This is a genomic window from Serratia sp. Z4 (assembly GCF_009900725.1).
GTDB classification, from domain to species: Bacteria; Pseudomonadota; Gammaproteobacteria; order Enterobacterales; family Enterobacteriaceae; genus Serratia; species Serratia nematodiphila.
In genome coordinates, this window is sequence record NZ_JAAABD010000001.1 from 904,022 (window position 1) to 1,017,286 (window position 113,265).

The 113,265-nt window shown below is 58.2% G+C and carries 105 protein-coding genes and 5 tRNA genes (2 of these 110 only partly in view); 57 read left to right on the forward strand and 53 right to left on the reverse strand.

Annotated elements, in window-relative coordinates:
- On the reverse strand, positions 1 to 1,340 hold the 5' portion of the coding sequence (locus GT753_RS04425; RefSeq protein ID WP_004928247.1) for a VOC family protein. Its footprint begins 67 nt before the window's first position; 1,340 of the gene's 1,407 nt are visible here — the first part of the coding sequence; it begins with the start codon at positions 1,338 to 1,340; the stop codon falls past the left edge of the window.
- Positions 1,341 to 1,865: 525 nt separating this feature from the next.
- On the opposite strand from GT753_RS04425, the gene GT753_RS04430 reads away from it, so the two are divergent.
- The 6 genes from GT753_RS04430 to GT753_RS04455 all read left to right on the forward strand — a co-directional run bounded on the left by GT753_RS04430 (position 1,866) and on the right by GT753_RS04455 (position 6,132).
- Positions 1,866 to 2,075, forward strand: coding sequence for a cold shock domain-containing protein (locus tag GT753_RS04430; RefSeq protein WP_004928244.1), 210 nt, complete (start codon positions 1,866 to 1,868; stop codon positions 2,073 to 2,075).
- Between the two features lie 223 nt (positions 2,076 to 2,298).
- Positions 2,299 to 2,520 (forward strand): cold-shock protein, encoded by a 222-nt coding sequence (locus GT753_RS04435; RefSeq protein WP_004928241.1) that lies wholly within the window; start codon positions 2,299 to 2,301, stop codon positions 2,518 to 2,520.
- A 113-nt stretch (positions 2,521 to 2,633) separates the two neighbouring features.
- Positions 2,634 to 3,860 carry a winged helix-turn-helix domain-containing protein gene (locus GT753_RS04440; protein WP_160125308.1) on the forward strand — a complete coding sequence of 409 codons (1,227 nt, stop codon included), beginning with the start codon at positions 2,634 to 2,636 and terminating at the stop codon, positions 3,858 to 3,860.
- Between the two features lie 296 nt (positions 3,861 to 4,156).
- Positions 4,157 to 4,339: a Trm112 family protein gene (locus tag GT753_RS04445; protein WP_004928237.1), complete on the forward strand. Its 183-nt coding sequence runs from the start codon at positions 4,157 to 4,159 to the stop codon at positions 4,337 to 4,339.
- Entirely contained in the window at positions 4,336 to 5,085 is a 750-nt protein-coding gene (kdsB, locus tag GT753_RS04450) for a 3-deoxy-manno-octulosonate cytidylyltransferase (RefSeq protein ID WP_004928235.1), read from the forward strand. The genes GT753_RS04445 and kdsB overlap by 4 nt, the downstream gene beginning before the upstream one ends.
- 150 nt (positions 5,086 to 5,235) lie before the next feature.
- Entirely contained in the window at positions 5,236 to 6,132 is an 897-nt protein-coding gene (locus tag GT753_RS04455) for a YcbJ family phosphotransferase (protein ID WP_160125309.1), read from the forward strand.
- A gap of 7 nt (positions 6,133 to 6,139) precedes the next feature.
- Here GT753_RS04455 and elyC read toward each other — a convergent pair whose 3' ends face one another.
- Positions 6,140 to 6,913, reverse strand: a complete 774-nt coding sequence (gene elyC, locus GT753_RS04460) for an envelope biogenesis factor ElyC (protein WP_015377333.1) — start codon at positions 6,911 to 6,913, stop codon at positions 6,140 to 6,142.
- A gap of 152 nt (positions 6,914 to 7,065) precedes the next feature.
- Here elyC and cmoM point away from each other — a divergent pair, with 152 nt between their 5' ends.
- The 7 genes from cmoM (at position 7,066) to GT753_RS04495 (ending at position 17,795) form a co-directional block, all read left to right on the forward strand.
- Positions 7,066 to 7,851, forward strand: a complete 786-nt coding sequence (gene cmoM, locus GT753_RS04465) for a tRNA uridine 5-oxyacetic acid(34) methyltransferase CmoM (protein ID WP_015377334.1) — start codon at positions 7,066 to 7,068, stop codon at positions 7,849 to 7,851.
- Positions 7,848 to 9,170, forward strand: coding sequence for a chromosome partition protein MukF (mukF, locus tag GT753_RS04470; RefSeq protein WP_015377335.1), 1,323 nt, complete (start codon positions 7,848 to 7,850; stop codon positions 9,168 to 9,170). Before cmoM ends, mukF begins: the two co-directional genes overlap by 4 nt.
- On the forward strand, positions 9,151 to 9,879 hold the full coding sequence (mukE, locus tag GT753_RS04475) for a chromosome partition protein MukE (protein ID WP_004928226.1): 729 nt from the start codon (positions 9,151 to 9,153) through the stop codon (positions 9,877 to 9,879). The genes mukF and mukE overlap by 20 nt, the downstream gene beginning before the upstream one ends.
- Positions 9,876 to 14,324, forward strand: a complete 4,449-nt coding sequence (mukB, locus tag GT753_RS04480; RefSeq protein ID WP_160125310.1) for a chromosome partition protein MukB — start codon at positions 9,876 to 9,878, stop codon at positions 14,322 to 14,324. Before mukE ends, mukB begins: the two co-directional genes overlap by 4 nt.
- Positions 14,325 to 14,545: 221 nt before the next feature.
- Entirely contained in the window at positions 14,546 to 16,354 is a 1,809-nt protein-coding gene (ldtD, locus tag GT753_RS04485; protein WP_160125311.1) for a L,D-transpeptidase, read from the forward strand.
- 180 nt (positions 16,355 to 16,534) lie between these two features.
- The gene (locus GT753_RS04490; RefSeq protein WP_004928217.1) at positions 16,535 to 17,083 is read left to right on the forward strand and encodes a YcbK family protein; all 549 of its coding nucleotides are present in this window, start codon (positions 16,535 to 16,537) and stop codon (positions 17,081 to 17,083) included.
- 64 nt (positions 17,084 to 17,147) lie between these two features.
- Positions 17,148 to 17,795: an MBL fold metallo-hydrolase gene (locus GT753_RS04495; protein ID WP_075684382.1), complete on the forward strand. Its 648-nt coding sequence runs from the start codon at positions 17,148 to 17,150 to the stop codon at positions 17,793 to 17,795.
- A 76-nt stretch (positions 17,796 to 17,871) separates the two neighbouring features.
- Here the strand turns inward: GT753_RS04495 and GT753_RS04500 are convergent, their stop codons facing one another.
- From GT753_RS04500 to GT753_RS04520, 5 genes are all read right to left on the reverse strand, one after another.
- Positions 17,872 to 19,062, reverse strand: coding sequence for an amino acid aminotransferase (locus tag GT753_RS04500; RefSeq protein WP_160125312.1), 1,191 nt, complete (start codon positions 19,060 to 19,062; stop codon positions 17,872 to 17,874).
- A gap of 245 nt (positions 19,063 to 19,307) precedes the next feature.
- Positions 19,308 to 20,435: a porin OmpC gene (gene ompC, locus GT753_RS04505; protein WP_075684383.1), complete on the reverse strand. Its 1,128-nt coding sequence runs from the start codon at positions 20,433 to 20,435 to the stop codon at positions 19,308 to 19,310.
- A 301-nt stretch (positions 20,436 to 20,736) separates the two neighbouring features.
- A complete protein-coding gene (gene asnS, locus GT753_RS04510) occupies positions 20,737 to 22,137 on the reverse strand; it encodes an asparagine--tRNA ligase (protein ID WP_015377341.1) in 1,401 nt (466 codons plus the stop codon).
- Between the two features lie 215 nt (positions 22,138 to 22,352).
- Positions 22,353 to 23,558, reverse strand: coding sequence for a nicotinate phosphoribosyltransferase (gene pncB / locus GT753_RS04515; RefSeq protein ID WP_004928202.1), 1,206 nt, complete (start codon positions 23,556 to 23,558; stop codon positions 22,353 to 22,355).
- A gap of 255 nt (positions 23,559 to 23,813) precedes the next feature.
- Complete coding sequence (locus tag GT753_RS04520) at positions 23,814 to 25,514, reverse strand: GGDEF domain-containing protein (protein ID WP_041922208.1); 1,701 nt, start codon at positions 25,512 to 25,514, stop codon at positions 23,814 to 23,816.
- A 337-nt stretch (positions 25,515 to 25,851) separates the two neighbouring features.
- On the opposite strand from GT753_RS04520, the gene pepN reads away from it, so the two are divergent.
- Entirely contained in the window at positions 25,852 to 28,470 is a 2,619-nt protein-coding gene (gene pepN, locus GT753_RS04525) for an aminopeptidase N (protein ID WP_160125313.1), read from the forward strand.
- A 55-nt stretch (positions 28,471 to 28,525) separates the two neighbouring features.
- Here pepN and ssuB read toward each other — a convergent pair whose 3' ends face one another.
- Genes ssuB through ssuE form a run of 5 tightly spaced genes read right to left on the reverse strand, consistent with a single transcriptional unit; the run spans position 28,526 to position 32,838 of the window.
- A complete protein-coding gene (gene ssuB / locus GT753_RS04530; RefSeq protein WP_015377344.1) occupies positions 28,526 to 29,299 on the reverse strand; it encodes an aliphatic sulfonates ABC transporter ATP-binding protein in 774 nt (257 codons plus the stop codon).
- Entirely contained in the window at positions 29,296 to 30,090 is a 795-nt protein-coding gene (ssuC, locus tag GT753_RS04535) for an aliphatic sulfonate ABC transporter permease SsuC (protein WP_044031527.1), read from the reverse strand. Before ssuC ends, ssuB begins: the two co-directional genes overlap by 4 nt.
- 11 nt (positions 30,091 to 30,101) lie before the next feature.
- Complete coding sequence (ssuD, locus tag GT753_RS04540) at positions 30,102 to 31,250, reverse strand: FMNH2-dependent alkanesulfonate monooxygenase (protein ID WP_015377346.1); 1,149 nt, start codon at positions 31,248 to 31,250, stop codon at positions 30,102 to 30,104.
- Positions 31,251 to 31,269: 19 nt separating this feature from the next.
- On the reverse strand, positions 31,270 to 32,235 hold the full coding sequence (locus GT753_RS04545; RefSeq protein WP_015377347.1) for a sulfonate ABC transporter substrate-binding protein: 966 nt from the start codon (positions 32,233 to 32,235) through the stop codon (positions 31,270 to 31,272).
- A gap of 24 nt (positions 32,236 to 32,259) precedes the next feature.
- A complete protein-coding gene (gene ssuE / locus GT753_RS04550; RefSeq protein ID WP_004928176.1) occupies positions 32,260 to 32,838 on the reverse strand; it encodes an NADPH-dependent FMN reductase in 579 nt (192 codons plus the stop codon).
- Positions 32,839 to 33,096: 258 nt separating this feature from the next.
- On the opposite strand from ssuE, the gene pyrD reads away from it, so the two are divergent.
- Together pyrD and GT753_RS04560 are read left to right on the forward strand one after the other, a co-directional pair.
- Positions 33,097 to 34,107 carry a quinone-dependent dihydroorotate dehydrogenase gene (gene pyrD / locus GT753_RS04555; protein ID WP_015377348.1) on the forward strand — a complete coding sequence of 337 codons (1,011 nt, stop codon included), beginning with the start codon at positions 33,097 to 33,099 and terminating at the stop codon, positions 34,105 to 34,107.
- 176 nt (positions 34,108 to 34,283) lie between these two features.
- Positions 34,284 to 34,832: a cell division protein ZapC gene (locus tag GT753_RS04560; protein WP_004928171.1), complete on the forward strand. Its 549-nt coding sequence runs from the start codon at positions 34,284 to 34,286 to the stop codon at positions 34,830 to 34,832.
- A gap of 6 nt (positions 34,833 to 34,838) precedes the next feature.
- On the opposite strand, the gene GT753_RS04565 is transcribed toward GT753_RS04560, so the two are convergent.
- Positions 34,839 to 35,942 carry a YcbX family protein gene (locus tag GT753_RS04565; RefSeq protein ID WP_044031525.1) on the reverse strand — a complete coding sequence of 368 codons (1,104 nt, stop codon included), beginning with the start codon at positions 35,940 to 35,942 and terminating at the stop codon, positions 34,839 to 34,841.
- A 103-nt stretch (positions 35,943 to 36,045) separates the two neighbouring features.
- On the opposite strand from GT753_RS04565, the gene rlmKL reads away from it, so the two are divergent.
- From rlmKL to rmf, 6 genes are all read left to right on the forward strand, one after another.
- Positions 36,046 to 38,172, forward strand: coding sequence for a bifunctional 23S rRNA (guanine(2069)-N(7))-methyltransferase RlmK/23S rRNA (guanine(2445)-N(2))-methyltransferase RlmL (gene rlmKL, locus GT753_RS04570; protein WP_031299849.1), 2,127 nt, complete (start codon positions 36,046 to 36,048; stop codon positions 38,170 to 38,172).
- Between the two features lie 5 nt (positions 38,173 to 38,177).
- Entirely contained in the window at positions 38,178 to 40,082 is a 1,905-nt protein-coding gene (locus GT753_RS04575; RefSeq protein ID WP_015377351.1) for an ABC transporter ATP-binding protein, read from the forward strand.
- Between the two features lie 73 nt (positions 40,083 to 40,155).
- Positions 40,156 to 41,472: a membrane integrity-associated transporter subunit PqiA gene (pqiA, locus tag GT753_RS04580; RefSeq protein WP_015377352.1), complete on the forward strand. Its 1,317-nt coding sequence runs from the start codon at positions 40,156 to 40,158 to the stop codon at positions 41,470 to 41,472.
- Positions 41,459 to 43,105, forward strand: a complete 1,647-nt coding sequence (gene pqiB, locus GT753_RS04585) for an intermembrane transport protein PqiB (RefSeq protein ID WP_075684389.1) — start codon at positions 41,459 to 41,461, stop codon at positions 43,103 to 43,105. The genes pqiA and pqiB overlap by 14 nt, the downstream gene beginning before the upstream one ends.
- Positions 43,102 to 43,662 (forward strand): membrane integrity-associated transporter subunit PqiC, encoded by a 561-nt coding sequence (gene pqiC / locus GT753_RS04590; protein WP_160125314.1) that lies wholly within the window; start codon positions 43,102 to 43,104, stop codon positions 43,660 to 43,662. The genes pqiB and pqiC overlap by 4 nt, the downstream gene beginning before the upstream one ends.
- 270 nt (positions 43,663 to 43,932) lie before the next feature.
- Positions 43,933 to 44,103 carry a ribosome modulation factor gene (gene rmf / locus GT753_RS04595; RefSeq protein WP_004928150.1) on the forward strand — a complete coding sequence of 57 codons (171 nt, stop codon included), beginning with the start codon at positions 43,933 to 43,935 and terminating at the stop codon, positions 44,101 to 44,103.
- A 63-nt stretch (positions 44,104 to 44,166) separates the two neighbouring features.
- On the opposite strand, the gene fabF is transcribed toward rmf, so the two are convergent.
- From fabF to GT753_RS04615, 4 genes are all read right to left on the reverse strand, one after another.
- A complete protein-coding gene (gene fabF / locus GT753_RS04600; RefSeq protein WP_160125315.1) occupies positions 44,167 to 45,444 on the reverse strand; it encodes a beta-ketoacyl-ACP synthase II in 1,278 nt (425 codons plus the stop codon).
- Positions 45,441 to 45,968 (reverse strand): helix-turn-helix domain-containing protein, encoded by a 528-nt coding sequence (locus GT753_RS04605; RefSeq protein WP_031300129.1) that lies wholly within the window; start codon positions 45,966 to 45,968, stop codon positions 45,441 to 45,443. The genes fabF and GT753_RS04605 overlap by 4 nt, the downstream gene beginning before the upstream one ends.
- A gap of 325 nt (positions 45,969 to 46,293) precedes the next feature.
- Complete coding sequence (fabA, locus tag GT753_RS04610) at positions 46,294 to 46,812, reverse strand: bifunctional 3-hydroxydecanoyl-ACP dehydratase/trans-2-decenoyl-ACP isomerase (RefSeq protein WP_004928144.1); 519 nt, start codon at positions 46,810 to 46,812, stop codon at positions 46,294 to 46,296.
- 68 nt (positions 46,813 to 46,880) lie between these two features.
- A complete protein-coding gene (locus GT753_RS04615; RefSeq protein WP_031300128.1) occupies positions 46,881 to 48,629 on the reverse strand; it encodes a Lon protease family protein in 1,749 nt (582 codons plus the stop codon).
- A 210-nt stretch (positions 48,630 to 48,839) separates the two neighbouring features.
- On the opposite strand from GT753_RS04615, the gene matP reads away from it, so the two are divergent.
- Positions 48,840 to 49,298: a macrodomain Ter protein MatP gene (gene matP, locus GT753_RS04620; protein WP_004928138.1), complete on the forward strand. Its 459-nt coding sequence runs from the start codon at positions 48,840 to 48,842 to the stop codon at positions 49,296 to 49,298.
- A 102-nt stretch (positions 49,299 to 49,400) separates the two neighbouring features.
- Here matP and ompA read toward each other — a convergent pair whose 3' ends face one another.
- Positions 49,401 to 50,480 (reverse strand): porin OmpA, encoded by a 1,080-nt coding sequence (gene ompA / locus GT753_RS04625; RefSeq protein WP_015377358.1) that lies wholly within the window; start codon positions 50,478 to 50,480, stop codon positions 49,401 to 49,403.
- 356 nt (positions 50,481 to 50,836) lie between these two features.
- Positions 50,837 to 51,343, reverse strand: a complete 507-nt coding sequence (sulA, locus tag GT753_RS04630) for an SOS-induced cell division inhibitor SulA (RefSeq protein ID WP_015377359.1) — start codon at positions 51,341 to 51,343, stop codon at positions 50,837 to 50,839.
- 229 nt (positions 51,344 to 51,572) lie between these two features.
- Here sulA and GT753_RS04635 point away from each other — a divergent pair, with 229 nt between their 5' ends.
- Positions 51,573 to 52,229 (forward strand): TfoX/Sxy family DNA transformation protein, encoded by a 657-nt coding sequence (locus GT753_RS04635; RefSeq protein ID WP_015377360.1) that lies wholly within the window; start codon positions 51,573 to 51,575, stop codon positions 52,227 to 52,229.
- Between the two features lie 4 nt (positions 52,230 to 52,233).
- Here GT753_RS04635 and yccS read toward each other — a convergent pair whose 3' ends face one another.
- The gene (gene yccS, locus GT753_RS04640; protein ID WP_015377361.1) at positions 52,234 to 54,369 is read right to left on the reverse strand and encodes a YccS family putative transporter; all 2,136 of its coding nucleotides are present in this window, start codon (positions 54,367 to 54,369) and stop codon (positions 52,234 to 52,236) included.
- A 26-nt stretch (positions 54,370 to 54,395) separates the two neighbouring features.
- Positions 54,396 to 54,848, reverse strand: a complete 453-nt coding sequence (locus GT753_RS04645) for a YccF domain-containing protein (protein WP_004928120.1) — start codon at positions 54,846 to 54,848, stop codon at positions 54,396 to 54,398.
- Between the two features lie 166 nt (positions 54,849 to 55,014).
- Here GT753_RS04645 and helD point away from each other — a divergent pair, with 166 nt between their 5' ends.
- On the forward strand, positions 55,015 to 57,069 hold the full coding sequence (gene helD / locus GT753_RS04650; RefSeq protein WP_160125316.1) for a DNA helicase IV: 2,055 nt from the start codon (positions 55,015 to 55,017) through the stop codon (positions 57,067 to 57,069).
- 32 nt (positions 57,070 to 57,101) lie between these two features.
- Here helD and GT753_RS04655 read toward each other — a convergent pair whose 3' ends face one another.
- Positions 57,102 to 57,560: a methylglyoxal synthase gene (locus tag GT753_RS04655; RefSeq protein ID WP_015377363.1), complete on the reverse strand. Its 459-nt coding sequence runs from the start codon at positions 57,558 to 57,560 to the stop codon at positions 57,102 to 57,104.
- Positions 57,561 to 57,684: 124 nt separating this feature from the next.
- Complete coding sequence (locus tag GT753_RS04660) at positions 57,685 to 58,350, reverse strand: DUF2057 family protein (RefSeq protein WP_004928109.1); 666 nt, start codon at positions 58,348 to 58,350, stop codon at positions 57,685 to 57,687.
- 256 nt (positions 58,351 to 58,606) lie between these two features.
- On the opposite strand from GT753_RS04660, the gene GT753_RS04665 reads away from it, so the two are divergent.
- Entirely contained in the window at positions 58,607 to 59,020 is a 414-nt protein-coding gene (locus tag GT753_RS04665; protein WP_015377364.1) for a CoA-binding protein, read from the forward strand.
- A gap of 60 nt (positions 59,021 to 59,080) precedes the next feature.
- Here the strand turns inward: GT753_RS04665 and hspQ are convergent, their stop codons facing one another.
- Positions 59,081 to 59,398 carry a heat shock protein HspQ gene (gene hspQ / locus GT753_RS04670; RefSeq protein WP_004928104.1) on the reverse strand — a complete coding sequence of 106 codons (318 nt, stop codon included), beginning with the start codon at positions 59,396 to 59,398 and terminating at the stop codon, positions 59,081 to 59,083.
- 60 nt (positions 59,399 to 59,458) lie between these two features.
- Positions 59,459 to 60,649 carry a 23S rRNA (cytosine(1962)-C(5))-methyltransferase RlmI gene (gene rlmI, locus GT753_RS04675; RefSeq protein WP_031300125.1) on the reverse strand — a complete coding sequence of 397 codons (1,191 nt, stop codon included), beginning with the start codon at positions 60,647 to 60,649 and terminating at the stop codon, positions 59,459 to 59,461.
- 93 nt (positions 60,650 to 60,742) lie between these two features.
- Between rlmI and yccX the strand changes: the two genes are divergently transcribed.
- Positions 60,743 to 61,021, forward strand: coding sequence for an acylphosphatase (yccX, locus tag GT753_RS04680; protein WP_004928098.1), 279 nt, complete (start codon positions 60,743 to 60,745; stop codon positions 61,019 to 61,021).
- Between the two features lie 34 nt (positions 61,022 to 61,055).
- Here yccX and tusE read toward each other — a convergent pair whose 3' ends face one another.
- Entirely contained in the window at positions 61,056 to 61,385 is a 330-nt protein-coding gene (tusE, locus tag GT753_RS04685) for a sulfurtransferase TusE (RefSeq protein ID WP_004928095.1), read from the reverse strand.
- Positions 61,386 to 61,496: 111 nt separating this feature from the next.
- Positions 61,497 to 62,156, reverse strand: coding sequence for an FtsH protease modulator YccA (gene yccA, locus GT753_RS04690; protein ID WP_004928091.1), 660 nt, complete (start codon positions 62,154 to 62,156; stop codon positions 61,497 to 61,499).
- Between the two features lie 225 nt (positions 62,157 to 62,381).
- On the opposite strand from yccA, the gene GT753_RS04695 reads away from it, so the two are divergent.
- From GT753_RS04695 to GT753_RS04730, 8 genes are all read left to right on the forward strand, one after another.
- Positions 62,382 to 62,469: transfer RNA gene (locus GT753_RS04695), tRNA-Ser, on the forward strand.
- Positions 62,470 to 62,697: 228 nt separating this feature from the next.
- The gene (locus tag GT753_RS04700) at positions 62,698 to 62,910 is read left to right on the forward strand and encodes a hypothetical protein (RefSeq protein ID WP_004928089.1); all 213 of its coding nucleotides are present in this window, start codon (positions 62,698 to 62,700) and stop codon (positions 62,908 to 62,910) included.
- A gap of 820 nt (positions 62,911 to 63,730) precedes the next feature.
- Entirely contained in the window at positions 63,731 to 64,327 is a 597-nt protein-coding gene (locus tag GT753_RS04705) for a fimbrial protein (RefSeq protein ID WP_004928085.1), read from the forward strand.
- Positions 64,328 to 64,381: 54 nt separating this feature from the next.
- Positions 64,382 to 65,077 carry a molecular chaperone gene (locus tag GT753_RS04710; protein WP_118892700.1) on the forward strand — a complete coding sequence of 232 codons (696 nt, stop codon included), beginning with the start codon at positions 64,382 to 64,384 and terminating at the stop codon, positions 65,075 to 65,077.
- A 14-nt stretch (positions 65,078 to 65,091) separates the two neighbouring features.
- A complete protein-coding gene (locus GT753_RS04715; protein ID WP_160125317.1) occupies positions 65,092 to 67,587 on the forward strand; it encodes a fimbria/pilus outer membrane usher protein in 2,496 nt (831 codons plus the stop codon).
- A gap of 15 nt (positions 67,588 to 67,602) precedes the next feature.
- Positions 67,603 to 68,667 carry a fimbrial protein gene (locus GT753_RS04720; protein WP_160125318.1) on the forward strand — a complete coding sequence of 355 codons (1,065 nt, stop codon included), beginning with the start codon at positions 67,603 to 67,605 and terminating at the stop codon, positions 68,665 to 68,667.
- Between the two features lie 136 nt (positions 68,668 to 68,803).
- Positions 68,804 to 69,328, forward strand: coding sequence for a hypothetical protein (locus GT753_RS04725; RefSeq protein WP_004928070.1), 525 nt, complete (start codon positions 68,804 to 68,806; stop codon positions 69,326 to 69,328).
- Between the two features lie 91 nt (positions 69,329 to 69,419).
- Complete coding sequence (locus GT753_RS04730) at positions 69,420 to 69,935, forward strand: LuxR family transcriptional regulator (protein WP_197716271.1); 516 nt, start codon at positions 69,420 to 69,422, stop codon at positions 69,933 to 69,935.
- A gap of 42 nt (positions 69,936 to 69,977) precedes the next feature.
- Here the strand turns inward: GT753_RS04730 and soxR are convergent, their stop codons facing one another.
- Positions 69,978 to 70,451 carry a redox-sensitive transcriptional activator SoxR gene (gene soxR / locus GT753_RS04735; RefSeq protein ID WP_075685677.1) on the reverse strand — a complete coding sequence of 158 codons (474 nt, stop codon included), beginning with the start codon at positions 70,449 to 70,451 and terminating at the stop codon, positions 69,978 to 69,980.
- A gap of 145 nt (positions 70,452 to 70,596) precedes the next feature.
- Here soxR and GT753_RS04740 point away from each other — a divergent pair, with 145 nt between their 5' ends.
- On the forward strand, positions 70,597 to 71,682 hold the full coding sequence (locus GT753_RS04740; protein WP_160125319.1) for an efflux RND transporter periplasmic adaptor subunit: 1,086 nt from the start codon (positions 70,597 to 70,599) through the stop codon (positions 71,680 to 71,682).
- Positions 71,683 to 71,692: 10 nt separating this feature from the next.
- A complete protein-coding gene (locus GT753_RS04745; protein ID WP_004928056.1) occupies positions 71,693 to 74,773 on the forward strand; it encodes a MexW/MexI family multidrug efflux RND transporter permease subunit in 3,081 nt (1,026 codons plus the stop codon).
- A gap of 49 nt (positions 74,774 to 74,822) precedes the next feature.
- Here GT753_RS04745 and GT753_RS04750 read toward each other — a convergent pair whose 3' ends face one another.
- From GT753_RS04750 to GT753_RS04765, 4 genes are all read right to left on the reverse strand, one after another.
- Entirely contained in the window at positions 74,823 to 75,623 is an 801-nt protein-coding gene (locus tag GT753_RS04750; RefSeq protein WP_015377376.1) for a DNA/RNA non-specific endonuclease, read from the reverse strand.
- A gap of 187 nt (positions 75,624 to 75,810) precedes the next feature.
- Positions 75,811 to 76,125 carry a hypothetical protein gene (locus tag GT753_RS04755; protein WP_004928047.1) on the reverse strand — a complete coding sequence of 105 codons (315 nt, stop codon included), beginning with the start codon at positions 76,123 to 76,125 and terminating at the stop codon, positions 75,811 to 75,813.
- A 235-nt stretch (positions 76,126 to 76,360) separates the two neighbouring features.
- Positions 76,361 to 76,960 (reverse strand): NAD(P)H:quinone oxidoreductase, encoded by a 600-nt coding sequence (gene wrbA / locus GT753_RS04760; protein WP_015377377.1) that lies wholly within the window; start codon positions 76,958 to 76,960, stop codon positions 76,361 to 76,363.
- A gap of 78 nt (positions 76,961 to 77,038) precedes the next feature.
- Positions 77,039 to 77,656 carry a LysE family translocator gene (locus tag GT753_RS04765; protein WP_076740359.1) on the reverse strand — a complete coding sequence of 206 codons (618 nt, stop codon included), beginning with the start codon at positions 77,654 to 77,656 and terminating at the stop codon, positions 77,039 to 77,041.
- Between the two features lie 68 nt (positions 77,657 to 77,724).
- Here GT753_RS04765 and GT753_RS04770 point away from each other — a divergent pair, with 68 nt between their 5' ends.
- Positions 77,725 to 78,648 (forward strand): LysR family transcriptional regulator, encoded by a 924-nt coding sequence (locus tag GT753_RS04770; RefSeq protein WP_088381451.1) that lies wholly within the window; start codon positions 77,725 to 77,727, stop codon positions 78,646 to 78,648.
- Here the strand turns inward: GT753_RS04770 and GT753_RS04775 are convergent.
- A complete protein-coding gene (locus GT753_RS04775; protein WP_118892237.1) occupies positions 78,632 to 79,102 on the reverse strand; it encodes a helix-turn-helix domain-containing protein in 471 nt (156 codons plus the stop codon). The genes GT753_RS04770 and GT753_RS04775 overlap by 17 nt on opposite strands.
- Before the next feature lie 117 nt (positions 79,103 to 79,219).
- On the reverse strand, positions 79,220 to 79,795 hold the full coding sequence (locus GT753_RS04780; protein WP_015377381.1) for a helix-turn-helix domain-containing protein: 576 nt from the start codon (positions 79,793 to 79,795) through the stop codon (positions 79,220 to 79,222).
- Between the two features lie 67 nt (positions 79,796 to 79,862).
- Between GT753_RS04780 and GT753_RS04785 the strand changes: the two genes are divergently transcribed.
- The gene (locus GT753_RS04785; RefSeq protein ID WP_015377382.1) at positions 79,863 to 80,786 is read left to right on the forward strand and encodes a DMT family transporter; all 924 of its coding nucleotides are present in this window, start codon (positions 79,863 to 79,865) and stop codon (positions 80,784 to 80,786) included.
- Positions 80,787 to 80,834: 48 nt separating this feature from the next.
- Here the strand turns inward: GT753_RS04785 and cycA are convergent, their stop codons facing one another.
- Positions 80,835 to 82,235, reverse strand: coding sequence for a D-serine/D-alanine/glycine transporter (gene cycA / locus GT753_RS04790; RefSeq protein WP_004928028.1), 1,401 nt, complete (start codon positions 82,233 to 82,235; stop codon positions 80,835 to 80,837).
- A gap of 350 nt (positions 82,236 to 82,585) precedes the next feature.
- Between cycA and GT753_RS04795 the strand changes: the two genes are divergently transcribed.
- Positions 82,586 to 82,661: transfer RNA gene (locus GT753_RS04795), tRNA-Lys, on the forward strand.
- A gap of 220 nt (positions 82,662 to 82,881) precedes the next feature.
- On the opposite strand, the gene GT753_RS04800 is transcribed toward GT753_RS04795, so the two are convergent.
- The gene (locus tag GT753_RS04800) at positions 82,882 to 83,385 is read right to left on the reverse strand and encodes a DedA family protein (protein ID WP_015377384.1); all 504 of its coding nucleotides are present in this window, start codon (positions 83,383 to 83,385) and stop codon (positions 82,882 to 82,884) included.
- Positions 83,386 to 83,459: 74 nt separating this feature from the next.
- Complete coding sequence (locus tag GT753_RS04805; protein WP_226883002.1) at positions 83,460 to 84,698, reverse strand: MFS transporter; 1,239 nt, start codon at positions 84,696 to 84,698, stop codon at positions 83,460 to 83,462.
- 451 nt (positions 84,699 to 85,149) lie between these two features.
- Between GT753_RS04805 and GT753_RS04810 the strand changes: the two genes are divergently transcribed.
- Positions 85,150 to 85,452, forward strand: coding sequence for a putative quinol monooxygenase (locus tag GT753_RS04810; protein WP_015377386.1), 303 nt, complete (start codon positions 85,150 to 85,152; stop codon positions 85,450 to 85,452).
- Between the two features lie 111 nt (positions 85,453 to 85,563).
- On the opposite strand, the gene GT753_RS04815 is transcribed toward GT753_RS04810, so the two are convergent.
- From GT753_RS04815 to GT753_RS04845, 7 genes are all read right to left on the reverse strand, one after another.
- Positions 85,564 to 86,124 carry a hypothetical protein gene (locus tag GT753_RS04815; RefSeq protein WP_075686155.1) on the reverse strand — a complete coding sequence of 187 codons (561 nt, stop codon included), beginning with the start codon at positions 86,122 to 86,124 and terminating at the stop codon, positions 85,564 to 85,566.
- Positions 86,108 to 86,674, reverse strand: a complete 567-nt coding sequence (locus tag GT753_RS04820; protein WP_004928012.1) for a GNAT family N-acetyltransferase — start codon at positions 86,672 to 86,674, stop codon at positions 86,108 to 86,110. Before GT753_RS04820 ends, GT753_RS04815 begins: the two co-directional genes overlap by 17 nt.
- A gap of 123 nt (positions 86,675 to 86,797) precedes the next feature.
- On the reverse strand, positions 86,798 to 87,517 hold the full coding sequence (locus GT753_RS04825) for an enoyl-CoA hydratase-related protein (protein WP_004928009.1): 720 nt from the start codon (positions 87,515 to 87,517) through the stop codon (positions 86,798 to 86,800).
- Positions 87,510 to 88,682 (reverse strand): MFS transporter, encoded by a 1,173-nt coding sequence (locus tag GT753_RS04830; RefSeq protein ID WP_015377389.1) that lies wholly within the window; start codon positions 88,680 to 88,682, stop codon positions 87,510 to 87,512. Before GT753_RS04830 ends, GT753_RS04825 begins: the two co-directional genes overlap by 8 nt.
- Entirely contained in the window at positions 88,679 to 89,890 is a 1,212-nt protein-coding gene (hemA, locus tag GT753_RS04835; RefSeq protein ID WP_015377390.1) for a 5-aminolevulinate synthase, read from the reverse strand. Before hemA ends, GT753_RS04830 begins: the two co-directional genes overlap by 4 nt.
- Positions 89,891 to 89,905: 15 nt before the next feature.
- Entirely contained in the window at positions 89,906 to 91,117 is a 1,212-nt protein-coding gene (locus GT753_RS04840; RefSeq protein WP_021504868.1) for an acetyl-CoA C-acyltransferase, read from the reverse strand.
- 9 nt (positions 91,118 to 91,126) lie between these two features.
- Positions 91,127 to 92,656 carry a 3-hydroxyacyl-CoA dehydrogenase NAD-binding domain-containing protein gene (locus tag GT753_RS04845; protein ID WP_160125320.1) on the reverse strand — a complete coding sequence of 510 codons (1,530 nt, stop codon included), beginning with the start codon at positions 92,654 to 92,656 and terminating at the stop codon, positions 91,127 to 91,129.
- A 335-nt stretch (positions 92,657 to 92,991) separates the two neighbouring features.
- Here GT753_RS04845 and GT753_RS04850 point away from each other — a divergent pair, with 335 nt between their 5' ends.
- The 3 genes from GT753_RS04850 to GT753_RS04860 all read left to right on the forward strand — a co-directional run bounded on the left by GT753_RS04850 (position 92,992) and on the right by GT753_RS04860 (position 95,175).
- The gene (locus tag GT753_RS04850; RefSeq protein ID WP_004927994.1) at positions 92,992 to 93,708 is read left to right on the forward strand and encodes a LuxR family transcriptional regulator; all 717 of its coding nucleotides are present in this window, start codon (positions 92,992 to 92,994) and stop codon (positions 93,706 to 93,708) included.
- Between the two features lie 180 nt (positions 93,709 to 93,888).
- The gene (locus tag GT753_RS04855) at positions 93,889 to 94,317 is read left to right on the forward strand and encodes a universal stress protein (RefSeq protein WP_075686153.1); all 429 of its coding nucleotides are present in this window, start codon (positions 93,889 to 93,891) and stop codon (positions 94,315 to 94,317) included.
- Positions 94,318 to 94,494: 177 nt separating this feature from the next.
- Complete coding sequence (locus GT753_RS04860; RefSeq protein WP_004927990.1) at positions 94,495 to 95,175, forward strand: hypothetical protein; 681 nt, start codon at positions 94,495 to 94,497, stop codon at positions 95,173 to 95,175.
- 45 nt (positions 95,176 to 95,220) lie between these two features.
- Here the strand turns inward: GT753_RS04860 and GT753_RS04865 are convergent, their stop codons facing one another.
- Genes GT753_RS04865 through GT753_RS04880 form a run of 4 tightly spaced genes read right to left on the reverse strand, consistent with a single transcriptional unit; the run spans position 95,221 to position 100,455 of the window.
- Positions 95,221 to 96,234, reverse strand: coding sequence for an Ldh family oxidoreductase (locus GT753_RS04865; RefSeq protein WP_031300116.1), 1,014 nt, complete (start codon positions 96,232 to 96,234; stop codon positions 95,221 to 95,223).
- A gap of 19 nt (positions 96,235 to 96,253) precedes the next feature.
- Positions 96,254 to 97,819 carry an APC family permease gene (locus tag GT753_RS04870; protein WP_015377394.1) on the reverse strand — a complete coding sequence of 522 codons (1,566 nt, stop codon included), beginning with the start codon at positions 97,817 to 97,819 and terminating at the stop codon, positions 96,254 to 96,256.
- 44 nt (positions 97,820 to 97,863) lie between these two features.
- Positions 97,864 to 99,480, reverse strand: coding sequence for an aldehyde dehydrogenase (NADP(+)) (locus tag GT753_RS04875; protein WP_075684804.1), 1,617 nt, complete (start codon positions 99,478 to 99,480; stop codon positions 97,864 to 97,866).
- Positions 99,481 to 99,534: 54 nt separating this feature from the next.
- Positions 99,535 to 100,455, reverse strand: coding sequence for a dihydrodipicolinate synthase family protein (locus tag GT753_RS04880; protein WP_015377396.1), 921 nt, complete (start codon positions 100,453 to 100,455; stop codon positions 99,535 to 99,537).
- A gap of 29 nt (positions 100,456 to 100,484) precedes the next feature.
- Between GT753_RS04880 and GT753_RS04885 the strand changes: the two genes are divergently transcribed.
- A complete protein-coding gene (locus GT753_RS04885) occupies positions 100,485 to 100,631 on the forward strand; it encodes a hypothetical protein (RefSeq protein WP_154612852.1) in 147 nt (48 codons plus the stop codon).
- Positions 100,632 to 100,662: 31 nt separating this feature from the next.
- On the opposite strand, the gene GT753_RS04890 is transcribed toward GT753_RS04885, so the two are convergent.
- Positions 100,663 to 101,517 carry an AraC family transcriptional regulator gene (locus tag GT753_RS04890; RefSeq protein ID WP_031300114.1) on the reverse strand — a complete coding sequence of 285 codons (855 nt, stop codon included), beginning with the start codon at positions 101,515 to 101,517 and terminating at the stop codon, positions 100,663 to 100,665.
- Positions 101,518 to 101,906: 389 nt separating this feature from the next.
- On the opposite strand from GT753_RS04890, the gene GT753_RS04895 reads away from it, so the two are divergent.
- The 4 genes from GT753_RS04895 to GT753_RS04910 are packed head-to-tail and all read left to right on the forward strand — an operon-like array spanning position 101,907 to position 105,496.
- Positions 101,907 to 102,854, forward strand: coding sequence for a 4-hydroxyproline epimerase (locus tag GT753_RS04895; protein ID WP_075684803.1), 948 nt, complete (start codon positions 101,907 to 101,909; stop codon positions 102,852 to 102,854).
- A complete protein-coding gene (locus tag GT753_RS04900) occupies positions 102,854 to 103,978 on the forward strand; it encodes an FAD-binding oxidoreductase (RefSeq protein ID WP_075684802.1) in 1,125 nt (374 codons plus the stop codon). Before GT753_RS04895 ends, GT753_RS04900 begins: the two co-directional genes overlap by 1 nt.
- A complete protein-coding gene (locus GT753_RS04905; protein WP_075684801.1) occupies positions 103,975 to 104,235 on the forward strand; it encodes a (2Fe-2S)-binding protein in 261 nt (86 codons plus the stop codon). Before GT753_RS04900 ends, GT753_RS04905 begins: the two co-directional genes overlap by 4 nt.
- Entirely contained in the window at positions 104,228 to 105,496 is a 1,269-nt protein-coding gene (locus GT753_RS04910) for an FAD-dependent oxidoreductase (RefSeq protein WP_075684800.1), read from the forward strand. Before GT753_RS04905 ends, GT753_RS04910 begins: the two co-directional genes overlap by 8 nt.
- A gap of 40 nt (positions 105,497 to 105,536) precedes the next feature.
- Here the strand turns inward: GT753_RS04910 and GT753_RS04915 are convergent, their stop codons facing one another.
- Positions 105,537 to 105,896: a hypothetical protein gene (locus tag GT753_RS04915; RefSeq protein ID WP_015377401.1), complete on the reverse strand. Its 360-nt coding sequence runs from the start codon at positions 105,894 to 105,896 to the stop codon at positions 105,537 to 105,539.
- 544 nt (positions 105,897 to 106,440) lie between these two features.
- Here GT753_RS04915 and GT753_RS04920 point away from each other — a divergent pair.
- Together GT753_RS04920 and GT753_RS04925 are read left to right on the forward strand one after the other, a co-directional pair.
- Positions 106,441 to 106,755, forward strand: a complete 315-nt coding sequence (locus GT753_RS04920) for a hypothetical protein (protein WP_033633390.1) — start codon at positions 106,441 to 106,443, stop codon at positions 106,753 to 106,755.
- Positions 106,756 to 106,926: 171 nt separating this feature from the next.
- Positions 106,927 to 107,358, forward strand: coding sequence for a hypothetical protein (locus tag GT753_RS04925; protein ID WP_028128013.1), 432 nt, complete (start codon positions 106,927 to 106,929; stop codon positions 107,356 to 107,358).
- A gap of 17 nt (positions 107,359 to 107,375) precedes the next feature.
- Here the strand turns inward: GT753_RS04925 and GT753_RS04930 are convergent, their stop codons facing one another.
- Both GT753_RS04930 and GT753_RS04935 read right to left on the reverse strand, forming a co-directional pair.
- A complete protein-coding gene (locus GT753_RS04930) occupies positions 107,376 to 107,717 on the reverse strand; it encodes a GlpM family protein (protein ID WP_004927953.1) in 342 nt (113 codons plus the stop codon).
- 123 nt (positions 107,718 to 107,840) lie between these two features.
- The gene (locus tag GT753_RS04935; RefSeq protein WP_004927950.1) at positions 107,841 to 108,065 is read right to left on the reverse strand and encodes a DUF2594 family protein; all 225 of its coding nucleotides are present in this window, start codon (positions 108,063 to 108,065) and stop codon (positions 107,841 to 107,843) included.
- Between the two features lie 704 nt (positions 108,066 to 108,769).
- Between GT753_RS04935 and uvrY the strand changes: the two genes are divergently transcribed.
- From uvrY to GT753_RS04965, 6 genes are all read left to right on the forward strand, one after another.
- A complete protein-coding gene (gene uvrY / locus GT753_RS04940) occupies positions 108,770 to 109,426 on the forward strand; it encodes a UvrY/SirA/GacA family response regulator transcription factor (protein ID WP_004927947.1) in 657 nt (218 codons plus the stop codon).
- Entirely contained in the window at positions 109,419 to 111,251 is a 1,833-nt protein-coding gene (uvrC, locus tag GT753_RS04945; RefSeq protein ID WP_015377403.1) for an excinuclease ABC subunit UvrC, read from the forward strand. The genes uvrY and uvrC overlap by 8 nt, the downstream gene beginning before the upstream one ends.
- Positions 111,252 to 111,309: 58 nt before the next feature.
- Positions 111,310 to 111,858 carry a CDP-diacylglycerol--glycerol-3-phosphate 3-phosphatidyltransferase gene (pgsA, locus tag GT753_RS04950; RefSeq protein ID WP_004927937.1) on the forward strand — a complete coding sequence of 183 codons (549 nt, stop codon included), beginning with the start codon at positions 111,310 to 111,312 and terminating at the stop codon, positions 111,856 to 111,858.
- 144 nt (positions 111,859 to 112,002) lie between these two features.
- A tRNA-Gly gene (locus GT753_RS04955) sits at positions 112,003 to 112,078 on the forward strand.
- Positions 112,079 to 112,791: 713 nt separating this feature from the next.
- Positions 112,792 to 112,865 (forward strand) — tRNA-Cys (locus tag GT753_RS04960).
- Positions 112,866 to 112,875: 10 nt separating this feature from the next.
- Positions 112,876 to 112,961, forward strand: a tRNA-Leu gene (locus GT753_RS04965).
- Between the two features lie 178 nt (positions 112,962 to 113,139).
- On the opposite strand, the gene GT753_RS04970 is transcribed toward GT753_RS04965, so the two are convergent.
- Positions 113,140 to 113,265, reverse strand: the 3' end of a protein-coding gene (locus tag GT753_RS04970; RefSeq protein ID WP_075684798.1) for an anaerobic C4-dicarboxylate transporter. Its footprint extends 1,215 nt past the window's final position; the window shows 126 of its 1,341 coding nt (coding positions 1,216-1,341); the start codon falls outside the window, past its right edge — the gene reads right to left on this strand; its stop codon occupies positions 113,140 to 113,142.

Here is a 113,265-nt window from a genome sequence, read left to right on the forward strand (position 1 = left end):
TGATACAGCGCCAGCTCGTCGATCACCTCACTGCCCAACGCTTGTTCAAACGCTGCCCGGCTGGAAACCGCGTTGTACTGCGCGTGGCGGCTGTCCCCCAGATTCGACTGGAAAATCCCCGCCGCGCTGACCGGCAGAAAATCTTCATACACCAGAGGCTGGAAGCGAACGTGTTCTTTCTCGATCAGCTGTTCCAGGGTGCTGTGCTTGTCCAGCGACTCTTTGGCCGCCAGGCCGCATTCGGTCGGGAAATAGCGGAACCAGGCTAGCTGTTGCTCACGCAGCGTGGCGTAATCATCCGGAAACGCCCGGAAGTTTTCCTCCAGCAGTTGATAGTAGCGCTCGGCATTCTTCTCGCTCGGCGGCGCCTGCAACGCATCGTTGGTCGCCTGCAGCAAACGGTCGTAAAGTTCGCGTCCTTTAGGCGTTAGCGCCACGCCGCGTTGTTCGATCTCGCCGAAGCGCGCGGTATGGTGACCGGCGATGGCGTGGCCGTCGTGCTCAACGAAATCGACGCTTTCTTCCAACGCTTTGAAGCTGGTTTGGCGCAGCAGGATCGCGCGGCGGCGGCGCGGCGGGCCCTCGATGACCGCTTTGGGCGTAATACCGCGGCCGGGCATCGCTTGCTGAACGCGATCGATATCCAGCGTACGTGGTGTCAGGTGGTTGATATGCGGCCCTTTAAACGCCACCACGTCGGCGATCAGGCGATGCTGATCGTGCAGCTGCCGGTATTCTTCGGCGCTGACCGTCGCCTGGTTATGCCAGCGGAAGGTTTCCAGCGCTTGTTCGACAAATTCTTGCGCCTGCACTTCATTCAGCCCGCCTTGCGCTTCCTGCAGCGCCATCAGCTCCAGCGCGCGATCGGTAAAGATACGGCGGCGCGCCAGCAAGCGCTCGGCCAGCGCACGCAGCGCGGGATCTTCTATCAGTTCCAGGCGCAGCAGGGAGGTGAACACGCGGAAAGGACTGATCTGCAGCGCGTCTTCGTGTATGGCGCGAAAAGCGGTGGAGTGCACCGGAACGCCCGCCACCGACAGGTCATAGTAACCGACCGGCGCCATGCCCATCACCCGGAACAGGCGGCGCAGGGTGGCCAGTTCGTCCGCCGTGCCGACCCGGATCGCGCCGTGGCGCTCCATGGCCAGGCGTTCGATCTCGCCGGTGATTTGCAGTTGATGAGCCAGTGCGGCATCTTCGCGTAGAACCTGCCGGTTGGTTTCCGCCACCAGCTCCAGCAGATCGCCGTACAGCGGTACCTCTTTTTGATACATGTCCGACATCGCGTGAGAGAATCTGGCGCGGATTTCATTAGGTGAAACGAACTGCTGGGCGGTCATGCGCATAGCTCCTTGATTCAGCATAATCTGAAAAATCGTGTTTTTAGCGGCAAAAGTGCTGGCGAAAAAGCCGTCTGCCTTGTTTTCCCCTCAAGTTTAGCCATCTGATTTGGGATTTGTTATAGCGGCGTCAAGCATATTAGAGTTTTATGCGTTAGCTCTCATTTGCAGCGCTCAGACGGGCAAATGATGCCCCGGTGAGGAGAGGAACGCGCTGGATCGGCTGCGGCGAGCGTTAAATTAAGTCATGTATATTCATGGGGATAAAAATAAATTCGGTGTAATGATGAATTTATTGCAATAAACCTCTTGTGCATTCACCATTTTTATGAGTAAATGCAAGTCGGCCTGTAATCCAGACCTATTTATGTTCGAGTTTAGAGTTAAGCAGTTCCTCCAAAAACGTTATCATCCGATTCCGCTTCAAAGACGAACCTTCTAAGTACCTCCCATAAGTAATGTTTCTGAAATGGCCGCAATTGCCTCTTATGGCAGGTTTTGTAAATATATTTAAAGGTAAAAGTAATGTCTAAGAAGACTGGTCAAGTTAAGTGGTTCAACGAAAGCAAAGGTTTTGGTTTCATTGAGCAGCACGACGGCGGCAAAGATGTATTCGTACACTTCTCCGCAATCATGACCGACGGTTTCAAGACCCTGGCTGAAGGCCAGCGCGTCGAGTACACCATCCAGGACAGCCCGCGCGGGCCGGCTGCCGCCAACGTAGTTGCTCTGTAAGAAGACAGGGAACGCGTATAAAGAGATCTTAATACAACCATGGTGACGCTTCAGCGCTGAGTCATGCGGAAGATATTAAGTTCAACAAGCCCGCCTTAGTGCGGGTTTTTTATTTTTTTGCTCACGAGAGGTTTGTTACGAAAAACTTTAGGATGGGCTGGTAGCGTCCAGACAATATAAAAAATGACGTTGTCAAGGATGCTCAAGTAAAAGGATATAAGTTATGTTTAAAAATACTGTGTTAAAAATGGGTCGTGTGAAATGGTTTAATCAGGCCGAAGGCTATGGTTTTATTTCACCGGTAGATGGCAGCGACGAAATCTATGTCAACCGCAACGCTATCGCCAACACCAAAAATAAGTCGTTGAACGAAGGTCAGAACGTTGAGTTCTCGATCTATCGCAGCTCGCATGGGCTGTCCGCGGCAGACGTTATCGCGTTCTGATCGCATCCTCCTTCCTCGCCAGTGCCGGTGTCGCCACCCGCAAGCACTGGCGAAGATAAATCCCGCGATATCCACTATTATCAGGCCATTGCCTACTCGCCACGGATATCAGGATGACCACCCCGACCATTTCCCTTACCGCCGCTCGCGCACTGCACCTTGCCGCCCAGGGGCTGCTTTCTCCGCTTAAACGCCAGGCTCGGCCCGATGATGTCGTGAGCGCGATCCAGCGCATGGGGCTGTTACAAATCGATACCATTAGCGTCGTCGCCCGCAGCCCGTATCTGGTGCTGTTCAGCCGTTTGGGGGCCTATCAGCCGGAGTGGCTGGAGCAGGCGCTCGCCGGCCGCAAGTTGTTCGAGTATTGGGCGCACGAGGCCTGTTTCCTGCCGATCGAGGATTTTGGTCTGTTGCGGCATCGCATGCTGGCGCCGCATGATATGGGCTGGAAATACTCGGCCGACTGGGTGCAGCAGCACCAGGCGGCGATGGACAACCTGCTGCGGCATATCGAACAACAGGGGCCGGTGCGTTCCGCCGATTTCAGCGCCGAGAAGAAAGGCAACAGCGGGTGGTGGGACTGGAAACCGGAGAAACGGCACCTGGAGATCCTGTTTACCGCCGGCAAGCTGATGGTGGCCGAGCGTCGCAACTTCCACCGGGTTTACGATCTGACCGAAAGGCTGCTGCCGGCCTGGGACGATGCGCGTCATACGCTGCCTGCGGAGCGGGCGCGCCGGCAGATGTTGCATCGCACCTGCCGCTATCTGGGCATTTTCCGCGCCGAGTGGTTGGCGGATTATTATCGGCTGAAACGCGTGGCGCCAAAAGCCTTGCTGGCAGAGCTGCAGGCGCAGGGGGAAATTTCGCCGGTGCAGGTAGAGGGGCTGGAAGGGCAGTTCTATGTGCATGAATCACTGGCGGAACTGCTGCCGCTGGCGGAGCAGGGCAAACTGAAATCGACGGTCACCAGCCTGCTGTCGCCTTTTGATCCGGTGGTGTGGGATCGCCGCCGGGCGCTCGAACTGTTCAACTTTGACTATCGGCTGGAGTGTTACACGCCGAAAGAAAAACGTCGCTATGGTTACTTCACGTTGCCGGTGCTGCATCGGGGCGAGCTGGTGGGGCGGATTGACGCCAAGGCGCACCGTCGCCAGGGCATCTTCGAGATCATCAGTTTCCATGCGGAGCCGCAGGTGCGCTTCGGTAAACAGCGAGCGCAGGACATCCGGCAGGCCATCGCGCGCACGGCCAAATGGCACGGTGCGCAACGCGTCGCGCTGGGCGACATTCCGGCCGCGTTGGCCGCGGAATGGGGTGCCGGCTGGGAAGTGGGATAACGAGCGACGCCGTCGGTGGGGTAAAACGAAGTGAAGCGTCGCTCGTTACAAAGGGGCTCAGTGGCTGAAGTTAGCGAACAGAGCGATGATTTTATGCAGACGTTTGATCATGTATCACGGCTTTTTTGTGATTTGTATCACAAAATTCTACGCCGGGATGCGCCGCAGTTCAAGCTGTCGCGCTGACGCAGTGAGGAAATATCGGCACCTTGGCGCCGCCGATGATTAACCTGAGGCCGGGCGTTATGCTATCCTCACTGCCTTTCCCAGATGACCTATCCCCTAGCGGAGGATGCATGGACCACCGTTTACTCGAAATCGTTGCCTGCCCGGTATGCAACGGCAAACTCTATTTCAATAAAGAAAACCAGGAACTGGTGTGCAAAGCGGATGGGTTGGCTTACCCGCTGCGTGATGGCATTCCGGTGCTGTTGGAAAATGAAGCGCGTGCGCTGTCGCTGGATGAGAAGCACGCATGAGTTTTATCGCTATTATTCCCGCCCGCTATGCCTCAACCCGTTTGCCGGGCAAACCGCTGGCCGATATTCACGGCAAGCCGATGGTGGTGCATGTGATGGAGCGCGCCCGTGAGTCCGGCGCTAGCCGCGTCATCGTGGCGACCGATCATCCTGAAGTCGCCAAAGCGGTGGAAGCCGCCGGCGGCGAAGTGTGCATGACCAGCCCGGATCACCATTCCGGCACCGAGCGTCTGGCGGAAGTGATCGCGCACTACGGCTTTGCCGACGACCAGATCATCGTTAACGTGCAGGGCGATGAGCCGCTGATCCCACCCGTTATCGTGCGGCAGGTGGCGGAAAACCTGGCGGGCAGCCAGGCCGGCATGGCGACGTTGGCGGTGCCGATCGAGAGCGCCGAAGAGGCTTTCAACCCCAATGCGGTGAAGGTGGTGATGGACGCGCAGGGCTACGCGCTCTATTTCTCACGCGCCACCATTCCGTGGGATCGCGAGCGTTTCGCCGCGTCGAAAGAGAGCATCGGCGACAGCCTGCTGCGTCATATCGGCATCTACGCATACCGCGCGGGCTTCGTGCGCCGCTACGTCAGCTGGGCGCCGAGCCAACTGGAGCAGATCGAGCTGTTGGAACAGCTGCGCGTGCTGTGGTACGGTGAAAAGATCCACGTGGCGGTCGCGAAAGCGATCCCGAGCGTGGGGGTCGATACGCCGGAAGACCTCCAGCGCGTGCGCGACAGCATTCAACCCTGAGCCTGATTTCGTCGGCGCGCCGCGCAACGCGCCGACGATGCAATACCCCCATTATTGATCCCCGTTTTGTTGATCTGCGTTGAAGAATTTTTCCGCTCGCCGTTCGATGATGTTACGCATCCCCCCTAATTAGCCTGAGGTGAATGCCTTATGGAGCAGTTACGCGCCGAACTGAGCATTGTGCTGGGTGAGTCCATCAGCCGGCTGGAGCGGGTGAGCGAACAGCCTTATGCGCATATGTATTCGCTGTACGATCGGCAGGGCAACGCGATCCCGCTGATGGCGAAAAGCTTTATCTGTCGGGGCATCGCCCAGCAGGAGGCGTACAAGCTGTCGATGCTGGCGCGCGACGGGGATATTCGCCTGCCTACGGTGTATGGTGTGGTGTGTACCCACCAGGCGCCGTATACGGAAATCCTGCTGCTCGAGCGCCTGCGCGGCGTGTCGGCTGAGGCGCCGACGCGCTCTCCGGATCGCTGGAATATGCTGATGGAGCAGATCGTTGACGGGATATTGGCCTGGCACCGCATCGACAGCCACGGCAGCGTCGGCAGCGTTGACAGCACGCAGGAGAATGACTGGTTTTGCTGGTATCAACAGCGGGTCGAAGTGCTGTGGGCGACGGTGGTCAATCTCACCACCCCGCAGTTGACCATGGCGGATCGGCGTTTGCTGTACCGCACGCGCGAAGCGCTGACCCATTTCTTCGTCGGCTTCGATGATCCCTGTGTTCTGGTGCACGGTAACTTATCGCTGCGCAGCATGCTGAAAGATCCCAAAAGCGATCAACTGCTGGCGATGCTCAATCCCGGCGTAGTGCTGTGGGCGCCGCGCGAATACGATCTTTTCCGCCTCTGCGAGGCGGGCATGCCCAGCCAGCTGCTGTTCAGCTATCTGCAGCGGGCGCCGGTCGCCGACGCTTTCCTGGCGCGGCGCTGGCTATATGTGGTGTGGGAAGCGGTAGGGCGTTTGATCCATACCGGCAAGCTGGAGCGGCGGCCGTTCGACTATGCGTCGCAACAGCTGCTGCCCTGGCTGGCCGGTTGAACGAGCTTTACTCTGCGCCGGCGCTATCTGCGCCCTTCAGCCATTGCCACAGACTACCCAGCGTTTCATACCACGCGCGCTCGGTATGGCCGAGGAACATTGACGACGGTGTGGCGCGATCCCAGATATTCAGCGGCGAGTCGATCGCTAACTGGTTGGCCGGCGCCGGGATCGGGTGCAGCCCCTTAGCCTTGAAGAAACGCATGGCGCGCGGCAGATGGTTGGCGGAGGTCACCAGAATGAACGGTTGCTCGCCGACCAATTTGGCGACCTGAGCGGCCTCTTGCTCGGTATCGCGCGGTTCCCCCAAGATCACCATATCACTGCGCGGCACGCCCAGGCTTTCGGCCACCAGCGCCGCAGTGGCGGCGTTGCTTTGCATGGGGCCGGCGGACGCGCCGGTGAACACCATCCTGGCGCCGGGATGTGCAAGGTAGAGCCGCACGCCTTCCGTCACGCGCGGCAGACTGTTGCCGAGCAGGTTTGAACTGGGCGCCCAATCGGGATTGTAGGTATAGCCCCCGCCCAACACGACGATGTAGCTGACCGGATCGTTACCGCGATAAGTCTGGTATTCGGCCTCGATCGGCCGCAGCAGCCGGTCGGCCACCGGTTGCAGGCTGAAAAGCAGTAAAAACAGCCAGCTCAGCGTGAAAATCGTCTTACCGCTTTTTTGCCAGCGGGTGAACCACAGCAGCAGCAGCGCCAGCCCCATCAGCAGCATCAACAGCGGCAGTGGCATCAGCAGGGCGCCAAAGAACTTTTTCAGGTTGAACAGCATCGAAAATCAGATCCTTTTGGGTGAAAAAGCGGCATCCAGGTATAAACAGGCCGCAAGAAGATACATTCTAAGTCAGTCTGTGCCAAAATAGCAGGTTTGAATGGGCGTGCGCTTTGCCGCCGACAAGAATGAGATCAGCGGAGCCGTTGTCCATGCAGGATCGCAATTTTGACGATATTGCTGAAAAATTTGCGCGTAATATTTACGGCACCACGAAAGGAAAAATCCGCCAGGCGGTGGTTTGGCAGGATCTGACCGGGCTGCTGGCGCAGTTGCCGCAGCGGCCGCTGCGCATTCTCGACGCCGGGGGCGGTGAAGGCCATATGGCCTGCCAACTGGCAGAATTAGGACATCAGGTGTTGTTGTGCGATCTTTCTGGTGAGATGATCCAGCGCGCCGCGCAGCTGGCGGAGCAGAAAGGTGTGAGCCAGAACATGCAATTCGTACAAAGTTCTGCGCAGGATATCGCTCAACATTTGGAACAGCCGGTTGATCTGATATTGTTTCATGCAGTGCTTGAATGGATCGCCGAGCCCGAAGCGGCGCTGCAGGCGTTGTATGACTGCCTGACGCCGGGCGGCGCACTGTCGCTGATGTTCTTCAACGCCAACGGCCTCTTGATGCGCAACGTGGTGTTGGGTAATTTCCAACTGGTGGATCCCGAGGTCAGACGGCGCCGCAAGCGTTCGCTGTCGCCGCAATATCCGCACGATCCGCTATTGGTCTACGGTTGGTTGGAACAGCTGGGCATGCGCATCGGCGGCAAAACCGGCGTGCGGGTGTTCCACGACTATCTGCAGAGCAGACAGCTGCAAACACAAAAATTTGAAGAGTTACTGGCGCTTGAACAGCACTATTGCCGGCAGGAGCCGTACGTGAGTTTGGGGCGCTATATTCACGTCATGGCGCATAAACCAAACCTGAAGGACGAACTATGAGTGAATTTTCCCAGACAGTACCCGAACTGGTCGCCTGGGCACGGAAAAATGATTTCTCTATTTCGCTCCCTACGGAGCGTCTCGCATTTCTGCTCGCTATCGCCACCCTGAACGGCGAACGACTGGACGGCGAGATGAGCGAAGGTGAGCTGGTTGATGCATTTCGCCATGTCAGCAAGGGTTTTGAACAGACGCATGAAACGGTGGCGATGCGCGCCAACAATGCGATTAACGACATGGTGCGCCAGCGCCTGTTGAACCGCTTTACCAGCGAGCTGGCGGACGGCAACGCGATTTACCGCCTGACGCCGTTGGGTATCGGCATTACCGATTACTATATTCGCCAACGCGAATTCTCCACGCTGCGCCTGTCGATGCAGCTGTCGATCGTGGCGCAGGAACTGAAGCGCGCCGCCGACGCCGCCGACGAAGGCGGCGACGATTTCCATTGGCACCGCAACGTGTTCGCGCCGTTGAAATATTCGGTGGCGGAAATCTTCGACAGCATCGACATGACCCAACGCGTGATGGACGAGCAGCAGCAGAGCGTGAAGAACGACATCGCGGCGCTGCTGAGCAAAGATTGGCGGGCGGCGATCTCCAGCTGCGAGATGCTGCTGTCGGAAACCTCGGGCACCCTGCGCGAGCTGCAGGATACGCTGGATGCGGCGGGCGATAAGCTGCAGGCCAACTTGCTGCGCATCCAGGACGCAACCCTCGGCAACGTGGAGCTGGGTTTCGTTGACAAGCTGGTGTTCGATCTGCAAAGCAAGCTGGATCGCATCATCAGCTGGGGTCAGCAGGCGATCGACCTGTGGATCGGCTACGATCGCCACGTGCATAAATTTATCCGTACCGCTATCGATATGGACAAAAACCGCGTGTTCGCCCAGCGCCTGCGCCAGTCGGTGCAAACCTATTTCGACCACCCGTGGGCGCTGACCCATGCCAATGCCGATCGTCTGCTGGACATGCGCGACGAAGAACTGGCGCTGCGCAGCGATGAAGTGACCGGGGAACTGCCGCCGGATCTGGAGTTCGAAGAGTTCAGCGAGATTCGCGAACAGCTGGCGGCGATGATCGAAGAGGCGCTGAAGGTGTACCAGGAACAGCAGATGCCGCTCAACCTTGCAGCGGTGATGCGCGATTATCTGGCGCAATATCCGCGTGCGCGTCATTTCGACGTGGCACGTTTAGTGGTCGACCAGGCTGTGCGCCTCGGTGTGGCTGAAGCAGATTTCTCAGGGTTGCCGGCGGAATGGCAGGCAATCAATGATTACGGAGCCAAGGTCCAGGCCCATGTCATCGACAAATATTGAACAAGTAATGCCAGTCAAGCTGGCCAAGGCGCTGTCCAACTCGCTGTTTCCGGCATTGGATAGCCAACTGCGCGCGGGTCGTCACATCGGTATCGATGAGCTGGACAACCACGCCTTTTTAATGGATTTCCAGGATGAGCTGGAAGAGTTTTACAACCGTTACAGCGTCGAGCTGATTCGGGCGCCGGAAGGTTTCTTCTATTTGCGCCCGCGCTCCACCACGCTGATCCCGCGTTCGGTGCTGTCCGAGCTGGATATGATGGTGGGTAAGATCTTGTGCTACCTGTATCTCAGCCCCGAGCGCCTGGCGCACGAGGGCATTTTCAGCCATCAGGAGCTGTACGACGAGCTGCTGAGCCTGGCCGATGAGAACAAGCTGCTGAAGTTCGTCAACCAGCGCTCTACCGGTTCGGATCTCGATCGGCAGAAGCTGCACGAAAAGGTGCGCACCTCGCTGAACCGTCTGCGCCGCCTCGGCATGGTCTATTTCATGGGCAATGACAGCAGCAAGTTCCGCATTACCGAGGCGGTGTTCCGCTTCGGCGCCGACGTGCGCAGCGGCGACGATCCGCGTGAAGCGCAGCTGCGCATGATTCGCGACGGCGAGGCGATGCCGGTTGAAACCAGCCTGTCGCTGAACGATGAGAATGACGCTGAGGATCAGCAGGTTGATAACGCTCCTGACGGTGCAGAGGATGAACAGGAATGATTGAACGCGGTAAATTTCGCTCGTTGACGCTGGTTAACTGGAACGGCTTCTTCGCCCGCACCTTTGATCTGGATGAGCTGGTGACCACGCTGTCCGGCGGTAACGGGGCGGGGAAATCCACCACCATGGCGGCCTTCGTCACCGCACTGATCCCCGACCTGACGCTGCTGCACTTCCGTAACACCACCGAAGCGGGCGCCACCAGCGGCTCGCGCGACAAGGGCCTGCACGGCAAGCTGCGCGCCGGCGTGTGTTACTCCACTCTTGACGTCGTCAATTCACGCCACCAGCGCGTGGTGGTTGGCGTGCGTCTGCAGCAGGTGGCAGGGCGCGACCGCAAGGTCGATATCAAACCGTTCACCATTCAGGGGCTGCCGACCGCGGTACAGCCGACTGAATTGCTGACCCAGACCGTGGGTGAGCGCCAGGCGCGCGTGCTGTCGCTGCAAGAGTTGAAAGAGCGCGTGGAAGAGATGGAGGGCGTGCAGTTCAAGCAGTTCAACTCCATCACCGATTACCACTCGCTGATGTTCGATCTGGGCGTGATCCCGAAACGCCTGCGTTCGTCCGCCGATCGCAGCAAGTTCTACCGTCTGATCGAAGCGTCGCTGTACGGCGGTATCTCCAGCGCCATCACCCGCTCGCTGCGTGATTACCTGCTGCCGGAAAACAGTGGCGTGCGCAAGGCGTTCCAGGACATGGAAGCGGCGCTGCGCGAAAACCGCATGACGCTGGAAGCGATCCGCGTCACCCAGTCGGATCGCGACCTGTTCAAGCATCTGATCTCCGAGGCCACCTCCTATGTGGCGGCGGACTATATGCGCCACGCCAACGAACGCCGCATCCATCTGGACGGCGCGCTGGCGTTGCGCAGCGATCTGTTGGGCAGCCGCAAGCAGCTGGCCGCCGAACAGTATCGCCATGTGGAAATGGCGCGCGAGCTGAGCGAACAGAGCGGTGCCGAATCCGATCTGGAAACCGATTACCAGGCAGCCAGCGACCACCTGAATCTGGTGCAGACGGCCATGCGTCAGCAGGAGAAGATCGAACGCTATGAAGCCGATCTGGAAGAGCTGACCTACCGTCTGGAAGAGCAGAACGAAGTGGTGGCCGAGGCGAGCGAGCAGCAGGCCGAAAACGAAGCGCGCGCCGAAGCGGCCGAGCTGGAAGTGGATGAGCTGAAGAGCCAGCTGGCCGACTACCAGCAGGCGCTCGACGTGCAGCAGACCCGCGCCATTCAGTATCAGCAGGCGCTGCAGGCGTTGGAGCGCGCGCGCGCGCTGTGCCAACTGCCGGCTCTGACCGCCGACAACGCCGAGCAGTGGCTGGACACCTTCCAGGCCCGCGAGCAGGAAGCGACCGAAGCGCTGCTGATGCTGGAACAGAAGCTGAGCGTGGCCGACGCCGCGCACGGCCAGTTCGAGCAGGCCTATCAGCTGGTGGGTAAAATCGCCGGTCAGGTCAGCCGCAGCGAAGCCTGGCAGTGCGCGCGCGAATTGCTGCGCGACTGGCCTTCGCAGCAACACCTCGCCGAGCGCGTTCAGCCGCTGCGCCTGCGCCTGAGCGAACTGGAACAGCGCCTGCGCTCGCAGCAGGACGCCGAGCGCCTGCTGCAAGAATTTTGCAAACGCCATGGCCAAGAGTACCAGCCGGACGATCTCGACATGCTGCAGCAGGAGCTGGAAGAGCGCCTGGAAGCGCTGTCGCAGAACGTCAGCGAAGCCGGCGAACGCCGCATGGAGATGCGCCAGGAGCTGGAGCAGATCCAGCAGCGCATCCGTGAGCTGACGGCGCGCGCCCCGGTGTGGCTGGCAGCGCAGGACGCCCTGAGCCAGCTCAGCGATCAGAGCGGAGAGCCGCTGGAAAACAGCCAGCAGGTGACTGAATACATGCAGCAGCTGCTGGAGCGTGAGCGCGAAACCACTGTCGAGCGCGACGAAGTGGCGGCGCGCAAGCGCGAAGTGGAAGCGCAGATCGAACGTCTCAGCCAGCCGGGCGGCGCGGAAGATCAACGCCTGGTCACCTTGGCCGAACGTTTCGGCGGCGTACTGCTGTCGGAAATTTACGATGACGTTACCATCGACGACGCGCCTTACTTCTCGGCGCTGTACGGCCCTTCGCGCCACGCCATCGTGGTGCCGGATCTGTCGCTGGTGCGCGAGATGCTGGAAGGGCTGGAAGATTGCCCGGAAGATCTCTACCTGATCGAAGGGGATCCGCAGTCGTTCGATGACAGCGTATTTGCCGTCGAAGAACAGGACAAAGCGGTGGTGGTGAAGATCGCCGATCGCCAGTGGCGTTATTCCCGCTACCCGGAAGTGCCGCTGTTCGGCCGCGCGGCGCGCGAAAACCGCCTGGAAGTGCTGCATGCCGAGCGTGAAACGCTGGCGGAGCGCTATGCCACGCTGTCGTTCGACGTGCAGAAAACCCAGCGTTCGCATCAGGCCTTCAGCCGCTTTATCGGCACCCATCTGGCGGTGGCGTTCGACGCCGATCCGGAAGCGGAGATCCGCGGCCTGAACGCCCGTCGCGGCGAGATCGAGCGTGCGCTGAACAATCACGAAGCGCAGAATCAGCAGCAGCGCCAGCAGTACGATCAGGCCAAAGAGGGCATTTCCGCGCTCAACCGCCTGATGCCGCTGGTGTCGTTGCTGAACGATGAAACGCTGCAGGATCGCGTCGACGAGATCCGCGAAGAGCTGGAAGAAGCACAGGACGCCGCGCGCCACATTCAACAGCACGGGGTGTCGCTGACCAAACTGGAGCCGCTGCTGTCGGTGCTGCAGAGCGATCCGCAGCAGCATGAACAGCTGCAGCAGGACTACGCGCAGGCGCAAAGCGTGCAGCGTCAGGCCAAACAGCAGGCGTTCGCGTTGACAGAAGTGGTGCAGCGCCGCGCGCACTTCAGCTATACCGACTCCGCCGGCATGCAGAATGCCAACAACGATCTCAACGACAAGCTGCGCCAGCGTCTGGAACAGGCGGAAGCCGAACGCGCCCGCGCCCGTGAGCAGCTGCGTCAATATCAAACCCAGTTCACTCAATACAGCCAGGTGCTGGCCTCGCTGAAAAGCTCGTATGACGCCAAGCGCGACATGCTGAAAGAGCTGAGCCAGGAGCTGGTGGATATCGGCGTGCAGGCCGACGCCAACGCCGAAGCGCGCGCGCGTCAGCGCCGCGACGAGCTGCATGCGGCGCTGAGCAACAACCGCGCTCGCCGCAATCAGCTGGAGAAACAGCTGACCTTCTGCGAAGCCGAAATGGATGGCCTGCAGAAGAAACTGCGCAAGCTGGAACGCGACTACCATCAGCTGCGCGAGCAGGTGGTGACCGCCAAGGCGGGCTGGTGCGCGGTGATGCGTCTGGTGAAAGACAACGGCGTGGAACGCCGTCTGCATCGCCGCGAGCTGGCGTATATGGATGGCGACGAGCTGCGCTCGATGTCGGATAAGGCGCTCGGCGCGCTGCGTCTGGCGGTGGCGGACAACGAACACCTGCGCGACGTGCTGCGTCTGTCGGAAGACCCGAAGCGGCCGGAGCGTAAGATTCAGTTCTATATCGCGGTGTACCAACACCTGCGCGAGCGTATCCGCCAGGACATCATCCGTACCGACGATCCGGTCGAGGCCATCGAGCAGATGGAGATTGAGCTGGGCCGTCTGACCGAAGAACTGACCGCGCGCGAGCAGAAGCTGGCGATCAGTTCGAAAAGCGTGGCCAACATCATTCGCAAAACCATTCAGCGCGAGCAGAACCGCATTCGCATGCTGAACCAGGGGTTGCAGGCCGTTGCTTTCGGCCAGGTGAAGAGCGTCCGTCTGAACGTCAATGTGCGCGAAGCGCATGCCACTCTGCTGGACGTGCTCTCCGAGCAGCAGGAACAGCATCAGGATCTGTTCAACAGCAACCGCCTGACCTTCTCCGAAGCGCTGGCCAAGCTGTATCAGCGCCTGAATCCGCAGATCGACATGGGGCAGCGTACGCCACAGACCATTGGCGAGGAGTTGCTGGACTACCGCAACTACCTGGAAATGGAAGTTGAGGTGTACCGTGGTTCCGACGGCTGGCTGCGTGCGGAAAGCGGCGCGTTGTCTACCGGTGAAGCCATCGGTACCGGGATGTCAATCCTGGTGATGGTGGTGCAGAGCTGGGAAGAAGAGTCCCGCCGCCTGCGCGGTAAAGATATCTCGCCGTGTCGCCTGCTGTTCCTCGATGAAGCGGCGCGTCTGGATGCCAAGTCGATCGCCACGCTGTTCGAACTGTGCGATCGTCTGGAGATGCAGCTGATCATCGCGGCGCCGGAAAACATCAGTCCGGAGAAGGGCACCACCTATAAACTGGTGCGTAAGGTGTTCCAGAACCACGAGCATGTGCACGTGGTGGGGCTGCGCGGTTTCGCCGGCGAGCCGCCGGCGCTGGGCACTGCGCCGGTCGAAACGCCGTAACGCAGAAAAACGCCCTAAAAATCCGAAAATAGCCGCCGCAGGGTGGCTATTTTTTTGTGCGCGTGGATGATAGTCCTGCTTTTTTATCCGTTGAAAAGCGGTTAGTTTAATCACATAAACAGTTATTCGACGCCCGCAGGGCGAAACGGCCTTTCTGTTTGTATACTGAAACTATATGCAGTTTTTGACGTTTTTTTTTGTGAGCATACAGGGGGCAAGGGATGTTGCTTAAAAAGGGAAACTCTCTACGACGTTTGGCGCTGAGTGGCGCTATCGCCTGTAGTCTTGTGTCGTCGTTTTCCGCCTTGGCCACCGTAACGGCGTTACCGGTGGCAACAGCAGGCATGTCCGTTGCGCAGAGTCGTTCTGAACTGCTGGCCGCGTTGCCGCGCGGTATGGATCTGCACTACCTTTCCACGCTGGCGCCGCTGTATGCGGCGAATCATATGCAGCCGATGTGGCAGGATCGCGAGGCTGTTCAGCAATTTCAACAGCAGCTGGCCGAACTGGCGATGTCCGGCGTACAGCCGCAGTTCACCCAGTGGGTGAAGATGTTGACCGATCCGGCGCTCAGTGAAGCGGGCCGCGATGCGGTGTTGTCCGATGCGATGCTGGGCTATTTGCAGTTTGTATCCGCCATCGGCGCCAACGGCAACAACTGGCTGTACAGCAATATTCCTTACAAGCTTGGTTTGCCGCCCACTGCGGTGATCAATCAATGGCAGCTGGCGGTGCGCCAGGCGCGAACCCTGAGCTACGTGAATTCGCTTGCGCCGCAGCATCCGCAATACGCCAAGATGCATCAGGCGCTGCGTGACATGCTGGCGGACAACCGCCCCTGGCCGCAGGTGGGCAGTGGCCCGAGCCTGCGCCCAGGCCAAATGAGCAACGATATCCCGGCGCTGCGTGAGATCCTGACGCGCACCGGCATGCTGGCCGCCTCGGCGCCGGAAGCGGAGCCGGAACCGGCGGTGGTTTCGGCGAAGAGCAATGAACCCGACGACGGCGGGCTGACGGTAGACGAAGAGAAAAGCCGTGTGACGGTCAGCCCATCGGTGGCGCCGGTGACGGAGTTGACCGCGGAACAGACGCCGCCGCAGATCGGCAGCGTGGTGAGCGACAACCTCTATACCAACGAGCTGGTGGAGGGCGTCAAGCGTTTCCAGAAATGGCAGGGGTTGACGGCGGACGGCGTGATCGGCGTGCGCACCCGCGAGTGGCTCAACGTGTCACCGAAAACCCGCGCCGCGCTGTTGGCGCTGAATATCCAGCGCTTGCGCATCTTGCCGGGGCATGTCGGCACCGGCATTATGGTGAACATTCCCAACTACTCGCTGACCTACTATCAGAACGGCAACGAAGTGTTGTCCTCCCGCGTTATCGTCGGGCGGCCGAGCCGCAAGACGCCGTTGATGAGCAGCGCGTTGAACAACGTGGTGGTCAACCCGCCTTGGAACGTGCCGACTACGTTGGTGCGTGAGGATATTGTGCCGAAGGCGATGCGCGACGGTAACTATTTCCAGAAACACGGCTATACCGTGCTGTCAGGCTGGAGCAACGATGCGGAAGTGATCAACCCGGCGATGATCGACTGGAGCATGGTTTCTGCGCGCAACTTCCCGTATCGCGTGCGCCAGGCGCCGGGCGCCACCAACTCGCTGGGGCGTTTCAAGTTCAATATGCCGAGCTCGGATGCCATCTACCTGCACGATACCCCGAACCACAGCCTGTTCCAGAAAGACATCCGCGCGCTCAGCTCCGGCTGCGTGCGGGTGAACAAGGCTTCCGATTTGGCGAATATGCTGCTGCAGGATGCCGGCTGGAACAATAGCCGCGTTTCCTCCACGCTGAAAGAAGGCAATACCACTTATGTGAATATTCGCCAGCGTATTCCCGTAAAACTGTATTATCTGACCGCCTGGGTTTCGGATGATGGCCAACCGCAATTCCGTACAGATATTTACAATTATGATAATACGGTGAGATCGGGCGCACAAATTTTGGCTCAGGCCAAAAAATTAATGCAGTAAATGCAGTAATTATAAATAAATAACGGTCAGAATGTTTGGCTATACCGCAGGCCCTCGTAGCCGGGGGCCTGTAAACCTAGGCGTATCGCGGGTTGACTCAGCATACGCAGGCGGTTATGGTTCGGACAGTGCGCTGCTTTGTGCATTTATTTTGACATTCTTGCCGGGTTTAACAGAGTCATGGACAAAATTGATCATCATCGCCGTAAATGGCTGGCGCTAGGTGGCGCCGCTATGGGCATAGCGCTGCTTCCAGGGCAGGCATTTGCCAGTCTTTCCACCGCTCGACCGCGTATTTTAGTGCTGAATAACCTGAATACCGGTGAATCTATTAAAGCCGAGTTCTTTGACGGCAAAGGCTACAATAAAGAAGAGTTGGTTCGGCTAAATCATCTGTTCCGCGATTATCGCGCCAACAAGGTTAAATCGATCGATCCCAGCTTGTTTGATCACCTCTATCGCCTGCAGGGGCTGCTGGGTACCAGCAAGCCGGTGCAGCTGATCTCCGGTTACCGTTCCGTAGATACCAATAACGAATTGCGCGCGCACAGCCGCGGTGTGGCCAAGCACAGCTACCATACCAAGGGCCAGGCGATGGATTTCCATATTGAAGGTATCCAATTGAGTAATATCCGTAAAGCGGCGTTAAAAATGCGCGCCGGTGGTGTAGGATATTACCCACGTAGCAACTTCGTGCACATCGATACCGGCCCGGTTCGGAGCTGGTAATCGCGGTGCCCTCAGTGAATAACGCCGCTCCTTGCGGAGGCGGTGTTATTGTCGTTGGAGCCTTATGAAATACCATCTTATTCCCGTTACCGCCTTTAGCCAGAATTGCAGCCTGATCTGGTGTGAAAACACGCAGCAGGCGGCGTTGGTCGATCCCGGCGGCGAAGCGGAAAAAATCAAAGCGGAAGTGGCGAAACAGGGTGTGACAATCACGCAGATTTTGCTGACGCACGGCCATTTGGATCACGTCGGCGCGGCGGCGGAGCTGGCGGAACATTATCAGGTGCCGATTTACGGCCCGGATAAAGAGGACGCTTTTTGGCTGGATGGTTTGCCGGCGCAGAGCCGGATGTTCGGGCTGGAAGAGTGTGCGCCGCTGACCCCGACCCGTTGGTTGTCGGAAGGCGATGAGATGCAGGTGGGTGAGATGACGCTCAAGGTGTTGCATTGCCCTGGGCACACACCGGGCCACATCGTCTTTATCAATGAGCAGGCGCGTTTGGCGCTGGTGGGTGACGTGCTGTTTAACGGCGGCGTGGGGCGCAGCGACTTCCCGCGCGGTGATCATCAGGCGCTGATCGCCTCTATTCGCACCAAGCTGCTGCCATTGGGCGACGATATGCGCTTTATTCCCGGCCACGGCCCGATGTCGAGCTTTGGCCACGAGCGCCAGACCAATCCGTTCCTGCGCGAAGAGCCGGCGGTGTGGTAACGATTATTTCCCGGCCGAAATAATCAAGGGCGCATAGAGCGCCCTTTTTTTATGATTTATGACCTGCGTCGATGCTTTAGAGCACGGCGACGATGGCTTCACACAGCGGTGCCATGTTGTCCGGCGTCATGCCGGCCACGTTCACCCGGCCCGAGTTTACGGCGTATACGCCGAACTCTTCACGCAGACGCAGCACCTGTTCTTTGGTCAGGCCGCTGAATGAGAACATGCCGTTCTGCTGGATGATAAAGCTGAAGTCCTGTTGTGCGCCTTTCTCCTGTAGGGTGTTCACGAACAGCTGACGCATGCGGTGAATGCGCTGGCGCATGTCGGTCAGCTCCTGCTCCCACATCGCGCGCAGCGCGTCATTGCCCAGAATGGTGGCGACAACGGCCGCGCCGTGTGACGGCGGGTTGGAGTAGTTGGCGCGGATAGCCGCTTTCACCTGGCTGAAGGCGCGATCGGCAGTCTCGGCATCGGCAGCTACAAGGGTGCAAGCGCCGACGCGCTCATTGTACAGACCGAAGTTTTTCGAGTAGGAGCTGGCGACGATCAGTTCTTTATGTTTGGCGGCGAAAATACGCAGGCCTTGCGCATCTTCTTCCAGGCCGTTGGCGAAGCCCTGATAAGCGAAGTCGAACAGCGGCAACCACCCGTTGGCGACGGAAAGTTCAGCCAGCTGCGCCCACTGTTCCGGCGTTGGATCGATACCGGTCGGGTTATGGCAGCAGCCGTGGAACAGCACGACATCACCGGCCTGAGCCTGTTTCAGGCTGTTCAGCAGGCCGTCAAAATCCAGCGCGTGGTTGGCTGCGTCGTAGTAGGCGTACTCCAGCACTTCCAGGCCAACGGCGCTAAAGACGTTCTTGTGGTTCGGCCAGCTTGGGTTGCTGATCCAGATGCGCTTGGCGCTGGTCTGGTTGGCGATAAAGTCTGCCGCTACGCGCAAGCCGCCGGTGCCGCCTGGCGTCTGTGCGGTGCGTGCGCGACGATCGGTGACGATCGGGCTCTCTTTACCGAACAGCAGCTCTTGCGTGCAGCTGGCAAACGCCGGGATGCCTTCAATGCCGAGATAGTTTTTGGTGGTCTCGTTTTCCAGCAGATACTGTTCAGCTTTTTTTACGCTGGTCAGCACCGGGGTTTTGCCGGTTTCATCTTTATAAACGCCAATGCCTAAATTGATTTTATTCGGGCGGGCGTCGGCGCGGAAAATGTCGGTCAGGCCCAGGATCGGGTCGGCGGGTGCGGCGGTGATTTTTTCAAACATGTCAGGTGCTTCCAAATCTCGGAGTTAAGCAGACAGAAGCATCAGGGTAGCGCCAGTTATCGGCTTTGCCAACCGTTTGCGATAAAAACACCGCGATCTTGTGAACGGGAAGGATTCGACAGAAAAAATGAGGGATAAGGGGAAATCTGCAGGATAAAACGTTACCGGCAGACACAAATAAAAACAGGGCCGAAGCCCTGTTTTTTTAACTTAGCCGACGGTGAACCGCCGTTAAGCGAGACAACTTAGAACTGGTATACCAGACCAACAGCTACGATATCGTCAGTAGGGGTGCCGGTTGCTTTGGTGAACTCGTTGTCATCCAGCAGGTTGATTTTGTAATCAACGTAGGTGGACATGTTTTTGTTGAAGTAATAGGTGGTACCAACAGAAACATATTTAACCAGATCCTGGTCAGAACCCACGCCTGGGACGTTCAGGTTTTTACCTTTAGACTGCAGGTAAGACACTTCTGGACGCAGACCAAAGTCGAACTGGTACTGAGCGGTCACTTCGAAGTTCTGAGTTTTGCTCGCGAAGCCGCCGCACTTGTCATCGGTAGCTGCACAGCCAGCACCGAAGTTTTTGCCGCCGTAAGTGGTCATGTTACGGGTTTCTGCGTACATCGCGGCCAGGTAGACGTTGTTGGCGTCGTATTTCGCGCCCACGGTCCAAGCGTCAGCTTTTTTGCCTTTCTCGTTGGATTCGTCTTTCTGCTTATCGGTACGGTTGGAAGATGCGTATGCTGCACCTACGCTGATGCCTTCGCCGATGTCATAAGTAGAGGAGATGCCCCAGCCGTCGCCGTTTTGTTTCTTGATGTCGCGACCGTCGTTCTGGTTTTTGCCCTGGTATTGCAGAGCGAAGTTCAGACCGTCAACCAGACCGAAGAAGTTGTTGTTACGATAGGTCGCAACGCCGTTGGTACGGCCGGTCATGAAGTTGTCGGTGATGGTGTAGGTATCGCCACCGAACTCTGGCAGCATATCGGTCCAGCCTTCCACGTCGTACAGTACGCCGTAGTTACGGCCGTAGTCGAAGGAGCCGTAGTCAGCGAATTTCAGACCCGCGAAGCCCAGACGGGTTTTGGTGCCTTCGGTGCCCTGAGATTCGGAGTGGTTAGCCTGGACGTTGTATTCCCACTGGCCGTAACCGGTCAGTTGGTCAGTAATCTGAGTTTCACCTTTGAAGCCGAAACGAACATAGGTCTGATCGCCGTCATTACCTTTGTCGTCGGAGAAGTAGTGCAGACCGTCAACTTTGCCGTACAGATCCAGCTTGTTGCCGTCTTTGTTGTAGATTTCAGCTGCGTTTGCTGCACCAGCAGCCAACAGAGCCGGGATAACCACTGCAAGAATGTTGCGCTTCATCATTATTACCCTCATTGGTGTTATTCGGACACCTTTGCCACTGCCGCCAATAATTCCTTGGGAACTATTGTTGATAGATTGGTGTCGTCCTGTGTCTGAACGCAGTGTTCCATTCACAGGCGGGTTAATCTAGGACGAAAATGATACCAATGTCGCAATGAGGTTGCAAAAGGAAAGTATGTGTAACCAAATGTAATTTTTCGGGAACTTTGTGACGTGCGTCAATATTAAAAAATGCGAAAGGCCAGCGAGGCTGGCCTTTGTTTTGTAACGAAATCGTTTAAAAAACGTGTGATCGTATAAATTAGAAGCTTGCGTTACGTGGGGTGCGTGGGAACGGGATCACATCGCGCACGTTTTGCACGCCGGTGACATAGGCGATTAAACGTTCAAAGCCCAGGCCGAAACCGGAATGCGGCACGGTGCCGTAACGACGCAGATCGCGATACCACCAGTAGTCTTCCTTATTCAGGCCCATCTCTTCCAGACGCTGATCGAGTACGTCGAGACGTTCTTCACGCTGAGAGCCCCCGATGATTTCACCGATGCCCGGCGCCAGCACGTCCATGGCCGCGACGGTTTTGCCGTCTTCGTTCATGCGCATATAGAACGCTTTGATGTCTTTCGGGTAGTTTTTCACCACTACCGGCGCCTGGAAGTGTTTCTCCGCCAGATAACGCTCATGTTCGGAAGAGAGATCGATACCCCAGGAGACCGGGTTTTCGAAGGTTTGGCCAGAGGCCAGCAGGATCTCAATGGCGTCGGTGTAGTCTACCTGGGCGAAATCGGAAGAGACGAAGCGCTCCAGACGCGCGATAGCGTCTTTATCCACGCGCTCGGCGAAGAATTTCAGATCGTCTGCACGCTCATCCAGCACCGCCTGGAACACATACTTCAGCATGCTTTCGGCCAGGCCGGCGACATCGTCCAGCGTCGCGAAGGCCACTTCCGGCTCGATCATCCAGAATTCAGCCAGATGGCGGCTGGTGTTGGAGTTTTCAGCGCGGAAAGTTGGGCCGAAGGTGTATACCTTGGACAGCGCACAGGCGTAGGTTTCGCCGTTCAGCTGGCCGGAAACGGTGAGGAAGGCTTCCTTACCGAAGAAGTCCTGGCTGAAATCGACGGCGCCCTTGTCGGTGCGCGGCAGGTTTTCCAGATCCAGCGTGGAGACGCGGAACATCTCGCCGGCGCCTTCGGTGTCGGAGGCGGTGATCAGCGGGGTAGATACCCAGAAATAGCCATTTTCATGGAAGAAGCGGTGGATCGCCTGCGCCAGGGTATGACGCACGCGCGCCACGGCGCCGATCAGGTTGGTGCGCGGGCGCAGGTGGGCCACTTCGCGCAGGTATTCGATGCTGTGACGTTTGGCCGCCATCGGGTAAGTATCCGGATCGTCGACCCAGCCGACCACTTTGATCGCGGTGGCCTGCAGCTCGAAGCTCTGGCCTTCGCCCGGTGAGGCGACGACCTTGCCGGTAACTTCAACCGAACAGCCGGTGGTCAGGTGCAGCACTTCATCTTGATAATTCGGCAGAGAATTATTAACGACGGCCTGTAACGGATCAAAGCAGGAACCGTCATAGACGGCCAGGAAGGAGATACCAGCTTTTGAATCTCTCCGGGTACGTACCCAGCCGCGTACGGTGACTTCACTGTCAACCGCAGCACGACCTTGCAGTACGTCGACTACAGGCACTACGCTCATAGATTTCTCTCTTTAATAATTTGGTTTAGAAATAGCTTACAACCCAAGAATATGGGGGTAATGGCTATGTTACTTGCCGCGGTGCAGAGCACAAGCAGAAATCATCGGATTGGCGCAACATTTATCGCGGCTGACTGAAAAGAGGGCGTTCGGGATAAAAACAAAAAAGCCGGCGCGTGAACCGGGCCGGCTTTCTCTCTTTATATAAAGAAGGCTCAGCTGGCTTTCTTCACCAGCGGCAGATCGAAGGCCTTGCGCAGGGCCCTGACGAACGCCTGGTCCTGGCAGATGGTCTTGCCGGGGCTGTCGGAGAGTTTGGCCACCGGCTTGCCTTTGCACTCGACCAGCTTGATCACGATATTTAACGGCTTAACGCCGGGAATATCGCAGGTCAGGCGCGTGCCGATGCCGAAGCCGAGATTAATGCGCTGATAGAAATGGCGATAGAGCGCCAGCGCTTTTTCCAGATCCAGATTGTCCGAGAACACCAGCGTTTTGCTCAGTGGGTCGATGCCCAGTTTCTGATAGTGGGCAATGGCCTTTTCACCCCACTCGACGGGATCGCCCGAATCGTGGCGAAGCCCCTGATAACGCTCGGCGAACTGCGGGCCGAAGTCGCGCAGGAAGGCATCCATGGTGATGCAGTCGGTGAGCGCGATGCCAAGCTGGTCCGGATATTCATCCAGCCAGGCCTGCAATGCGGCGCGCTGGCTGTTGGCCAGCACCGGGCTTATCTGCTGATGCGCCTGGAACCACTCATGCGCCTGCGTGCCGACCGGCGCCAGACCCAGCTGGTGCGCCAGATCGTAATTGCTGGTGCCCGACAGGTACGGGAATTCGGCCTGCAAGGTGCTGACGATGGCCTGTTGCACGCCCTGAGAGAAACGGCGGCGGGTGCCGAAATCCATCAACTTGAAGCGCGAAAGATCCAGATCGCCCGCCAACGTCTTGAACTGCGCCAGCTTGGTTTGCAGATGCGCCACCGCCTGTTCCGGCGTCGCCAGCGGCGAGCGCCGGCGGTGCACCACTTCGCTGATCACTGCCAGCAATGGGACTTCCCACATGATCACTTCACGCCAGGGGCCGGCGATGCGGATTTGCAGCTTGCCGTCGCGGTTGTCGATGGTGACCTGCTGCGGATCGTAGCGGAACGTTCGCAGCCAGTTCAGGTAATCTTGACGGAAGAAGGGCAGGCCCGAAAGATAAGCGAATTCGGCGTCGGTTAGCGCCAGCCGGCTCATCAGCGCCACCTGCGCGCGGATCTCGTCGGCATATTCGCCCAGCAGTTCGTCGCCGCGGCAGCGGAATTCCGCCGCCACGCTGATCGCGGGATAGCGATGGAACACTGCTTGCTGCATATGAAGCTTATAAGCATCGGTATCAAGCAGTGATGTCAAAATCGGGGAAGCGTATTGAGTCATAGCGCGTTACAGCATCCTCGTCAGGCGCGTGTCCAAATCCGGATAATCATAAAAGTGGGGGTGGAGTATACCCGGATTATCCTGTTATTGAAGCTGCATCACACCATAAATCACCGAAGCGGGTCGAGGATTAAACGTGCCTTTATGGCAGCCGGATAGCGGCGGAGAGGAAAAAAAGCCAGATATGCCTGTAAGGTGAATGACTTAGCCTAATTAGTCATAAAAATTATAATGTTAATTATTTTAAACAGCGAATCAGATAAAGCCGGCCTGGGTATGCACGCTGACCCGATCCTTGCCGTTCTTTTTGCAAAAGTAGAGCGCTTCGTCCGCCTGTTTGATCGCCGCCTGCAGCGCGGTGAACGCGCTGACTGGCGCAATGCCGCAGCTGGTGGTGAAACGCACTTGCCGTCCGTCGGCCAGATTTAGCGTCAGGCGATGAGTACGGGCGCGCAATTGCTCCATGATGTCCCGCGCGTTGTCCAACGAACAGTTGCCCAGCAGCACCGCGAACTCTTCGCCGCCATAGCGGCAGAAGATGTCGCTGGCGCGGAACGCGCGTTGCAGCAGGTGGCCGAAGGCCACCAGCGCCCGGTCACCCACGTCGTGGCCGTAGCTGTCGTTGAGTTGTTTGAAATTGTCGATGTCGATCAGGCAAAAGGCCTGCGGGTAGCTGGCGTTGCCCAGCAGTTGACATTCAAGGAAGAATTTACGGCGGTTGTAGATATTGGTGAGCGGATCGAGGAAGGAAGAGGCCTCGAGCTCTTTAATCAGCAGTTGTTTCTCGCTCTCCAGCGAGACCTTGTCCAGTTGGTATTGCCTGAGCTGCTGAATGGCGTCGCTGATGGCGATCAATTCCTGGCTGTAGAAGGCGTCGTTGCGATCGATATTCATCTCACCGCGCGACAGCCGCACGATATTGTTGTGGGTCTTGGTCAGCCAGCGGTTGATGCTGGTGCAGAACACCAGCGCCGGCAAAATGAACAGCAAAACCACCAGGCCGGCCAGCGCGATCATGCCGTAAATGGTCGTCTGGCTATCGTAAATTTTATGACGCGAAGCGACGGTTTCCAGCTCGAAGCTGCGTTGATACAGCGCCTGCGAAAGCCCGCTCAGCTCGTCGACATAGCGCGAAATAAGCGCTGCGGGATAGGGTTTTTGGGTATTGATGGCGGTGTATAACCCATCGGTGATCTGCTTGAGACGTTCGGCCGACACTAGGGTGAGCAACTGATTGACGAGCTCGGTGGTTTGCACGTCGTCGTAGTTGATCTTCATGAAGATCAATCGGGTGCTCAGCGCGTTCAGCACGCCGGTTAGCTGAATGGACTTCAGATAGGCGTCTTTGCGAACGAGCTGGCTGACGTTGACGTCGATAATCTGATCGCTCAATTCCGTCAATGACATATTTAGCCGGTTATTGAGGCGGATGGCCTCGAGAAACATAAAGGAGTCGGTATCCACCATCCGGGTATCGTAGGTGTAGCGGTAATAACTCTTGCTGGTTTGCGAGATGTAATAGGCGCTGTTGATGTTGAACAGATTGGCGTTGGTGTTATTGACCTGCGAAAGCTGCAGGTTGTCATTATCCAGCAGCTGTTCCATCAAAGCGATCATCGACAGCGCGGCGATTTTTTGCTGAACCCCAAGCTGTCTGGCGACCTCATCGTCCAGATGTTCGCGGATCCGGGTGATTCTCTCGCGCGCTACCCGATCGGCGGCCAAACATTGCGCACGGGTGATTTGCGGATCGATCAGGCTCAATCGTTTGAGGCGATGAGCCAGCAACGCAGCCTGAAAAGCTTCGGAAATTTCTTTGGCGCGATCAATTTTGTACAGGTTTAGCTGGTTGTCGCGGTAGTCGGTATGGGCTTCGAGCAGCTCATCGACGATGAACAGAGAGAAGGAAGTCATCAGGCACAGGGTGAAAAAATAGATTGCGTATTTAATCTTCATAATGCGAGCCATCCCTGAACCTGATGCCGCAATTATACCACCATGCCGCCGGTGTCGCCTCAACTATGCCGGCGCGCCGCGATGGCGGTTTTTTAGCATTAAATGCTGATTTTTATTTGGCCATTGGTCACCCGCACTGCCGCCTGCCGGGCGATTTATGATTTGCCTCTGATTTCTCTCTCCTGGTCGCCCTGCGGCTCTGGGCTTTTCGGCCAGCTGTGATACAGTTTATTCACAATTCAGGCTCACCGCGCGCCGCAGGGGAACATACCGGCTGCGGTACGAAGGAGAAGAGCAGCCTGGCACCTATAACTCACTGAGACGTTTAAGGGTTTTTATGACACAACAGCCACAGGCAAAATACCGCCACGATTATCGCGCGCCCGATTACACCACGACCGATATCGATTTGGACTTCAGTCTGGACGCGGAAACCACGCGCGTGACCGCCGTCAGTAAAATCAAACGTCAGGGGGCGGCCGGTGCACCGCTGGTGCTGGATGGCGAAGATTTGACGCTGGTGAGCATTCAGGTGGACGGCCAACCGTGGAGCGCCTACCGTCAGCAGGATAACCAGCTGATCATCGAAGAGTTGCCGGCACAATTCACTCTTACCATTGTCAACGATATTCACCCGGCGAAGAACACCGCGCTGGAAGGGCTGTACCTGTCCGGCGATGCGCTGTGCACGCAATGCGAAGCCGAAGGCTTCCACCACATTACTTATTACCAGGATCGCCCGGACGTGCTGGCGCGCTTTACCACCCGCATCGTGGCCGACAAGACGCGCTATCCGTTCCTGCTGTCGAACGGCAACCGCATCGGCCAGGGCGAATTGGCCGATGGCCGCCACTGGGTGCAATGGCAGGATCCGTTCCCGAAACCTTGCTACCTGTTCGCGCTGGTGGCGGGGGATTTCGACGTGCTGCGCGACAGCTTCACCACCCGTTCCGGCCGTAAGGTCGCACTGGAGCTGTTCGTCGATCGCGGCAACCTGGATCGCGCCGACTGGGCAATGACTTCGTTGAAGAACTCGATGAAGTGGGACGAGACCCGCTTCGGCCTGGAATATGATCTCGACATTTATATGATTGTGGCGGTCGATTTCTTCAATATGGGCGCGATGGAGAACAAAGGGTTAAATATCTTTAACTCCAAATATGTGCTAGCGAAGGCGGAAACCGCGACCGACAAGGATTACCTGAACATCGAAGCGGTGATCGGCCACGAATACTTCCACAACTGGACCGGTAACCGCGTGACCTGCCGCGACTGGTTCCAGCTCAGTCTGAAAGAGGGGCTGACGGTGTTCCGCGATCAGGAATTCAGTTCCGATCTGGGATCGCGTTCGGTCAACCGCATCGACAATGTGCGCGTGATGCGCGGCGCGCAGTTTGCCGAAGACGCCAGCCCGATGGCGCACGCCATCCGCCCGGACAAAGTCATCGAGATGAACAACTTCTACACCCTCACGGTGTATGAAAAGGGTTCCGAGGTGATCCGTATGATGCATACCCTGTTGGGGGAGGAGAACTTCCAGAAAGGGATGCAGCTCTATTTCGAACGCCACGACGGCAGCGCCGCTACCTGCGACGATTTCGTGCAGGCGATGGAGGATGCGTCTAACGTCGATCTGTCGCGCTTCCGCCGTTGGTATAGCCAGTCCGGCACGCCGCTGTTGACGGTGCGCGACGAGTACGATGCGGAAACTCAGCAATATCGCCTGCATGTCAGCCAGAAAACTGCGCCGACCGCCGATCAGCCGGAGAAGTTGCCGCTGCATATTCCGCTGGATATCGAACTGTACGACAGCGAAGGCAATGTCATTCCATTGCAAAAAGGCGGCCTGCCGGTCAACAACGTGCTGAACGTCACCGAAGCGGAGCAGACCTTCGTGTTCGACGGCGTGGCGCACAAGCCGGTACCGTCGCTGCTGCGCGAATTCTCCGCGCCGGTGAAACTGGACTATCCGTACAGCGATCAGCAACTGACCTTCCTGATGCAGCACGCACGCAATGAATTTGCACGTTGGGATGCGGCACAGAGCCTGCTGGCGACCTATATCAAGCTGAACGTGGCGCGGCACCAGCAGAAGCAGCCACTGTCGCTGCCGCTGCACGTGGCCGATGCGTTCCGTGCGGTGCTGCTGGACGAAAAACTGGATCCGGCGCTGGCGGCGCAGATCCTGACGCTGCCGTCGGAGAACGAAATCGCCGAGCTGTTCGCCACTATCGATCCGGAAGCGATCGCCGCGGTGCACGAAGCGATCGTACGCTGCCTGGCGCGGGAGTTGGCCGAAGAGTGGCTGGCGGTGTATCACGCCAACAAGACCGACGGCTACCGCGTGGAGCATGCCGAGATCGCCAAGCGCGCCTTGCGCAATGTGTGCCTGGGCTATCTGGCGTTCGGCGAAGATGAGGCGCTGGCGGACCAGCTGGTGAACGAACAGTATCGCCAGGCGGACAACATGACTGACTCGCTGGCGGCGCTGTCTGCCGCGGTCGCGACCCAGCTGCCGTGCCGCGATGCGCTGCTGGCGGCGTTCGACGAGCGCTGGCATCAGGATGGCCTGGTGATGGACAAATGGTTCGTGCTGCAGGGCGGCAGCCCGGCGGCAGACGTGTTGAGCAAGGTGCGCGCGCTGTTGCAACACCGCTCGTTCAGCCTGAGCAACCCGAACCGCACCCGTTCGCTGATCGGCGGCTTCGCTTCCGGTAACCCGGCGGCGTTCCATGCCGCGGACGGCAGCGGCTATCAGTTCCTGGTGGAGATCCTCAGCGATCTCAACCAGCGCAACCCGCAGATCGCCGCGCGCCTGATCGAACCGCTGATTCGCCTGAAGCGTTACGATGCCGGCCGCCAGGCGCTGATGCGTAAGGCGCTGGAACAGCTGAAAGGGTTGGAAAACCTGTCCGGCGATCTGTACGAGAAGATCAGCAAGGCGCTCGACGCCTGATTTTTTCGCGCTAGAGACATCAAGGGACGGCCTGGGCCGTCCCTTTTTCATTCATTCAATTCGCCGCCCGGCGCGCGGCGTCCGTCGCGGCAGGCGGCGATAACACCCGTTCCAGCACTTCGGCCTCCAGTTCCGCCAGCCTGGCCGAGCCTTTGCGGCGCGGCCGCGGCAGATCGATGCTCAGATCCAGCCCGATATGGCCCTCTTCAATCAGGATCACCCGATCCGCCAGCGCGATGGCTTCGCTGACGTCATGTGTGACCAGCAGTACGGTAAAACCGTGTTGTAGCCACAGCGTTTCTATCAGCCCTTGCATCTCGATGCGCGTCAGGGCATCCAGCGCTCCGAGCGGTTCATCCAGCAGCAGCAGGCGGGGGCGGTGGATCAGCGCGCGCGCCAGGGCGACCCGCTGCTTTTGTCCGCCGGACAGCGCCGCCGGCCAATCGCGGGCGCGATCCGCCAAACCGACCGCTTCCAGGGCTTGCAACGCCGCGTCGCGCCACTGGCCGCGCAGCCCCAGACCCACGTTATCGATCACCGTTTTCCATGGCAACAGGCGCGCATCCTGAAACATCAACCGGGTATCCTCTTTAGCGGCGGCGAGCGGCGCGTTGCCGCTGAGCAAAGCGCCGCTGCTGGCCTGTTCCAGGCCGGCCAACAGGCGCAGCAGGGTGCTCTTGCCGCAGCCGCTGCGGCCAACCACCGCCACGAACTGCCCGGCGGAAATGCGCAGCTGAATATTGTCCAGCACCGTGCGGTTGCCGTAACGTTTGCCGATAGACTCCAGCGTCACCGGCGTGCCTTGCGCAAGGCGAGCGGGAAGGGTCATAGCGCTTCTCCCTGTTTCAGTTGATAGGCCGGATGCCAGCGCAACCAGACGCGCTCCAGCAGCTGCGCGCCCACGTCCGCCAGCTTGCCGAGCAGGGCGTACAGCACGATCGCCACCACCACCACGTCGGTTTGCAGAAATTCACGCGCGTTCATCGCCAGGTAGCCGATGCCCGAATTGGCCGAGATGGTTTCGGCGACGATCAGCGTCAGCCACATGAAGCCGAGAGCGAAACGCACGCCGACCATAATCGACGGCAGCGCGCCCGGCAGCACCACCTGTGTAAACAGGCGAAAACCGCTCAGGCCGTAGCTGCGGGCCATCTCCAACAGGCCGCGATCGATGTTTTTGATGCCGTGATAGGTATTGAGATAAATCGGGAACAGCGTACCGAGCGCCACCAGAAAGATCTTGGCGGATTCATCGATGCCGAACCACAGGATCACCAACGGGATCAGCGCCAGATGCGGCACGTTGCGGATCATTTGCACCGAGCTGTCCAGCAGGCGTTCGCCCCAGCGCGACAGCCCGGTAATAAAGCCGAGTATCAGTCCGATGCTGCCGCCGATGGCGAAGCCTAACAACGCGCGCTGGCTGCTGATGCTCAGGTGCTGCCACAGTTCGCCGCTTTGGCTCAGGCGCCAGAAGGCGGCCAGCACCGCACTCGGCGCCGGCAAAATGCGGTTGGACAGCCAGCCGGTTTCGACGGCGATTTGCCAGATGATCACCAGCGCCAGCGGCAGCGCCCAGGGGGCCAGCCGATACAGGATGCGTTGTACGTTATTTGCCATCGGGGCGCTCCTCAGCTCTGCGATACTTTTTGCGGAACATAGATGTTGGCCACCACTTCGCCCTGCGGACGCACCGGCTGAAGGCGAGCGGGCGTTTCCTCCTGCGCCAGATCGAGGTGCGGGAACAGCAGTTCGCCGACGCGGTAGGCCTCTTCCAGATGCGGATAGCCGGAGAGAATAAAGGTGTCGATGCCCAGATCGGCATATTCCTGCATGCGCGCCGCGACCGTCGGGCCATCGCCCACCAGCGCGGTGCCGGCGCCGCCGCGCACCAGGCCGATGCCGGCCCACAGGTTCGGGCTGATCTCCAGGTTATCCTTTTTGCCGCCGTGCAGCGCCGCCATGCGCCGTTGGCCGACGGAGTCGAAGCGCGCAAAGGCCTGCTGCGCGTTGGCGATGGTTTCCTCATCGAGGTGGGCGATCAGCCGGTCAGCGGCGCGCCAGGCTTCTTCGGTGGTTTCCCGCACGATGACGTGCAGCCGGATGCCGAAACGCACCTGGCGGCCTTTCGCCGCCGCTTTGGCGCGCACCTCTTCGATCTTCGCCTTAACCTGCGCCGGCGGCTCTCCCCAGGTGAGATACATTTCTACCTGCTCGGCGGCCAGATCCTGTGCGGCGGCGGAGGATCCGCCGAAATAGAGCGGCGGGCGCGGCTGTTGCACCGGCGGGAACAGCAGTTTGGCGCCTTTCACCTGAATATGCTTGCCGTGGAAATCGACGGTTTCCCCTTCCAGCACCCGGCGCCAGATGTGGGTGAACTCGGTTGAGGCTTCGTAGCGTTCTTCATGGCTAAGGTGCAGCCCCTCGGCCGCCAGCTCTTCCGGATCGCCGCCGGTGACCAGATTGAACAGCGCGCGCCCGTTGGACAGGCGATCCAGCGTCGCCGCCTGGCGCGCCGCCAGCGTAGGGGAGATGATGCCCGGCCGCAGCGCGACCAAAAATTTCAGCCGCTGGGTGACCGGGATCAGCGAGGCGGCCACCAGCCAGGAGTCTTCGCAGGAGCGGCCGGTGGGGATCAGCACGCCGCCGAATCCCAGCCGATCCGCCGCCTGGGCGATCTGCTGCAAGTAACCGTGATCGACGCTGCGAGCACCCTGTGCGCTGCCAAGATAGTGGCCGTCGCCGTGGGTGGGTAAAAACCAGAAAACGTTCAGGCTCATCGTCAATGCTCTCCCGTATTTATTGCGCGCTTGGGCGCCAGATGCGTTGCGAGATGTCGACCTTCACCGGCACCAGCCGGTTGGCGTAAAACAGGTCGGCGGTTTGCTGCTGCGCGGCGATGGTATGCGCATCGAGCGGTGTGATGGCGGTCGGGGGGCGGTGATCCAGATAGCTGGCGATCACCGGTTCCGGCAGCCCCATGGCGTTGGCCAGCAAGGTCACGCTTTGCGCCCGGTCGCTGCGGGTGAGCGCATCGGCCTGGGTCAGCACCGTCAGGACCTGGCTGATAAAGGCGCCGTTGGCTTCGACATAAGGGCGTGCCGCCAGATAGAAGGAGCCGGTCTGGTTCAGATCGGTGCCGTCGCCGAGCACCCGAACGCCGCCCTGCAGCAGCGCGGCGGAATAATAAGGATCCCAGATCGCCCAGGCATCGACGTTGCCCTGTTGGAATGCGGCGCGCGCATCGGCGGGCGTCAGATAGGCGGGCTGGATATCCGTAAATTTCAGTCCGGCTTTTTGCAGCGATCGCAGCAGCAGGTTATGTGAGCTGGATCCTTTCTGGAACGCGACCTTATGGCCTTTCAGATCGGCGACGGTTTTGATCGGGCTGTTTTCCGGCACCAGGATCACTTCCGCCTTCGGTTTGGGCGGCTCAACGCCGACATACAGCAGATCGGCCCCGGCGGCCTGCGCGAAGATCGGAGGAATATCGCCGGTGCTGCCCAGATCGATGCTGCCGACGTTCAGGGCCTCCAGCATTTGCGGGCCGGCGGGAAACTCGATCCAACTGATGCGGGTGGCGGGGAAACGTTCCTCCAGCAGCCGGTGGCTCTTCGCCAGCACCAGACTGACCGATCCTTTTTGGTAGCCGATGCGGAATTGCGCCGGATCCTGAGCGACGGCGGCGTTGGCCCAAACCAGCGACAGCAGGCCGGTGAAGGCGGCGGCGCTCAGCCAACGCCGCAAAGCAATGCGTTGTTTCATTCAGGCTCTCCTTTTCCAGGCGTTTCAGGCGGTTTGACGCGCCGCCAGTGGCGAGGCGACGCGCAGCGCCGGCGGTTTGCGGCGGCCAAGTGCCAGATAGAAACTGGCCAGTGCCTCTTCCAGCCGGGCGGCCACGGCGTCGGTGAGCGTGGCGCCTTCGTCGGTCAGCTGGATCTGGCTGTCGTCGGCGAACACGCCGTGCAGCACCTCTTGCGCTTTCAGCGCCGCCAGTACCGGTTTCAACGCATAGTCCACCGCCAGCATGTGGCCGATCGAACCACCGGTCGCCAGCGGCAACACCACCTTATGATCCAGAGCGCGTTCCGGCAGCAGATCCAGCAGGGTTTTCAGCGCGCCGGAGAACGACGCTTTATAAACCGGCGTGGAAATCAGCAGGCCGTCGGCCTGCGCCAGCTGCTCGGCAAACGCCTTGATCGCCGGACTGTTGAAGTTGGCGTACAGCAGATCTTCGGCGTCAAAGTCGTGCAGGGTATAGGCCGTCACTTCCACCCCTTGCTGCCGCAGCCAGTTCTGACTCAGCGAGAGCAGCGCGGCGGAACGTGATGGGATGCGTGGGCTACCGGCCAGTGATATAACGCGCATTGCCACTCCTTATAACTAAAAGTTAGGTTTAATTAGAAAATCAATAGGAAGTGTTTTAAACCTACCAGCAACCCGGCGCGTTTTTTAAATCTCATTTTTTGATTTGGATATGCGCAAAAGCGGATTAGCGCCGATTTGGCGGTGAAGAGGGAAAACGATTGCGTAAAAACGGCTTTTTTTGCCTTTAATCAATTCCAATTAGGCGGGGGATACCGGATAATACGCCCCCGGTTTGCAACCGGGAAATCAGGAGAGTCCATGTACTACCCCCTCATCAGGAAAGCGTTGTTCCAGCTCGATCCGGAGCGCGCGCACGAAGTGACCTTTCGTCAGCTCAGCCGTATTACCGGCACCCCATTAGCGTTTCTTGTCCGTCAGTCCGTGCCGACCAAACCGGTCAACTGCATGGGGCTGTCGTTTAAAAACCCGCTGGGATTGGCCGCCGGTCTGGATAAAAACGGCGAATGCATCGATGCGTTCGGCGCGATGGGCTTCGGCCATGTGGAAGTCGGCACCGTGACGCCGCGTCCGCAACCGGGCAACGACAAGCCGCGCTTGTTCCGCGTGGTTGAGGCGGAAGGCCTGATTAACCGCATGGGGTTCAATAACCATGGCGTGGACAATCTGGTTGAAAACGTTAAGAAATCCCATTTCGGCGGCATTCTTGGGATCAATATCGGCAAGAATAAAGACACGCCGGTCGAGCAGGGCAAAGACGATTATTTGATCTGCATGGATAAAGTTTATCCGTATGCCGGATATATCGCGATTAACATCTCTTCACCGAATACGCCGGGGTTACGATCCTTACAGTATGGCGAAGCGCTGGACGATCTTTTGGCTGCGATTAAAAATAAGCAGCAGGAATTACATGCGCGTCATCACAAATATGTGCCGGTGGCGGTAAAGATCGCGCCGGATCTTTCAGAAGAAGAATTGATCCAAATTGCCGATAGCCTGGTGCGGCATAATATCGATGGCGTGATCGCCACCAATACCACGTTGGATCGAAAATTGATCCAGGGGTTGAATTACTGCGAACAAGCGGGCGGGTTAAGCGGGCGTCCGTTGCAATCACGCAGCACCGAAGTTATCCGTCGTCTCTCCACCGAACTGCAGGGGCGCCTGCCGATTATTGGCGTAGGCGGCATCGATTCGCTGACGGCGGCGCGCGAAAAAATGGAGGCCGGCGCGAGCCTGCTGCAAATTTATTCCGGATTTATCTATCACGGCCCGCGTTTGATTAAAGATATCGTTACCCATATCTAATATTTTTCCTCTCATTTTATTCCGGGGGTTTATTTCTGCCCCCGGCTCGTCTATATTTTGTTCGTTAGCTTAAATATCGTTCGCGGAATTATCCGATGTTTAAGCGATTTCATCGGTGATAAAATCGCCTTTTAGGGTGAGTGCGGCGTTGGCATAGGCAGCGAGAAGGATACGAAATGAAGATAAAACCTGACGATAATTGGCGTTGGTATTTTGATGCCGAACACGATCGGCTAATGCTGGATTTAGCTAATGGTATGATCTTTCGTTCACGTTTCCCGGCCAAAATGTTAACGCCGGACGCCTTTGATGAATGTGCTTTTTGCGTGGATGACGCCGCCCTTTATTTCACCTATGAAGAACAGTGCAAGCAGGTCAAGCTTAGCCATGAACAGCGCGCCGAGCTGGTGCTGAATGCGCTGGTCGCCTATCGCTTCCTGAAACCGCTGATGCCAAAGAGCTGGCATTTCTCGCAGCAGCATTACCCGCTGCAGCCGAAAAACGGCGAGCTGGCGGCGGTGAAAGTGATGGAGAGCGGCGCGGAAGCGCGCTTGCTGGTGGTGGAGGCCGGGGATAACGCCAGCCTGTGCCTGCTGGCGCAAAATCAGCTGACTGTCGCTGGCCGTACCATGGTCTTGGGCGACGCCATCAAGGTGATGCACGATCGGCTGAAGCCCTGCGCACAGGATGAAAGCGCCGCCCCGGCTTACGACAGGGCGGTATAAGGCGGTTTACGCCAGGGTCAAATCACTTTTCGGGATGCAGCTGCAGCACAGGATGGTGCCGTTGTCGCCCAGCGCGCTTTTCTTCAGGGGCGCGACTTCACCGTTCAGCAACGTAATGCGGCAACTGCCGCAAATCCCGGCGCGGCAGGAGTAAGGTACGCGGATGCCTTGCTGTTCCAACTGTTCGAGCAAGATCTGCTGGTTGTTGCCGGTAAACACCTTTCCTTCATATTCGATCGTGACGCTGTGCGCGCTGTCTTGCGGCGCCTGCACGCTCTCCACCACTTTGCCTGCGCCATAAGGGCGCGGCGGCTTGGTCGACAGCACTTCCACCGTATCGCCCACGCGGATGATGCCGCTGTTGCGGGCGATCATATTCTGGCCGAAATCGATATCGCCGTTGTCGGCGGAGCGGAATTTTTGCAGCGTGCTGAGCGGCTCGCCGCTCGGGTGCTTGCGGCCGCGCTCGGTGCTGACGGTGGTGAGCACGCAGCGGCTGCAGGGTTTCACCAGATCGAACATCACGTCGCCGACGCGGATCACCTGCCAGCCGTCCTCGGCCCAGGCGGTGGCGCCGCTCACCACCAGATTGGGGCGGAACTGCTCCAGCTTGATGCTGCCGGGGCAACGCTGCTGCAGATCGTTAAACGAAGCCTGGTTAATCAGCAGATAAGGATAGCCGTCGGCAAACGTCAGTGGGATTTCGGGGTGCTTCTTCACCCGGCGGGTCAGCTCCGGCCCCAGCCAGCGCAGCTGCACGTCGCGCTGGAAATAGCCGCTCAGCCAGCGGTTGATCTCATCTGGCGCGATCAGCGCGGTGAAATGGTTGCCCCACACCTCGGTCGGCTGCGGCGCGGCGGCGAAGTCGCTGAAGCGAATGGCGGCGCTTTCGCCGTCCGGCGCGGTCAGGAATAGCCCGTCCGGCAACAGCGCCGGCGTGAACAACACCATCTGCGGGTATTGGCGCGCGGTAATAAAGGTGCCGTCCGGCTCGGTGATCATAAAGTTGCGGTCGAAGGCCAGACCGCTGCTGCCGACCTGGGCGTAGGAAAGCTGCAGGCCGCGCAGTGATTTAACCGGATGGACGTAGAGTCTGGAAAGCGTGATCACCCTTATCTCCGTGCGATGATTAAATAGAAGGGAGCAACTTTATGACAAGCGGTGCGGATTAGCTATAATGCGCAACAATTTTCTTTTTGGTGATAAGTACGATATGAACTCTCTGTTTGCCAGCACGGCGCGTGGATTGGAAGAACTGTTAAAAAGCGAGCTGGAAGCGCTTGGCGCTCACGACTGCAAAGTGGTGCAGGGCGGGGTACATTTTCAGGGTGACGATCGTCTTCTGTACCAAAGCCTGCTGTGGAGCCGCCTGGCTTCGCGCATTCTGTTGCCGCTGAACGAATTCCGCGTGCACAGCGATCTGGATCTGTACCTCGGGGTGCAGGCGATCGACTGGCCGAGCATTTTTGGCGTGGATAAAACCTTTGCCGTGCATTTCAGCGGCGTGAACGAAGAGATCCGCAACAGCCAGTATGGCGCGCTGAAGGTGAAAGACGCCATCGTTGACAGCTTCACCCGTAAGCTCGACCAACGCCCGACGGTCGCCAAGCAGCAGCCGGACATTCGCGTTAACGTCTTCCTGCAACGTGATATGGCTAGCGTGGCGCTCGATCTGAGCGGCGAAGGCCTGCACCAGCGCGGCTACCGCGATCTCACCGGCCAGGCGCCGCTGAAGGAAAACCTGGCGGCCGCCATCGTGTTGCGTTCCGGCTGGCAGCCGGGCACGCCGATGCTTGATCCGATGTGCGGCTCCGGCACGCTGTTGATCGAAGCGGCGATGATCGCCGCCGATCGCGCGCCGGGTCTGCACCGTCAACACTGGGGCTTCAGCGCCTGGAATGGCCACAACGCCGAACTGTGGCGTGAAGTCACCACCGAAGCGCAGGTGCGCGCGCGTCGCGGCCTGCAGGAAACCGCCTCTCGCTTCTTCGGCTCCGATATCGATCGCCGGGTGATTGAGATGGCGCGCGGCAACGCCCGCCGCGCCGGCGTCGCCGAGCTGATCACCTTCAACGTCGGCGACGTCGCGCGCTTGACCAACCCGCTGCCGGAAGGCCCGCACGGCACGGTGATCAGCAACCCGCCTTACGGCGAGCGTCTGGAAAGCGAACCGGCGCTGATCGCGCTGCACAACATGCTGGGGCGCGTGATGAAAAACGCCTTCGGCGGCTGGCAGCTTTCGCTGTTCAGTGCCTCGCCGGAGCTGTTGAGCTGCCTGCAGCTGCGCGCCGAGCGCCAGTTCAAGGCGAAGAACGGCCCGCTGGAGTGCGTGCAGAAAAACTATCAGCTGGCGGCAAGCCCGGCCGGTAGTGCCACCGGCGGCGTGCAGGTGGCGGAAGATTTCGCCAACCGTCTGCGCAAGAATTTGAAGAAGCTCGACAAGTGGGCGAAGCAACAAGGCATTGAATGCTACCGCCTGTACGACGCCGATCTGCCAGAATACAACGTCGCGGTGGACCGTTACGGCAGCAAGGTGGTGGTGCAGGAGTATGCGCCGCCGAAAACCGTCGATGCGCAGAAGGCGCGTCAGCGCCTGTTCGATGTGATCAACGCGACGCTGGCGGTGCTGGAATTGCCGTCGAATCAGCTGATCCTGAAAACCCGCGAGCGCCAGAAGGGCAAAAATCAGTACGAGAAACTGGCGCAGAAGGGTGAGTTCCTGCTGGTGGAAGAGTATAACGCCAAGCTGTGGGTCAACCTGACCGACTATCTCGATACCGGCCTGTTCCTCGATCACCGCATCGCGCGCCGTATGCTGGGCGAGATGAGCAATGGCAAGGACTTCCTCAACCTGTTCGCCTATACCGGCACCGCCAGCGTGCACGCCGGGCTGGGCGGCGCGCGCAGCACCACCACGGTGGACATGTCGCGCACCTACCTGGAATGGGCGGAGAAGAACCTGCGCGCCAACGGCCTGACCGGCCGTCAGCATCGGCTGATCCAGGCCGATTGCCTGTCTTGGCTGAGCAACGCCAATGAACAGTTCGACGTGATCTTCATCGATCCGCCGACGTTCTCCAACTCCAAGCGGATGGAGAACACCTTTGACGTGCAGCGCGATCATCTGGCGCTGATGAAAGATTTGAAACGGTTGCTGCGCCGCAACGGGACCATCATGTTCTCGAACAACAAGCGCGGTTTCCAAATGGATATGGCAGGGCTGAGCGCGTTGGGTCTGGAGGCGAAAGAGATCACCGCCAAGACGCTGTCGCAGGATTTTGCCCGTAACCGTCAGATCCACAACTGCTGGCTGGTGACTCACGCCGGCGAAGGAAAATAATTACTATGTCGTTAATCAGCATGTCCGGCGCCTGGCTCTCTTTCAGCGATGCGCCACTGTTAGACAACACCGAAATTCATATTGAAGACAACGAGCGCGTGTGTCTGGTCGGGCGCAACGGCGCCGGCAAATCCACGCTGCTGAAGATCCTCGGCAAAGAGATCCCGCTGGACGACGGCCGGGTGATCTACGAACAGGATCTGATCGTGGCGCGTCTGCAACAGGATCCGCCGCGCAATATCGGCGGCAGCGTGTTCGACTTCGTGGCGGAAGGCGTTGCGGAGCAGGCGGAACACCTGAAGGCCTATCACGCGATCTCCCACCTGGTGGAAAGCGACCCGAGCGAGAAAAACCTGGCGCGCATGGCGCAAATCATGGAGATCCTCGATCACCAGGGGCTGTGGCAGCTCGACAGCCGCATCAGCGAAGTGCTGCTGCAGCTGGGGCTGAACGGCGACGCCGAGCTTTCCTCACTGTCCGGCGGCTGGCTGCGTAAAGCGGCGCTGGGCCGCGCGCTGGTGAGCTCGCCGCGCGTGTTGTTGCTCGACGAACCGACCAACCACCTGGATATCGAAACCATCGACTGGCTGGAAGGTTTCCTGAAAGAGTTCGACGGCAGCATCGTCTTCATCTCGCACGACCGTTCGTTTATCCGCAACATGGCGACGCGCATCGTCGATCTGGATCGCGGCAAGCTGGTTTCCTGGCCGGGCAACTACGATCTGTATCTGCAGAGCAAAGAAGAAGCGCTGCGGGTGGAAGAGCTGCAAAACGCCGAGTTCGACCGCAAGCTGGCGCAGGAAGAGGTCTGGATCCGTCAGGGCATCAAGGCGCGCCGCACCCGCAATGAAGGCCGCGTGCGCGCGCTGAAGGCGCTGCGCGTCGAGCGCTCGCAGCGCCGCGAAGTGATGGGCACCGCCAAAATGCAGGTGGAAGAGGCGACCCGCTCTGGCAAAATCGTGTTCGAGCTGGAAGACGTCAATTATCAGGTTGGCGAAAAGGTGCTGGTGCGCGGTTTCTCCGCCCAGGTGCAGCGCGGCGACAAGATTGCGCTGGTGGGGCCGAACGGCTGCGGCAAAACCACGCTGCTGAAACTGATGCTCGGTCAGCTGAAAGCCGACAGCGGCCGCGTGCACTGCGGCACCAAGCTGGAAGTGGCCTATTTCGACCAGCACCGCGCCGATCTCGATCCTGAGCGTACGGTGATGGACAACCTGGCGGAAGGCAAGCAGGAAGTGATGGTCAACGGCCGTCCTCGCCACGTATTGGGCTATCTGCAGGACTTCCTGTTCCACCCGAAACGCGCGATGACGCCGGTGAAGGCGCTGTCGGGCGGTGAGCGTAACCGCCTGCTGTTGGCTAAGCTGTTTCTGAAACCGAGCAATCTGCTGATCCTCGATGAACCAACCAACGATCTCGACGTCGAAACGCTGGAGCTGCTGGAAGAGCTGATCGACGGCTATCAGGGCACCGTGCTGCTGGTCAGCCACGATCGTCAGTTCGTTGACAACTCGGTGACCGAGTGCTGGATCTTCGAAGGCAACGGCGTGATCAATGCCTTCGTCGGCGGTTACTACGATGCGCATCATCAGCGCGCGACGGCGAAACCGATTCGTCAGGCGGCGCCGAGCGCGAGCAAACCGGCGGCGGAGAAAAAGGCCGAACAGCCGAAGAAAACGGCGGCCAAGCTGAGTTACAACCTGTTGCGTGAGCTGGAACAGTTGCCGCAGCGGCTCGAACAGCTGGAAGCGGAAATCGAAGCGCTGCAGGCGCAGATGAGCGACGCCGACTTCTTCACGCGGCCGCATAGCGAAACGCAAGAAGTGCTGACGGCGCTGGCTGATGCCGAGCAAGCGCTGGAACAGGCTTTCGCCCGTTGGGAAGAGCTGGAAGCGATGAAAAACGGCTGACCGTTGCGATGCCGCCCGCGCGCTGCTGCGGGCGGCATCGACGTGCCGGTGAGCGACGTTATTTAGGAGGAATATGGTGTGTTCCCACAACAATCATCAGCAGCATAGTCATTCCGCACCCTCGGCGGCGCAGCAGGATAACCTGATGCTGTGTCCGCAGTGCGACATGCTGGTGGCGCTGCCGCCGCTGGCCTATGGCAGCAAAGCGGTATGCCCGCGCTGCAAAACCACGCTCAGCGCCCGCTGGGACGAGCCGCGCAAGCGGCCGATCGGTTACGCGCTCAGCGCCTTGTTCATGCTGGTGCTGGCCAACATTTTCCCGTTTATCAACATGCGCGTCGCCGGCCTCGGCAACGAAATCCGGCTGATCCAAATCCCGGAAGTGATGGTGGCGGAAGACTACGCCAGCATGGCCACCTTGTTTATGGTGTTCGTGCAGCTGATCCCGGCGTTTTGCATGGTGGCGATTATCCTGCTGTGCGCCAGAGTGCGCTTGCCGCTGGGGCTCAAAGAGTGGATGGCTCGGGTGCTGTTCCAGTTCAAGACCTGGTGCATGGTGGAAATTTTCCTTGCCGGGGTGCTGGTCAGCTTCGTCAAGCTGATGGCCTACGGCGATATCGGCATCGGCAGTAGCTTCGTGCCTTACTGCCTGTTCTGCCTGCTGCAGGTGCGCGCCTTCCAGTGCGTGGATCGGCGCTGGCTGTGGCAGGATATCGAACCGGCGCCGCGACTGCATCGCCCGCTGACGGTGGGGCGCACCGGCATGCGCCAGGGCGTGCGCTCCTGCGCGTGCTGCACGGCGATCCTGCCGGCCGATCAGGTGCGCTGTCCGCGCTGTCACACCAAGGGCTACGTGCGGCGTCGTCACAGCCTGCAGTGGACGCTGGCGCTGCTGGTGACCTCTGTCATGCTGTATATTCCGGCCAACCTGATGCCGATCATGGTGACCGAGGCGCTGGGCAACAAGATGAACTCCACCATCATGGCGGGGGTGATCCTGCTGTGGGGGGACGGCTCTTATCCGGTGGCGATGGTGATTTTCATCGCCAGTATCATGGTGCCGTCGCTGAAAATGTTGGCGATCGGCTGGCTGTGCTGGGATGCGAACGGCAGGAAGAAACCGCGCGCCGACAGCGAGCGTATGCATCTGATTTATGAAGTGGTCGAATTCGTTGGCCGTTGGTCAATGATCGACGTGTTTGTGATCGCCGTGTTGTCGGCGTTGGTGCGAATGGGGCAGTTGATGAGCATTTATCCCGCGACGGGCGCCGTGCTGTTCGCGCTGGTGGTGATCCTCACCATGTTCGCCGCCATGACATTTGATCCCCGGCTGACCTGGGATCGCGCAAGTGAAACAATCAACAAGGAGCCGCAAGGTGACGGAAAATAATCATAGCGTCGCAGACGTTGAGAAGATCAAACGCTGGTCGCCGGTGTGGATCATTCCCATCGTGACCGCGCTGATCGGCGCCTGGATCCTGTTTTACCACTTCAGCCATCAGGGGCCGGTGGTGACGCTGGTGACCACGACGGCGGAAGGGCTGGAAGCGGGTAAAACCAAAATCAAAAGCCGCAGCGTTGACGTCGGGGTGGTGGAAACCGTCACGTTGAGCGATGACCTGAGCAAGGTGATGGTGCAGGCTCGCCTCAATTCCGGCATGGAAAAATTGCTGCGCCAGGATTCCGCCTTCTGGGTGGTGAAGCCGCAGATCGGCCGTGAAGGCGTCTCCGGGCTGGGCACGCTGCTCTCCGGCGCCTATATCGAACTGCAGCCGGGCAACAAAGGCAAAGACGGCAAAGACAACTATCAGCTGCTCGATGCGCCGCCGCTGGCTTCCCCGGATGCCAAAGGGTTGCGCATCGTGCTGGACAGCGAGAAATCAGGCCAGCTCAACGCCGGCGATCCGGTGCTGTTCCGCGGTTATCGCGTCGGGTCGGTGGAAACCAGCTACTTCGATCCTAAAGAACGCGCCATGCGCTATCAGCTGTTCATCACCGCGCCTTACGATCAGTTGGTCACCACCAACGTGCGCTTCTGGAAAGACAGCGGCGTGGCGTTCGATATGTCGGCGCAGGGCATGCGGGTGGAGATGGGCTCGTTGACCACGCTGTTCAGCGGCGGGGTCAGTTTTGACGTGCCGGACGGCTGGGATCGCGGCGATCAGGCGAAAGAGAAGGCGGAATATCAGCTGTTCGACAACCAGCGCAGCACGCAGGATTCGCTGTATACAGTGCATAAGGATTACCTGCTGTTCTTCTCCGACTCGGTACGCGGCCTGCAGCCGGGCGCGCCGGTCGAGTTCCGCGGCATCCGTCTGGGTACGGTGGCGCAGGTGCCGTTCTATAAAGACGGCATGGCGCAGCGTCTGGATAACGATTACCGCATTCCGGTGCTGATCCGCATCGAGCCGGATCGCTTCCAGAAACAGCTGGGCGGCAACTTCGATATTGAAGGGCACCTGAAAGATGCGGAATCTCGCGGCATGCGCGCCTCGATGAAGTCCGCCAACCTGCTGACCGGTTCGCTGTACATCGATCTCGACTTCTATCCGCAGGAAAAACCGTGGAAAGGGCCGCGCGAGCTGTTCGGTTATCCGCTGATGCCGACCACCAGCGGCGGTCTGGCGCAGATCCAGCAGAAACTGATGCAGACGCTGGATAAGATCAACTCAATGCCGATCAATCCGATGATCAACGAAGCGACCAAGACGCTGGCGGAGAGTCAGAAAACCATGAAGTCGACGCAGCAGACCATGAAGTCGCTGAACGACATCATCGCCAGCAAAGAGATGCAGGCGCTGCCGCAGGACATGCAGAAAACGCTGTTGGAACTGAACCGCAGCATGAAAGGGTTCCAGCCTGGTTCACCGGCTTACAACAAGATGGTGGGCGATATGCAGCGCCTCGACCAGGTGTTGCGTGAGCTGCAACCGGTGCTGCGCACCCTGAATGAGAAGAGCAACGCGCTGGTGTTTGAAGCCGCCGGCAGCAATGACCCTCAGCCGAAGAAGGCCACGAAATGATGAAATGGATCCCGGTAGCCCTGGCGCTGTTGCTCAGCGCCTGCAGCAGTTCACCACAAAAGACTTACTATCAGTTGCCGGCGCTGGGTGCGCCTGCTGCGGCCAGCAGCAGCGGCGCTTCCACGCACCAGCTGTGGCTGGAACACGTGAGCGTGGCGGATTATCTGGCGCAGAGCGGCGTGGTGTATCAGACCAACGACGTACAGTATGTGATAGCCCAGAACAACCTGTGGGCCAGCCCGCTCGACCAGCAGTTGCAGCAAACGCTGGTCACCAACCTGAGCAGCGCGCTGCCGGGGTGGGTGGTCTCTTCGCAGCCGATGAGCAGCGATCAGGATGTGCTGAACGTGACCATCAGCGGCTTTCACGGTCGCTTTGACGGGAAAGCGATCATTCGCGGCGAGTGGGTGCTGAACCGCCAGGGGCGTTTGATCAAAAGGCCTTTCAACCTGGAGCTGAAACAGGGTGAAGACGGCTATGATGCCCTGGTGCGCACTCTGGCGCAGGGGTGGCAGCAGGAAGCCCAGGCTATCGCAGCACAGATGGGCGGCATTTAGTCATAATTTGGTCTAAAATCGTCTAATCCCTGTCGGCGTGAAAATCCGTTTTTTCTCGCTGACAGGGATTTCTATTTCATTTCAAACAGTTAACCCCTTTCCCAGCAGATCAGCCACTTAGCACTTTCCTCGGGCGTAGCTCACAAATATGACATTGGCGTGAATTTTGCGCATTGATCTTCTCTTCTTTTAGCGCTATTGATTACTCGTGGCTGCGCAAAAAGCAGCCATTGTTTTCTTTCCACCAGACCAAAATGAGGGAAACGAGGCATGAAGAGACAGAAACGCGATCGTCTGGAAAGGGCGCATTCGAGAGGGTATCAGGCAGGTATTTTAGGGCGTTCCAGGGAACATTGTCCCTACCAATCATCGGTGGACGCCCGGTCTCAATGGCTGGGAGGTTGGCGAGAAGCCATGGAAGACAGGGCTGTGACCGCTTAAGCGGCTCCCTGTCAAATAAAAGGAATAACCTCCGCCCTTGGCGGAGGTTTTTGTTTGTGCCGTTTACTCGTCCTGCCAGCGTTTCAGTAGAATACTCGCATTCACGCCGCCAAAGCCGAAGCCGTTCGATAAGGCGTAGGTTATGTTCATCGATTCAGCCCGTTTCGCGACCAGGTGTAAACCTGCCGCCGCCGGATCGGGATTGTCCAGATTCAGCGTCGCGGGGGCGATCTGATCGCGCAGCGCCAAGGCGGTAAAGATGGTTTCCAGCCCCCCGGCGGCGCCGAGCAGGTGCCCGGTGGCGGATTTTGTCGAGGTTACCGCGATGCTTCCTGTCGTGCCAAACAGGTGTTTGATGGCGTTGATTTCGCCCAGATCCCCTACGGGTGTCGACGTCGCGTGTGCGTTTAAATGCTGAACCTCTTCTGGGGCGATGTTCGCCTGCCTCAACGCGATTTTCATCGCCCGATAAGCACCGTTGCCGTCTTCGGCACCGGAGGTCATGTGGTAGGCGTCGGCGCTGGTGCCATAACCGACGATTTCCGCGAGCGGGGTGGCGCCGCGCGCCAGCGCGTGTTCCAGCGTTTCAATCACCAGCATGCCGGCACCTTCCCCCATGACAAATCCGTCCCGTGCACTGTCGAAAGGCCGGGAAGCCTGCCTTGCCAACTCGGCCGGTGCGGTGGACATAGCGCGCGCGGCGGCGAACCCGCCCAGGCTGACGGTATCTATAGCGGCTTCGGTGCCGCCGCACACGGCGATATCGGCTTCATCATTGCGGATCATACGCACTGCGTCGCCAATGGCTTGCACGCCGGCGGCACAGGCGGTGACCGGCGCGCCAATCGGCCCCTTGAAGTGGTGTTTGATTGAAACGTGGCCGGCCGCCAGATTGACCAGGAATGAGGGGATGGTGAACGGCGACAGCCGCTTGGCGCCGCGGCTGTCGGTGGTGCGCACCGCCTGGGCAATCGCCGGGAAGCCGCCAATGCCCGAGGCGATGACGGTGGCGGTGCGCTCTTGTTTTTCGTCCGTATCGGCTATCCAGCCGGCCTGACGAACGGCTTCATCCGCCGCCGCCATGGCAAACAGGATAAAGCGGTCCATTTTCTTTTGGTCCTTGGGGGCGACGGAGGCGTCGGGGTTGAAGCCCGCTTCAGCATCTTGCGCCAGCGCCGGGACCTGTCCTCCGACCTTGACCGGTAAATCTGCAACGATCTCGTCAGGCAACGCTCGAATGCCGGACTCTCCTTTTAACAAACGTTGCCAGATGGTCTCCACGCCACACCCTAGCGGTGAAACGGCGCCCATGCCGGTAATGACGATACGACGATTGCTCATGATGGTTCCTTGGTAAATTCGGGTAAATCGGCGAGGCGCCGTTGCCGCATCAGTGCGGCGCGTTGATGTATGCCTTCATTTGCCGCAGGCCCTGGTGCCAACGTAATAAACTGCGGCGGCACCTGCTGTTGGGTATCGACATTGACCAATTGGACCTGGATCGGCCGATCGGTGCGGCCGTCGACTAACAAGGCGCTGATGTCACCATCGATCAAATGGCGATTGCCCCATTCTGAAAGAGCCGCCAGCACGGGGAGAAAATCGTTGCCGCGTTCGGTGAGCAGATACTGATAGCGAACCGGCCGCGTTTGATAACGTTGCTTATGCAGAATGCCGTGGGCTACCAAATCCTTCAGTCGCCGGGCCAGGAGAGTCGGTGACATCCCCAGACTTTGTTGGAATTCGTCGAATTTGGATAACCCCTGAAAGGCATCACGCAGGATCAGAATGCTCCACCATTCTCCGACACGATCTAATGAACGTGCGACGGGGCAAGGTGCATCGCTAAAGCGGGTTTTTTGCATATCGGCCCTTAGTTGGTACATTTATTGTAGTTACATGGGTGGCTATACTAGGTGATTTTAAGGGGCAAGAAAATAACCGGATGCAAAAAACGCTATCGTGTCGATAGCTGGCTGTGGGAGGGGGGCGCTCAAACTGGCCTGTGGCTTTGACCGTTTCGGGCAGGAAAAGGGTAGAGACAGGAGGGATAAGTCGGTTCGGTAACGGGCGATTAAAGGAGGTAGGTAGTCTTTAAACGGTAAGAGAAAGAAATGCCATCACGCTGGGCGTGATGGCATGCGAAGAGCATTAGCAAAGAAGACGATGGCCGCCCTCTCGTCTGCGTGATTAGAACGCTGTGGTATCCTTGAACAGACCCACTTTCAGATCGGTGGCGGTATAGATCACTTCGCCGTCAACCAGCACTTCGCCATCGGCGACGCCCATGATCAGCTTACGGGTGATGACGCGTTTGAAGTTAATACGGTAGGTCACTTTTTTCGCGGTTGGCAGCACCTGGCCGGTAAACTTGACTTCACCAACGCCCAGCGCGCGGCCTTTGCCTTCGCCACCCAGCCAACCGAGGTAGAAACCAACCAACTGCCACATCGCATCCAGGCCCAGACAGCCTGGCATGACCGGATCGCCGATAAAGTGGCAACCGAAGAACCATAGGTCCGGATTAATATCCAGCTCCGCTTCCACATAACCTTTGTTGTGAGTCCCGCCGTCTTCGGTCATCTTGACCACGCGGTCCATCATCAACATGTTACCTGCCGGCAACGGTGGGCCACCGGCGCCGAACAGCTCGCCACGGCCGGATGCTTCGAGGTCTTCTTTCGTATAGGAATCGCGTTTATCTACCATGTTCTCAGTAAGCCTTATTTTAATGAAGGACGCAGGTTAGCTAACACGTGTACGCTGAACAAGTCCGATCAGCCGTGGTTGAACCAGTTGAGCCAGCGCAGCGGCCAAGGACGACGGCGTTCCTGCAGGCTCACCTGCGCAATCCGTTCCTGAATGGCCGCCAACAAATTCGGCTGTTGTTCGTCAGAGTAGAGGCAACCTGTGAGCAAAGGCAAGGCTTCCGCCGCGCTCTCTACCGCCCACAGATGGAACTGCCCCTCGCGCACCGCGTCGACGATATCTTGACGCAGACACAGATGGCGCACGTTGGTCACGGGCAATACGACACCCTGTTTGCCCGTCAGGCCGCGGCGTACACAAACCTCGAAGAAACCTTCGATCTTTTCGTTAACGCCACCTATCGGCTGTACGTTGCCGAATTGGTCGACGGAGCCGGTGACGGCGATCTGCTGGGTGATCGGTTGCTGTGACAGGGCGCTGACCAATGCGCATAGCTCAGCCAGCGAGGCGCTGTCACCGTCCACTTCACCATAAGATTGCTCAAAGACGATGGAAGCGGAGAAGGGCAGCTGCTGATCAAGATCCAGTTCGGCGATCAGAAACGCCTGCATGATCATCATGCCTTTAGCGTGCAGGTTGCCGCCCAGTTCGGCTTTGCGCTCGACGTCGGTGAACTCGCCGTCGCCGAGATGCACAACGCAACTGATCCGTGACGGTTCGCCAAAGCTGCGTGGATGACCGGGATAATCCAGGACAGACAGACCGTTGATCTGTCCGACCACTTCACCCTCGGTCTCAATCAGGATCTGACCCAACTCAATCTCATCCTGCATACGCTCGGCCAGATAGCTTTCGCGCCATTCTCGGGCATTTAACGCCGCCTCGAACGCTTTGGCCGTAATGCGATCTTCTTCGGCATACAGTGCGGCTTCGGATAGCTGCTGGCCAAGCCAAACCGGCGAGAGTGGTAGAATGCCCTGATCGCCACTGTAACGCACAGCCTGGACGATCAGCGGCGGCCAGGCGTCGTTCGCCAGCATCGGCAATTGCTGGTCGGCAATCACGCCGTTGACGTAACCGCACCACTGCGTCATATCATCAACTTCAGTCAGCTGCAGATCGTCTTCGAATTCACCGTAGATCGCTTGTTCACTCAGTTCCGGCTCGATATCGTGAAAATCGGCCAGGCCGTGACGATCGCCGACTACAATCAGCCGCAGATCCAGCGGCATCGGTGGAATGGCTACCGGCAGCGGGCGGGTTTCGTCTGGCGAAACCCAGTGGAACTGGCGCTGGCCGATCATTTGCTTCAGCCGCAGCCACAGCAACGGCTGAGCAAGCAGCGCCCGCGCCGACAGAATCAGAATGCCGCCGTTGGCCTGGTGCACCAGACCCGGCTGCAGGGTAATGTCGCCATTGTGGATCCGTACGCAGCCAAACAGCTGTTCCGGTTCAATCCACTCCTGGAACAGACAAGCGCCGCCGGCGGCAAAAGGTTCATCGCCACGGCTGGCTGGCTCGACGCTGACCTTGCCATCCTGAATGACATAGTGGCTGCCGCGGCATGCCGTATTTTTCGGCAGCAGTGGTTTGACGGCGTGAGCGATCAGTTCCAGATACTCTCGCGTTTCTTGCGCTTTCAACAGCATGAAACGCGGTGGCGATTGGGGGTGGCAAAATAGCGTCAGGGCATTTTCCAGCCGAGGCTGAATGGCGGAAAAGGGCACGGGTGCCAACTGAGCGGCGGTATCAAATATCGCCTGATAAGGCGTTACGTCCGGCAATAAAGATTGCCATTCAAGTCGGTTATTGGTCAAAGTGTTAGATGCAATCGTTAAAAAGGGAAAGGGCGATTATACAAGAATAACGGCGGCTTGATACATGTGGAGTGCCAGTTGGCATCAGGGAGTTTGACATCGCGCGGTGACTGTGCAAAAAACAGTCTAAAAGACGGTTTAATTGCCGGGGAAATTCGGCGCAAAGCTGTTATGCTTATTTGAAGTTACGCGGTCACTGAAGAGCTCAAGATGAAATATCAGCAACTGGAAAATCTGGAGAGCGGTTGGAAATGGAAGTACCTGGTGAAAAAGCATCGGGAAGGGGAACTCATTACCCGCTACATTGAAAACAGCGCTGCTCAGGAGGCGGTTAACGAGCTGCTGAAGCTGGAAAATGAGCCGGTAAAGGTACTTGCATGGATTGCCGCTCATATGAATCCGGAACTGGATAACCGGATGAAACAAACGATCCGCGCCCGCCGCAAACGTCATTTTAACGCAGAACATCAGCATACGCGTAAAAAATCTATCGATCTGGAGTTTTTGGTTTGGCAACGATTGGCTGCCCTGGCGCGCCGCCGTGGCGTTACGCTGTCGGAAACCGTCGTGCAGCTTATCGAAGACGCTGAACGCAAAGAAAAGTATGCGAACCAGATGTCGTCGTTGAAAGAAGACTTGAAGGCGATTCTTGGCAAAGATCCCAAGTAAGCGCGTGAGAACGCCCCTATGGCGCCAGGCATTGAATGTTCTGGCAACAAGAGGACGAAAAAAAACCCCGCATTGGCGGGGTTTTTTATTAGGCGAGTAAACTTAGCCCTGAGGCTGAGTTACAACGTCTTTGATACCTTTAACTTCGATCTCTACGCGACGATCTGGTGCCAGGCAAGCGATCTGAGCTTTGGTAGCGCGGCCAGATTTGTAGCCACAGGTGTTGCCTGTAACTGCATCTGCTTCACCCATACCACGTGCAGAGATTTTGTCTGACGGGATGCCTTTGGAGACCAGGTAGTCAACAACGCTCTGTGCGCGTTGTTCAGACAGTTTCTGGTTGTACTGGTCAGAACCAACGGCGTCGGTGTAACCCAGAACAACTACGGAGCCGTCTTTAGGATCCATGGAGCTCAGCTGGGTGTACAGCTGATCCAGAGCCTGCTGGCCTTCTGCTTTCAGAGTAGATTTGTTGAAGTTGAACAGCACGTCAGACTTCAGAGTGAAACGCTTGGTTTCAACAACTGGAGCTGGAGCCGGAGCTGGTGCTGGAGCAACTACGTCATCCTGACCGAAGCGGTAAGAAACGCCCAGGCTCAGCATGGTGTTGTCTGGACGTGCGCCAACGGTACCTGCGTCACCGATGTTGCTTACGAACTGGTAATCCAGGCGGGTAGCCCAGTTTTTGGTCAGTGCGTATTCAACACCAACAGCAGCCAGCGGAGAAACGCCGGTGTCGTGGTCGCTCAGACGCTGACCAGTACGGCCGTAGTTAGCTTTGGAGTCTGCACGCCATACCATACCACCCAGACGAGTGTAGATGTCCAGATCGTCAGCAATTGGGTAGCTCAGTTTAGCGGCCAGTTGAACGCCCTGCGCTTTGAAAGCACCGTTGTTCACGCTGCCTTTGTAAGGCATGCGGCCGAGCCAGTCATAGCCCAGCTCGAAGCCCAGGTATTGGTTTGCCTGGTAGCCCAGGAACGCGCCGGCACCCAGCTGATCTTTGTGGGTTGGGCCGTTGCCGATACCGTTCTGGTAACCGTTACCGTAGAAACCAGTGTCGTGGTACTGGGACCAGCCCAGTTTAGCACCGGTGTACCAGGTGTTATCTTTTGGAGCGGCTTGCGCTACGGTAGCGAAACCTGCCAGTGCCACTGCTAATGCGATAGCTGTCTTTTTCATTTTGCGCCTCGTTATCATCCAAATAGGCAATGAGCTTTAAAGCTGTTTAAGCCCTTGGTTAAATTCCTTCGCCAAGGTTTAAGCCCTCGTTTGTTACTCGCCAGTTTTTCTGACGTTATAGAGCAACCTTGGCGATGTAAAGTCTACAACGTGGCGCGAAAGTTACAAGTGTGATGTGATAAGGCTCTAAAAAAAAACGCGGAATCGTACATATTTGCTAACATTCTTAGCCTAAAAAAGCGGCGATTCATCGAGCATTTTTGCCTGCCAAACCGCAGCCGGACTCGCTTTTTGCCTTCTCCCACAAAGGTTCCGCTTAGGGGGTGCGAAAATGATGGGAAAAATCCTAAATTTACTTAATGATACAAAGAAGAGTGAATTTTTAGGGTAGAACAGTGTCCGTGAGTCGGGCTAATGTCACGTTGAGGGCGCATGATAAACCCATAGGCATTACCCAATTCTGCCGCACGTCTTAATTTTAGACGATCCTCCTCCGTTAGCTCGGGCAACCAGCCGAGAACCACGCTGTAATTTCCCGTTTGCAGCGCTTTTTCCATCGCCTCGACCGTATTCACCGGGCTGATCTGGCTCAGTTGCACCATTTTATCTACAGGCAGACCGGATTGCTGCAGCCATTGCTTGCTTAATTTTTGCTGCGGCGTCAGCCACAGAAGCCAGCGAGACTGCTTGCCCAATTGCAGCAGCAGGGGCAACAGTAATTGAGCCACTGCGGGCTGGCGCTCGTTGTAAACAAGTTCACTGATCAAGCCATTCTCTTTGCCGATATCCGTGTTCTTCGCAACATTGCGCGTTGTATAAGAGCCATGGCCGAAATGAGGTTGGTAGAGTGATTGAGTACGCATAAAGTTCCCGCCCGTCGTGTTACTGTATGTTTATACAGTATCCCTGATTTAGGATAAGATCAACTCAAATTTTCGTAACGGCTCGCATAATTGCGATCATTTTTTGTACCGACGGTTTTTGTGATTGGCAGGCGGGCGGATAGTGCGTATTTTTCTAATTAGTTGTTCACGTTACTTTTTTCATTGATGAGAGAAATAATACGGCCAGAACCTAAAAAGGAGGAACGCTATGAAAAGGATGTCGACGAGAAGGATCGCGCAGGCTAAAAATTGCTTTGCGGCGCTGGGCGCCATCACAACACGATCACAGTTTGGCGGCTATGGGCTGCTGGCTGAAGGGGTAATGTTTGCGGTGGTAGCGGAAGGGGAATTGTACTTGCGGGCTACGGTGAGCATGGAACCGGCCTTTCGTGCCCGGGGCATGGTCAATATGGTCTATTCCAAGCGCGGTGTGCCCATCACCTTGCGCTATTACTGGGTTGACGAGTCGCTGTGGCGGGAACGCAACGAGCTGGTAGGGCTGGCCTGGCAGGCCATCAGGGAAGCACGCCGAGAGCAGCGGCTCAAGGCTGGCGATCACGGCAGATTGAAGGCGTTGCCAAATATAGATGTCAACATGGAGCGCTTGCTATGGCGAGCGGGTATTCGCAATGCCTATGACCTGCGGCTGCATGGCGCTAAACGTAGCTATCTTCGCCTGCTGCAACAGCAGACCAATCTGGGTCTGCGCGTGCTGCTGTCGCTGGGCGGCGCGATAGCCGGCTATCATCAGGCGGCATTGCCGACCGAATTGCGCAACGAACTGGTGCGCTGGTTCGATCATACGATGGCTATGCGCCGCCATGGGCATGAGCCAGTAGTTCAGGGCCCATCGAGCGGGCCCTGAATAATTAGGTTGCCTTATTGATTTGGGTATGGAGTGCGGTGAGTTCCGGCAGCAGCTCGAGCATTAGCCCCACCTGCTGCAAAACCAACTGTTCTTTGCTTTCAGGTTCCGGAACGGCTGTGCGAATGCGCTCCGCCAGCTGTTCCAGCGCTTGCGCAATGCGCTGGCTGTTCCGTTCTTCTTGATGTAAGGCGCCGTCCACGTAACACACGGCATCATTGAGCAGATCGAGTGTGGCAGGGGTATTCAACCGCTCGCGGTGCGCCCCCAACGCCGAGATATAACTCAGGAGAGTGTGGTTCAGGCAGAGCAGACGGAAGGCGGCTTCTTGCAACGCCTTGTCGGCCTTGGGATCGGCGGACATGTTGGAGATGACCGAAGCCAGTTCTGCATCGCTGTTGTGGGCATCTCGCCGCGCGATGCGGTAAGCGAGCCCGTTATCCTTACCCTGATGATATTGCACCAGAATGGCGTCCAGATAGCGACAGTTGGCATTCAGCGTTTTATCCACTATCGCCGGCAGTTGGCGGAACTTCCAGTCCGGCCAGATAAAGCTGACCGCCGCCCAGGCGATGGCGCAACCCAACAAGGTATCGTAAACGCGCGGGGCTGCTACTTCGAAACCTTCACCCAACAGGTTAAAGCACAGCAACACAAGCAGCGTAATGAACATCGTTGCATGGGCATACTGCACGGTGCGAAAAGCGAAGAACAGGACACCGGTGATGACGATCAACACCAGTTGTCCTTCCACGGAAGGCACGAAATAGAGGATTGGCAGGCCGATCAGGATACCGGCCAGAGTGCCGATGATGCGCAGCGCCAGGCGCCGGCGGGTTGCGTTGTAGTTCGGTTGGCAGACGAACAGGCTGGTCAACAGGATCCAGTAACCGTGTTGCATGCCGGTGAACTGGATGAAGGCGTAACCCACGCACAGCACTACCGACATGCGGATCGCATGGCGGAACAGGGCCGACTGCGGCGTCAAATGGCGGCTGATGCGCAGTCGGATGTCGCTCCAGCCGGTTAAGCGATCGTCGGCCAGGCTGTTCTCTTCCGCCTGCCCGCTGGCCAGCGTCTGCTCTGACTCGATATTGGCCAGCTGCGCATCGATCGCATGCAGGTTTTTCAGCAGGTGCGCCAGCGCTTTGGTTTGCTCTGAATTGCCCTGGGTTTCGGTTATGCGTGCCAAGGCCTCCTGAATGCGGCTGAAGGCTGGCTCAAAACGCGGGTTGTGCTGGTATTTTTGCCGCAGCAGGATCGATTGTGCCAGCTGGCGGCAGGCGCGCGCCTGCATGCTCAGCAAACGCTGGAAGCGGAATAAAATATCGCTGTGACGGAATTGCCGGCTGAGCGCGTGGTACTGAACATGGGAAGAGCTGGCGCGTTCGTGGATATCCTGCGCGACAAAATAGTAGTGCAAGGTGCGGCGGGTGCCGCGTTGGCCGCGATCGCCTTTCAGGCGCGTCAGCAGCGAGGCTTTGGTCTGGTTCAGCAACGCGACCAACGCGCTGTTGGCCATCGCGACATCCATCCATGGCAGGTCGGCGTCGCGTTCGGCGTCGGGATCGAACAGGTTGGCCTTGGCATCCAGATAGTTGGCCAGCTGCTCGTAGCAGCGTGCCAGGTTCTCTTGCAGCGGCCGGATAGGGAACAGCAGGTGGCCCGCTAGCGTCAGCAGGTTATACCACAGCGCGCCGATCACCAGCAGCAGCGGTTGCTGATACCAGGCATCGTACATGGCGGTGCCGAGCATGGTGTAAACCGCGATCAGCAGCGCGCCGAAGGCGATGGTGGCGTAACGTTGCCCTAAGGCGCCCAGCAGGATAAAACCGCAGGTTGAGGTGGTTAAGCCAAGGGCGAACAACCAGGGATAGGGAAACAGCAGTTCGATTGAAGCGGAGGCGACAAAGAAGCACACCAACGTGATCAGTAGGTTGCGTAACCTGCCGGCCAGGCGGTCGTCCAAATCGGTCAGTGCCGCTGCCACCACGCCCAGCGTCAGCGGGATAGTCAGCTTGGGAATGCCCAGCCACCAGGGAACGGCGGTGGTGCCGATCAGCGCAATAAGAATGCGCAGGTGGTACAGCAGATTGCTGTTGTAGGTATAACGACGTACTGCGGGTGCAAAAGAGAGCACAAAAAACTCCTCAAACGGAGAAAAAATTAACGCTGATGATAGTGGCGGCGAGCATTCTCAATACGCGCTTGCTGAGCCATTTCTACCGAGACGACGCGGCGCCCCACCGGCCACAGCGCGATGGCGGCTATTTTGAAATTGGCGATACCGACCGGAATGCCGATGATTGAAACGCATTGCACGATACCGGCGGCGATGTGTGACAGGCACAGCCACCAGCCGAACAGCACCAGCCAGATAATGTTGAGCAGTGAGCCGCCGGCGGAGAGCAGCGCATTGCTTTTCTCCGGGTACAGTTCATCGACATGTATCGCCTCGTTGCCGAACGGCACCAGTGACAGCTTGGTGATTTCCCAGCAGGAGCGAGTGAGCGGCAGCGTGATGACCAGTAGCACGCTGAACACTGTCGCAATGAGCCAGCCTAGCGTGGTGAAGAAACCGCCCAACACAAAATTAAGAATATTCAGTACAGTACGCATAGACGTCATTCTGCTCTAATGATAGCCAAACCGCGATGCGGGCGTATTCACGATAAAAACGCAAAATCTATTCTACCCTTTTTTTAGCGCTAGAGTGCCACTGCTTATCGCAGGTAAACTGGCAGATATCCGTTATTTACTCTCAACATAGTCATGGCGCGACGATATGGAACTTAAAGCGACATCGCTGGGGAAACACCTGGCTCAGCACCCTTATAACCGCGTGCGGTTGCTGCACGCCGGCGTTGAGGTGAGCGGGGAAAAACATGAATACCTGATCCCCTTCAATCAACTGATTCAGGTCAGGTGCAAGCGCGGCATCGTCTGGGGCGAGCTGGAATTTGAATTGCCGGACGAAAAAGTGGTGCGGCTGCACGGTACCGAATGGCAGGAAACGCAGCGTTTTTATCACTATCTGCAGCAGGCGTGGCAGCACTGGAGCGCCGAAATGAGTGAGGTCAGCGCCGGCGTGCTGCAACAGCAGGTGGCGCAGATTCAGCGCATTGAGCAGCAAGATAAATGGTTCAAAAAGTCTGAGCTGGGCAAGCTGCAGCAGCAAATTCGTGAGGCTTTCTCCGCGCTGCCGATGCCGGTAGCGCGCCTGGATGAATTCGATAACTGCCGGGCCGATTACCATCTGTGTCTGCAATGGCTGCAGCAGGGGCAACGCAGCGTTGAACAACGCAACCGGCAGTGGACCGATCGCATGCTGGAGCAACATCACGACTTCTTCCAGACCGTCGAGAGCTCGCCGCTCAACGACGCCCAGAGCCGGGCGGTGGTCAATGGCGAGGATTCCGTGCTGGTGTTGGCCGGCGCCGGCAGCGGCAAAACGTCGGTGCTGGTGGCGCGCGCCGGCTGGCTGCTGCGCCGTCAGGAGGCGGAGCCGGGGCAAATCTTGCTGTTGGCGTTCGGCCGCCAGGCCGCCGGCGAGATGAACGACCGCATCAAAGAACGTTTGGGCGATGTCGGCATTCAGGCCAAGACCTTCCATGCCTTGGCGCTGCAAATCATTCAACAAGGCAGCCGCAAAGCGCCGGCCATCAGCAGGTTGGAAACCGATGCCAACGCGCGCAAAGCGCTGCTGATTACCCATTGGCGCCAACAGTGCGCGGAGAAGAAAGCCCAGGCCAAGGGGTGGCGTCAATGGTTGACCGAAGAGCTGGAATGGGAAGTGCCGGAAGGCGACTTCTGGCAGGATAAACGCCTCGCGGATCGGCTGGCGGGCCGGCTCGAGCGATGGCTGGGGTTGATGCGCATGCACGGCGGCAGCCAGGCGGAAATGATCGAGCAGGCGGATGAAGACATCCGCGATCTGTTTTCGAAACGCATCCGGCTGATGGCGCCGCTGCTGAAAGCCTGGAAAAGCGCCTTGAAAGAAGAAGGGGCGGTGGACTTCTCCGGCCTGATCCATCAGGCAGTCAACATTCTCGACAAGGGGCGCTTCGTCAGCCCATGGAAACATATTCTGGTCGACGAATTTCAGGATATCTCACCGCAGCGTGCGTTATTGCTGGCGGCATTACGCCGACAGAACACGCAGACCTGCCTGTTTGCGGTGGGGGATGACTGGCAGGCGATTTATCGCTTCAGTGGCGCAGAGTTGACGTTAACCACGGCTTTTGCCACCCACTTCGGCGAAGGGGCGCAGTGCGCGCTGGACACGACTTATCGCTTCAACGAACGTATCGGCGAGGTGGCCAACCGGTTCGTGCAGCAGAATCCGCACCAGCTGAAAAAACCGCTCAACAGCCTGAGCAAGGGCAATAAAAAGTCGGTGGCGATCCTGCCGCACGAGCAGTTGGAACCCTTACTGGACAAGCTGAGCGGCTACGCCAAGCCAGATGAACGCATCCTGGTGCTGGCGCGTTACCACCATCTGAAACCGGAAGCGTTGGCGAAAGCGGCCACCCGCTGGCCTAAACTGAATCTGGAGTTTATGACCATCCACGCCAGCAAGGGGCAGCAGGCGGAATACGTCATCATTGCCGGTTTGCATGAGGGGCGTGACGGTTTCCCCGCCGTGGCGCGCGAGTCGGTGTTGGAAGAGGTGCTACTGCCGCGGCCGGAGGATTTCCCGGATGCCGAAGAACGCCGTCTGCTGTATGTCGCGTTAACTCGCGCTAAACATCAGGTATGGCTGTTGCAGGATCGTGAGCACCCTTCGGTATTCGTTGAACACCTGCAGGATCTTGGCGTACCGGTGCAGAAAAAACCGTAAGCTCGGGCCTGGCGGCAGCCAGGCCGTGAGGACTACTTCAGGCGGTCTTGCAGGTAGCGCTGATAGTCGGGGATAGCGATCTCCACCTCGCTTTTGAACAGCGGAGAGTCGATCAGAAAGTCCGCGGTCGAGCGGTTGGTGGCCACCGGAATATTCCATACGGTCGCCAGCCGTAGCAGCGCCTTCACGTCCGGATCGTGCGGCACCGCGTTCAACGGATCCCAGAAGAAGATCAGCATGTCTATCTTGCCTTCCGCAATCAGTGCGCCAACCTGCTGATCGCCGCCCATCGGCCCACTCAGCATGCTGGTGACCGGAATGCCGCTGGCGCGCTGTATCAGGTTGCCAGTCGTACCGGTGGCGTACAGCTGATGCTGCGCCAGAATAGTCTTGTGGCTTTCTACCCACTCCAACAGGGCCTGTTTGCGGTGATCGTGCGCCACCAGCGCAATGTGTTTGCGCGCGGCGATAGTGCGGGTAGTCAATTCCATCTCGGTGTCCTTCGCTAATCAGGGGGATGTGCGACAGATTACTGAAACTGTTTTTCACTGCCTAGCGTTTGCGCTTGAAAATGCGAAGAAAAGGCGCCTTTGCGGGGGAAGACGCCGGGAGGGATCAGCGAATCGGTTGTTTATTGGCCCAGCGCAGGAAGCGCTTCTGTGTTTCCTTGTCGGCCTGTTGGAACCAGTATTGCAGCATCTGTTCCGACACGTTTTCACCTTTCAACGTCACCGTCGGGGCATTCAGCGGTGCGCCGGCCAACGCGGGGGTTGAGGGATTGCCTGCGTTCGCCTGCACAAAGGTCGGAACGGAGGCTGGGCGGTTCTGGCGGTTGTAATCGGTCATCACCTTTTCCAAATCGGTATTGAAGGTGACGCTGTCGGGATGCAGCGCATCATGCCGGAATGGCAAGGCGTTGCCGTCTTTATCGACCACCAGATAATTTAACGTTCTGTCAAAGCGTTGCGCATCACGATCGTTCTCGATGCGCGGCAGTTCGATCGCCACTTGGCTGATCTTTTGCGTATTGAAGCTGGCAACCAGCGGCAGGGAGGTATAGGCCTGTGTATGCTGGCCGGAACGTACGGTTTTGGTCACTTTAAACAGCAACTGGTGCTGTCCGCCATCCAGTTCAAGGCTGTCGGCACCTTTTAACAACGAACCTGTCATTTTCTTGCCGTCGACCACCAGCAGGTCGATGTCCGGGGAGAGTTTCAGGGTCGTAGCCGCGGCAGGCATACTGATGCTGAGCAACGCCGCAACCACCAGACCAAATTTCATCATTATCTCCTTATAAAGTGACGTAGCTCTAAGTGTTGAACACGGCATAGGTTGTGTCAAAATTTTTCAATCGGGTATTTTGTTTACATTTTTACATATTTTATCGCGATTAGACACGACCGTGCGCAGCTGAACCGCGACAGCCTCTGACCATAAGATTGCGGTGAAGTTTCCTTCGCATTAGCGTTTAACCGAGCGAATGCCGATCGGTTACACTCGAAATGGAAAGTGACGCAGTGATAAACGGGAGTTGAAGATGCAAGATCAAGAGATTGTTGAGCTGTTGCAGCAGGTGAAAACCATCGCGCTGGTCGGCGCCAGCGATAACCCGTCGCGGCCCAGTTATGGTGTGATGGCATATCTGTTGGCACAAGGGTATCAGGTGATCCCGGTCAGCCCAAAACTGGCGGGGCAGACGCTGCTGGGGCAGCAGGTTTACCCTACGCTGGCCGCTATCCCACAGCCGGTGGATATGGTTGACGTGTTTCGCAATTCGGAGGCGGCTTACGGCGTGGCGCAAGAGGCGATAGCGATCGGCGCCAAGGCGCTGTGGTTGCAGATAGGGGTGATCAACGATCAGGCGGCAGCGCTGGCGCAACAGGCTGGGCTGCGCGTGGTGATGGATCGCTGCCCAAAAATAGAAATCCCGCGTTTAGGGCTGGAGCGCTAAATAAAAAAAGGGCCTGGCGCGATGCCGGGCCCTCTCGGGGTTTCTCAGGTCTTGGCGCGGTCAATTGCGCAAACGTGGCGCCTGTAACTGGTGACGGATGGATTCCGCCAGTTCATCCAGCGATGGTTGCTCGGGGTGCGCCTCCTGGGGCTCACCATCCAGCTGCGCTTCCGCCAGATAGGTGTGCACCGGTTGGCCTTCCTCGTCTTCCATCACCACGTGGTACCAAGGGGCGGAACGCAGTTCGTCGTTCGCCGCTATCTCGTCAGCTTTGGGTTGTTCTAAAGAGTATTCCGGGTCGATATCGATAACGACCCCCAAATACCCCAGCAGTTTATGCCTAACCTGTTGTCCGATACCGAATTTGCTGGCAATCATGATGACCTCCTGAGAAACAATGCCTTGCTCATATATGGGGGCAAGGCAGCGCATTTCAAGTTACATCACCCGACAAGCGAAGCCTTTCAGATACAGCCCCTCAGGATACGTGGCGATCACCGGGTGATCGGCAGCCTGGCGGAACTGCTCTATAAATTGTACATCACGTCCGGCATCTACAGCGGCATCGGCCAAAATTTTCTGGAACAGGTCGGTTGGCATCAGGCCGGAGCAGGAGAAGCTGAGCAGAATGCCGCCTGGATTCAGCAACTGCAGCGCCAGCATGTTGATGTCTTTGTAACCGCGGCAGGCGCTGGCCAGCTGATTCTTGTTCTCGACGAACTTAGGCGGATCCATGATGATCAGATCGAATTTTTCGCCTTGAGCGCGGTAGTTGCGCAGCAGCTGGAACACGTCATCGCGAACGAACTCCGCCTTGTTCAGATCAAGCTTGTTGAGTTCGACGTTCTGTTTGGCGATGTCCAGCGCCGCCTGCGAGGTATCCACGCTGATCACCTGCGCGCAGCCGCCCATCAGAGCGGAAACGGCGAAGGCGCCTGTGTAGGAGAAGCAGTTCAGCACTCGGCGGCCGGCAGAGTAGTTCCGCGCCGCCAGGCGGCTGTCGCGTTGGTCGAGGTAGAAACCGGTCTTGTGCCCTTGCTGAATGTCCACCAGCAGCTTCATGCCGTGCTCGGTAATAGGCAGGAGTTCCGGCGGCAGATCGCCCAGCACCGGACCCTGCGCCAGCGGCAGGCCTTCTTTTTTACGCACCGCAACGTCGGAGCGATCGTAAATCGAACATTCCGGGTAGCAATGCTGCAGGGCGGAAAGCAGGGCCGGGCGCTGGTATTCGGCACCGGCGGACAGCAGCTGCAGCACCAGGAAATTCTGGAAGCGATCGATAGTGATGCCCGGCAGGCCGTCGGACTCGCCGGCGATCAGGCGGTATCCGTCCAGACCGTCACGCTGCGCGACCCAGTCGCGCCAGCTTTGCGCTTGCTGCAGGCGGCGAATGAAGAAATCGATGTTAATCTCTTCATCCTGCTGGAAAGTCCAGACGCGTGCGCGGATCTGCGACTCGGGCGAATAGGCGCCGCGCGCCAGCCACTTGCCCTGGCTGTCGAGGATATCGATGGTTTCACCGGAGAGGGCTTTACCCTCAACGCGTTGAACGGCGCCGGAGAACACCCAAGGGTGGCGACGGAGTAAGGACTTTTCACGTCCTTTGGCGAGAAACAGGCGTACGGTCATAATTAATAATGCTGCCAGCTAGGATAGAAAGAGTGACACGGCGGTGCAAAGGCACGGCAATGCCATAATGAAAACTGAATTAAGGGGGCGATTATGACACAAGTTTGCATTGCTGCGTATGTGTATGGCGTGGTGCAGGGGGTAGGGTTCCGCTATTCCACTCAGCGGCAGGCTGAGGCGTTGGGGGTGACCGGCTATGCGCGCAATCTCGATGACGGCAGCGTTCAGGTGGTGGCCTGCGGCACACAGGCGCAGGTGGATAAGCTGGTGGAGTGGTTGAAACAGGGCGGCCCGCGCAGCGCGCGCGTTGAACGCGTGCTGGTGGAACCGCAGGGGGTGGCTGATTACGCCGGGTTTGGCATTCGCTATTGAATGTTCGCCTGCAGCGGCGCTGCGGGCGGCGCGGTCAGATGCATTTCACCGGTTTCGGCAAGCCGGCGATTTTGGTGGCTTGTTTGGCCGGCCCTTTCGGAAACAGGCGATACAGATAGCGGCTGTTGCCTTTTTCTTCGCCGTATTTCTGCGCCATGGCTTTGACCAGCATGCGAATAGCCGGCGACGTATTGAATTCCTGATAGAAGTCGCGCACGAAGCGCACCACTTCCCAGTGTGCTTCGGTGAGCACGATCTCTTCCTGCGCGGCCAGCAGCGGCGCCAGGCCCTCATGCCAGTCGGCGCTGTTTTTCAAATAGCCCTGCGCGTCAGTGTCGATAACCTGACCTTCAAACTCCAACATACTGCCTCGATAACGGATAATTCGGAACGGCCGCCAGTTTAGCAAATTTTTTCGGCCGCCAAAAACAAAGCCCCGCCGGAGCGGGGCCTGGAAGGCATGCGTAACGCGCGATCAGTTGCTGCGGGCGAAGCCCAGAATGCTCAACAGGCTGATGAACATGTTGTAGAGCGACACGTACAGGCTAACGGTGGCGCGAATGTAGTTGGTCTCGCCGCCGTGAATGATGTTGCTGGTTTCCCACAGGATCGCGCCGGCGGAGAACAGGATGAACAGCGCGCTGATAGCCAGGTGCAGAGCAGGGATCTGCAGGAACAGGTTGGCGATCACCGCCACCAGCAGCACCACAAAACCGGCCATCATCATGCCGGACAGGAACGACATGTCTTTACGGGTGGTCAGCACATACGCCGAGCAGCAGAAGAACACTGCGGCGGTGCCGCCCAGCGCCAGCATGATCAGATCGCCCGCGCCGGCGTTCAGGAACGAACTGAGGATCGGGCCGAGGGCGTATCCCATGAAACCGGTCAGCGCGAAAGCCGCCAGAATGCCCGCCGGGCTGTTGGCCAGTTTATGGGTCAGGAACATCAGGCCGTAGAAACCGACCAGCATCAGCAGCAAGCCTGGTGCAGGCAGACCCAACATTGTACTGGCGGTCGCGGTCAGGGCTGAGAAAGCCAGGGTCAGGGATAACAGGAAATAGGTGTTGCGCAGGACTTTATGCGTGCTGAGCAGCGAGTCGCGCGAAGAAGATGAGACGACAATGCGGTCCATAATGCTCTCTCTTATCAGGCCATCACAAAATAATCCCGATGATAGGCAGCGCAAGGGCTTGATTAAAGTTTGTTTACCAATCTTTACCCTTAGTTATCATTATGGCAACAGCGGGGTGGGTGTTCGTTTGATCGCCGCTTGCTTTGCCTGCGGCGATTTTTCGCGCGGTTGAACGCGTTCGGGCTTTACAAGCGAATAAGGTCTGTTTATAGTGCGCGTCGTTGCGGAGGGGTGGCCGAGTGGCTGAAGGCAACGGTCTTGAAAACCGTCGACGGGAAACCGTTCCAGAGTTCGAATCTCTGCTCCTCCGCCATACATTCTGACCCCGTGCTCTCTGAGCACGGGGTTTTTTGCTTTTGCGTGCGGATAAACCGGGGCGCTTCTGCAGGAAACGCGATCGGCTATTGATAAGGGCCATGCGTCGGTGAGATTATGCACCTATCAAGGCCGGCCGCTCGGATGCCTGCAGTTGCCAGGCGTTACCGGTGCGACAAGCAACGCCGCCTTATCAATTTCGCTTAATGCTCTTATGGAGACAGAGATGAACTGGTATCAAGTCGCCTTATGGACCATGATTTTTCTCAAGTCCGGCGCTTTCCTGGTGTTCGTATGGTGGTGGATGTTCAAACGTGCGACCAAACCCTATGAGCGTCCGAAAGACGTCGTGGTCGACGAGACGCCGTATGACGATAGCCTTACGATGGAAGAGGTGATGAAGAATCACGGCATCGTACGGACTGAAAAGCCGCTCTGATCGTCGAATGTCTGTGTTGCTATCAACCCGAGCCTGTGGCGCTCGGGTTTTTTATTCCCGCCGTTACTCGCGATGCATCCCTTTTCCCCCATCTTGTTTGACCCCTGTAGCGATTTATTTAAATGAATTATCCTTCAGTATATTTTTTAATATACTTTAAAGGTGGGTTTTATATTGATAGGGAAAGATATATTTTTCTCTGAAAAATTCATCCTTATCGACTGAGTGAAGGAAATTCGAACGCTGTTTCTTGTGTATCTGAATATTCATGTGCAGATAGTGTCGCATTCTCGGGCTACTCCTATAGCGGTAGGTCGGATAATTTTTAAGGTAGGGGGGGAGTAAACCTTACGTGAGGGTAGGAAGGGGGTTAAGGAATCTAAGATTTTTCTTTGTGTGTGTTTTTTCTTTTTATATCAATGGTTTTTTGTTTTTTATGCCGCAAGCGCTTTTATGAGGAAATGGCGGCGCTCATTGAACCCGCGCAGTAAGCAGCCTGTCGCACTCACTCTTTTAAGGCGCACATCCTTCCGGCCATTGCTCGATTCATTTTTTTTATTGTCATGAAAATTATTTGATTCGATGTTGCAATTTTTTTGTCTTTGGAATTAATATGTTCTGCATCTGGCGGTGAATGAGATTTTTCCCATGCCGGATATCTTTTAGAATACACTTGGATATATATAAATATATACCGTCGCATATAAACTTTTAGATGGCAGGATGCTGTCAATACTCTGCTATTGCCTAAGCTTCGTTAGCCTCTAAACGGTTTAATGGTGTAGGTCATTTTATATATGCACTCTCAGCGAAGAAAGTAATGGGGTTTATTATGATTAAGCAAGGCATCTCTTTGGCGGTATTGGCTGCCGCGTTAACATCTGTGGGCGCAACGGCGGCAGATAATTCCGCCGGTGGCGTTATTTCGTTTAGCGGTGCCGTTACGGATACCACTTGTACCATCAATGGCGGGAAAAGCGCCGATTTTACCGTTGCGCTCAGCCCGATTTCCGTGACTGATGCGGGCACCGTGGTCGGCCCCATCACCAAAAACAAGAAATCTTTCTCGCTGACGTTCTCCGGCTGCACGCCGGCGGCGGGAACGGCCGGTACGCCGCTGAAGATCTACTTCTCTTCGGCGAATAATATCTCTACCGACGGGAAATATCTGCTGAACAACTCCGTGAATGAAAGCGACGCCGCCGTAGCGAAAAACGTCGGTTTTTCTCTGGCTGAGCCGGGTTCATCTACGCCGATTCCATTGAACGTGCCTTATGTCACCAAGATCAAAGGCGATAAAACGGCGCCGGATGCCGAAACGCTGACGCTGGACGCCTATTACTACAAGACCAATGCGTTGGAAGCAAAAGTGGGGGAATTGAGTTCCAACGTGACTTACACCATTTCTTACCTGTAATTGCAATTAAGCCAGGCCTACGCCCAAGGCAAAGGCCTGGCTTCTGGGGTGACTATGAAACAGTGCTTAATCTTTGCTGGATTGTTTCTCAGCAGCTTTTGCGCCGATGCCAATATTGTAATTAATGGAACGCGCGTTATTTATCCGGAAAAAAACAAGGATGTTATCGTTCAGTTAGTCAACAATGGTGACGATCCGGCACTGGTGCAGGCATGGATTGATGACGGTGATATAAACTCGACGCCTGAAACGGCAAACGTGCCGTTCTTGTTATCCCCGCCGGTTGTGAAAGTTGCCGGAAATAATGGCCAGCAATTACGCATACAAAAAATGAGCGCGGCGCTTCCTGGCGATCGTGAGTCGGTATTTTATTTGAATGTGCTGGATATTCCGCCTACGCCGGAGAATTTGCAGGGCGTCAATACGCTGCAATTAGCCATCAAATCACGCATCAAGCTATTTTATCGTCCGGCAGGGTTAACCGGCAGTGTCAATAACATCAGCGACTTCATTGAACTCCAGGCGGCGGGGAAGGGATTTAAGATTATCAACAAAGGCCCTTACTATTTTACGTTGGCCAATGTTGATCAGAAAGGCAAAAAGAATCTGTTGGTCGACTCAGTGATGGTCGGGCCGTATTCCAGCCTCTTTGCCCCGACCAAAGTTGGCGTGAGCCGGAATATCCCCTACACCCTGCTCTATATCGACGACCTGGGGGCTTATAAATCTAAAGCCATTACAGCCCGCTAACGTGAAGAACGGCCATGAAGCTTAAACTAAAATTGCTTTCGATACTGACCGCATCTGTATTCATACCGTTAAATAAAGCATCGGCGATGAAATTCGACACTTCTCTATTGGCCGGTGCGTCCAGCGAATCCGATCTGTCGCGTTTTTACCTCAATAATGACATGCCGGCAGGCACGCAAACGGTCGACGTGTATGTCAACCAGAGTTGGAAAGGGCGGTTCTCGTTGCAGTTCGGCGAACATAAAGGCGATATTCGCATCGCCCATCGTGACGCCGCCCTGTTGGGCATCGATATGAGTAGTTTGTCCATCGGGGTGGACAAGGGGCCGATCCCCGTCCAAACGTTGGTGCAAGGAGGAAGGGCGGACTTCGATGTGGGGATGTTGAGCCTTAAGCTGACGGTGCCCCAGTCGCGAGTGATTCGCGCAGAGGCCGGCTATGTTGACGCCAAATTTTGGGATCGCGGCGTGCCTGCGTTGCTGCTGGCCTATAACGCCACCTATTACCACGTGCAGTCGTTGCAGGGCGACAAGGCGTCAAACGACGATTTCTATACCGGTTTGGAATCGGGGGTCAATCTGGCGGGTTGGCAATTCAGAGACAGCAGCAATTTCCGCAGCAGTTCGCGGCAAGGCAGCGATTGGCAAAATAATACCCGCTATGTGCAGCGTGGCTTCGCCGCCATAAAATCGAACCTGACGATGGGCGATTTCTATTCGCCGGGTGATTTGTTCGACTCGATTCGGGTGCGGGGCGGCGCTTTAGCCTCGGATATCAACATGCGGCCCAATTCGCAGCAGGGCTTTTCGCCGATAGTACGGGGCGTGGCGCAGAGCAATGCCCTGGTGAAAGTATTGCAAAACGGCAACCTCATCTATCAGGAGAACGTGCCGCCGGGCACCTTTACGCTGGACAATATATTGCCGACCGGTTCTGCGGGTGATCTGTTGGTCGTGGTCAGGGAAGCCGACGGGCGGGAACAATCCTTTACCGTGCCGTTTTCCGCCGTTCCCAACATGTTGAAGCAGGGCGTCAGCAAATATGGCCTGGTTGCCGGTAAGGTCAATCAGGCGGATACCGACTATGCGCCCGCTTTCGTGCAGGGCACGCTGCAGTACGGCTTCAATAATCTGGTCACCGGTTACGCCGGTACGATCCTCAGCGAGGACTATCGCGCCTGGCTGCTGGGCAGTGGCTGGAATCTGCCGTTCGGCGCGGTATCCGTCGATGTGACTCAGGCCTCGACGCATTTGCAGGATCGCAATGAGAATGGGCAAAGTTTTCGGATCGCCTACAGCAAGTTTTTGGACGCTACCGCAACCAACTTCACGCTGGCGGCATACCGTTATTCGACCAAAGGTTATTACAGTTTCAACGATGCCATCTACACCCATCAAGGCTACCGCGAGCGTGACAAGCGCTTTCACGATTATTGGAACGATCGGGATGACGATGAGCTTGCCCCGCTGGATTTGAATACCTGGGACGCCGTTCGCGCCGCTCGTCCGCGCAATACCTTCAATTTGAACCTGAATCAGAGGCTCGCAGACGGGTGGGGCACGCTCTATTTCTCCGGCACCCAGCGCGACTATTGGTCGGATACGAATAAAAGCCGGGAATACCAGCTCGGGTATTCAAACGCCTTCGCGCGCGTCAGTTACAACATTTCCGCGAGTCGCGTGAGAAATTCCGATCGCAAAGAAGAGACGCGGTTTTATCTCTCTCTGAGCGTGCCGTTGTCGATGTTCGACAACAATGCCTATCTCAGCACCAGCTTATCCGCCACCGATTCGCACTATCAGCAAAGCTCGCTGAGCCTGAGCGGCAATGCGCTGGAATCAAACCGTCTGAGTTATGCGCTTGCCGGCAGCAATCAAAGCGGCGGCAACAGCATGGCGAGCGTGAATGCCGCCTATCGCGCCAACGCGACGACCGTTGGCGGCTCCTACAGTGAATCATCAGACTATCGACAGTTGGGCATGAGCGCCCGTGGCAGCCTGGTGGCGATCCCTTGGCATTTGCTGGCGTCCAACGAAATGGGCAACACCATGATGGTGGTGGACGCGCCCAAGGCCAAAGGGCTGATGGTGAACGGCGACGAGAGCATCGTCACTAACGACGAAGGGCTGGCTTTGGTGCCTTACGCCACGCCTTACCGGCAAAACTCCGTGACATTGTCGGATACCGGCAACAGTTCCGGCGCCGAGATTGTCGGCAATATCGCCAACAGCGTGCCCTATGCCGGCGCCGTCAACTATTTGAGATTCGAAACCGATCGGCGTCGGCCTTATACGCTGCGCGCTTTTAAGCGCGGCAATAAGCCCCTGCCATTTGGTGCGGAGGTGGCGGATCAAAGCGGGCATGCCATTGGCTTCGTCGGGCAGGCCAGCGTCCTGTATCTGCGTGTGGAACAGCAACCCACGTCGCTGGAGGTCAGGCTGAATGACGGTGTCTGCAAGATTGAACGCCCGAAAATCTCGATGGACAGCGCAGCCAACACATGTCGATAAAAGGATAATTACACCATGCTCAGGATACTCGCACTGACCCTGTCCCTGTTGTTCAGCGGTTACAGTTACGCTTCATGCTACGGCAACGGCATCCAATATACGCCGCCTTTCTACGTCGATTTGTCGGATAAGCTCAGCGATAAAACACCGGTCTGGGAGGGCAGTTTTTATACGCAATACAGCGGTTCATTCAGTTGTTCAACCTCGAGCAGCGAATTCGGCTATACGCGCATCCTGTCAACCGACAGCACAAAGGCGACCATTCTGGGATTCAACAACGGTAAATATTGGATACGCGCGGAAATAACCAACGACATCGCCAACAAAAAACTTAGCGGTTGGGGATCGCATTCCGCTTCGGAATTGAATCAGCCGATGAATATTCGTTTCAGTCTGGTCAGCAAGACGGGAACATCGATACCCGGCGACACGGTTAGCCTTAAGGACGTGATGTTCGTGACCGATCTGAGCGGGATGTCCTTGCTGGAGATCATTTTGTGGCCCGCCAAGCAGTTGGTGAAGATTTTGACCTGGCTGCTCAACGGTTTCAATTGGCCTTACGATCAGCGCGACATGTACGGGCAGCCGATGACCATCAAGTATGCGCCCAAGATGACGACCTGCACTTTCGACAATGCCGGCCTGGCGGTGAAGTTGCCGACGCTGGGGATATCGCAGATTACTCAGGGGGCGCAAAATGGCCTGACGCCCTTTACGCTGAATTTCAGCTGCCAGAATCGGCAAAGCGGCGGCACGGCCGATCGGGATATCAATATGTTTTTATCCAGCAATAATCTGTTGTCTTCGGATAATACGGTTTTGATTGATAAAAGCGCTGAGGCGGCAAAAGGCATTGGCATCCGGCTGGTCAAGACGGCTTCGCCGAATAATCCCGTCACGCTGTCGCTTTCCAGCGTGACGCCAGGCGCGGCGACTTCATTATTTCACGTGGGAACCGGCAATGCCTTGGATGCGCAATTTTCCATCGGCATGGCGGCCTATTATTATCCTTACAGCCCCACCGCAATGAGCAGCGGGGGAATTAACACATCGGCTACGCTTAACATTATATATAAATAATTCTTTTGTTATTTTTAATAATAAAAAACAGGTTGCCACATATAAGAAAAATCTTAACATGGTAATTGGTGGCGAATATTATTTGCTTGAATAATATTGGTGTTTAATCCGGATCTCTATGTTGAGGATGAATTGTATGACGGAACAAATCCAGATCGGTGTCAAAGTGGAAAAATCGCTAAAAGATGAGGTTGACGTCATTCTTCGCGGTTTGGATATTAAGCCGACGACGGCGATAAATGGGCTTTATCAATATATCTCGCAGCATGGAGAGCTTCCTTTTGTCATATCAACCAGCGTGAAAACACCGAAGGATATCGCCGGCGGGTTGTTCAAGAACCTGTTTTCCTTACAAAGCACGCTCAGCGTTTTCCTGGATAAAGTGCAAATGAAGCGGTGTATCAGCAGGGAGGAAGTATTGATTGTGCTCGATATATTGCGCGATTTTATCGTTGGCTTTCGCCAAAGCGCGCAATATCTCGGCGCTTCGCCTTTCGGTCGACGCGTAGTTTGGAAGGATGCCGTATGCGCCGTCGAGAGTATTCATGAAATTCTAGATAATAACGTGAAATACAGTGAAGATGGCATTATGAATTTGGATGAAAAATATCTTTCATCGCTGTCCGCATTGCTGATCTCATTATGTTCTTCACTTAAGTAAGTCGAACCAATAAAGTTAATTGACATGACTACCATGGGGGCGTTGTTAAAAACGCGCCCATGACAAATAGCAGTGGGGTGATCCTGTGCGAGTGGCTATATTTTCTGATGATTACTATTTATTCTATGGCATATCGCAGATCTTAATGTCGTTGGAGGGCGTTGAAGTTATGGGGCTGCATTCATCTGCACGCCGTGGATTACATGCCATGTATTGTCATGCAGAAGTGGTCATCGTCTCTTTCTCGTCTATCTGTCGGGTTATGAATTTCTTATCGCATATTATCGACAGGCCTGACAATACGATCGTCTTAACCGGCGTGGAAACGCCGCGACTGGCGAATTTTAACTGTCTGAAAAAAAACATCGGTCTTACGACGTTCGTTGAGGCAATAAAAATGTTCACCGCGAGCTGCAAAGGGCAGAGCCTGTCGCCGCGCGAGCTTTCGGTGTTGGCCATGCTGCTGGCGGGAAAACCGAATACCGGCGTCGCTAAGGCGTTGGGCATTTCCGAGAAAACCGTCAGCCAGCATAAAATGAATGCCATGCGTAAGCTGGAGATTGAACGTTTTCATCAGTTCATTTTGGCTGCGGATGAGCGAGTGTAATCGCAATCCCACAGGGGCGTTGGCCGCGGGGAGAGTGCCTGTTCATCCGTGCTCGTCCGGGCGCACGAAAATATGCGCGCCGGCGCCCTGTTGGCCCAAAATATCGTTTGGGTTGCGCAGCGGGCAGTCGGCGAGCGACAGGCAGCCGCAGCCGATGCAGCCGTCGAGATGGTCGCGCAGCATCGTTAGCCGTTGAATGCGCTCATCCAGCGTTTTGCGCCAGGCGGAGGACAAAAGCCCCCATTGTTCTGAGGTCAGCTTGCTGCCGGCGGGAAAGCGGCCCAGCGTGGTGCGGATCTCCTCCAGCGGAATGCCTGCGCTTTGCGCGATCTTGATCACCGCGATGTAACGCAGCACCACCGGCATGTAGCGGCGCTGGTTACCGGCGTTGCGCGTCGCCTGAATCAACCCCTTGCTCTCGTAAAAGTGCAACGCGGATACCGCCACGCCGCTGCGCTTCGCCACTTCCCCAACGGTCAATAGCCGATAGGTGTTAATCGGTTCATTTCTTGCCATTCCACATTCCTCGGCTTGACCTCAAGTTAACCTGAGGTTTTATAGTGCAGCCAGCCGGGCTTGGCAACCGGCATCTTTCGTCACTTGCCTGCGCTGCGTCGGGGGAAGGGTGGCTTTGGCTGTAAAATCAGGAAGAAACCGTTACATGATGAAACGATACCTCATTATTGCCGCGCTGCTGGCGGCGCTCGCCGTCGCTGCGGTAGCGATGCGATCCACCGCGCGGCAAAGCGAAGGCGCGCCGGCCTATCCGCCGGTGAAAGTGGCGCTGGCGCCCGCACTGCGTGAACAGGCGGCGCGCAGTTACGCCGGCGTAGGCGAGCTGGAGGCGGCCAGCCAGGTGGAAGTGGCGGCAGAGACCAGCGGCCGCATCACGCGCATCCTGTTCGAATCCGGCCAAACGGTACGGCAGGGGCAACTGCTGGTGCAGCTCAACGATGCGGTCGAGCAGGCTGAGCTGGTGCGCCTGCAGGCGCAGCTGCGCAATGCCGATCTGCTGCTGACGCGCATGCGCAAGCTGATGAACCTCAACGCCACCGCGCGGCAGCAGTTGGACGATGCGCTGGCTGAACGGGATATGGCGCTCGGTGCGGTGCAGGAAACGCAGGCCAAAATCGCGCAAAAGGCGATCCGCGCGCCGTTCTCCGGCGTCATCGGCATTCGTCGCGTGCATGAAGGGCAATACCTCAACGCCGCCGAGGCGGTGGCCAACCTGGTGGACGCCGATACGCTGCGGGTCAATTTCTCGCTGGACGAACAAAGCAGCGCCGGGTTGGCGCTGAGCCAGGCGGTATCGGTGCAGGTCGGCGCCTATCCCGAGCGCGCTTTCCCCGCCGCTATTACCGCTATCGATCCGATGATCGGCAAATCTCGCACCGTACAGGTGCAGGCGACGTTGACTAACCGCCAGAGATTGCTGAAGGCCGGCATGTACGCCGGCATTCGCGTCACGCAGCAGCAGCGCGTGGCGGTGCTGACGGTGCCGGAAACGGCGCTGACCTATACGGCGTACGGCGACACCGTGTTCGTCGCGCAGCAGGGTGAAAAGGGCATGACGGTCAAGCGCGTCTCGGTCACCGTGGGTGAGCGCAACGACGGGCGCGTCGAGATCGTCAGCGGCCTGCAGGAAGGCGACCGGGTGGTGACTTCGGGCCAGCTCAAGCTGAGCGACGGCATGGCGGCCGAGCCGGTAGCGCAGGATGCTCTGAACGCCGCCCAGGCCGGTTCCTGAGGAGAGACCGATGACATTTACCGATCTGTTCGTGCGCCGGCCGGTGCTGGCGCTGGTGGTCAGCACCTTGATTCTGCTGTTCGGCGCGCTGGCGCTCAGCAAACTGCCGATCCGCCAATACCCGCTGCTGGAAAACTCTACCATCACCATCAGCACCGACTATCCCGGCGCGTCGTCCGAGCTGATGCAGGGCTTTGTTACGCAGCCGATCGCCCAGGCGGTGTCCTCCGTCGAGGGCGTTGACTACCTTTCTTCCTCCTCGGTGCAGGGGCGCAGCGTGGTGACGGTGCGCATGGCGCTGAACCGCGACTCCACCCAGGCGCTGACCGAAGTGATGGCCAAGGTCAACCAGGTGCGCTATAAGCTGCCGGAGCAGGCTTACGATCCGGTGATTGAGCGTTCCGCCGGTGAAGCTACCGCCGTGGCCTATGTCGGTTTTTCCAGTAAAACGCTGTCCACGCCGGCGCTGAGCGAATACCTGACGCGGGTGGTGGAACCGATGTTCACCACCATCGACGGCGTCGCCAAGGTTGAAGTGTTCGGCGGGCAAAAAATGGCGATGCGCCTGTGGCTGGACAGCGATCGGCTGGCCGGCCGCGGTCTGACCGCTGCCGACGTGGCCGATGCGGTGCGGCGCAACAACTACCAGGCGGCGCCGGGCAAGGTGAAAGGGCAGTATGTGGTTGCCAACGTGCGGGTGAATACCGATCTCACCAGCGTAGAGGAGTTTCGCAATCTGGTGGTGCGCAACGACGGCAACGGTCTGGTGCGCTTGAAAGACGTCGGCACCGTGGAGCTGGGCGCCGCAGCCACGGAAACCAGCGCCTTGATGGATGGCGAACCGGCGGTGTTCCTTGGCGTCTTCCCTACGCCGACCGGCAACCCGCTGGTGATCGTCGACGGCATTCGTCACCTGATGCCGGCGATCGACAAGATGCAGCCGCCGGGCGTGAAGATGGCGCTGGCGTTCGAGACCGCGCGCTTTATTCAGGCCTCGATCGATGAAGTGGTGCATACCCTGCTCGAAGCGCTGGCGATCGTTGTGGCGGTGATCTACCTGTGTCTGGGGTCGCTGCGCACCGTGTTGATCCCGGTGGTGACCATTCCGCTGTCGATACTTGGCGCCGCCGGGCTGATGCTGGCCTTCGGCTTCAGCGTCAATTTGCTGACGCTGCTGGCGATGGTCCTGGCGATCGGTTTGGTGGTGGACGACGCCATCGTGGTGGTGGAGAACGTGCATCGCCATATCGAAGAGGGGAAAACGCCGCTGGCGGCGGCGATGATCGGCGCACGCGAGGTGGCCGGGCCGGTGATCGCCATGACCCTGACGCTGGCCGCGGTCTATGCGCCGATCGGCCTGATGGGCGGGCTGACCGGCGCGCTGTTTCGCGAATTCGCGCTGACGCTGGCCGGGGCGGTCGTGGTGTCCGGCGTGGTGGCGCTGACGCTGTCGCCGGTGATGAGTTCACTCCTGCTGCCGGCCAAACAGAGCGAAGGGCGCGTGGCGCACGCCGCCGAGTGGTTCTTCGGCGGCCTGACGCGGCGCTATGCGCGCGCGCTGGATTTCTCGCTGCATCACCGTTGGCTGACCGGCACGCTGGCGCTGCTGGTGATGATTAGCCTGCCGCTATTGTACCTGATGCCGCAGCGCGAGCTGGCGCCGACCGAGGATCAGGCCATCGTACTGACCGCCATCAAGGCGCCGCAGCAGGCCAACCTGAACTATGTCGAACGCTTTGCCTACAAGCTGGACGAGGTTTACAACCGCATGCCGGAAACCGAAAGCCGCTGGATCATCAACGGCAGCGACGGCACGGCGTCCGGCATCGGCGGCATCAACCTGACGCTGTGGCAGGCGCGCCAGCGCTCGGCGTCGGCGGTGCAGGCCGATCTGCAACGGGCGGTGAACGATGTTGAAGGCACCAGCATTTTCGCCTTCCAGCTGCCCGCCTTGCCAGGCTCCACCGGGGGGCTGCCGGTGCAGATGGTGCTGCGTACGCCGCAGGACTACCCGCAGCTGTACCGCACCCTGGAGGAGGTGAAACAGAACGCCAGAAACAGCGGCCTGTTTATGGTGGTGGACAGCGATTTGGACTACAACAACCCGCTGGCGGAGGTGCACATCGATCGCGCCAAGGCCAACAGTCTGGGGATACGCATGAGCGACATCGGTGAATCGTTGGCGGTGCTGGTGGGAGAGAACTACCTCAACCGCTTCGGGATGGACGGGCGCGCTTATGACGTTATCCCGCAGAGCCTGCGCGAACAACGGCTGACGCCGCAGGCGCTGGCGCGGCAATATGTTCGCGCCCAAGACAATACGCTGGTGCCGCTCTCCACCGTGGTATCGGTGGCCGTTAAGGTCGAACCGAACAAGCTGACCCAGTTCAACCAGCAGAACGCCGCCACCCTGCAGGCGATTCCCGCGCCCGGCGTTTCGATGGGCGAAGCGGTGGCTTTCCTCGAACGGCAGGCCAATGCGCTGCCGGCCGAATTTAGCCACGACTGGCAGGGGGATTCGCGCCAATACACCCAGGAGGGCAGCGCGCTGGCGTTCGCGTTCCTGGCGGCGTTGGTGATCATTTACCTGGTGCTGGCGGCGCAGTACGAGAGCCTGAAAGATCCGCTGATTATCCTCATCACCGTGCCGCTGTCGATCTGCGGCGCCTTGCTGCCGCTGGCGCTGGGCTACGCCACGATGAATATCTATACCCAGGTCGGTCTGGTGACCCTGATCGGGCTCATCAGCAAGCACGGCATTCTGATGGTGGAGTTCGCCAACGAGCTGCAGATGCATCAGGGGCTGACGCGGCGCGCCGCGATTTTGCAGGCGGCGCAAATTCGTCTGCGGCCGGTTCTGATGACCACCGGGGCGATGGTGTTCGGTTTGATCCCGCTGCTGTTCGCCAGCGGCGCCGGGGCTGCCAGTCGCTTCGGCCTGGGGCTGGTGATCGTCTCCGGCATGCTGGTGGGCACGCTGTTTACCCTGTTTGTGTTGCCGACGGTGTATACGCTGTTGGCGCGTGATCACGCGGTAGCCTCACCTCGTCAGCGTGAGTTGGCCGCCGCGCAAAAGGCGCTGACGGAATAATCCGCCGGCGCCCGCGTGAAGAATAAACCCGCTTCGGCGGGTTTTTTCGTCAGTTTTTGCAGCCCATCAACTCCGGCAGAACGCCCGGTTTGCTCTTCAGCGAAGCCTGCACGTCGTCCGGCAGACCGGCCCAGATGATCAGGCCGGTGCGTTTCTCGATCTCGTCCACCGTCACGCGGAATTGGCAGAAATCGGCGCCCTTCGGCGTGTTCTGGTCGAACAGGAAGGCGGCATAGTGGTTCACCGCCGGGCTGTTGTTGATGAAAATCACCTTCCAGTAGGCGCTGGGGATGGTGTGCGCTTTCTGGGTGCCCGGCAGTTTGCCCATATCGCGCTCATACAGCGGCCCGGTCACGGTATAGACCGAGGAGATATCGGCGCGATCGATCAGCTTGCGTTCCTGATCTTCCAGCCGCGCCCAGGCGCCCTGGTTCAGATCGGACTTTTGCGGCGTGATGTTGGACAGGTAGTTCAACGATTCCCAGTCGGAGACGCCCGCCAGCGAGGCCAGCGGCGCCTGATGACCGCGATCGACCTTCAGCGCGGCGTTGGCGCCGGTGTAATCGGCGGGCGCCAACGTATCCGCCGGGTTGAGCGCCGGATCGGTTTTCCAGTTGCGCGTCTTGCCGCTGGCCGGCGTGTCTTTGGTGATGTGATAGGCCACCCAGTTGGCGAACTTGGTGGTGCTGTTGTTGTTCAACGTATAAGCATGACGCACGATAGACACGTTGCTGCTGCCGCCGGTCGGACAGCCGACCGCGCAGTTGTCGATGGATTCGAGCGTGTCGGCCGACGCCTGCGCGGCGAACAGCAGGGCGGCCAAGGCCAACATCTTGTTGTTAAAGCGCATATTCATATCCTCAATAAGTTAAAAAAGTACTGTATATATTTACAGTAAATTAAACTTATCGCAGTGAAACGAATACAACAATGCAACATATTCATGTTGTGAATGTGTCAGTCATGGTACAGCCAGGCCACACGTTAAATTCGGCGGAAATAAAAACGGCGTCCAACAGACGCCGTTTCAAAGGGGGTTATTCCAGCAGATCGTTGACCGTGCGGCGAACGTAGTGCGTCATCTGCGCCAGATCGCCCGGTGATACCGGGCCGCCGCCGGCGCGCACCACCTGCTGTTCGATCTGGGCGATTTCCTGTTCGACCTTGTTGGCGATCTGCACTTTGACTATCTTGTCCACCGAAGACAGCAGCACCTTCAAGACGACTTTCAGCGCGATGTTTTCGCAGAACGAGTCGTAGTGATGAACCGGCGGCGGCGGGGCCGGAGCCGGCTCGGGTGCGCGCGGAGCCAGAGCCTTGAAGCTGTCTACATTTTCAATAATAAGATCCATGTCTCTTATTAGTTCATCAAAATCTTTAGACACTGACTTATTCCCTTCGCTGTGCGCAAAAAACAGAACGCCCGTCCTCGGGCTGAAAGCGGATGAGCGACGGGCAGAACGAATTCGGGCCTGGCCTTCAGACGTTGAATGGCCGGGGGAGGGGCATTCTAACCTTGCGGCGGGTCGGCAACAAGATGGGGCCGTGCGAATGCGCGGCCCTTTGGATCACGAGGCTGGAGGGCGCTTAACTTTTCAGCTTGGCGGTGATTTTGGCCACGTGTTCGCCCTGATAACGGGCAATGGTCAGCTCTTCGTTGCTCGGCTGCCGCGAACCGTCGGCGCCGGCGATGGTGGTGGCGCCATACGGGGTGCCGCCGCGCACCTGTGAAACGTCAAACAGCTCCTGCGTCGCATAGCCGATCGGCACGATGATGAAACCGTGGTGTGCCAGCGTGGTCCAGGTCGAACTGATGGTCTGTTCCTGGCCACCGCCGGTGCCGGTGGAGGAGAAGACGCTGCCTACCTTGCCGTACAGCGCGCCGGAAGCCCACAGGCCGCCGGTCTGATCGAGGAAGGTGCGCATTTGCCCGGCCATATTGCCGAAGCGGGTCGGCGTGCCGAAAATAATGCCGTCATAGTCCGCCAGCTCTTGCGGGGTGGCGACCGGCGCCTGCTGGTGTTGCTTGCCCCCGGCCTTGGCGAAGGCTTCCGGCGTCATGGTTTCCGGCACGCGTTTGACCGTCACGTCCACGTTATCGACCCGATTCGCCCCTTCGGCCACCGCCTGCGCCAGGCGTTCGATGTGGCCGTACATTGAGTAATAAAGCACCAACAGTTTCGTCATGTTCTGTACTCCCGCTCAGATGATTAACAAAAACCCCTGATAAGCATAGAAGCGAATGACGAACTTGGCGTTACGACGTTACCTGATGCCGGCGATCGCCAGCAGGGCGCCAAAGGCGATCAGCAGCCCGCCAAAGGTACGATCGATGCCGCGGCGCAAACGCAAAAAGCGCGCATTGACGCCCGGTGCGGAAAATAGCAGCGCGACGGCGGCAAACCAGAAGATATGGACGGCGGCGATAAAAAGACCATAGCCGATTTGCACGCCGAGCGGGGTGTGCGGAGAAACCACCTGCATGAACAGGCTGACGATGAAGATGGTGGTTTTCGGGTTTAACGCGTTGGTGAGAAAGCCGGTTTTCAAGGCGGCGAAATCGCTGATGGCGGCCGGCGCTGTTGTGGGGGCTGCATCATGGTGCGCCGCGTTGCGCAGCAGCGTAACGCCGAGGTAGATCAGGTAGGCGGCGCCGATGGCTTTAAGCAGGTTAAACAACCAGGGCGACTGTTGAATCAATACGCCGACGCCAATCAGCGTATAGCTGACATGGACCAGCACCCCGGCGCCAATGCCGCAGGCGGTCAAGACGCCGGCGCGGCGCGAAAGCAACAGGCTATTGCGCGAGACCATGGCAAAGTCCGGCCCCGGGCTTATCACGGCGAGTAAAGTAATGGTGACGACAGCGATGAGTTCAGTCATAGTTATCCTTGCGATGTTTATCAATAGAGTGACTGATTTATAAGAGTAATTTTTCTCGGTGACAAACGATGAATAGTGACAGTATCGGTGAGAAAAACTCACGCAAAACCGGCAGGCCGTTGCCGTTGGGCGGGCTGCGTTGCTTCGAGGCCGCCGCGCGGCTGGAAAGTTTTACGCAGGCGGCGCAGGGGCTGAATTTGACGCACGGCGCCGTCAGCCGGGCGGTGCGGGCGCTGGAAGAGGAACTGGGCGTGGCGTTGTTTGAGCGCCGCCATCGGCGGGTTCTGCTCACGGCGGCGGGGCGCAAGCTGTTTCAGGCGACGCAGCAGGCATTCGGCATTCTGGATCATACCGCGCTGGAACTGCGCCAGCAGGCGCTCGACGCGCCGCTGGTCTTGTCCTGTGAACCGACCTTGTTGATGCGTTGGCTGATCCCGCGCCTGCCGGCTTTTCAGCAGGCGCACCCGGATATCAACTTACAGCTGGTGGCCGGTGGCGGGCCGTTTTCGTTCCATGACGGCATTACGGCGGCGATCAGGCGCAATGACTTCGATTGGGGAAAGCAGGTGCATAGCCTGGCGCTGTTCAGTGAAAAGGTTGGGCCGGTGTGCCAACCCGAGGCGTTGGCAAGGATGACGATCGCCGAGGGCAGCCTGCGGAGTTTGCGGCCCGGCACTAAACTGCTGCATTCTGCCACCCGGCCGGATGCCTGGCGGCACTGGGCGCAGCAGCAGGGGATGGCGTTGGCAGGGCATTCGGAGCAGCGCTTTGATCATTTCTATTTCAGCCTGCAGGCGGCGGTCGCCGGTCTTGGCATCGCGATCGGCCCGTGGTTACAAGTGCGAGACGATCTGGCCGCCGGTTTGTTGAGTGCGCCGTTCGGTTTTACGCCCGACGGCAGCGGCTATTACCTGCTGTCGCCGCAGGCGATCGTGCCGGGCAGCGCGTTGGCCCGGCTGGCCGAGTGGCTAACGCTCACGGCAGACGCCTGAGTTTTTGCGCCAGCCGCTGTTCCTGCCAGCGGCTGAAGACGTTGCGCAGCAGCAGAGTGCGCACCGCCCGCATGACCAGCGCGAGGCTCATGCCGCCGATCGCCCACAGCGACCAGAGATAGTGCGGGTGGGTAAACCAATTAATGGCGAACAGCAGCGCGCCAATCACGGCGAAACGCACCGCCATGCTCAGCAGTTTGCCTTCTGCCGCGACCTGGCTACGAAGGCGCTGTTCGTCAGGCTCCTCCTCCTCCATTGTCTGTTGCGGCTGTGCGTTGAGATCGCGGACCTGCACGCCCAGCGCGGCGGCGATTGCGGTCAAGGTTTCCAGGCTGGCCTGTTCGCCGTTTTCAATCCGCTGTACGGTGCGGGTGCTGAGGCCGGCGATGGTCGCCAGCTGCTCCTGCGACCAGCCTTTTTCCAGACGTAACGGCCTGATGCGGTACTTTTGCATGATGCACTCCCGAGTTCGCTGTCACTGTCATCCAGTGTAGGAGGCGCGGGGTGGCGGCGCCACGACAGCGGCACGACAGCGACACGACATCCGCCGCCGGCGCGGGCTGGCGGGCAGTCAGAAGGCGACGTTGCGAATAAAGCGCAGCGGGAGATCGCCGTGGTTGGCGTAAGCGTAACGTTGATCGCTGTTGAAGGTTTGCGCGGCGCCGGCGGAAAGGGTCAGCGTGCCTTGTTCCAGTTCCAGCGTCAGGGTGCCGGCAATCACATAGATCATCTCGCTCCAGCCTTCGGCGTCCGGCGCCGAGTCATAGCGCTCGCCCGGCATCAGCGTCCATTCCCACAGCTCGGCCCGTTGGCGCGCCGGCACGCTGGCGGCGAACAGCGCCTGGCTGCCCGGCTGTGCGCCTTGCCAGGCCAGTTCCCCTACCAGATGGCTGCCGCGCGCTTCCGGCGCCTGGATCAGATCGGTAAAGGAAATCGCCAGGGCGGCGGCAATCTTGTCGAGCACCGCCAGGCTGACGTTGCGATCGCCGGCCTCGATGCCCGCCAGCATGCGGCGGCTGACGCCGGAAAGTTCGGCCAGCGCCATCTGGCTCAGGCCCGCCTGTTGGCGGTAGCCGCGCAGATTGCTGCTCAGGTACTGCAGCACTTTGGGGGGATCGGTTTTCGCGTTATGCGCCGTATTGCTCATCGCCGGACTTTATCTCATACTGGCAGGATCTGTGCATTATATTGCACTCAGCAGGAAGGGCAAGCCGGTGTCAGCAGCAAAAAAATCCTTTATTTCCGCCGTGGTTCCGCAGATCAGGCTGCCGGAAGCGGTGTTGATTTTCATCACCATGATCTGGGGTGGCACCTTTTTGGCGGTGCACCATGCGATGCAAGTCAGCGGGCCGTTCTTTTTTGTCGGCCTGCGTTTCGCCACCGCCACGCTGGCGTTGACGCTGTTTTCGCTGCGCGTGCTGCGCGGCCTGACCCTGTATGAACTGAAGGCGGGCGTGCTGATCGGGCTGGCGATCATGTTCGGCTATAGCATGCAAACCGTCGGCCTGCAGACCATCACCAGCAGCCAGTCGGCGTTCATCACCGCCATGTATGTGCCGATCGTGCCGCTGTTGCAATGGCTGGTGCTGGGGCGGTTCCCCGGCATCATGTCGTGGATCGGTATTCTGCTGGCCTTTACCGGCCTGATGCTGCTGGCGGCGCCGAGCAGCACCGACATGACGCTGAGCCTCGGCGAAATTCTGACGCTGGCCGGCACGCTGGGCATGGCGGCAGAGATCATCCTCATCGGCGCTTTCGCCGGCAAGGTGAATATCCGCCGGGTGACCATCGTGCAGCTGGCGACCGCCTCGCTGGCCTCGTTTTTGATGATGGCGCCGACCGGCGAGTCGCCGCCGCCGTATTCGGATTACCTGCTGTACAGCGCCATAGGGCTGGGGCTGGCCAGCGCGTTGATTCAGCTGACCATGAACTGGGCGCAGCGCAGCGTTTCACCCACGCGCGCTACGGTGATCTACGCCGGTGAACCGGTCTGGGCGGGCATCGTCGGGCGGCTCGCCGGTGAGCGTTTACCGGGCGTGGCGCTATTGGGGGGCGCGTTGATCGTGATTGGGGTGGTGGTCAGCGAGCTGCGCGTGCGACGCAAGGATAAAGCGGCGGTGGCGACGGAAGCGGATTAGCGCAGAGGCGTAAAAAGAAAGGGGCGGAGAGATCCGCCCCTTTTTGCATCACGCGGTTTTCTTCTTGCGCAGGAACACGTAAGACAGGCCGAGCACGATGAACCACAGCGGGGTGACGATCAGCGCCTGGCGGGTGTCTTCGCGCAGCGACAGCAGCACCAGCACGAACACGAAGAACGCCATGCACACCCAGCACATCAGTTTGCCGGCAGGCATTTTGTAGATCGATTTCTGGTGCAGCGCCGGGCGCTGTTTACGGTAGACCAGGTACGAACACAGGATGATGGTCCAGACGAACATGAACAGAATTGCCGACACGGTAGTCACCAGGGTGAAGACCGTCATCACGTTCGGGATCAGGTAAATCAGCACCACGCCGCCCAGCAGGCAGATACAGGAGAAGGTGAGGCCGTTGGCCGGCACCGCGCGCTTGGACAGGTTAGCGAACGATTTCGGCGCGTCGCCTTCCTGCGCCAGCCCGAACAGCATGCGGCTGGTGGAGAACACGCCGCTGTTGGCGGAAGAGGCGGCGGAGGTCAGCACCACGAAGTTGATTACGCTGGCCGCGGCCGGCAGGCCGATCAGCACGAACAGCTCAACGAACGGGCTCTTGTCAGGCACCACGGAGTTCCACGGCGTTACCGACATGATGACGATCAGGGCGAACACGTAGAACATGATGATGCGGATCGGAATCGAGTTGATGGCGCGCGGCAGCGACTTCTCCGGATCCTTGGTTTCCGCGGCGGTGGTGCCCACCAGCTCAATGCCGACGAAGGCGAATACCGCGATCTGGAAGCCGGCGAAGAAGCCGCTGATGCCTTTCGGGAACATGCCGCCGTCATTCCACAGATGGGTGAATGAGGCTACGGTGCCGGTCGGCGACTGGAACTGCATGGCGATCATCACCAGCCCGGCGACGATCAGCCCGACGATGGCGACGATTTTAATCATCGCAAACCAAAACTCCATTTCGCCGAACATTTTCACCGTCGCCAGATTAAGGCCGAGCAGCAACAGCACGCACAGCAGTGAAGCGATCCACTGTGACAGCTCGGGGAACCAGAACTGGGCGTAGGCGGTGATCGCCACGACGTCGGCAATGCCGGTGACCACCCAGCAGAACCAGTAGGTCCAGCCGGTGAAGAAACCGGCCCACGGGCCGAGCAGATCCGCGGCGAAATCGCTGAACGATTTGTACTCCAGGTTGGACAGCAGCAGCTCGCCCATGGCGCGCATCACGAAGAACAGCATAAAGCCGATGATCATGTACACGAAGATGATCGAGGGGCCGGCCAGGCTGATGGTTTTACCGGAACCCATAAACAGGCCGGTGCCGATGGCGCCGCCGATGGCGATCAGTTGAATATGTCGGTTAGTGAGGTTTCGCCGTAGATGATCTTCTGAAGCGGGCGTCGCGTCAGTCGCTATTTTAGAGTGATCTACCATCTGATGATGTCCTGTTTTACCTGTCATTAGTGAAGTCGCGAGCTCTGAAGTGGCTCTTTTTTATACATTTATCCGGTTGATCCGGCTTTAGTAAGGTAGTGCAATAACGCCACCTTTGTGCAACATGTTTACAACATTTATACGCGGGATAAAAGTCGATCAATCTTTACACGAGAGGAGGCAAATCGGACGTTCAGGGAGCGGAAGATTACTCTTCAAACGGTGGGATTAACAGACCTTATGCGGCTTATCTCGTTGATTAAACAAAGGGTTGTAAAATTCGCATGAGAAAAAGTAATGGGTGTAAGCGTTTGACAGCGCCGCCGACGAGGAGGACAATTTACCGCGTTGGGTCGTTAGCTCAGTCGGTAGAGCAGTTGACTCTTAATCAATTGGTCACAGGTTCGAACCCTGTACGACCCACCAACCAAATCAGCGTGTTACGCTTAGACTTTTCTTCGTTTCTTCCCGCATTGCGCCGTTTTAAGCGCGCATTCTGCAAAAAAATTCGCATTTTTCGACTGATGTTCAGAAAGGTGATCTGGCGCAAACTGCAATGTTGCACCGTACTTTATACGGCAAGGGAGGCTGTGCGCTGGCGCAACCTCGGCGTAGGGGCGGGCCATTTGCCCAAGAATCTTTCAGGTCAGGAAACGGGGAATAAATGCGCCGTCGACATCAAAAGCAGCGCCCAGACGGCGGCCGAGAGCGCGGCGGTGGCATAGACGCGCCGCGCCGGCAGTTGCAACATGCCGGCCATCAGCGGCACGGTGTAACGCATCACCGCCAGAAAACGCGAGGCGAACAGCAGCGGCAGCCCGCGCTTTTGCAAGGAACGTTGCGCTTTGCGCAGCGGGGCGTGGAAGCGTGCCGGCAGCCGGCGGCCAAGATCGCGACGGCATAGCAGCGCGCCGAAGTGGAAAGACAGGATCGAGCCCAACGCGGCGCCGAGGGCGATGGCCGCCCAAACTGCGCCGAAGGGCAGCGCGTGCTTGCCCGCCACGATGCCCATCAGCAGCGTCACCGAGGCGGGCGGCAGGGCGGAAGACACCACGATCACGGATTTTCCCAGCGCGAACAGGAAAATCAGCAGCAGCAACATCTCCGGTTCCGGACTGTATTTGGCGATAATGTGCGTCAATTCATCCATTTAACACCTGCGGGCGAGAGGGCTGAGTGCCAGTGTCCCATCCGCAGGTTCAATAAGGGTTAAATAACGCGCCGCTATCCGGCGATCTCCGCGTCTTGCTTGCTCACGTCGGTGCGCCGGTTTCTGAGCGCCCACAACAGCGTGGCGCACAGCAGTGAAAAGGCGGCCAGCACCAACGGCCCGGCATGCGGGCTGTGAAAACGCTGTTCCGCCTCGGTGCGGATCAGCGGGGCTAAAAAGCTGAATGCGGCGCCAAGCGTGGTGCAAAAACCGATGCCGGCCGCCAGCGCCGGGCCGGTCAGCACCTGGGCGGGAAACGTCCAGAAAATCGGCTGTACCGCCAGAAAACTCACTGCGCAACAGCTCAGGGCGACGATGGCGAGCAAAGGGCCGGCATAGGAAGACACCACCAGACCCAGCGCTGCCGCGACCATGCAGCCGACGGCGATCGGTAATCGTCTGGCGGTTTTTCTGTCGGCATAGCGCGGCAGGAAATAGACGCCCAGCGCGGAGAACGCCCAGGGAATGGCGGCCACCAGCGAGGCCTTGAAGCCAAGATGGGTGCCCATCAGCGAGGCGACCTGCGACGGCAGGAAAAACATCAGGCCGTAGACGCCGATCTGCAGGGTGCCGTAGATCAACGCCAGATGCCAAACTTTGCCGCTGCTCATCGCCGCTTTGACGCTGCTGGTTTCGGTCTGCTGCTGTTCATCGGCCAATTGTGCCACCAGCGCCGTGCGTTCTTCCTCGGTCAGAAAGCGCGCCTGCCGTGGATTATCGTCGAGATAGAAAAAGGCGAAAACGCCGAGGACGACGGCCGGCAATCCTTCCAGCACAAACATCCAGAACCAGCCGGGTTTACCCAACACGCCGTGCATCTCCAGCAATGCCCCCGATAGCGGTGAACCGAGCGTCAGCGCCGCCGGCACGCCGAGCACGAAAATGCCAATCACCGAGGCGCGCACCTTATTGGGAAAATAGATCGACGCCAGCAGCAGGATGCCGGGGTAAAAGCCGGCTTCGGCGATCCCCAGCAGAAACCGCAGGACGATAAATTGCTGTTCATTGGTCACCAGCCCGGTGCAGGCCGACAGCGCCCCCCACAGCGCGGTGGTGGCGCTGAGCCAGCGTTTGGCGCCCCAGCGGTTCATCAGCAGGTTGGCCGGGATGCCGAACAGCGCATAGGCGGCAAAAAATATCCCGGCGCCCAGGGCAAAGGCGGATTGCGACAGCGCGATATCGATGGCCATCGCGTCCTTGGCAAAGCCGACGTTAACCCTGTCGATAAAGGCGATGAAGTACATGGCGAACATCAAGGGCACCAGTCTGCGCCAGGTTTTGCGAATGGCGGCGTTGAGCGCAGGAGCGGCATAGGTGGCGTGATTCACTGGCGGTAACCTCTCTTCTGAGAATGACAAGCGTCGGTCATAAGGACCGTCCTGGCGCCGTTGCCCTCAACACGACGGTAACAGCGGACCTTTTTCGCAAACCCTAAAGGTCTAATGGTCAGGCCTTTTGGGGTGAAAAAAATGCCGCGTATCGGGTCGGCAGATTGATGCAGACATCACCATGGTGAATGGTATGTTGCTTTTTTGTTAATCAGACGTTCACACAGGGCCAGGGCGCGTTCAAGCGCTTTGATCGAGATCTGTGTGCGCTATCACCGAATTGGCAACCCGGTGTTAGAGCTGGAGAGTGGCGCTTTCATCTCGCGAGGGAGGACGATAAGGTGAGGCACGGCAAAACAGAATGCAGGAGCGCAACATGCTGAAGGTCATCGCTGAAGATTTTATCCACCCGGAACACATTGACACCGTTATGCCGTGGTATCGCGAGCTGGTGGAGAAAACCCGTCAAGAGCCGCTGTGCATCAGCTATGAACTGTGCATCGACCAGCAGGATCCCGGGCATTTTATTTTTATCGAAAGCTGGCCGGATCGCGCTGCCCTGGATGTGCATTGTCAGACCGAGCATTTCACCCGGCTGGTGCCGCAGATCAACCACTATCAGCGCAAGCCTTGTACCTTCCTGTTTATGCAGGCATTTCCTGAAACAGGCGATAAATAGGCGAAAAAATCCCCGCAGGGGGCGGGGTCAATGGCTTCTCATTACTATCTTGTTGTGTTTAAAAAATAGGCTGATAATGATTTTCATTCTCTAAGAATGCTCTTAAATAAATCAGCTTGGTGAATGATTCACTGCCTGCTTTTCGCTGGCGGTTTTAATGGCGCGCAACATACGGCGCCGTATCAACCCGCTTACCAGGCGAATCGCATACCAATAGGGGGTAAACCGCCGCCGGCTGGCGTCGTCGGGGCAGAAGATGCGCGTTTCCGTCACCAGACGACAGCGCCCACCCTCGGAGGGGCTCACGACATAACCCAGCGCCAGTTTGGCGACGCCGGGCTGCGCGAAAGCCAGAAACCCCGCCCCGTCGGCGACCTGCTCCAGGCCGTATTCAGCCTGCCAAAATCGGCCGATCAGGCCATAGACCAACGCGCTTTCATCCTGCTCAAGCAGGCAAAAGTTATGCAGGCCAAACGGCGGCGGGCTGGGTTTATCGCGTGGCATCAGGCGCGCGGGCAATTCGCGTAGCGCTATCATGCTGCGGAAAAAGCGATCGTGCTTGGGATCATAAGCGGCCACGGCCTCCAGGATCCGCGCCTGCGGTGCGGCGATGGCGATCGCATGCCGCTCCGAGAACTGGTATTGCCCAAGGTATTTATTCAGTAGCGTCATGCTTTGCATTCTCCCGCCATTCGCTTTGCAGCAGGGCGAAACCGAATTCGTCGCCCCATGCGCCTTTGAAAAACACGTTTTGCCGCCAACAGGCCTCACGGCGAAAGCCCAGCTTACTGAACAACGCGGCGGCGCGAAGATTACGCGCGTCTACCACCGCAGTAATGCGGTGTTTCGCCAGCGGCCCGAACAGCAGGGCGATGACGGCGCTTAGCGCCTCGCGCGCTTGTCCTTGCCGCTGATGAACCGGATCGAAGGTCACGCCCAGTTCAGCCTGACGCCCTTCATCGAAAAAATGGACCGCGACATCGCCCAGCAACGCGCCGTCTTCGCGGCGCTCGACCGCCAGTTGAAACCAGCTGTCGTCACGGTTGAATTCGAGCTGCCGTTGCTGTGCGAAAAAGGCCTGTGCCTCGGCGGCGCTGTAGTCGCTCCAGCTTTGATAGCGCGCCACGTCTGGGTGGCTGCGGTAGGCGGTAAAGTGGGGCAGATCGTCGGCGGTGAACGGGCGCAGGATCAGTCTGGGGGTTTGTAGAGGCAAATGGCGCATTGTTTTTCCTTATCAGCGCATTAGGGCTACCGGCAGTGTAGCCCAGCGCCGACAGGCAGGCTGTGTAAAATGAGCGGTGGAGGACAAACGGGAAATGCCGGTTCAGGCGAACCGGCAGGGGCATTATCGACGGGCGGCAGCCTGACGCAAGCGCTCGACCGGGCCTTGTTGAAAATCGAATGAGGGGGCTTCTTGCCGCGCCAGTCCCTGACGCACGATGGCCTTAACCGCCTGGCTGGCGGCAAGATCTTTTCCGGCGATCTGTTCGGCGATGCGCAACGCTTCTTCCCGGGCCGAACTTGCGCTGATGCGGGAAATGGCGCCGTGTGACAACGCTTCCTGTGCGCCGACGGTTCTGCCGGTCAGCAGCCAGTCGAGCGCGACATAGGGGGAAATACGCGCCGGCAATCGCGCGCACCCGCCTTGTGCGGCGACTAACCCGAGCCCGGTTTCGGGGAAGCTGAAGCGTGCGTTCTGGCCGGCGACGATCAGATCGCACGCCAGGGCCAGCTCAAATCCGCCCCCGTACGCGATGCCGTCAACGGCGGCGATGATCACCTTGGCGATCTGTGCATGGATCAGCCCGCCAAACCCCTCCGGCGTGACGATGGGCAGTTCACCCTGATGAAAGGCGTTGATATCCATGCCGGCGGAAAATACCGCCGGTTGACCGGCCAGGACGATCGCTCGCACCGAGTCATCGTTATCTGCCTGCCGCAGGTAGGTGCGGATCAGCTCGGCCATCTGCAGGTTGATGGCGTTCTTTTTTTCCGGCCGATTGAGGGTGATGACCGCAACCTGCGCGCCATAACGTTCGTAAAGCACCGGCGGTGATTCACTCATCGCTGGCCTCCCCGCGGAAAAAGATCAGCGTCAGCAGCAGGGCGATGGCGCCGAGCGGCAGCGAAAACAGCGGCAGGTAATAGGCCGGCAGCGCATAGAGCGCCAGGCCGCCCAGCATGCCGCCCGCCGCGATGCCGGCGTACAGCACCGAGCTGTTGAGCGATACGGTCAGCGCGCCAAAGCGTTTCGATAGCGACAACAGGTGATGCTGGATCGGCACCAGATACATCCAGCCGGTGATGCCCCAGACCAGAAAGATGGCCAGCACCCACCAGGGGGAAGTGACATAGAAGGCCAGCAGAAACAGGGACAGCGTCTGGATCGCCACGGAAAACAGCAGCACGAACTTGCTGCCGAGGGCATCGGTTAACGCGCCGGAGGCAAAATTGCCGATCACCGCGCCAATGCCGAACACCAGCAGCGCGAGGGGCAGGATCGCCTGCGGGCCGAACTGGGTGTTTTTCAGCAACACGCTGACGTAGCTATAGACGATGTGTTCCGAGCAAACGGCAAAAAAGGTGATCAGCAGCGTGGTCAGCACCGCCTTTTGTCTCAGCGGGGCGAGCCGCTCTTTCAGCGAATGCTTGCCCGGAGGCGCAATGGCCCGCAGCGCCAGCGACAGGCCCAGCAGCGCAATTGCCCCCAGCAGGGCGATGAACAGGAAGATTTCTCGCCAGCCGATCAGTTTGGCGAGAAAGGTGCCGAACGGAATACCGAGCGCAATAGCCAACGTCATGCCCCCATAGACGATGGAAATGGCCAGGCCGCGGCGTTTTTCCGCCACCAGCCCTACCGCGGCGGCGGCGGCCTGCGGCGTGTAACAGGCCGCCCCCAATGCCGCCAGCACTCTGCCGAACGAGATCTGCAGGTAGCTGGTGGCCCAGGCGCAGGCCAGGTTGCCGGCGATGAACAGCACCAGCGCCAACTGCAGGATATGCTTGCGGTTGACGTTGCCCAGCAGCCAGGCGGTGAGAGGGGCGAACAGCATATAAGCCAGCGCGAATACCGATATCAACTGCCCCGCTTGCGCGGGGCTGACGGCAAAGGTATCGGAAATGTCGCTGAGCACGCCGGCGACGATAAAGGCGTCGGTGCCGATGGCGAACGTGCCGGTCGCCATCAGACAGAGCGTGATCAGATGGCCGTTATAATCCGCTAACTTCATCCCGCCCTCCGCAGATCGTTCGCCGCCCAGACTCGTCCCAGCGCCGCCAGGAAGGTCTCCACGTCGGCATGGGAGTGCGCCGAGGTCGGCGTCACCCGCAGCCGCTCGCTGCCTGCGGGCACCGTCGGTGCATTGACCGGTTGCACGTAAATATCGTGTTCATCGAGCAGCACTTTACTGATGTGTTTGTTGCGGTGCGGATCGCCGACCAGCAGCGGCAGGATATGGCTGTCTGCCGACACCAGCGGGATGCCGGCGGCGCGCAGGCCGGTTTTCAGGTGATCGACGATCGCCAGCAGGTGTTTGCGTTGGGTGTCATGCTCGAGGTTGTATTTAAAACTGGCCAGCGCGGCGGCCACCACCGGCGCCGGCGACGAGGTGCTGAAGACGAATGCCGGGGCCCAACTGCGCACCGCCTCCACCACCGAACGGGGCGCGGCGATATAGCCGCCCGCCGCACCGTAAGATTTGCCGAACCCGCCCTGAATAATGGTGATTTTATCCAGCAGGCCCAGTTGTTCGGCGTAGCCCAGCCCCCGTTCGCCATAGACGCCGGCGGAGTGGATCTCGTCGAGATAGGTCAGCGCCTGGTACTGCTCCGCCAGCGCCACGATCTGCGCCAGGGGGGCGAAGTCACCGTCCATGGAATACAGCGACTCGAAAGCGATCAGCTTTGGCCGCGCCGGATCGGCGGCCTGCAGCAGCTCGGCGAGGTGTGCCACATCGTTGTGGCGGAAGATTTTTTTCTCCGCTTTGCTGTAGCGGATACCGTAAATCATCGAGGCGTGATTCAGCTCGTCGGAGAACACGATCAGATCGGGAATGGCGTCGCACAGGGTGGATAAGGTGGCGTCGTTGGCGCCGAAACCGGTGGTGAACAGCAGCGCCGACTCTTTGCCATAGGCGCTGGCCAGCAGCGTTTCCAGCTCGCTGTGGTAGACCGAGGTGCCGGAAATGCTGCGGGCGCCGCAGGTGCCCAGCCCGACCCGATTAACCGCATCGGTGGTGGCCAGCAGCACTTTGGGGTGGTGGCTCATCGCCAGATAGTCGTTCGAGCACCAGACGTTGAGACGGCGCTCACCGTGATGGCCGTGGCTGGTGGCCCAGGGTTTGTCCTGCACGCCGCGTTCAAGGTTGAGGAACTCGCGAAAACGCCCCTGTTTTTTGGTTTCCGCCAGCTTTTCTTCAAGAATGTTCAGTACGCTCATCGTATGTTCCTTGTGTTAAACGGCTTTAAGGTTTAATGACAGCCCCTGACCGACGCCGACGCACATCGTCACCAATGCGTTGTTCGCCTGTTGGTCGCGTAATTCCAGCGCTGCCGACAGCACCAGGCGCGCGCCGGACATCCCCAGCGGATGACCGAGCGCGATGGCGCCGCCGTTCGGGTTGACCCGCGCGTCGTTGGCGCCGATACGCCAGTGTTTCAGCGCCGCCAGAACCTGTGAGGCGAACGCTTCGTTAATCTCGATGATGTCGAAGTCGTTCAAGGTGAAGCCGCCGCGCTGCAGCAAGCGCTCGGTGGAGGCGATCGGCCCCAGCCCCATCAGCGCCGGTTCCACGCCGGCGGCCGCGCTGTCGCCGATCTCCGCCAGCGGTTGCCACCCCTGGCGCTTCACGTAGCGACCGGAAGCCAATAGCAGCGCGGCGGCGCCGTCGTTGATGCCGGAAGCGTTGCCTGCCGTGACCGAACCGCCGGCGGAGAACGCCGGTTTCAGCGCCTGTAGCTGTTGCAGCGTGCTGAGCCGGGGAAATTCATCCTGCGCGAATGTGCGGGTCGTTTTACGATCGGCCGGCACGTCCACGGGCGTGATTTCCCGCGCCAGCCGGCCGCTGTCGATCGCCCGGCGGGCCTTCTGCTGCGAGGCCAGCGCGAACAGGTCCTGTTCCTCGCGTGAGATATGTTGCCGTTGGGCTACGTTTTCCGCCGTAATGCCCAGCGGATCGCTGCCGTAGCGCTCCGCCAGCCGTGGGTTAACAAAGCGCCACCCCAGCGTGGTGTCGTACAGCTTCACGCCTTTGTCGAACGGCGTTTCGCCTTTGCTCAGCACATAGGGCGCGCGGCTCATGCTTTCCACACCGCCGGCCAGAATCAGTTCGCTGAGGCCGCTGCGGATTTTCGCCGCGGCGTAGATCACCGCATCCAACCCGGAGGCGCAAAGGCGGTTGAGGGTGATGGCAGGCACCGACGGATCCAACCCGGAAAGCAGCGCCGCCATGCGGGCGACGTTGCGGTTGTCTTCGCCGGACTGGTTGGCGCAGCCCAGGACCACTTCGTCCAGATCTGCTTCCGCCGCCGGATGGCGCTGCAGCAGGCCGCGAATGATCGTCGCCGCCATGTCGTCGGGGCGGGTATGCGCCAGGCTGCCGCCATAGGCGCCGATCGCCGTGCGCGTGCCGTCGATCAGATAAACGCCGTCATCTTTAATGCTCATCATGGATCCTTAAGGCGTGGTCGTCAGCGCCGGTTGCGCGGCGTGCAGAAGGGTGTAATGCGGCGCATAGCGCGCCGCGTGCAGCAGCTGCGCCAGATTGCTCAGCATCGTCCTGACGTTTTTCTCCCCCAGTTTGCCGAGCCAGTCGAAAATGCCGCCGGCGTAGTTAACGCCCGCGACGGCGGCGACATCGATGTCTTCCCGGCTGCAGACGCCGCTTTCCACCATGATCACCGACTCATTGATCAGGCTGCTGAGGACGCGGGCGACGATAAGCGCCGGAGAGTCCTTGATAAATTCAACCTGCGGGATTGCCGTGTGCAGCAGGCGCAAAAACAGCGCCTTATTGGCCGCAGAAGCGTGGCGGCTGTGCGCTGCCACCAGATACGTGGTGTCGGCGTAGTTCAGGGCGACATCGATCACAAAGGCATCCGCTGCCGTCTGCTCGGCCAGTTGGCTCGCCGTGCGGCCATCGGTGATGCTGACGGTGAAAGCGTCATTGATCTGGACGGCCGCTCCCAGCCCCGGTAATGCCGGCCGTTGTTCCACGCGCAGCTGTGGCCACTGAAGCGCGGCTCGCTGCTGCAACAGGGTAAAAAAAGGATGCTCGCCGTAAACGCGCAGCGTCTCGACGTCTGCATTGTTGGCGGCCGTCACCGGCGGGGCGGTTTCTTCGGCGGCAAAATAGGAGCGGCCGTTCTTTTTCCCCAACAGACCGGCATCGACCAGTGAACGCTGCAGATGACCAGGGGTATAGCGCGGGTCGTATTGCATGTCCTGCCAGATTTGCCGGCTGACCTGATAGTTAATGTCTTGGCCGATAAAATCGGTCAGCTCGAGCGGCCCCATGCGGAAGCGCCCGCCGGCCTTGAGGGCGCGGTCGATCTGCGCCGCGCGCGCCACATGTTCTTCCAACAGGCGGAACCCTTCCAGGTAGTAGGGGCGGGCCATGCGATTGACGATGAACCCCGGCGTGGCCTGGCAGACGACATCGCGTTTCCCCAACGCCGCCACCAGTTGGCGGCAGCGTTCCGTGGTGGCGTGTGCGGTAAAGTAGGCCGGAATGATTTCAATCAGCTTCATCAGCGGCGCGGGGTTGAAAAAATGCAAACCGATAAAGCGCTCGCTGTGCGTCACCGCAGTTGCCAGCTTGTTAAGCGACAGTGAGGAGGTATTGGTGGCGATCAGCGTGTCGGGCTTGACCACTGCGGCGATGGCCGCCAGCACCTCAAGTTTGGTTTGTTCTTGCTCGGCGATGGTTTCTATCACCAGCTCGCTGTCGGCGATGGCCTCAAACACGGAAGTGAACATCAGATTGGCCAGCACCGCGTCTTTATCCTGCAGCGCGATCTTGCCCTGTTCGACTTTCTTGTTCAGGTCTTGCGCGATATATTCGCGAGCTTGATTGAGGGTATTGCCGTTGCGATTATAAAGCATCGTGGGAATGCCTTTTTGCGCGAAAAGATAAGCGATGCCTCTGCCCATCGTTCCCGCGCCGATAATCGCAGCCGATTGAATTGCCGCATTACTTTCTGCCATAGAAAATCCCCGTCACTGTATGCCATGCGAAATTCGCAAATACTTATTATCTCTTTGGATTTACGGCGGCACTGGGTGCCTGTCTGGAAAGTAATTGGTGGTGTCCTGGCTGTCTAACGGTAGAAATGACAGGTTTACGTGTCGAGGAGAGTATGCTATTCGCGTAGTTTTCCTGTTCGGCGCAATAAAAAGGCTTATTTTAAGGGGAATAGCTGTTTTCGTTATAGCGTTGGTATTTTTTATTATATGAAACGGCTACTGGCGCCGGGCGGCGATATTCTATAGTGAATCTGACCTATCGATAAATCGGCATCGCTATCTGGAGAATCTGCGTTATGGATACCCGCACTCAACGGCTCATGGCGGAGGTGATTGGCAGCCTGGCCGATCGCGAATGCTTTCTGACGCAGCTGGGGCCCTGCGCCGAGGCGTTGGGGTTTGATTATTTCTCCTACATCGTGTTTTCCTGTTATCCGGCCAGCAGCCCCAAGATGCTGATCGAAGGGAATATTTCAACGAACTATCTCGAGGATTATCGGCGGCAGCGGGTATATTTGCAGGATCCGGTTATTGAGCGTGCTCACCATTCCACGCTGCAGTTTCAGTGGGACGAAAGCTTTTATCATGAGCGGCCGACGCTTTGGCGGCGTATGGCGCAATTCGGCTTGTGCGCCGGTTGGTCGCAGTCGGTCAAGGATTGCTATGGCAGGTTGGGGATCCTGACGTTTGCCGGTAAAGCGCTACCTGAGCAAACGCCGCAAGCGCGTGCGGCAAATGAAACTTTTTTCCTTTGGCTGGCGCAGACCGCCCATAAAACGCTGCGGGAGGCCTTGATATCGGTGAATGATGACGCGATAAAAGATGTGTTGACGCTGCGCGAAAAAGACATTTTACGCTGGAGCAGCGAAGGGAAAACGGCGGAAGAGATCGCATTGTTGATGGGGGTGAGCGAGCGCACGATCAATTTTCACATCGGCAACTCGATTAAAAAGCTTTCTGTCGCCAATAAGACCGCCGCTACCGCCAAAGCGGTTTATTTACAGCTAATTTAATCTCGAGTAATAAATAATTAATCGCCTATCCGTTATCGGTGTAATGTTTATATTTTGTTAAATTAAAAACTATCCTTGTCAGTATTTACCCCTCGATCACAAAAGCGTGATAAAGCGATTCACCGCGCCCGTGCGCGGCAGTATTCTGTTGGCACCCGGTTTACATAGAAAGGACGTGATATGTACAAGACTATTTTAGTGCCGATCGATATTGAAGAGGATCTGTTGACCGAGCATGCGCTGAAGCATGTGGAATATTTGGCGAAGATGTCCGACGCTAAAGTGCATTTCTTCCATGCGCTGCCGGATGCCTCGGCTTTTGTTACTGCCTATTCGTTCGGCCTCAAGGAGTTTGAGAATCAGGCGGAGGTGAAGGCGGTGGATAGACTGAAGAAAATCATGTCGGAAATCGATCTGCCGTTGGATCGCCTCAATTACACCGTCAGCTTCGGTTCTGCACGCGATCAGGTGTTGGAACTGGCGGAAGAGATCGACGCCGATCTGATCATCATCGGTTCGCGTCGCCCGAGCGTGAAAACCTATCTGCTGGGGTCCAATGCCGCTGCTATCGTTCGCCATGCCAATATTTCGGTGATGGTGGTCAGATAATTCATCTTAAACTCACCGTTTTCGGGCACGTTCTGCGGTTACCGGCCGGCTGCAGAGCGTGCTTTGCGTTTTATTGCCATCCCAGTCTGAACTGCTACGATTTTAGCTGACGTTTTTATGCCAACCGGGCCACCGGCCTTGCGCATATTTTTCATTTCAGCCAGAAGAGGGGCAGCTATGCCATTAGAAGTCGATGGGATTATCAGAGGCGATCGGGGCAGTGAACCGAGCCGTTGGCAACATGCGTCAACCAAACCGCTTATCACGCTAACCTGGCACCACACCATTCCCTGGAACTGTTTGCGTAATGTCTGGAATGGTTTGGTGGCGGGGCAGCATTGGAACGCGCTGGACGAGTTTATGAATCTGATCGGTGTGCCAAACCGCGCCGCGGTGCTCAAACAGATCCAGAATAAAAACCTGCAGGATCGCGATGGATTACACACTCTGGTGACCTGGCAAGGATGGAATATCGTCGAGGGGCCAGGTAATGAGTATCGCGCGCAGGGGGACGATCCCGGTGAAAACTTCGACGGTTGGTCGGGTAAGGGGATGAGCACTAATCAGCAAGCGACGCTGCAGCAGGTCAACGTGTTGTATCAGGTGATGGCTCCGCTGGGAAGCCGTGCGCTGGACGCCGCCAGACAGGCGCCGCCCATTACTGCGGAAGAAGCAGACGTCTTGCAACGGACGATTAAACAGACCCGCCCAACGTTGCGAGGAAAGGAACCGATCCGGTGGCAAGAAGACATGTGGCATCAGGTGCAGCCGGGTAAAGAGGCGAAACACTTTGCACGCTGGGACACCAAACCGGTATGGCGCAAGCGCCTGCACAGCGACATGGCTCAGGCTGGATAAGCCTCTCCCCGCGCCGGGTTGCCGGCGCGGGGCATAAATCCAGCGTTAATCGCACAGCGCCACTATTTCGTCGTACAACGCCTTGGGGATTTCCACGCCGTATTGCTCGCTCTGGCGCCGTTGCCGATAACGGCGTTCGCCGGGGATGCGGGCGCCTTGCGCCTGCATATCGGCAAACATCGCCTCCGCTCCGACGAAATATTTCGCCTTATCCGCACCGAGAAAACGCTCGGGATCCAACGCGATGACCAGCTCACCACCGTAAGGCGACGAACCGGTGCCATCGTCATAGGCCAGCGATTCCTTGCTGGTCATATCGCCGATCAGCGGCCCTGCCAGCAATTCAACCATTGCCGCCAGCGCCGAACCCTTATGCCCGCCGAAGGTCAGCATCGCGCCCTCCAACACGCTGGCGGCATCGGTGGACGGGTTGCCTGCCTTATCAATGCCCCAGCCTTCAGGCAGCGGGGTGCCGGCGCGGCGGTGTAATTCGATTTCGCCGCGCGCTGCCGCGCTGGTGGCCATGTCGAACAAAAACGGCGGCCGATCCGGACGCGGCCAGCCGAAGGCGATGGGGTTGGTGCCGAAGAGCGGTCGCGAACCGCCGGCCGGCGTCACCCAGGCGTGGCTGGGCGTGCAGGCCAAGGCCACCAACCCCTGCTCGGTCAGCGGTTCGATATCGGCCCACAGCGCGGAGAAATGCACGCAGCGGTTGATCGCCAGCGCGGCGACACCGTTGGTGCGCACTTTCTCGATAAAGGCCGGCAGAGCGGTGCGGTAGGCCAGCAGGGAAAACGCACCGCCGGCGTCGGCGCGCAAGATGGCCGGCGCCTGGTCGAGCAATCTGGGCATCGCATCGGCAGAAACCTTGCCTGCCCGCAGCGATCGCACGCAGCCCAACAGCCGGTACAGCCCGTGAGAAGCGCAGCCGTCGCGTTCGCCCTGGGTGACATTTTGCGCCACCGCCTCGGCATGCGCCTGATTGAAACCGTTGCTGCGCAGCGTACGCAACGCCAGTTGATAAGCCTGTTCCAGCGACAGCACATGCATGGATGTCATTTCGATGTCCTCCCTGGGTTCATTCTTCTTCATCGCCGATAAAATTGGCCTGGGGTAAACAGGTATAGGCGCCCCAGTAGTAAATCGCCAGCGCAATCACCGCCATGGTGAGGGTGTCCCATGGATGAGCAATAGCGCCGATGCCGCCGAAGCTGCTGAGGTAGGAAAGCCCGATCACCAGCGCATAGAAGACGATCAGCCACAGCGAGGACCAAATTTGCTGCCTGAGGCTAACGGCGTGGGTCGGCACCTGATTCTTGAACAGGATGTAGATGAAGAACATCAGGATCTGCAAGCCGAGCAGCCAGGAGACGGTGTCCCAGCCGGACCAGAAGACGATCAGCGCCGAAATGATAAACGACAGCGGGCCGAGCACGCAGAAACCGCGGACCCGGAACGGACGCGGCATATCGGGCGCATTGCGCCGCAGCCCGGCGGCGGTGACCGGGGCGATGGCGTAGCTCAGCACCAGTGCGGCGGACACCACGCCGATCAGTTTTTCCCAGGATGGGAACGGCAGCGTCCAGAATACCGAGAGAGCGAAGGTTAGCCACAGCGCCGGGCGAGGAATACCTGACTCGCCATCCACCCGGGTGAACAGTTTGAAGAAGGTGCCGGCGCGCGCCCAACCGTAGATCACGCGGGGCGTGGCGTTCATATAGATATTGCCGGTGCCGCTCGGCGAAACGATCGCGTCGCTGACCACCAGAAACGCCAGCCATCCCATGCCCAGCGTGATGGCGATGTCGCGGAACGGCAGGGAGAACTGTTGGCTGATGCCGGCCCAGCCGCCGCTCAGCATCTCGCTGGGGATGCTGCCGAGAAACGCTATCTGCAGCAGCACATAGATGATGGTGGACAGCACCACCGACAGGATCAGCGCGATGGGAATGGTGCGCTGCGGCCGTTGCACCTCGCTGGCGACCGAAATGATCGGCGTCAGGCCGAGGTAGGCGAAGATGATGCCGCCGGCGGAAATGGCGGCCTCAACGCCGGCGGAACCGAAGGGAGCAAAGCCTTGGCTGTGCAGGTTTTCCGGTTTGAAAAAGCTGAACAACACCACGATCACCAACAGCGGCACCAGAAACTTCAGCACGCTGATCAGGTTATTGGATTTGGCGAAGGTTTTGACGCTGTAATAGTTGAGCGCGAAGAAAAAGCACAGCAGCGCCAGCTGCACCAGCCAGCCGATCGCGGTTGGATCGCCGGAACCTGGCTGACTGAGGAACGGGAACCAGGCGGCGGCGTACTGCCGGGCGGCGACGACTTCGATGGCGATCAGGCTCGAGAAGGCGATCAGCGTGATAAACCCCAGCAGATAACCCATCAGTTCGCCGTGCGAGAATACCGGATAGCGAATGATGCCGCCGGCGCGCGGCAGGGCGGCACCCAGCTCGCAGTAGACGATGCCGAGCAGCAGCACCGCCAGGCCGCCGATCAGCCAGGAATAGATGCCGGCCGGGCCGGCGATGGAGGAGACATGGCTGGCGGCGAACAGCCAACCGGAGCCGAAGATGGCGCCCAGACCGATGAACGTCAGGTCGGTGAGCGTAAGCTGCTTCTTGAATTTGCCTTGGGTTGTCATGGTATTACCCTTTTGTTATTGAATGGCAGGCAGATGCGGCCGGGCTAATTTGGGGCAGGTGAAACCAGGGGGGCTCGGGTGTAAACGCCGTTCACCAGCCGCAGCAGGTTGAGCGGGTTGGCGTCCTGCAGCGCCGGCGGCAACAGCGCCGCAGGGGTGTTTTGCAAACAAACCGGCCGCAGGAAACGCTCGATGGCCAGCGTGCCTACCGAGGTGCCGCGTGCGTCGCTGGTGGCCGGGTAAGGGCCGCCGTGCACCATGGCGTCGCACACTTCCACCCCGGTCGGATACCCGTTGAACAGCACCCGACCGGCTTTGCGCGCCAACAGTGTCGTCAGCCCGGCGGCCACATCGAGATCGTCGTCGTCCGCCAGCAACGTGGCGGTCAACTGGCCTTGCAATGCCGTTAGCGCCGCATGCAGCTGCGCTTCGTTATCCACCGCCACCAGGATGCTGACCGGGCCGAAGACCTCTTGTTGCAGCAGCGGGTCAGCCTGCAGCAACAGCGCCTCTTCCGCCTGATAAAGCTGCGCCGCCGCCCGAAGCATGGGCGTTTCGCTTCGGCCTGCGAGACGCCGCATACCTGGATGGGCATCGAGGACCGCCAGCCCGTGACGGTAGTGCTCCAGCGTGCCGGCATTCAGCATCGGCTGCGGCTCGGCGGCGTTGACCAGGGCGCTCATCGTTTCGGTTAACCGATCGAAGGCGGCGCCGCGCAGCGCGACGATTACGCCGGGCTTGGTGCAGAACTGACCGCAGCCGAGTGTGAAGGAAGAGACCAGTTCCTGCGCAATGCGCTGCCCGCGCCGCGCCAACGCCTTGGGCAGGATCACTACCGGATTGATGCTCGACATTTCTGCGAAGACCGGGATAGGTTGAGGGCGTTGCATCGCCAGATCGAAGAGCGCCCGGCCGCCTTGCAGCGAGCCGGTGAATCCCACTGCCTGAATCGCCGGATGTTGTACCAAATCGGCCCCCACGCGGTTGCCGAAGATCATGTTGAAGACGCCAGCGGGCATCCTTGTGCGTTCCCGAGCGCGCTCGATCGCCTGAGCGGTCAGCTCGGCGGTGATCATATGGCCGCTGTGCGCCTTGAACACGACCGGGCAACCGGCGGCGAGCGCGGCGGAGGTATCACCGCCCGCGGTGGAAAACGCCAGCGGGAAGTTGCTGGCGCCGAAGACCGCCACCGGGCCGAGCGCCGTGCGGTATTGCCGCAGATCGGGGCGCGGCAGGGGGGAACGCTGCGGCAGCGCGCAGTCGATGCGCACGCCCTCGACGTCACCGCGCCGCAGCAGCGTGGCGAACAGCCGCATCTGGCCGCTGGTTCTGGCGCGTTCGCCGCTCAACCGCGCAGACGGCAAGGCCGTTTCCTGCATGGCGAAGGTGAAGAAAACATCATCCAATGCGTCTAACTCTTCGGCGATGGCGTCGAGAAAGTTCGCGCGTTGTTCTGCACTGAGCTGTGAATAGGGCGCAAAGGCTGCTGCGGCGGCTTCTGCGGCGGCGGCGGTTTCTGCCGCCGTGGCCTGGTGGAAGCGGTAGCCGGTTGGCTGACCGTCGTCGGCGCGCAGGCTACACAGCGACGCTTCCCCTTCGGCGCGGCGTTGGCCGCCGATAAATTGTTGGCCGCTGATGGCGGCGTAGCGATCGTTGGGCATCGGTTCCCCCGGTAGATAAAGCATGACGCCCGGCATGGCCGGGCGATGAAGGCGTCACAGGCCGACGTTCGGCAGCGCAGGGCGGGTGGCCAGCGCTTTATCGATCACGGCGTTGATCTCGGTGAGCGTTTCTCCCTGCAGCGCCAGGCGCGGAGGGCGAGTGACAGCGCTGCCGCGGCCGACCCGCTGTTCGCAGAGTTTGATGCACTGCACCAGATCGGGGCGGGCATCGAGGTGCAGCAGCGGCATAAACCAGCTGTATAGCGCCAACGCTTCCTCATAGCGTTTTTCCTTCGCCAGCCGGAACAGGGTTTCCCCTTCGCGCGGGAAGGCATTGGACATGCCGGAGATCCAGCCTTGCGCGCCGACGGCGATGCTTTCCAGCACCACATCGTCCAATCCGGCGAACAGCACGAAGCGATCGCCGACTTCATTGCGCAGGTCGATAAAGCGGCGGGTATCGCCCGACGAGTCTTTGAAGCACACGATGTTCTCGCAGTCGACCAGCGAGGTCAGAATGTCGGGCGTGACGTCATTTTTGTAAATGGGAGGGTTGTTGTAGACCATTATCGGCAGATCGGTCGCGCCAGCGACGCTGCGGAAGTGCGCGGCGGTTTCGTGCGGTTTGGCGGAGTAGACCAGCGCCGGCATCACCATAATTCCGTCGACGCCGGCCTTTTGCGCTTCACGCGCCATGTTCTGCGCGAAGGCGGTGGTGAACTCGGCGATGCCGGCGATCACCGGCACTTTACCGTCGGCGGCGTCTTTCGCCACCTCGATCACCGCCAGCTTTTCCTGCACTGTCATCGAGGTATTTTCACCGACGGTGCCGCACACCACCAGGCCGGAGACGCCGTCGCGCACCAGGTTTTTGATCACCGTATGGGTGGCGTCGAGATCCAGAGAGAAATCGTTGCGAAATTGGGTCGTCACCGCCGGGAATACGCCGCTCCAGCTTAGGGTTTTATGGCTCATCGTGTTTGTCCTGTCGTCCGAAAGTGTTAATGAAAAGTGAATCTTTGGTAAGGCTCACCGACAGATTGACCGGTATTGCGCAGGGAGGCTTGACGCTTTTCGCCGATTGCCGCGACGAAATTGGCACAATAGCGGCGGAAAGCGGGCGTGAAAAATCGGGCGTCGGTACGCCGTGAGAAGAGAGGGTTAACGGGGTAAATCAGCGCGTTAAGCGGAAAGCGTCAGGCGAAAATCGCGCGGCGTGGAGCCGGTCATCGCTTTGAACTGACGGCTGAAGGCGCTGTGATCGGTATAGCCGCACTGCAGCGCGATGTCCGTGATCGGCAGATCGCCGGCCAGGAGTTCCGTGGCCTTTTCCAGCCGCACTTTGTGGATCATCTGGCGCGGAGTGAGGTGGAAGATACGTTTGCAGTAGCGTTCGATCTGCGCCACCGATAACCCGGTCAGCGCCGTCAGCTCTTCAAGCGCGATCGGTCTGGCGTAGTGGCGGCGGATATGCACGTCGATCGCCGCCAGCCGCTGGTAGGCCGGGTGATTGGCTCTGGCCTCCTGCAGATCGTGAGAAATACCCGCCATACCGATGATTTTTCCCTGCGCGTCATACAGCGCCAGCTTTTGCGTCAGGCACCAGCCGGTTTCTCGGCCGTTGTACAGGTGCATTTCCAGCTGATCCTGGATCAGCACGCCGTGGCGCAATACCCGCAGATCCTGCTCGGTATAGCCAGATCCGAGCTGAGCGGGAAAAACGTCGGCGGAGGTTTTGCCCAGCAGCGGCGTCACGGTTTTGAAACCGCAGCGCCTGGCCAGCGTCAGGTTAGCCAGCAGGTAGCGAGCCTGGGCGTCTTTGATAAAGAACACCACGTTGGGGATCGCGTTCAGCAACGGCGCGATCAGCGCCAGCGTATTCAGCAGATCGCGCAGGTTGTTCGGGCGCTGCTGCGCCAGCCCGTCGCACAGGCGCGACAGATGTTCGACGGCAAAAACGTCCTCCTGCTCCGGCAGCCCCACAAGCGAAGGCGGCGAGAGAGAAACCGGAGGCGGGTAGTCTGAAGTGGATCGCATAACAGTCCCTTTTCGGTCGTTAGCCGGAAAAACAGGCGAGCCAGGTTGGCGCTTTCGCATCAATATTAACTTTTTTGTAACGAAGCAAGCGCTATTTCCGGCGGGCTGCCAAATATGCGGATTGCCGCATACTTTTGCCGGACGGTGTTTGGCGGTTGCTTGAAAACTGCGGCGTTTCTCGCTACGCAAGGGTTTAGCATAAAAATAACGACATGATAAATAAGTCATTATTATGACAACCGTTAAACTCATACCCGCGACGCGTCAGGCCTGACGTTTGTCACTGTGCTGATTTCTTCATTCGCTGCGCCGAAACGCATCAAGCCGTCATGCTCACATTCGTTCAGGCTAATGCCATTGGTAACATCTCATTAACCCAGGAGACGCCGATGGCACTTTCTGCGCATATCACCGCTTTGCGGGCGATCGATTCTCATACCGGCGGAGAGCCGACCCGCCTGATCGTGGAAGGTTTTCCCGATCTCGGCGAGGGTAGCATGGCGGAACGGCGGGCGCGTTTCGCACAACATTATGACGATTGGCGCTGCGCGGTGATGCTCGAACCGCGTGGCAATGACGTGCTGGTGGGGGCGTTGCTGTGCCGCCCCTGCTCGCCACAGGCCACCGCCGGGGTGATCTTCTTTAACAACAGCGGCTATCTGGGCATGTGCGGGCACGGCACTATCGGGCTGATCGCTTCGCTGGCTCATCTGGGGCGCATCTACGCCGGGCGCCATCTGATCGAGACCCCGGTCGGCCCGGTAAGCGCCACGCTGCATGATGACGGCAGCGTCACGGTGGAGAACGTGGCGGCTTATCGCTACCGCCGCCAGGTGCGGCTTGAGGTTGCCGGTCACGGGCCGGTGACGGGTGACATCGCCTGGGGGGGCAACTGGTTCTTCCTGATCGGCGAGTCACCGTTGCCCATCGATAAACACAATCTGGAGGCCTTGACCGCGTTCACCTGGGCGGTGCGGCAAACGTTGGAACAGGCGGGCATCCGCGGTGAAGACGGCGGTGCGATAGACCATATCGAACTGTTTGGTGACGATCCGCAGGCCGACAGCCGCAGCTTCGTGCTGTGCCCCGGCAAAGCCTATGACCGTTCTCCGTGCGGTACCGGCACCAGCGCCAAACTGGCGTGTCTGGCGGCGGACGGCAAACTGCCGCCGGACACGCAGTGGCGGCAGGCCAGCGTGATCGGCAGCGAATTCCAGGCCTATTATCGTTGGAACGGCGATCGCATTGCCCCCTTTATTCGCGGGCAGGCCTATGTGTGCGCCGATAGCCAACTGCTGCTCGACGAACGCGATCCCTTCGTCTGGGGGATACGCTGATGGGCGCCGAGCGGGGAGCCGATGTCATCGTGGTCGGTGCCGGTATCATTGGCGCCGCTTGCGCCTGGCGGCTGGCGCGGGAAGGGTATCGTGTCTCTGTGGTGGACGATCGCCGCGCCGGCGCCACCGCCGCCGGTATGGGGCATCTGGTTTGCATGGACGATAATCCTGCCGAGCTGGCGTTGAGCGCTTATTCGCTGCGGTTGTGGCGCGAAGTGACGGGGCGCATGCCGGAAGCCTGCGCCTGGCGTGGCTGCGGTACGCTGTGGTTGGCGGATCAAGCGGATGAAATGGCCATCGCCGAGCAAAAGCGGGCGCGGCTGGCGGAGCAGGGCGTGGCCGCGGAACTGCTGACGGCAGAGCAGCTCGCCGTCATGGAGCCGATGCTGCGGCACGGCCTGGCCGGCGGACTGCGGGTGCCGGGCGACGGCATTCTGTATGCGCCGCTCGCGGCTCGCTGGCTGTTGGCCGACCGTGGTGCGGCAATTGACGTGGTGCATGGTGAAGCGACAGCGTTGGAAGAGGAAGCCGTGCGGCTGGCGGACGGCAGGCGTCTGGCCGCGCCGGTGGTGGTCCTGGCCTGCGGCCTTAGGGCCAATAGCCTATTACCGCAGACTTTGCTTCACGCCAAGAAGGGCCAGCTGGCGATCACCGATCGCTACCCGCCGCGGGTGCGGCATCAACTGGTGGAGCTGGGGTATGGCGCCAGCGCGCATGCCAGTAACGGCACGTCGGTGGCTTTCAATGTGCAGGCGCGGCCCACCGGACAATGGCTGATCGGCTCTTCCCGCCAGTTCGACGCCGTCGATTCGGCGTTGGACATGCCGCTGTTGGCGGCAATGCTTACGCGTGCACAGCATTTCTTGCCCGCACTGGCGCAGATGAACATCATTCGCTGCTGGACCGGGTTGCGCGCCGCCTCTGCCGACGGGCTGCCGCTGTTGGGCGTGCATCCGCGGCATTCCTGGCTGTGGCTGGCGCTGGGGCATGAGGGATTGGGCGTCACGACTGCGCTCGGCAGCGCTGCGCTGATTACTGCGCAGATTGGCCGGCAAACGCCGGAGATTGACGATTCCCCGTATTTGGCTGCGCGGGCGTTTGCCGCCGAGGAGTTGCCTGTATGAATGAAAGACAAAATACGATCGCGTTGATCATCGATGGAGAACACCGGCGGGTGCCGGTTGGTCTCAGCGTTGCTGCGGCGCTCAGCCTGTGCGGCGACGATCGTTGTCGGTTATCTGTTTCACACCAACCGCGGGCTCCCTTTTGTGGCATGGGCGTTTGTCAGGAGTGCCGGGTGACCATTAACGGCCTGCGTCGGCTGGCGTGCCAAACGCTGTGCCAAGCCGGCATGCGCATAGAGAGGAACGATGATGAGTAACTTCAGTTGTGAGGTGCTGATCGTCGGTGCCGGGCCGGCCGGCATGGCGGCTGCGCTGGCCGCTGCGGAAAGTGGTGGCCAGGTGCGAATGATTGATGATAATCCGCATCCCGGCGGGCAAATCTGGCGCGACGGGATGCAGGTGGCTTTACCTGAAACGGCGAACCGCTATCGGCAGGCGGTGGCGGCGCGGGAAAATATTGCGCTGCAGTCTGGCTGCAAGCTGGTGGCGCAGTGTGGCGCTAACCGATTGGCATATGAAGACGCCGAGGGCTGCGGCGTGATTCGCTATCAAAAGCTGATTTTATGCAATGGCGCGCGTGAATTGTTGTTGCCGTTTCCCGGCTGGACGCTGCCGGGGGTGACCGGCGCCGGTGGTCTACAGGCGCAAATCAAGCAGGGGTTGGCGATCCGCGGCGAGCGAGTGGTGATCGCCGGCAGTGGTCCGCTGCTGTTGGCGGTGGCCGACAGCGTGAAACAGGCCGGCGGAGAGGTGGTCATGTTGGCGGAGCAGGCGCCGCTGTGGCGGTTGGCGGCGTTTGCCGGCGGCCTGTGGCGCTGGCCGGCCAAGCTGCGTCAGGCGTTTTCTTTGATGCCGCATCATTACCGTGCCGGTAGCCGGGTGCAGGCGGCGTTGGGGCAAGCACGTTTAACCTCGGTGCGTGTCAATAACGGCGGGCGGGAAAGAACGATCGCCTGCGACAGGTTGGCCTGCGGTTTTGGTCTGGTGGCGAACATTGAGCTGGCGATGCTGTTGGGGTGTCGGATAGAACATGACGCCGTAGCGGTGAATCATTGGCAGCAAACCAGCCAGGTGCAAATTTTTGCTGCCGGGGAGTGTACCGGCATCGGCGGCAGTGAATTGGCGCTCACTGAAGGTGCCATTGCCGGCTATGCCGCCACCGGGCAGCGGGAAAAGGCAGAGCGCCTGGCGGCGCAGCGGCGGCGGTGGCGGCGTTTCGCCACGGCGGCGGCAAATGCCTTCGCACTCGATGAGCGCTTGAATTCGCTGGCCAATCCGCAAACGTTACTGTGCCGCTGCGAAGACGTTACGTTGGAACAGGTACGCCATCAGCCGGATTGGAACACGGCTAAGATGAGCAGCCGCTGTGGTATGGGGGCATGCCAGGGTAAAGTCTGCGCAACGGCGGCGAGGCAGCTTTTGGGCTGGCCTTTGCCGTCGCCGCGTGTGCCTTTAACGCCGGTCAGGACAGAAACGCTGGTTGCGCTGGGGCTGAACCGATGTGATGACGATGGTTGAATGGGTTAGCGGCATCTCGCCCCAGGCAAACGCCGCCACATTACCATTGCGGCCAATAGTAGGTTTTCTCCCGCCAGCCTTTGCCGTACATACAGGCTTCGATGGTGGCGTCTCGGGCGGACTGATTGCGATCGGTCTGCACTGTTTTAATCGACGGCTCCTTGTCGTAGCGGTATCCCGATGGACAGTCTTTCTTATTCTTCTCGCAAGGAATGTATTTGTTTTCGTAGCTGAACTCCACGTCCCGCACCACGTCCGGGGGGAAGCGATCGTATCCGCGGCTGCGGCATTCGGCATATTCGGCATTCCGGGTACTCTCAACCGCGCCAGGCCTTTCCCATTGGGTGCAGGCGGTCAACATCAATAACGGCAAAACAATCAAACAACGGAAATTCTTCATGGTGTCCCTAACTCTTTCTCTATCCTGAGGCTCGCAGCCTAGGAATGTTCCTAACTGACGAGGTGGGAAAGTGTAATAAACTGGCGGAACAATTGGAAATGATAATGGTTATTGTTTAGGTGTGATTGAGGAAGTGCCGCGTTGAGAGAGGATGTGGTGCATTGAGGGCAGTCTGTAAGGATCCGCGACCTCACGGCGAGGGCTGGACGATGTGGCATTGATTTTATTCATTCTCTTTATGCCGCAATGATCCGACCGCAATTGCATCGTTTTAATGAGGGAAATAATATGCAGGCTAAGTATTTTCTTATCCGGTATGACTATTATTTTTATTTAGGATATTTACCCATGCCAAGGATTTAATGCTCAGTATTAATACCTTATTTTTTTATTTCTGTTTTTTTATTGGGGTTTTATTTTCAGGTTTTTTCTGGGGAAGACTTTTTAGTTACAGGGAATTCATTTGCATTTTAAATTTGGATTTTTTAAATTCATTTTAGAGGAAGGATAACCGTACGAGACAGAGTCAAAAAAGGAGTTTATTTTGTCTGGGATAAAGAAAACGCCTGAAAGTCATGACGGTTTACCTTCACCATCAGAGGATTATGATACTTTTAAGCACCTCTCCGATGTTGGCGCCGTGTTGGGATATGGGCGAACCCGCTTTTATCAGTGGTGCCGTGGGCGCGGATTTCTAACCCCGATGAACGTTCCGTCCCATGAAATGATCAGCCTGGGATATATGGTGGCGGTGTTATCAGAGACCGGTCATACCCGGGTTTATGTCACGCAGGATGGTTTCAGTTACGTCAGTGGTGCTTTTGCGGCAGATATCCAACGTGGCATGATCAAGTTTTAAATCTGCAAGAATCGCCTTTATTTCAATGGCTTTAATGCAGAATCTTCTTATCCCTGCAGGTTCTTGAGAGGAGTGGGAAGTTATCCGATTTTTTCGTCTCTGCGGTATGAAGGCTACTGGAGAAAGCTATTCTCTTGCTACGATAAGCATTATTTTCTTCAGGAGCCAAGGATGAAGCATTACGCCGCGTTGTTATTTGCCTCTGCACTGCTGACGGGGTGTGCGACTCAAGCCGTACCGCCGCAACAGGCTGAGTTGCCCCCCCCAAGCCGTCTGATGCTCTATCAGAATATCCCGGATACGCCTTACGCTACGGTGGTCGTGGTGCGCGACAGCGGAATGTTGGCGGGCAGCTGCCGCACTGGCGTCTATGTGAATGGGGAGTTTGCCGCTTCACTCGAGGCAAAAGAAAAAGCAGAGTTTCGCGTGCCGCCAGGCAATATTTCGGTCAGTATCGGGCAAGATATGATCGAGAACTCTCTATGTATTTGGCGTGAAACCAGCGGCAGCGTGCCGATGACGCTGCGCGCCGGTGAAAGCCGCTATCTGCGCATCGCCGGCGATCGGCAGCGAGGCTTCGTGTTGCAGGCAGGGCGGCCGTAACAGCCCAGGCAAGGGCGTTAACGCCCTTGCCACCATCCCCACAGCGTAATTAATAGCCACGCCGCCGCAATCCAGCACAGTACCGCCGCCCCCAGCGCTAACGACAGCCGCAGGCTGTTAATCAGGAAATACAGCGAAATCAAATATACCAGGTAGGGCAATACCGCCCACATGCCGAAAATCAGCGTCGTTTTCAGTGCCGCAATTGAACGTTCGCTGCCGACAATGTAATGCGCAATCAGGGCGAAAGTGGGAAAGAGCGGGACTAAACCGGCGATATAATAGTTGCGCGTTTTGGCCAGCAGGCCGATTAGAACCACGACCAGCGCGCCGATCAGCGCTTTGACAAGGATGCCCATAACGGTCTCGGGTGTGGGGGAGAAAGTCAACACACTGCCCGAAAGCACGTGCAAGATCAATGGAGTGTGGCGCAGCGTGGTGAAAAGCAGACCCACAAGAAGTGCGGGTCTGGGGCGCAACGCTTACTGACGGTAAGCGTGCTTGATTTGCTGAATGCTGTTCTTGAAGATTTCTGCCTGAGTCGGATCTTCAATCTGCGCGATGAAACGTTCCATGTTGATGATGACTTTCCCGGCGTCGGCCTGGCCGATCGACTTCAAGATCAGCGTCAGCGTAGCTTTGAGGCAGGCAACCTCGGTCGCCAAGATTTCCGGGTTTGCAGACGTAGTGAAATCAACGTTGCTCATTTTCTCTCCTGATTTTTTGAGGCCGTAGCCTGATACAAGCTGCTTTGGCGCACCGCGCGCGGGCTAAAAAGTAGCCCCGGGCGCGGCGGCGAATTTAACTGGGCGCGGAGTATAGCATAGCATGAGTCTGTCATCTGCACCGGGCTTGCTCAGGTCTCGCGGGTGGGCAACGTTCGCTCATTGCCTGTCTGAATCATCTACTCTTGGCAAGTTATTTCGAGGTGGTTAACAAGTATTTTTCCGGTACGTTATTGTTGAACAATCGGGGTTATTATAATTATTGGGGGCGGAGGCGCCGATTTTACCGGCGTTTGCCGGGAATAATAGTTTCGACCGAGGGTTGCCGGACCCACGTTGGCCGCAGATTTTGTTACGCCTTTAAATATCAAATGATTACAAACAGCCAACAGCCGTGTTAATATTATTCATGTCGTGATTGCTTACACAGATTTCTCCCTCGCGGCATGATTGTCGCGCTATCCTGTGTCAGACGCAGCGCGACGAAATTATTTTCGTCGCCCGATCTTTTCCGACGTGACGATTTATCGGCGGCATAGACGGCTAAAATTGAAAAATCAGCTCTGCTCCGCAAAGTTATTCGGAAGTATGTATTAATCTGTGTTCATTCTTGTCTGAAAAACAAGTAATATCTCTGGCGAAAACAGAGGCCGATTGCGTTACTCCCTTTTTTTGGAGATTTTTCCTTGATTAGCGTTCTTCTTGTTGATGACCACGAACTGGTGCGCGCAGGGATACGACGCATTCTTGAAGATATCAAAGGTATAAAAGTTGTCGGTGAGGCTCAGTGCGGTGAAGACGCCGTAAAATGGTGCCGCGGCAACGCTGTCGATATCGTGCTGATGGACATGAATATGCCGGGCATTGGCGGGCTGGAAGCCACGCGCAAGATTGTGCGTTATGCACCCGACGTCAAAGTCATCATGTTGACCATCCATACTGAAAACCCTTTGCCCGCGAAGGTGATGCAGGCGGGTGCCGCCGGTTACCTGAGCAAGGGCGCCGCGCCGCAGGAAGTGATTAACGCCTTGCGTTCCGTGCATGCCGGGCAGCGCTATATCGCGTCTGATATCGCACAGCAGATGGCCCTGAGTCAGTTGGAACCGCAGGCTGAAACGCCGTTCAGCTGCTTGTCTGAACGCGAGTTACAGATCATGTTGATGATCACCAAAGGCAAAAAAGTGAATGAGATCTCGGAACAACTGAGTCTCAGCCCGAAAACGGTGAACAGCTACCGTTACCGCATGTTCAGCAAACTGAATATCAGCGGCGACGTCGAATTGACTCACCTGGCCATCCGACATGGATTGTTCAATGCGGAGACGTTGTTAAGCAGTGAATGACCGTTTTGATGCCAAAGCCTTCCTGAGTACCGTCACCAGCCAGCCCGGCGTCTACCGTATGTATGACGCCACGGGTACGGTGATCTACGTCGGTAAAGCCAAAGACCTGAAAAAGCGTCTCGCCAGCTATTTTCGGCAGCAGGTCAGCAGCCGTAAAACCGAGACGCTGGTTAAAAATATCGCGCAAATAGACGTAACGGTTACCCACACCGAGACAGAAGCGCTGCTGTTGGAACATAACTACATTAAATTGTACCAACCGCGATATAATGTTCTTTTGCGAGACGATAAATCTTACCCGCTGATTTTTCTCAGTGCGGATACCCATCCCCGTTTGGCTGTGCATCGCGGCGCCAAACACGCCAAAGGCGAATATTTCGGGCCTTTCCCCAACTCTTACGCCGTGCGCGAGACGCTGGCGCTGCTGCAGAAGCTGTTCCCAATCCGCCAGTGCGAAAACAGCGTGTATCGCAACCGTTCGCGTCCGTGCCTGCAGTATCAGATCGGCCGCTGTTTGGGGCCTTGTGTTGCCGGGCTGGTGAGCGAAGAAGAGTACCGGCAGCAGGTGGATTACGTGCGGCTGTTTCTTTCTGGCAAAGATCAGCAGGTATTGCACCAGCTGATTGAGCGTATGGAAGAAGCCAGCAAACTGCTTAATTTCGAAGAAGCGGCGCGCATTCGCGATCAAATTCAGGCTGTGCGCCGCGTCACAGAACGGCAGTTCGTGTCGGGCGACAGCGACGATCTGGACGTGATCGGCGTGGCGTTCGATGCCGGTATGGCGTGCCTGCACGTGCTGTTCATCCGTCAGGGCAAGGTGCTGGGCAGCCGCAGCTATTTCCCTAAAGTGCCGGGCGGCACGGATATGGGTGAGGTGGTGCAGACCTTTGTCGGCCAGTTCTATCTGCAAGGCAGCCAGGCGCGTACGCTGCCCGGCGAGATCCTGCTGGATTTCAGCCTGCCGGAAAAAGACCTGCTTGCGGAATCGCTCTCCGAGTTGGCGGGGCGCAAGATCCAAATTCAAAGCAAACCGCGCGGCGATCGCGCCCGTTATCTGAAACTGGCGCGCACCAACGCGGCAACGGCGTTGACCACCAGGCTGTCGCAACAGTCGACGATCCATCAGCGGCTGGCGGAATTGGCCAAAGTGCTGAACCTGACGGAAATCAACCGTATGGAGTGCTTCGATATCAGCCATACCATGGGTGAGCAGACCGTGGCTTCGTGCGTGGTGTTCGACGGAAACGGACCCGTGCGAGCGGAGTATCGGCGTTACAATATCAGCGGCATTACTCCTGGCGATGACTACGCGGCGATGACGCAGGTGCTGAAGCGCCGTTACGGCAAGGCGCTGGAAGAGAAAAAGATCCCGGATGTCATCTTCATCGACGGCGGTAAAGGGCAGCTCGGCATGGCGATCGACGTATTCAAATCGCTGAATGTTACCTGGGACAAGAATAAGCCGCTGTTGATCGGCATCGCCAAAGGCGCCGACCGCAAGGCAGGGTTAGAAACGTTGTTCTTCGTGCCGGAAGGTGAAGGGATTTCTCTGCCGCCGGATTCGCCGGCGCTGCATGTGATCCAACACATCCGCGACGATTCGCACAATCATGCCATTACCGGTCACCGGCAGAGAAGGGCGAAAGTCAGGAATACCAGCGCATTGGAGCTGATTGAAGGCGTAGGGCCGAAACGGCGCCAGGTGCTGTTGAAGTATATGGGCGGACTGCAACCTTTGTTGAACGCCAGCGTGGAGGAAATTGCAAAAGTGCCGGGTATTTCACAAGCATTGGCAGAAAAGATCTACAATGCATTGAAACACTGAGGGCAATGTAGCAACATACTCTTAATTTCCACTCTAGCCAGATAGTTACCGTAGCATTATGCAATTGAATATACCGACTTGGCTTACCCTGTTTCGCGTAGTTCTGATCCCATTCTTTGTGCTGGCGTTTTATCTGCCGTTCAACTGGGCTCCGATGGTTTGCGCCGTTATCTTTGTGTTTGCCGCCGTCACCGACTGGTTTGACGGCTTCCTGGCACGTCGCTGGAAACAAACGACGCGCTTCGGGGCGTTTTTGGATCCGGTCGCGGACAAAGTGATGGTGGCGGTGGCGTTGGTGCTGGTGGCTGAGCACTACCACAGCTGGTGGATCACGCTGCCGGCGGCCACCATGATCGCCCGTGAAATCATCATTTCGTCGCTGCGCGAGTGGATGGCGGAAATTGGCAAACGCAGCAGCGTGGCGGTGTCCTGGATCGGCAAAGTGAAAACCATGGCGCAGATGATGTCGCTGGTGGGCTTGCTGTGGCGGCCGGATCGTTCCGTAGAGTATGTGGCGATTGGCTTGTTGTATATCGCGGCGGTGCTGACTTTCTGGTCGATGTTCCAATATTTGAACGCGGCACGCAACGATTTGCTGGAACCGTGATCGATACGCTGCAAAAAGCGGCAAACGATCGTGGTGTGCCAACAATTTTATTGACTCATCACGTCAGGTAAGTAGAATGCATCGCATCAGACGACAACGATGAATTGCCGAAAGATAGCAAAGAAATCAGTCAGTTCTGGTAATGCGGGAATAGCTCAGTTGGTAGAGCGCAACCTTGCCAAGGTTGAGGTCGCGAGTTCGAGCCTCGTTTCCCGCTCCAAACATTAGCCTGTTGAATTTTCGTGATTCGGCAGGTAAGAAAAAGGGGCTTCGGCCCCTTTTTCGTTTTCTATTCCTTTGCCGTCCGGCGAAACCTTTCTTCATCTTCCTACATCGACTATTGTCCCTATATCTCCTGCCATTTTCATACCGCAGGATGCCTCCTGAAAACAGGCACATTTGATTGGACATCGTGTCGATGCTCTGTGGGGTATTGATGCCGACCCATCGTGCGGCGTACAACCCGATGTGAGTCTCCAGCTCTGCAGTTGCGTTGGTCGTTCAGGGCGGCGGTATCGAAGATTGCGCGATCTCCCCATGATGATGCTTTGCCCGGTACCCCATGATCATAAGCAAATGAAAAGCCGGGGAGGGCACGGGTAAGCGATTCCTGTCGAGAAAAAAGATCCGATTTGCCCGTGAATCCCTAAGCCGATGCATATAAAATCAACATTCCGCTTGCCTTTCCGTTGGCATTGTGAACAGTGCGCCCACAAAATAAGCAGTTGAAAGCGTTAGAGAACTTTTTGCTATTTCGGGGGGTTGCCAAGGTGGGGGGTTTAGTCCATAATGCAGTCCATCGATTCGGCGGTAACGAAATAAATTACTTAAGAATCAGATGATTAAGATAAGCGATTTCAACATCGCGATTGAAAAGAACAAAACGAAGTGGGTGAATCACCGGCTTTGGCCTGAAAAGGCAAACAGAATAAAGGCGCGTTAACAAAGCGGTTATGTAGCGGATTGCAAATCCGTCCAGTCCGGTTCGACTCCGGAACGCGCCTCCAACTTTCCCGAGCCCGGGTGGTGAAATCGGTAGACACAAGGGATTTAAAATCCCTCGGCTTATGGCTGTGCGGGTTCAAGTCCCGCCCCGGGTACCAGGGAACAAAAATACCGAATAATCAAAGCAATAAGTAGTAATGTCGTAGACCGCCGAGAGGCGGTTTTTTTGTTTTTGTAATTCGCATTACCCCCGCATTCCTTCCTGTCTTGGCATGCCTTATACCCATGGATTGTCATCCAGCTTGCAGGGAGCCCCGCAGGGCTCCGAAGTACAACTCATAAGAAACCGAACGCCGCAGCGAGGATCCAGCCGAAGACGCAGGAGACGCTGACGCCAATCAGGCCGGGCAGAATAAAGCTGTGGTTGATCACGAAGCGGCCGATGCGGGTGGTGCCGGAGCG

What these genes read in the sequence shown, in the direction of transcription:
- GT753_RS04430 (WP_004928244.1), top strand. Translation starts at nt 1,866, where the DNA reads ATGTCTAAGAAGACTGGTCAAGTTAAGTGGTTCAACGAAAGCAAAGGT.
- GT753_RS04435 (WP_004928241.1), top strand. Translation starts at nt 2,299, where the DNA reads ATGTTTAAAAATACTGTGTTAAAAATGGGTCGTGTGAAATGGTTTAAT.
- GT753_RS04440 (WP_160125308.1), top strand. Translation starts at nt 2,634, where the DNA reads ATGACCACCCCGACCATTTCCCTTACCGCCGCTCGCGCACTGCACCTT.
- GT753_RS04445 (WP_004928237.1), top strand. Translation starts at nt 4,157, where the DNA reads ATGGACCACCGTTTACTCGAAATCGTTGCCTGCCCGGTATGCAACGGC.
- kdsB (WP_004928235.1), top strand. Translation starts at nt 4,336, where the DNA reads ATGAGTTTTATCGCTATTATTCCCGCCCGCTATGCCTCAACCCGTTTG.
- GT753_RS04455 (WP_160125309.1), top strand. Translation starts at nt 5,236, where the DNA reads ATGGAGCAGTTACGCGCCGAACTGAGCATTGTGCTGGGTGAGTCCATC.
- elyC (WP_015377333.1), bottom strand. Translation starts at nt 6,913, where the DNA reads ATGCTGTTCAACCTGAAAAAGTTCTTTGGCGCCCTGCTGATGCCACTG.
- cmoM (WP_015377334.1), top strand. Translation starts at nt 7,066, where the DNA reads ATGCAGGATCGCAATTTTGACGATATTGCTGAAAAATTTGCGCGTAAT.
- mukF (WP_015377335.1), top strand. Translation starts at nt 7,848, where the DNA reads ATGAGTGAATTTTCCCAGACAGTACCCGAACTGGTCGCCTGGGCACGG.
- mukE (WP_004928226.1), top strand. Translation starts at nt 9,151, where the DNA reads ATGTCATCGACAAATATTGAACAAGTAATGCCAGTCAAGCTGGCCAAG.
- mukB (WP_160125310.1), top strand. Translation starts at nt 9,876, where the DNA reads ATGATTGAACGCGGTAAATTTCGCTCGTTGACGCTGGTTAACTGGAAC.
- ldtD (WP_160125311.1), top strand. Translation starts at nt 14,546, where the DNA reads ATGTTGCTTAAAAAGGGAAACTCTCTACGACGTTTGGCGCTGAGTGGC.
- GT753_RS04490 (WP_004928217.1), top strand. Translation starts at nt 16,535, where the DNA reads ATGGACAAAATTGATCATCATCGCCGTAAATGGCTGGCGCTAGGTGGC.
- GT753_RS04495 (WP_075684382.1), top strand. Translation starts at nt 17,148, where the DNA reads ATGAAATACCATCTTATTCCCGTTACCGCCTTTAGCCAGAATTGCAGC.
- GT753_RS04500 (WP_160125312.1), bottom strand. Translation starts at nt 19,062, where the DNA reads ATGTTTGAAAAAATCACCGCCGCACCCGCCGACCCGATCCTGGGCCTG.
- ompC (WP_075684383.1), bottom strand. Translation starts at nt 20,435, where the DNA reads ATGATGAAGCGCAACATTCTTGCAGTGGTTATCCCGGCTCTGTTGGCT.
- asnS (WP_015377341.1), bottom strand. Translation starts at nt 22,137, where the DNA reads ATGAGCGTAGTGCCTGTAGTCGACGTACTGCAAGGTCGTGCTGCGGTT.
- pncB (WP_004928202.1), bottom strand. Translation starts at nt 23,558, where the DNA reads ATGACTCAATACGCTTCCCCGATTTTGACATCACTGCTTGATACCGAT.
- GT753_RS04520 (WP_041922208.1), bottom strand. Translation starts at nt 25,514, where the DNA reads ATGAAGATTAAATACGCAATCTATTTTTTCACCCTGTGCCTGATGACT.
- pepN (WP_160125313.1), top strand. Translation starts at nt 25,852, where the DNA reads ATGACACAACAGCCACAGGCAAAATACCGCCACGATTATCGCGCGCCC.
- ssuB (WP_015377344.1), bottom strand. Translation starts at nt 29,299, where the DNA reads ATGACCCTTCCCGCTCGCCTTGCGCAAGGCACGCCGGTGACGCTGGAG.
- ssuC (WP_044031527.1), bottom strand. Translation starts at nt 30,090, where the DNA reads ATGGCAAATAACGTACAACGCATCCTGTATCGGCTGGCCCCCTGGGCG.
- ssuD (WP_015377346.1), bottom strand. Translation starts at nt 31,250, where the DNA reads ATGAGCCTGAACGTTTTCTGGTTTTTACCCACCCACGGCGACGGCCAC.
- GT753_RS04545 (WP_015377347.1), bottom strand. Translation starts at nt 32,235, where the DNA reads ATGAAACAACGCATTGCTTTGCGGCGTTGGCTGAGCGCCGCCGCCTTC.
- ssuE (WP_004928176.1), bottom strand. Translation starts at nt 32,838, where the DNA reads ATGCGCGTTATATCACTGGCCGGTAGCCCACGCATCCCATCACGTTCC.
- pyrD (WP_015377348.1), top strand. Translation starts at nt 33,097, where the DNA reads ATGTACTACCCCCTCATCAGGAAAGCGTTGTTCCAGCTCGATCCGGAG.
- GT753_RS04560 (WP_004928171.1), top strand. Translation starts at nt 34,284, where the DNA reads ATGAAGATAAAACCTGACGATAATTGGCGTTGGTATTTTGATGCCGAA.
- rlmKL (WP_031299849.1), top strand. Translation starts at nt 36,046, where the DNA reads ATGAACTCTCTGTTTGCCAGCACGGCGCGTGGATTGGAAGAACTGTTA.
- GT753_RS04575 (WP_015377351.1), top strand. Translation starts at nt 38,178, where the DNA reads ATGTCGTTAATCAGCATGTCCGGCGCCTGGCTCTCTTTCAGCGATGCG.
- pqiA (WP_015377352.1), top strand. Translation starts at nt 40,156, where the DNA reads ATGGTGTGTTCCCACAACAATCATCAGCAGCATAGTCATTCCGCACCC.
- pqiC (WP_160125314.1), top strand. Translation starts at nt 43,102, where the DNA reads ATGATGAAATGGATCCCGGTAGCCCTGGCGCTGTTGCTCAGCGCCTGC.
- rmf (WP_004928150.1), top strand. Translation starts at nt 43,933, where the DNA reads ATGAAGAGACAGAAACGCGATCGTCTGGAAAGGGCGCATTCGAGAGGG.
- fabF (WP_160125315.1), bottom strand. Translation starts at nt 45,444, where the DNA reads ATGAGCAATCGTCGTATCGTCATTACCGGCATGGGCGCCGTTTCACCG.
- GT753_RS04605 (WP_031300129.1), bottom strand. Translation starts at nt 45,968, where the DNA reads ATGCAAAAAACCCGCTTTAGCGATGCACCTTGCCCCGTCGCACGTTCA.
- fabA (WP_004928144.1), bottom strand. Translation starts at nt 46,812, where the DNA reads ATGGTAGATAAACGCGATTCCTATACGAAAGAAGACCTCGAAGCATCC.
- matP (WP_004928138.1), top strand. Translation starts at nt 48,840, where the DNA reads ATGAAATATCAGCAACTGGAAAATCTGGAGAGCGGTTGGAAATGGAAG.
- ompA (WP_015377358.1), bottom strand. Translation starts at nt 50,480, where the DNA reads ATGAAAAAGACAGCTATCGCATTAGCAGTGGCACTGGCAGGTTTCGCT.
- sulA (WP_015377359.1), bottom strand. Translation starts at nt 51,343, where the DNA reads ATGCGTACTCAATCACTCTACCAACCTCATTTCGGCCATGGCTCTTAT.
- GT753_RS04635 (WP_015377360.1), top strand. Translation starts at nt 51,573, where the DNA reads ATGAAAAGGATGTCGACGAGAAGGATCGCGCAGGCTAAAAATTGCTTT.
- GT753_RS04645 (WP_004928120.1), bottom strand. Translation starts at nt 54,848, where the DNA reads ATGCGTACTGTACTGAATATTCTTAATTTTGTGTTGGGCGGTTTCTTC.
- helD (WP_160125316.1), top strand. Translation starts at nt 55,015, where the DNA reads ATGGAACTTAAAGCGACATCGCTGGGGAAACACCTGGCTCAGCACCCT.
- GT753_RS04655 (WP_015377363.1), bottom strand. Translation starts at nt 57,560, where the DNA reads ATGGAATTGACTACCCGCACTATCGCCGCGCGCAAACACATTGCGCTG.
- GT753_RS04660 (WP_004928109.1), bottom strand. Translation starts at nt 58,350, where the DNA reads ATGAAATTTGGTCTGGTGGTTGCGGCGTTGCTCAGCATCAGTATGCCT.
- GT753_RS04665 (WP_015377364.1), top strand. Translation starts at nt 58,607, where the DNA reads ATGCAAGATCAAGAGATTGTTGAGCTGTTGCAGCAGGTGAAAACCATC.
- hspQ (WP_004928104.1), bottom strand. Translation starts at nt 59,398, where the DNA reads ATGATTGCCAGCAAATTCGGTATCGGACAACAGGTTAGGCATAAACTG.
- rlmI (WP_031300125.1), bottom strand. Translation starts at nt 60,649, where the DNA reads ATGACCGTACGCCTGTTTCTCGCCAAAGGACGTGAAAAGTCCTTACTC.
- yccX (WP_004928098.1), top strand. Translation starts at nt 60,743, where the DNA reads ATGACACAAGTTTGCATTGCTGCGTATGTGTATGGCGTGGTGCAGGGG.
- tusE (WP_004928095.1), bottom strand. Translation starts at nt 61,385, where the DNA reads ATGTTGGAGTTTGAAGGTCAGGTTATCGACACTGACGCGCAGGGCTAT.
- yccA (WP_004928091.1), bottom strand. Translation starts at nt 62,156, where the DNA reads ATGGACCGCATTGTCGTCTCATCTTCTTCGCGCGACTCGCTGCTCAGC.
- GT753_RS04700 (WP_004928089.1), top strand. Translation starts at nt 62,698, where the DNA reads ATGAACTGGTATCAAGTCGCCTTATGGACCATGATTTTTCTCAAGTCC.
- GT753_RS04705 (WP_004928085.1), top strand. Translation starts at nt 63,731, where the DNA reads ATGGGGTTTATTATGATTAAGCAAGGCATCTCTTTGGCGGTATTGGCT.
- GT753_RS04710 (WP_118892700.1), top strand. Translation starts at nt 64,382, where the DNA reads ATGAAACAGTGCTTAATCTTTGCTGGATTGTTTCTCAGCAGCTTTTGC.
- GT753_RS04715 (WP_160125317.1), top strand. Translation starts at nt 65,092, where the DNA reads ATGAAGCTTAAACTAAAATTGCTTTCGATACTGACCGCATCTGTATTC.
- GT753_RS04720 (WP_160125318.1), top strand. Translation starts at nt 67,603, where the DNA reads ATGCTCAGGATACTCGCACTGACCCTGTCCCTGTTGTTCAGCGGTTAC.
- GT753_RS04725 (WP_004928070.1), top strand. Translation starts at nt 68,804, where the DNA reads ATGACGGAACAAATCCAGATCGGTGTCAAAGTGGAAAAATCGCTAAAA.
- soxR (WP_075685677.1), bottom strand. Translation starts at nt 70,451, where the DNA reads ATGGCAAGAAATGAACCGATTAACACCTATCGGCTATTGACCGTTGGG.
- GT753_RS04740 (WP_160125319.1), top strand. Translation starts at nt 70,597, where the DNA reads ATGATGAAACGATACCTCATTATTGCCGCGCTGCTGGCGGCGCTCGCC.
- GT753_RS04745 (WP_004928056.1), top strand. Translation starts at nt 71,693, where the DNA reads ATGACATTTACCGATCTGTTCGTGCGCCGGCCGGTGCTGGCGCTGGTG.
- GT753_RS04750 (WP_015377376.1), bottom strand. Translation starts at nt 75,623, where the DNA reads ATGCGCTTTAACAACAAGATGTTGGCCTTGGCCGCCCTGCTGTTCGCC.
- GT753_RS04755 (WP_004928047.1), bottom strand. Translation starts at nt 76,125, where the DNA reads ATGGATCTTATTATTGAAAATGTAGACAGCTTCAAGGCTCTGGCTCCG.
- wrbA (WP_015377377.1), bottom strand. Translation starts at nt 76,960, where the DNA reads ATGACGAAACTGTTGGTGCTTTATTACTCAATGTACGGCCACATCGAA.
- GT753_RS04765 (WP_076740359.1), bottom strand. Translation starts at nt 77,656, where the DNA reads ATGACTGAACTCATCGCTGTCGTCACCATTACTTTACTCGCCGTGATA.
- GT753_RS04770 (WP_088381451.1), top strand. Translation starts at nt 77,725, where the DNA reads ATGAATAGTGACAGTATCGGTGAGAAAAACTCACGCAAAACCGGCAGG.
- GT753_RS04775 (WP_118892237.1), bottom strand. Translation starts at nt 79,102, where the DNA reads ATGCAAAAGTACCGCATCAGGCCGTTACGTCTGGAAAAAGGCTGGTCG.
- GT753_RS04780 (WP_015377381.1), bottom strand. Translation starts at nt 79,795, where the DNA reads ATGAGCAATACGGCGCATAACGCGAAAACCGATCCCCCCAAAGTGCTG.
- cycA (WP_004928028.1), bottom strand. Translation starts at nt 82,235, where the DNA reads ATGGTAGATCACTCTAAAATAGCGACTGACGCGACGCCCGCTTCAGAA.
- GT753_RS04800 (WP_015377384.1), bottom strand. Translation starts at nt 83,385, where the DNA reads ATGGATGAATTGACGCACATTATCGCCAAATACAGTCCGGAACCGGAG.
- GT753_RS04805 (WP_226883002.1), bottom strand. Translation starts at nt 84,698, where the DNA reads ATGTTCGCCATGTACTTCATCGCCTTTATCGACAGGGTTAACGTCGGC.
- GT753_RS04810 (WP_015377386.1), top strand. Translation starts at nt 85,150, where the DNA reads ATGCTGAAGGTCATCGCTGAAGATTTTATCCACCCGGAACACATTGAC.
- GT753_RS04815 (WP_075686155.1), bottom strand. Translation starts at nt 86,124, where the DNA reads ATGACGCTACTGAATAAATACCTTGGGCAATACCAGTTCTCGGAGCGG.
- GT753_RS04820 (WP_004928012.1), bottom strand. Translation starts at nt 86,674, where the DNA reads ATGCGCCATTTGCCTCTACAAACCCCCAGACTGATCCTGCGCCCGTTC.
- GT753_RS04825 (WP_004928009.1), bottom strand. Translation starts at nt 87,517, where the DNA reads ATGAGTGAATCACCGCCGGTGCTTTACGAACGTTATGGCGCGCAGGTT.
- GT753_RS04830 (WP_015377389.1), bottom strand. Translation starts at nt 88,682, where the DNA reads ATGAAGTTAGCGGATTATAACGGCCATCTGATCACGCTCTGTCTGATG.
- hemA (WP_015377390.1), bottom strand. Translation starts at nt 89,890, where the DNA reads ATGAGCGTACTGAACATTCTTGAAGAAAAGCTGGCGGAAACCAAAAAA.
- GT753_RS04840 (WP_021504868.1), bottom strand. Translation starts at nt 91,117, where the DNA reads ATGAGCATTAAAGATGACGGCGTTTATCTGATCGACGGCACGCGCACG.
- GT753_RS04845 (WP_160125320.1), bottom strand. Translation starts at nt 92,656, where the DNA reads ATGGCAGAAAGTAATGCGGCAATTCAATCGGCTGCGATTATCGGCGCG.
- GT753_RS04850 (WP_004927994.1), top strand. Translation starts at nt 92,992, where the DNA reads ATGGATACCCGCACTCAACGGCTCATGGCGGAGGTGATTGGCAGCCTG.
- GT753_RS04855 (WP_075686153.1), top strand. Translation starts at nt 93,889, where the DNA reads ATGTACAAGACTATTTTAGTGCCGATCGATATTGAAGAGGATCTGTTG.
- GT753_RS04860 (WP_004927990.1), top strand. Translation starts at nt 94,495, where the DNA reads ATGCCATTAGAAGTCGATGGGATTATCAGAGGCGATCGGGGCAGTGAA.
- GT753_RS04865 (WP_031300116.1), bottom strand. Translation starts at nt 96,234, where the DNA reads ATGACATCCATGCATGTGCTGTCGCTGGAACAGGCTTATCAACTGGCG.
- GT753_RS04870 (WP_015377394.1), bottom strand. Translation starts at nt 97,819, where the DNA reads ATGACAACCCAAGGCAAATTCAAGAAGCAGCTTACGCTCACCGACCTG.
- GT753_RS04875 (WP_075684804.1), bottom strand. Translation starts at nt 99,480, where the DNA reads ATGCCCAACGATCGCTACGCCGCCATCAGCGGCCAACAATTTATCGGC.
- GT753_RS04880 (WP_015377396.1), bottom strand. Translation starts at nt 100,455, where the DNA reads ATGAGCCATAAAACCCTAAGCTGGAGCGGCGTATTCCCGGCGGTGACG.
- GT753_RS04885 (WP_154612852.1), top strand. Translation starts at nt 100,485, where the DNA reads ATGAAAAGTGAATCTTTGGTAAGGCTCACCGACAGATTGACCGGTATT.
- GT753_RS04890 (WP_031300114.1), bottom strand. Translation starts at nt 101,517, where the DNA reads ATGCGATCCACTTCAGACTACCCGCCTCCGGTTTCTCTCTCGCCGCCT.
- GT753_RS04895 (WP_075684803.1), top strand. Translation starts at nt 101,907, where the DNA reads ATGGCACTTTCTGCGCATATCACCGCTTTGCGGGCGATCGATTCTCAT.
- GT753_RS04900 (WP_075684802.1), top strand. Translation starts at nt 102,854, where the DNA reads ATGGGCGCCGAGCGGGGAGCCGATGTCATCGTGGTCGGTGCCGGTATC.
- GT753_RS04905 (WP_075684801.1), top strand. Translation starts at nt 103,975, where the DNA reads ATGAATGAAAGACAAAATACGATCGCGTTGATCATCGATGGAGAACAC.
- GT753_RS04910 (WP_075684800.1), top strand. Translation starts at nt 104,228, where the DNA reads ATGAGTAACTTCAGTTGTGAGGTGCTGATCGTCGGTGCCGGGCCGGCC.
- GT753_RS04915 (WP_015377401.1), bottom strand. Translation starts at nt 105,896, where the DNA reads ATGAAGAATTTCCGTTGTTTGATTGTTTTGCCGTTATTGATGTTGACC.
- GT753_RS04925 (WP_028128013.1), top strand. Translation starts at nt 106,927, where the DNA reads ATGAAGCATTACGCCGCGTTGTTATTTGCCTCTGCACTGCTGACGGGG.
- GT753_RS04930 (WP_004927953.1), bottom strand. Translation starts at nt 107,717, where the DNA reads ATGGGCATCCTTGTCAAAGCGCTGATCGGCGCGCTGGTCGTGGTTCTA.
- GT753_RS04935 (WP_004927950.1), bottom strand. Translation starts at nt 108,065, where the DNA reads ATGAGCAACGTTGATTTCACTACGTCTGCAAACCCGGAAATCTTGGCG.
- pgsA (WP_004927937.1), top strand. Translation starts at nt 111,310, where the DNA reads ATGCAATTGAATATACCGACTTGGCTTACCCTGTTTCGCGTAGTTCTG.